The sequence below is a fragment of the Campylobacter sp. genome, from assembly GCF_052169515.1.
Classification (GTDB): Bacteria; Campylobacterota; Campylobacteria; order Campylobacterales; family Campylobacteraceae; genus Campylobacter_A.
The window spans coordinates 1-98,224 of record NZ_JBQNCH010000005.1; the positions used below are offsets into that span (position 1 = coordinate 1).

Annotated in this window: 105 protein-coding genes and 1 pseudogene; 35 read left to right on the plus strand and 71 right to left on the minus strand. The window is 37.9% G+C overall.

The window, feature by feature from the left end; all coding sequences use genetic code 11:
- From ACTTKV_RS02305 to ACTTKV_RS02325, 5 genes are all read left to right on the plus strand, one after another.
- A partial coding sequence (locus ACTTKV_RS02305) for a DHHA1 domain-containing protein (protein WP_442549051.1) occupies positions 1 to 251 on the plus strand: 251 nt, incomplete at its 5' end.
- Entirely contained in the window at positions 248 to 748 is a 501-nt protein-coding gene (locus ACTTKV_RS02310) for a 3-isopropylmalate dehydratase (RefSeq protein WP_442549052.1), read from the plus strand. The genes ACTTKV_RS02305 and ACTTKV_RS02310, both read left to right, overlap by 4 nt.
- Positions 745 to 1,287 carry a septum formation inhibitor Maf gene (maf, locus tag ACTTKV_RS02315; RefSeq protein WP_442549053.1) on the plus strand — a complete coding sequence of 181 codons (543 nt, stop codon included), beginning with the start codon at positions 745 to 747 and terminating at the stop codon, positions 1,285 to 1,287. The genes ACTTKV_RS02310 and maf overlap by 4 nt, the downstream gene beginning before the upstream one ends.
- On the plus strand, positions 1,284 to 3,212 hold the full coding sequence (locus ACTTKV_RS02320; protein WP_442549054.1) for a transglycosylase domain-containing protein: 1,929 nt from the start codon (positions 1,284 to 1,286) through the stop codon (positions 3,210 to 3,212). Before maf ends, ACTTKV_RS02320 begins: the two co-directional genes overlap by 4 nt.
- A gap of 8 nt (positions 3,213 to 3,220) precedes the next feature.
- Positions 3,221 to 3,514 carry a ComEA family DNA-binding protein gene (locus ACTTKV_RS02325; RefSeq protein ID WP_442549055.1) on the plus strand — a complete coding sequence of 98 codons (294 nt, stop codon included), beginning with the start codon at positions 3,221 to 3,223 and terminating at the stop codon, positions 3,512 to 3,514.
- 142 nt (positions 3,515 to 3,656) lie between these two features.
- Here the strand turns inward: ACTTKV_RS02325 and glyS are convergent, their stop codons facing one another.
- The 13 genes from glyS to ACTTKV_RS02390 all read right to left on the minus strand — a co-directional run bounded on the left by glyS (position 3,657) and on the right by ACTTKV_RS02390 (position 13,704).
- Positions 3,657 to 5,675, minus strand: coding sequence for a glycine--tRNA ligase subunit beta (glyS, locus tag ACTTKV_RS02330; RefSeq protein ID WP_442549056.1), 2,019 nt, complete (start codon positions 5,673 to 5,675; stop codon positions 3,657 to 3,659).
- Positions 5,672 to 5,824, minus strand: coding sequence for a hypothetical protein (locus ACTTKV_RS02335; protein ID WP_442549057.1), 153 nt, complete (start codon positions 5,822 to 5,824; stop codon positions 5,672 to 5,674). Before ACTTKV_RS02335 ends, glyS begins: the two co-directional genes overlap by 4 nt.
- Positions 5,825 to 5,827: 3 nt before the next feature.
- Positions 5,828 to 7,231 carry an endonuclease/exonuclease/phosphatase family protein gene (locus ACTTKV_RS02340; protein WP_442549058.1) on the minus strand — a complete coding sequence of 468 codons (1,404 nt, stop codon included), beginning with the start codon at positions 7,229 to 7,231 and terminating at the stop codon, positions 5,828 to 5,830.
- Entirely contained in the window at positions 7,228 to 7,707 is a 480-nt protein-coding gene (locus ACTTKV_RS02345; protein WP_442549059.1) for a tRNA (cytidine(34)-2'-O)-methyltransferase, read from the minus strand. Before ACTTKV_RS02345 ends, ACTTKV_RS02340 begins: the two co-directional genes overlap by 4 nt.
- A gap of 91 nt (positions 7,708 to 7,798) precedes the next feature.
- Positions 7,799 to 8,980 carry a CCA tRNA nucleotidyltransferase gene (locus ACTTKV_RS02350; protein WP_442549060.1) on the minus strand — a complete coding sequence of 394 codons (1,182 nt, stop codon included), beginning with the start codon at positions 8,978 to 8,980 and terminating at the stop codon, positions 7,799 to 7,801.
- Positions 8,940 to 9,371: a CiaD-like domain-containing protein gene (locus ACTTKV_RS02355; RefSeq protein ID WP_442549061.1), complete on the minus strand. Its 432-nt coding sequence runs from the start codon at positions 9,369 to 9,371 to the stop codon at positions 8,940 to 8,942. The genes ACTTKV_RS02350 and ACTTKV_RS02355 overlap by 41 nt, the downstream gene beginning before the upstream one ends.
- The gene (locus tag ACTTKV_RS02360; RefSeq protein ID WP_107698342.1) at positions 9,353 to 9,598 is read right to left on the minus strand and encodes a hypothetical protein; all 246 of its coding nucleotides are present in this window, start codon (positions 9,596 to 9,598) and stop codon (positions 9,353 to 9,355) included. Before ACTTKV_RS02360 ends, ACTTKV_RS02355 begins: the two co-directional genes overlap by 19 nt.
- Positions 9,595 to 10,662, minus strand: coding sequence for a 3-isopropylmalate dehydrogenase (gene leuB, locus ACTTKV_RS02365; RefSeq protein WP_442549062.1), 1,068 nt, complete (start codon positions 10,660 to 10,662; stop codon positions 9,595 to 9,597). The genes ACTTKV_RS02360 and leuB overlap by 4 nt, the downstream gene beginning before the upstream one ends.
- A 2-nt stretch (positions 10,663 to 10,664) precedes the next feature.
- Positions 10,665 to 11,150 (minus strand): 3-isopropylmalate dehydratase small subunit, encoded by a 486-nt coding sequence (locus ACTTKV_RS02370; protein WP_442549063.1) that lies wholly within the window; start codon positions 11,148 to 11,150, stop codon positions 10,665 to 10,667.
- A 128-nt stretch (positions 11,151 to 11,278) separates the two neighbouring features.
- Positions 11,279 to 11,461 (minus strand): YgaP family membrane protein, encoded by a 183-nt coding sequence (locus ACTTKV_RS02375; RefSeq protein ID WP_081004444.1) that lies wholly within the window; start codon positions 11,459 to 11,461, stop codon positions 11,279 to 11,281.
- A 4-nt stretch (positions 11,462 to 11,465) separates the two neighbouring features.
- Positions 11,466 to 11,627 carry a YgaP family membrane protein gene (locus ACTTKV_RS02380; protein WP_021091464.1) on the minus strand — a complete coding sequence of 54 codons (162 nt, stop codon included), beginning with the start codon at positions 11,625 to 11,627 and terminating at the stop codon, positions 11,466 to 11,468.
- A gap of 10 nt (positions 11,628 to 11,637) precedes the next feature.
- Positions 11,638 to 12,975: an NAD(P)/FAD-dependent oxidoreductase gene (locus ACTTKV_RS02385; protein ID WP_442549064.1), complete on the minus strand. Its 1,338-nt coding sequence runs from the start codon at positions 12,973 to 12,975 to the stop codon at positions 11,638 to 11,640.
- Between the two features lie 84 nt (positions 12,976 to 13,059).
- Complete coding sequence (locus ACTTKV_RS02390) at positions 13,060 to 13,704, minus strand: Crp/Fnr family transcriptional regulator (protein WP_103560655.1); 645 nt, start codon at positions 13,702 to 13,704, stop codon at positions 13,060 to 13,062.
- Between the two features lie 83 nt (positions 13,705 to 13,787).
- Here ACTTKV_RS02390 and ACTTKV_RS02395 point away from each other — a divergent pair, with 83 nt between their 5' ends.
- The gene (locus tag ACTTKV_RS02395; protein ID WP_442549065.1) at positions 13,788 to 14,747 is read left to right on the plus strand and encodes an SLAC1 anion channel family protein; all 960 of its coding nucleotides are present in this window, start codon (positions 13,788 to 13,790) and stop codon (positions 14,745 to 14,747) included.
- Between the two features lie 144 nt (positions 14,748 to 14,891).
- On the opposite strand, the gene ACTTKV_RS02400 is transcribed toward ACTTKV_RS02395, so the two are convergent.
- Positions 14,892 to 15,788 (minus strand): DUF4299 family protein, encoded by an 897-nt coding sequence (locus tag ACTTKV_RS02400; protein ID WP_442549066.1) that lies wholly within the window; start codon positions 15,786 to 15,788, stop codon positions 14,892 to 14,894.
- Positions 15,789 to 15,798: 10 nt separating this feature from the next.
- Entirely contained in the window at positions 15,799 to 16,398 is a 600-nt protein-coding gene (locus ACTTKV_RS02405) for a LysE family translocator (RefSeq protein ID WP_442549067.1), read from the minus strand.
- Between the two features lie 207 nt (positions 16,399 to 16,605).
- Here ACTTKV_RS02405 and ACTTKV_RS02410 point away from each other — a divergent pair, with 207 nt between their 5' ends.
- Positions 16,606 to 18,006, plus strand: a complete 1,401-nt coding sequence (locus tag ACTTKV_RS02410) for a hypothetical protein (RefSeq protein ID WP_442549068.1) — start codon at positions 16,606 to 16,608, stop codon at positions 18,004 to 18,006.
- A gap of 110 nt (positions 18,007 to 18,116) precedes the next feature.
- Here the strand turns inward: ACTTKV_RS02410 and ACTTKV_RS02415 are convergent.
- The 4 genes and pseudogenes from ACTTKV_RS02415 to ACTTKV_RS02430 form a co-directional block, all read right to left on the minus strand.
- Positions 18,117 to 18,605, minus strand: a pseudogene (locus ACTTKV_RS02415) (YfbM family protein).
- Between the two features lie 339 nt (positions 18,606 to 18,944).
- Positions 18,945 to 19,961 carry a type II asparaginase gene (locus ACTTKV_RS02420; RefSeq protein WP_442549142.1) on the minus strand — a complete coding sequence of 339 codons (1,017 nt, stop codon included), beginning with the start codon at positions 19,959 to 19,961 and terminating at the stop codon, positions 18,945 to 18,947.
- A gap of 115 nt (positions 19,962 to 20,076) precedes the next feature.
- Positions 20,077 to 20,412 (minus strand): branched-chain amino acid transporter permease, encoded by a 336-nt coding sequence (locus tag ACTTKV_RS02425; protein WP_442549069.1) that lies wholly within the window; start codon positions 20,410 to 20,412, stop codon positions 20,077 to 20,079.
- Positions 20,409 to 21,071 carry an AzlC family ABC transporter permease gene (locus ACTTKV_RS02430; RefSeq protein WP_442549070.1) on the minus strand — a complete coding sequence of 221 codons (663 nt, stop codon included), beginning with the start codon at positions 21,069 to 21,071 and terminating at the stop codon, positions 20,409 to 20,411. The genes ACTTKV_RS02425 and ACTTKV_RS02430 overlap by 4 nt, the downstream gene beginning before the upstream one ends.
- 102 nt (positions 21,072 to 21,173) lie before the next feature.
- Here ACTTKV_RS02430 and ACTTKV_RS02435 point away from each other — a divergent pair, with 102 nt between their 5' ends.
- Both ACTTKV_RS02435 and ACTTKV_RS02440 read left to right on the plus strand, forming a co-directional pair.
- A complete protein-coding gene (locus ACTTKV_RS02435; protein WP_442549071.1) occupies positions 21,174 to 21,617 on the plus strand; it encodes a tetratricopeptide repeat protein in 444 nt (147 codons plus the stop codon).
- An 11-nt stretch (positions 21,618 to 21,628) separates the two neighbouring features.
- Positions 21,629 to 21,781: a hypothetical protein gene (locus tag ACTTKV_RS02440; RefSeq protein WP_442549072.1), complete on the plus strand. Its 153-nt coding sequence runs from the start codon at positions 21,629 to 21,631 to the stop codon at positions 21,779 to 21,781.
- A gap of 125 nt (positions 21,782 to 21,906) precedes the next feature.
- Here ACTTKV_RS02440 and flgG read toward each other — a convergent pair whose 3' ends face one another.
- Together flgG and ACTTKV_RS02450 are read right to left on the minus strand one after the other, a co-directional pair.
- Positions 21,907 to 22,695 carry a flagellar basal-body rod protein FlgG gene (gene flgG / locus ACTTKV_RS02445; RefSeq protein ID WP_442549073.1) on the minus strand — a complete coding sequence of 263 codons (789 nt, stop codon included), beginning with the start codon at positions 22,693 to 22,695 and terminating at the stop codon, positions 21,907 to 21,909.
- A 15-nt stretch (positions 22,696 to 22,710) separates the two neighbouring features.
- A complete protein-coding gene (locus ACTTKV_RS02450) occupies positions 22,711 to 23,520 on the minus strand; it encodes a flagellar hook-basal body protein (protein WP_103648248.1) in 810 nt (269 codons plus the stop codon).
- 190 nt (positions 23,521 to 23,710) lie between these two features.
- On the opposite strand from ACTTKV_RS02450, the gene ACTTKV_RS02455 reads away from it, so the two are divergent.
- Both ACTTKV_RS02455 and rpoD read left to right on the plus strand, forming a co-directional pair.
- A complete protein-coding gene (locus tag ACTTKV_RS02455) occupies positions 23,711 to 26,656 on the plus strand; it encodes a TonB-dependent receptor domain-containing protein (RefSeq protein WP_442549074.1) in 2,946 nt (981 codons plus the stop codon).
- Positions 26,657 to 26,807: 151 nt separating this feature from the next.
- Positions 26,808 to 28,661, plus strand: a complete 1,854-nt coding sequence (gene rpoD / locus ACTTKV_RS02460; RefSeq protein WP_442549075.1) for an RNA polymerase sigma factor RpoD — start codon at positions 26,808 to 26,810, stop codon at positions 28,659 to 28,661.
- A 192-nt stretch (positions 28,662 to 28,853) separates the two neighbouring features.
- On the opposite strand, the gene ACTTKV_RS02465 is transcribed toward rpoD, so the two are convergent.
- From ACTTKV_RS02465 to ACTTKV_RS02485, 5 genes are read right to left on the minus strand one after another with little or no spacing between them, the layout of a single operon-like run.
- On the minus strand, positions 28,854 to 29,372 hold the full coding sequence (locus ACTTKV_RS02465; RefSeq protein ID WP_442549076.1) for a flavodoxin family protein: 519 nt from the start codon (positions 29,370 to 29,372) through the stop codon (positions 28,854 to 28,856).
- On the minus strand, positions 29,369 to 30,592 hold the full coding sequence (locus ACTTKV_RS02470; protein ID WP_442549077.1) for a radical SAM protein: 1,224 nt from the start codon (positions 30,590 to 30,592) through the stop codon (positions 29,369 to 29,371). The genes ACTTKV_RS02465 and ACTTKV_RS02470 overlap by 4 nt, the downstream gene beginning before the upstream one ends.
- Before the next feature lie 2 nt (positions 30,593 to 30,594).
- Complete coding sequence (locus tag ACTTKV_RS02475) at positions 30,595 to 31,404, minus strand: ABC transporter substrate-binding protein (RefSeq protein ID WP_442549078.1); 810 nt, start codon at positions 31,402 to 31,404, stop codon at positions 30,595 to 30,597.
- Between the two features lie 19 nt (positions 31,405 to 31,423).
- Positions 31,424 to 32,191, minus strand: coding sequence for an ABC transporter ATP-binding protein (locus ACTTKV_RS02480; RefSeq protein WP_442549079.1), 768 nt, complete (start codon positions 32,189 to 32,191; stop codon positions 31,424 to 31,426).
- A complete protein-coding gene (locus ACTTKV_RS02485) occupies positions 32,188 to 33,171 on the minus strand; it encodes a FecCD family ABC transporter permease (RefSeq protein ID WP_442549080.1) in 984 nt (327 codons plus the stop codon). The genes ACTTKV_RS02480 and ACTTKV_RS02485 overlap by 4 nt, the downstream gene beginning before the upstream one ends.
- 235 nt (positions 33,172 to 33,406) lie before the next feature.
- Between ACTTKV_RS02485 and ACTTKV_RS02490 the strand changes: the two genes are divergently transcribed.
- On the plus strand, positions 33,407 to 34,141 hold the full coding sequence (locus ACTTKV_RS02490; RefSeq protein ID WP_442549081.1) for a HugZ family heme oxygenase: 735 nt from the start codon (positions 33,407 to 33,409) through the stop codon (positions 34,139 to 34,141).
- A gap of 247 nt (positions 34,142 to 34,388) precedes the next feature.
- On the opposite strand, the gene ACTTKV_RS02495 is transcribed toward ACTTKV_RS02490, so the two are convergent.
- From ACTTKV_RS02495 to ACTTKV_RS02525, 7 genes are all read right to left on the minus strand, one after another.
- The gene (locus tag ACTTKV_RS02495; RefSeq protein ID WP_442549082.1) at positions 34,389 to 35,144 is read right to left on the minus strand and encodes a flagellin; all 756 of its coding nucleotides are present in this window, start codon (positions 35,142 to 35,144) and stop codon (positions 34,389 to 34,391) included.
- Between the two features lie 84 nt (positions 35,145 to 35,228).
- On the minus strand, positions 35,229 to 36,521 hold the full coding sequence (gene hisD, locus ACTTKV_RS02500; protein WP_442549083.1) for a histidinol dehydrogenase: 1,293 nt from the start codon (positions 36,519 to 36,521) through the stop codon (positions 35,229 to 35,231).
- Entirely contained in the window at positions 36,518 to 37,369 is an 852-nt protein-coding gene (locus tag ACTTKV_RS02505) for a pyridoxal-phosphate dependent enzyme (protein ID WP_442549084.1), read from the minus strand. The genes hisD and ACTTKV_RS02505 overlap by 4 nt, the downstream gene beginning before the upstream one ends.
- The gene (locus tag ACTTKV_RS02510) at positions 37,362 to 38,453 is read right to left on the minus strand and encodes an OmpA family protein (protein WP_442549085.1); all 1,092 of its coding nucleotides are present in this window, start codon (positions 38,451 to 38,453) and stop codon (positions 37,362 to 37,364) included. Before ACTTKV_RS02510 ends, ACTTKV_RS02505 begins: the two co-directional genes overlap by 8 nt.
- Positions 38,450 to 39,763, minus strand: coding sequence for a MotA/TolQ/ExbB proton channel family protein (locus ACTTKV_RS02515; RefSeq protein ID WP_442549086.1), 1,314 nt, complete (start codon positions 39,761 to 39,763; stop codon positions 38,450 to 38,452). The genes ACTTKV_RS02510 and ACTTKV_RS02515 overlap by 4 nt, the downstream gene beginning before the upstream one ends.
- 4 nt (positions 39,764 to 39,767) lie before the next feature.
- On the minus strand, positions 39,768 to 40,832 hold the full coding sequence (gene fbaA, locus ACTTKV_RS02520; RefSeq protein ID WP_442549087.1) for a class II fructose-bisphosphate aldolase: 1,065 nt from the start codon (positions 40,830 to 40,832) through the stop codon (positions 39,768 to 39,770).
- Positions 40,833 to 40,847: 15 nt separating this feature from the next.
- Positions 40,848 to 41,666, minus strand: coding sequence for a foldase protein PrsA (locus ACTTKV_RS02525; protein WP_442549088.1), 819 nt, complete (start codon positions 41,664 to 41,666; stop codon positions 40,848 to 40,850).
- A 93-nt stretch (positions 41,667 to 41,759) separates the two neighbouring features.
- Here ACTTKV_RS02525 and nth point away from each other — a divergent pair, with 93 nt between their 5' ends.
- Positions 41,760 to 42,392, plus strand: coding sequence for an endonuclease III (nth, locus tag ACTTKV_RS02530; protein ID WP_442549089.1), 633 nt, complete (start codon positions 41,760 to 41,762; stop codon positions 42,390 to 42,392).
- Here the strand turns inward: nth and dsbD are convergent.
- The gene (dsbD, locus tag ACTTKV_RS02535; protein WP_442549090.1) at positions 42,385 to 44,115 is read right to left on the minus strand and encodes a protein-disulfide reductase DsbD; all 1,731 of its coding nucleotides are present in this window, start codon (positions 44,113 to 44,115) and stop codon (positions 42,385 to 42,387) included. The genes nth and dsbD overlap by 8 nt on opposite strands.
- A 111-nt stretch (positions 44,116 to 44,226) precedes the next feature.
- Here dsbD and ppk2 point away from each other — a divergent pair, with 111 nt between their 5' ends.
- The gene (gene ppk2, locus ACTTKV_RS02540) at positions 44,227 to 45,036 is read left to right on the plus strand and encodes a polyphosphate kinase 2 (RefSeq protein WP_442549091.1); all 810 of its coding nucleotides are present in this window, start codon (positions 44,227 to 44,229) and stop codon (positions 45,034 to 45,036) included.
- A gap of 56 nt (positions 45,037 to 45,092) precedes the next feature.
- Here the strand turns inward: ppk2 and ACTTKV_RS02545 are convergent, their stop codons facing one another.
- The 4 genes from ACTTKV_RS02545 to ACTTKV_RS02560 form a co-directional block, all read right to left on the minus strand.
- Positions 45,093 to 45,524, minus strand: a complete 432-nt coding sequence (locus ACTTKV_RS02545; protein ID WP_442549092.1) for a trehalose-6-phosphate synthase — start codon at positions 45,522 to 45,524, stop codon at positions 45,093 to 45,095.
- Between the two features lie 163 nt (positions 45,525 to 45,687).
- The gene (gene dnaK, locus ACTTKV_RS02550) at positions 45,688 to 47,562 is read right to left on the minus strand and encodes a molecular chaperone DnaK (protein WP_442549093.1); all 1,875 of its coding nucleotides are present in this window, start codon (positions 47,560 to 47,562) and stop codon (positions 45,688 to 45,690) included.
- A 35-nt stretch (positions 47,563 to 47,597) separates the two neighbouring features.
- The gene (gene grpE / locus ACTTKV_RS02555; RefSeq protein ID WP_442549094.1) at positions 47,598 to 48,140 is read right to left on the minus strand and encodes a nucleotide exchange factor GrpE; all 543 of its coding nucleotides are present in this window, start codon (positions 48,138 to 48,140) and stop codon (positions 47,598 to 47,600) included.
- A complete protein-coding gene (locus ACTTKV_RS02560; RefSeq protein ID WP_442549095.1) occupies positions 48,137 to 48,931 on the minus strand; it encodes an HrcA family transcriptional regulator in 795 nt (264 codons plus the stop codon). Before ACTTKV_RS02560 ends, grpE begins: the two co-directional genes overlap by 4 nt.
- Before the next feature lie 348 nt (positions 48,932 to 49,279).
- On the opposite strand from ACTTKV_RS02560, the gene ACTTKV_RS02565 reads away from it, so the two are divergent.
- A complete protein-coding gene (locus tag ACTTKV_RS02565; RefSeq protein WP_107788937.1) occupies positions 49,280 to 49,525 on the plus strand; it encodes a DNA-binding protein in 246 nt (81 codons plus the stop codon).
- Positions 49,526 to 49,699 carry a hypothetical protein gene (locus tag ACTTKV_RS02570; protein ID WP_442549096.1) on the plus strand — a complete coding sequence of 58 codons (174 nt, stop codon included), beginning with the start codon at positions 49,526 to 49,528 and terminating at the stop codon, positions 49,697 to 49,699. It begins immediately after the preceding gene.
- 119 nt (positions 49,700 to 49,818) lie between these two features.
- Here ACTTKV_RS02570 and kdsB read toward each other — a convergent pair whose 3' ends face one another.
- The 6 genes from kdsB to ACTTKV_RS02600 are packed head-to-tail and all read right to left on the minus strand — an operon-like array spanning position 49,819 to position 55,142.
- A complete protein-coding gene (gene kdsB, locus ACTTKV_RS02575) occupies positions 49,819 to 50,529 on the minus strand; it encodes a 3-deoxy-manno-octulosonate cytidylyltransferase (protein WP_442549097.1) in 711 nt (236 codons plus the stop codon).
- A complete protein-coding gene (gene thrC, locus ACTTKV_RS02580; protein ID WP_442549098.1) occupies positions 50,526 to 51,989 on the minus strand; it encodes a threonine synthase in 1,464 nt (487 codons plus the stop codon). Before thrC ends, kdsB begins: the two co-directional genes overlap by 4 nt.
- Positions 51,986 to 52,300: a divalent-cation tolerance protein CutA gene (gene cutA / locus ACTTKV_RS02585; RefSeq protein ID WP_442549099.1), complete on the minus strand. Its 315-nt coding sequence runs from the start codon at positions 52,298 to 52,300 to the stop codon at positions 51,986 to 51,988. The genes thrC and cutA overlap by 4 nt, the downstream gene beginning before the upstream one ends.
- Before the next feature lie 50 nt (positions 52,301 to 52,350).
- Positions 52,351 to 53,271, minus strand: coding sequence for a tetraacyldisaccharide 4'-kinase (locus ACTTKV_RS02590; protein ID WP_442549100.1), 921 nt, complete (start codon positions 53,269 to 53,271; stop codon positions 52,351 to 52,353).
- A complete protein-coding gene (locus tag ACTTKV_RS02595) occupies positions 53,264 to 54,394 on the minus strand; it encodes a DegT/DnrJ/EryC1/StrS family aminotransferase (protein WP_442549101.1) in 1,131 nt (376 codons plus the stop codon). The genes ACTTKV_RS02590 and ACTTKV_RS02595 overlap by 8 nt, the downstream gene beginning before the upstream one ends.
- Before the next feature lie 10 nt (positions 54,395 to 54,404).
- Entirely contained in the window at positions 54,405 to 55,142 is a 738-nt protein-coding gene (locus ACTTKV_RS02600; RefSeq protein WP_442549102.1) for an NAD+ synthase, read from the minus strand.
- Positions 55,143 to 55,263: 121 nt separating this feature from the next.
- Between ACTTKV_RS02600 and ACTTKV_RS02605 the strand changes: the two genes are divergently transcribed.
- Entirely contained in the window at positions 55,264 to 55,866 is a 603-nt protein-coding gene (locus ACTTKV_RS02605) for an MBL fold metallo-hydrolase (RefSeq protein ID WP_442549103.1), read from the plus strand.
- Between the two features lie 145 nt (positions 55,867 to 56,011).
- Here the strand turns inward: ACTTKV_RS02605 and ACTTKV_RS02610 are convergent, their stop codons facing one another.
- The 4 genes from ACTTKV_RS02610 to ACTTKV_RS02625 form a co-directional block, all read right to left on the minus strand.
- A complete protein-coding gene (locus ACTTKV_RS02610; RefSeq protein WP_442549104.1) occupies positions 56,012 to 57,256 on the minus strand; it encodes a major outer membrane protein in 1,245 nt (414 codons plus the stop codon).
- 260 nt (positions 57,257 to 57,516) lie between these two features.
- A complete protein-coding gene (locus ACTTKV_RS02615; RefSeq protein ID WP_442549105.1) occupies positions 57,517 to 58,050 on the minus strand; it encodes a PaaI family thioesterase in 534 nt (177 codons plus the stop codon).
- Between the two features lie 8 nt (positions 58,051 to 58,058).
- The gene (gene cmoB, locus ACTTKV_RS02620; RefSeq protein WP_442549143.1) at positions 58,059 to 58,928 is read right to left on the minus strand and encodes a tRNA 5-methoxyuridine(34)/uridine 5-oxyacetic acid(34) synthase CmoB; all 870 of its coding nucleotides are present in this window, start codon (positions 58,926 to 58,928) and stop codon (positions 58,059 to 58,061) included.
- A gap of 1 nt (position 58,929) precedes the next feature.
- Positions 58,930 to 59,097 (minus strand): hypothetical protein, encoded by a 168-nt coding sequence (locus ACTTKV_RS02625; RefSeq protein WP_002942642.1) that lies wholly within the window; start codon positions 59,095 to 59,097, stop codon positions 58,930 to 58,932.
- Positions 59,098 to 59,188: 91 nt separating this feature from the next.
- Here ACTTKV_RS02625 and ACTTKV_RS02630 point away from each other — a divergent pair, with 91 nt between their 5' ends.
- From ACTTKV_RS02630 to ACTTKV_RS02645, 4 genes are read left to right on the plus strand one after another with little or no spacing between them, the layout of a single operon-like run.
- Positions 59,189 to 60,268, plus strand: a complete 1,080-nt coding sequence (locus ACTTKV_RS02630; RefSeq protein ID WP_442549106.1) for a transglutaminase domain-containing protein — start codon at positions 59,189 to 59,191, stop codon at positions 60,266 to 60,268.
- Positions 60,265 to 60,588: an aryl sulfotransferase gene (locus tag ACTTKV_RS02635; protein ID WP_442549107.1), complete on the plus strand. Its 324-nt coding sequence runs from the start codon at positions 60,265 to 60,267 to the stop codon at positions 60,586 to 60,588. The genes ACTTKV_RS02630 and ACTTKV_RS02635 overlap by 4 nt, the downstream gene beginning before the upstream one ends.
- Positions 60,581 to 60,838, plus strand: coding sequence for a heavy-metal-associated domain-containing protein (locus tag ACTTKV_RS02640; protein ID WP_442549108.1), 258 nt, complete (start codon positions 60,581 to 60,583; stop codon positions 60,836 to 60,838). The genes ACTTKV_RS02635 and ACTTKV_RS02640 overlap by 8 nt, the downstream gene beginning before the upstream one ends.
- 16 nt (positions 60,839 to 60,854) lie before the next feature.
- Positions 60,855 to 62,144, plus strand: a complete 1,290-nt coding sequence (locus ACTTKV_RS02645; protein WP_442549109.1) for a M28 family peptidase — start codon at positions 60,855 to 60,857, stop codon at positions 62,142 to 62,144.
- 87 nt (positions 62,145 to 62,231) lie between these two features.
- Here the strand turns inward: ACTTKV_RS02645 and ACTTKV_RS02650 are convergent, their stop codons facing one another.
- The 7 genes from ACTTKV_RS02650 to ACTTKV_RS02680 are packed head-to-tail and all read right to left on the minus strand — an operon-like array spanning position 62,232 to position 68,740.
- Entirely contained in the window at positions 62,232 to 63,509 is a 1,278-nt protein-coding gene (locus tag ACTTKV_RS02650) for a dihydroorotase (RefSeq protein WP_442549110.1), read from the minus strand.
- A 2-nt stretch (positions 63,510 to 63,511) separates the two neighbouring features.
- The gene (locus ACTTKV_RS02655; RefSeq protein ID WP_442549111.1) at positions 63,512 to 64,441 is read right to left on the minus strand and encodes an aspartate carbamoyltransferase catalytic subunit; all 930 of its coding nucleotides are present in this window, start codon (positions 64,439 to 64,441) and stop codon (positions 63,512 to 63,514) included.
- 17 nt (positions 64,442 to 64,458) lie between these two features.
- Positions 64,459 to 64,869 (minus strand): tetratricopeptide repeat protein, encoded by a 411-nt coding sequence (locus tag ACTTKV_RS02660; protein ID WP_442549112.1) that lies wholly within the window; start codon positions 64,867 to 64,869, stop codon positions 64,459 to 64,461.
- Positions 64,870 to 64,878: 9 nt separating this feature from the next.
- Positions 64,879 to 65,106, minus strand: a complete 228-nt coding sequence (locus ACTTKV_RS02665; protein ID WP_442549113.1) for a hypothetical protein — start codon at positions 65,104 to 65,106, stop codon at positions 64,879 to 64,881.
- Positions 65,103 to 66,128, minus strand: coding sequence for a DHH family phosphoesterase (locus tag ACTTKV_RS02670; RefSeq protein ID WP_442549114.1), 1,026 nt, complete (start codon positions 66,126 to 66,128; stop codon positions 65,103 to 65,105). Before ACTTKV_RS02670 ends, ACTTKV_RS02665 begins: the two co-directional genes overlap by 4 nt.
- Positions 66,129 to 66,137: 9 nt before the next feature.
- Positions 66,138 to 68,333: a flagellar biosynthesis protein FlhA gene (gene flhA, locus ACTTKV_RS02675; RefSeq protein ID WP_442549115.1), complete on the minus strand. Its 2,196-nt coding sequence runs from the start codon at positions 68,331 to 68,333 to the stop codon at positions 66,138 to 66,140.
- Positions 68,334 to 68,335: 2 nt separating this feature from the next.
- Positions 68,336 to 68,740, minus strand: coding sequence for an Rrf2 family transcriptional regulator (locus ACTTKV_RS02680; RefSeq protein WP_442549116.1), 405 nt, complete (start codon positions 68,738 to 68,740; stop codon positions 68,336 to 68,338).
- A 147-nt stretch (positions 68,741 to 68,887) separates the two neighbouring features.
- Between ACTTKV_RS02680 and rpsO the strand changes: the two genes are divergently transcribed.
- Entirely contained in the window at positions 68,888 to 69,160 is a 273-nt protein-coding gene (gene rpsO / locus ACTTKV_RS02685) for a 30S ribosomal protein S15 (RefSeq protein ID WP_004317763.1), read from the plus strand.
- Positions 69,161 to 69,568: 408 nt separating this feature from the next.
- A complete protein-coding gene (locus ACTTKV_RS02690; protein ID WP_442549117.1) occupies positions 69,569 to 71,848 on the plus strand; it encodes a molybdopterin oxidoreductase family protein in 2,280 nt (759 codons plus the stop codon).
- Positions 71,849 to 71,911: 63 nt separating this feature from the next.
- On the opposite strand, the gene cmoA is transcribed toward ACTTKV_RS02690, so the two are convergent.
- The 12 genes from cmoA to ACTTKV_RS02750 form a co-directional block, all read right to left on the minus strand.
- Positions 71,912 to 72,616 carry a carboxy-S-adenosyl-L-methionine synthase CmoA gene (gene cmoA, locus ACTTKV_RS02695; RefSeq protein WP_442549144.1) on the minus strand — a complete coding sequence of 235 codons (705 nt, stop codon included), beginning with the start codon at positions 72,614 to 72,616 and terminating at the stop codon, positions 71,912 to 71,914.
- Positions 72,617 to 72,627: 11 nt separating this feature from the next.
- Complete coding sequence (locus ACTTKV_RS02700) at positions 72,628 to 73,521, minus strand: bifunctional riboflavin kinase/FAD synthetase (RefSeq protein ID WP_442549118.1); 894 nt, start codon at positions 73,519 to 73,521, stop codon at positions 72,628 to 72,630.
- Positions 73,487 to 74,200 carry a 23S rRNA (cytidine-2'-O)-methyltransferase TlyA gene (gene tlyA / locus ACTTKV_RS02705; protein ID WP_442549119.1) on the minus strand — a complete coding sequence of 238 codons (714 nt, stop codon included), beginning with the start codon at positions 74,198 to 74,200 and terminating at the stop codon, positions 73,487 to 73,489. The genes ACTTKV_RS02700 and tlyA overlap by 35 nt, the downstream gene beginning before the upstream one ends.
- On the minus strand, positions 74,190 to 76,133 hold the full coding sequence (gene ligA, locus ACTTKV_RS02710) for an NAD-dependent DNA ligase LigA (protein ID WP_442549120.1): 1,944 nt from the start codon (positions 76,131 to 76,133) through the stop codon (positions 74,190 to 74,192). Before ligA ends, tlyA begins: the two co-directional genes overlap by 11 nt.
- Positions 76,134 to 76,174: 41 nt before the next feature.
- A complete protein-coding gene (locus ACTTKV_RS02715; RefSeq protein ID WP_442549121.1) occupies positions 76,175 to 76,555 on the minus strand; it encodes an NADAR family protein in 381 nt (126 codons plus the stop codon).
- A gap of 40 nt (positions 76,556 to 76,595) precedes the next feature.
- On the minus strand, positions 76,596 to 77,735 hold the full coding sequence (folP, locus tag ACTTKV_RS02720; RefSeq protein WP_442549122.1) for a dihydropteroate synthase: 1,140 nt from the start codon (positions 77,733 to 77,735) through the stop codon (positions 76,596 to 76,598).
- Positions 77,732 to 78,352 carry a DNA polymerase III subunit delta' gene (locus ACTTKV_RS02725; protein ID WP_442549123.1) on the minus strand — a complete coding sequence of 207 codons (621 nt, stop codon included), beginning with the start codon at positions 78,350 to 78,352 and terminating at the stop codon, positions 77,732 to 77,734. Before ACTTKV_RS02725 ends, folP begins: the two co-directional genes overlap by 4 nt.
- A complete protein-coding gene (locus tag ACTTKV_RS02730; RefSeq protein WP_103603962.1) occupies positions 78,353 to 78,895 on the minus strand; it encodes a HobA family DNA replication regulator in 543 nt (180 codons plus the stop codon).
- A complete protein-coding gene (locus ACTTKV_RS02735; protein ID WP_442549124.1) occupies positions 78,895 to 80,097 on the minus strand; it encodes an aspartate kinase in 1,203 nt (400 codons plus the stop codon). Before ACTTKV_RS02735 ends, ACTTKV_RS02730 begins: the two co-directional genes overlap by 1 nt.
- A complete protein-coding gene (locus ACTTKV_RS02740; RefSeq protein ID WP_442549125.1) occupies positions 80,097 to 80,561 on the minus strand; it encodes an RNA pyrophosphohydrolase in 465 nt (154 codons plus the stop codon). Before ACTTKV_RS02740 ends, ACTTKV_RS02735 begins: the two co-directional genes overlap by 1 nt.
- Before the next feature lie 64 nt (positions 80,562 to 80,625).
- Entirely contained in the window at positions 80,626 to 81,723 is a 1,098-nt protein-coding gene (locus ACTTKV_RS02745) for a PepSY-associated TM helix domain-containing protein (protein ID WP_442549126.1), read from the minus strand.
- A gap of 1 nt (position 81,724) precedes the next feature.
- Positions 81,725 to 83,683, minus strand: a complete 1,959-nt coding sequence (locus tag ACTTKV_RS02750; protein WP_442549127.1) for a TonB-dependent receptor domain-containing protein — start codon at positions 83,681 to 83,683, stop codon at positions 81,725 to 81,727.
- A gap of 106 nt (positions 83,684 to 83,789) precedes the next feature.
- Here ACTTKV_RS02750 and ACTTKV_RS02755 point away from each other — a divergent pair, with 106 nt between their 5' ends.
- From ACTTKV_RS02755 to ACTTKV_RS02780, 6 genes are all read left to right on the plus strand, one after another.
- Positions 83,790 to 84,674 (plus strand): helix-turn-helix domain-containing protein, encoded by an 885-nt coding sequence (locus ACTTKV_RS02755; RefSeq protein WP_442549128.1) that lies wholly within the window; start codon positions 83,790 to 83,792, stop codon positions 84,672 to 84,674.
- A gap of 53 nt (positions 84,675 to 84,727) precedes the next feature.
- Complete coding sequence (hemW, locus tag ACTTKV_RS02760) at positions 84,728 to 85,774, plus strand: radical SAM family heme chaperone HemW (RefSeq protein ID WP_442549129.1); 1,047 nt, start codon at positions 84,728 to 84,730, stop codon at positions 85,772 to 85,774.
- A gap of 67 nt (positions 85,775 to 85,841) precedes the next feature.
- Complete coding sequence (tatB, locus tag ACTTKV_RS02765; protein ID WP_442549130.1) at positions 85,842 to 86,240, plus strand: Sec-independent protein translocase protein TatB; 399 nt, start codon at positions 85,842 to 85,844, stop codon at positions 86,238 to 86,240.
- Positions 86,240 to 87,010, plus strand: a complete 771-nt coding sequence (gene tatC / locus ACTTKV_RS02770; protein WP_442549131.1) for a twin-arginine translocase subunit TatC — start codon at positions 86,240 to 86,242, stop codon at positions 87,008 to 87,010. The genes tatB and tatC overlap by 1 nt, the downstream gene beginning before the upstream one ends.
- Entirely contained in the window at positions 87,003 to 88,025 is a 1,023-nt protein-coding gene (gene queA, locus ACTTKV_RS02775) for a tRNA preQ1(34) S-adenosylmethionine ribosyltransferase-isomerase QueA (protein WP_442549145.1), read from the plus strand. The genes tatC and queA overlap by 8 nt, the downstream gene beginning before the upstream one ends.
- Positions 88,022 to 88,822, plus strand: a complete 801-nt coding sequence (locus ACTTKV_RS02780; protein ID WP_442549132.1) for a hypothetical protein — start codon at positions 88,022 to 88,024, stop codon at positions 88,820 to 88,822. The genes queA and ACTTKV_RS02780 overlap by 4 nt, the downstream gene beginning before the upstream one ends.
- Before the next feature lie 28 nt (positions 88,823 to 88,850).
- On the opposite strand, the gene ruvX is transcribed toward ACTTKV_RS02780, so the two are convergent.
- From ruvX to ilvC, 4 genes are read right to left on the minus strand one after another with little or no spacing between them, the layout of a single operon-like run.
- Positions 88,851 to 89,234 carry a Holliday junction resolvase RuvX gene (gene ruvX / locus ACTTKV_RS02785; protein WP_442549133.1) on the minus strand — a complete coding sequence of 128 codons (384 nt, stop codon included), beginning with the start codon at positions 89,232 to 89,234 and terminating at the stop codon, positions 88,851 to 88,853.
- Positions 89,231 to 89,998: a DNA-processing protein DprA gene (locus ACTTKV_RS02790; protein ID WP_442549134.1), complete on the minus strand. Its 768-nt coding sequence runs from the start codon at positions 89,996 to 89,998 to the stop codon at positions 89,231 to 89,233. The genes ruvX and ACTTKV_RS02790 overlap by 4 nt, the downstream gene beginning before the upstream one ends.
- Positions 89,995 to 91,377, minus strand: coding sequence for a divergent polysaccharide deacetylase family protein (locus ACTTKV_RS02795; RefSeq protein WP_442549135.1), 1,383 nt, complete (start codon positions 91,375 to 91,377; stop codon positions 89,995 to 89,997). Before ACTTKV_RS02795 ends, ACTTKV_RS02790 begins: the two co-directional genes overlap by 4 nt.
- Before the next feature lie 3 nt (positions 91,378 to 91,380).
- A complete protein-coding gene (gene ilvC / locus ACTTKV_RS02800; RefSeq protein ID WP_442549136.1) occupies positions 91,381 to 92,403 on the minus strand; it encodes a ketol-acid reductoisomerase in 1,023 nt (340 codons plus the stop codon).
- 143 nt (positions 92,404 to 92,546) lie between these two features.
- Between ilvC and ACTTKV_RS02805 the strand changes: the two genes are divergently transcribed.
- The 6 genes from ACTTKV_RS02805 (at position 92,547) to rpsR (ending at position 97,614) form a co-directional block, all read left to right on the plus strand.
- Entirely contained in the window at positions 92,547 to 93,365 is an 819-nt protein-coding gene (locus tag ACTTKV_RS02805) for an HDOD domain-containing protein (protein WP_442549137.1), read from the plus strand.
- Positions 93,362 to 95,281, plus strand: coding sequence for an RNB domain-containing ribonuclease (locus ACTTKV_RS02810; protein ID WP_442549138.1), 1,920 nt, complete (start codon positions 93,362 to 93,364; stop codon positions 95,279 to 95,281). The genes ACTTKV_RS02805 and ACTTKV_RS02810 overlap by 4 nt, the downstream gene beginning before the upstream one ends.
- Positions 95,274 to 96,272: a DNA polymerase III subunit delta gene (gene holA / locus ACTTKV_RS02815; RefSeq protein WP_442549139.1), complete on the plus strand. Its 999-nt coding sequence runs from the start codon at positions 95,274 to 95,276 to the stop codon at positions 96,270 to 96,272. Before ACTTKV_RS02810 ends, holA begins: the two co-directional genes overlap by 8 nt.
- Positions 96,273 to 96,349: 77 nt before the next feature.
- Complete coding sequence (gene rpsF / locus ACTTKV_RS02820; RefSeq protein ID WP_442549140.1) at positions 96,350 to 96,769, plus strand: 30S ribosomal protein S6; 420 nt, start codon at positions 96,350 to 96,352, stop codon at positions 96,767 to 96,769.
- Between the two features lie 13 nt (positions 96,770 to 96,782).
- A complete protein-coding gene (locus ACTTKV_RS02825; protein ID WP_442549141.1) occupies positions 96,783 to 97,337 on the plus strand; it encodes a single-stranded DNA-binding protein in 555 nt (184 codons plus the stop codon).
- 16 nt (positions 97,338 to 97,353) lie between these two features.
- Complete coding sequence (rpsR, locus tag ACTTKV_RS02830; protein WP_107770115.1) at positions 97,354 to 97,614, plus strand: 30S ribosomal protein S18; 261 nt, start codon at positions 97,354 to 97,356, stop codon at positions 97,612 to 97,614.
- Positions 97,615 to 98,224: the final 610 nt, after the last annotated feature.

Sequence of the window (98,224 nt, forward strand, 5' to 3'; positions counted from 1 at the left end):
TTAAAAACGAGAACGAAAAGGCGGCGATCCTGCTCGTGCAAGTAAACGAAGAGGGTAAAATCGCTCTGGCTGCAGGCGTGAAAAATGCGGCTTTGAAAGCCGGCGAGTGGGTCAAATTTACGGCGCAAATTTTAGGCGGAAACGGCGGAGGCAAGGATGATTTCGCCACCGCAGGCGGTAAAAACGTGCTTGCGATCGAGGATGCCATAAAAAACTCACTTGAGTATGCGAGACAAGTCCTAGAAAAATGAGCCATTACGATATAGCTTTTATAAAATTTGATCAGATAATAGCATTTTTACATGTCTGTTTTGTAGCCCTTTTTGTAGGGCTACAAGCTGGTCTTGTGCTTGTTGGAAGTTATTTTATAGAAAATAAATTTGAAGACAAGGAACGTTATCACATTCTGCTTCACATCATAAGACGTTTTGGTGTAACCATTTTTGTGATTATTATTGGCATTATTGCAACAAACGTTATTATAATTTTTTGCTTTGATGGCATAAATTTAACAAACCCTATGGCAAGCGCAATAATAGCAACAAAATGGGCTATATGGCTCTTTTTGCTATTAAATTTAAGCTATATATTTTATAGATATAAAAAGGCTTTAAAGGCCTTGAGATCGCATGAAACGATCGAGCTAAATGAAAGCCTTATTGTCATTATCTACTATTTTACGCCGTTAAATTTACTAGCTTCACTTGCTGGCATTTATCTTGGGATAAGTTACAAAGGCTTTGCGTGATAACACTTGCATCAAGCTCGCCAACAAGGGCAAACTTATTAAAAATAGCTGGTATAAAATTTGAACAAATTTCTTACAATTTTGATGAAAGTAAAATATCAAAAAATATAAAGCCAGAAATTTATGTCCAAAATGTCGTAAAAGCAAAAAAGGAGCAATTCTTAAAAGCAAATACCGCCTTTAAAAATTTACTCTTTGCAGATAGCTGCGTGGCATGTGGGGATCAAATTTTAGGCAAAGCAAAAGACGAGAATGAGGCGCTTGCTATGCTAAATTTACAAAGTGGCAACGAGTGCAGCGTGTATACAGCGATGATATTTGTGGGAGAATTTGAGCTTATAAATGTGAGCAAAACTACATATAAATTTGCTAATTTTGGCGAGCGCGACCTTACTGAATACCTAAAAAGCAATGAGTGGCAAGGCAAGGCTGGAGCCATGACGATAGAAAATTTTAATAAAAAATATATCACCTCCCAACACGGCGAGACCAGCACAGCCATGGGGCTAAATTTAAAAATATTAAAGGCATTTTTATGAAATATATCTTGGCATTTATCTTTATAGTTGCCATTTCACTTGGTGGAGCATTTTTATACTTTTACTCGCAAGTAAGGTTTGATGCTTACGCTATCATTGACTACAAACCAAAACTTACAACGCAAATTTTTGATAGAAACAACGAACTTATTGCAAATATTTTTGAAGAAAATAGAATTTATGTAAAGTATAACGACATCCCACCACGTGTCATCGAAGCACTAGTGGCTATCGAGGATACGAGCTACTTTGAGCATGGCGGCATAAACGTAGAAGCCATGGCAAGAGCAGCTATAAAAGATATCAAGGCTAGAAAACTAGTCGAGGGTGCATCTACGCTAACACAACAACTCATCAAAAATCTAGCCCTAAGCCGCGAGAAGAAATTTACAAGAAAAATAAAAGAAGTAGTACTCGCCATAAAACTTGAAAGTGAGCTTAGTAAAGAAGATATTATAGAAAGATACCTAAACCACGTATATTTTGGACACGGTTACTACGGCATAAAAACAGCTGCCGAAGGGTATTTTAGAAAAGAGTTAAATGAGCTAAGCATAAAAGAGGTTGCTATGCTAGTTGGCTTGCCAAAAGCTCCAAGCACCTATGATCCTACAAAGCACCTTGATCTCTCGCTTGGCCGTGCAAATAGAGTACTTGAGAGGATGTATAGTATAGGCTGGATCAATGAAGATGAGTATCGCAAGGGCATACTTGAAGAGCCAGCAGTCTTTGACGATACACTCACACGAAATAAAGCACCATACGTGGTTGATGAGATCATCAAGGAAGCTTCAAAGAAATTTGACGATATAAAAACTGGTGGCTATAAGATACAAAGTACGGTCGATCTAAACGTGCAAAAGATCGCGCAAAACGCTCTAGTCTATGGCTACAATGAAATTTTAAAGCGTGACAAAAAGGCAAATCCTGAGATTCTAAACGGAGCTATCGTAGTCACTCATCCACAAAGTGGCCAAATTTTAGCACTAATTGGTGGTATCGACTATGCAAAAAGTAGCTACAACCGTGCCACACAGAGCAAACGCCAACCAGGCTCAAGCTTTAAGCCGTTTATATACCAAATCGCTCTTGATAGCGGCTACTCAGTAGTCTCGCAAGTAGCTGATATCGCTAGGACATTTGACATGGGAAATGGCAAAGAATGGACGCCTAAAAATTATAGTGGTGGCTTTCAAGGTTACATCACAATAAAATCAGCAATCACACAATCACGCAACCTTGCAACCATAAATTTGCTAAATGACCTTGGTCTTAGCTCAGTTAGAAAGCAGCTTACAGATATGGGCTTTAGTGATATTCCTGAAAATTTATCTATTGCACTTGGAAGCTTTGGGATTTCGCCACTTGACTTTGCAAAATTTTACTCGATATTTCCAAACGATGGCGAGATGGTCGAGCCAACTCTTATAAAGCGTATAGAAAATAGTTTTGGGGTGTCGGTAAACTATGAACTACAAAGAAAGCAAGTTTTAAAACCAGAACAAGCATTTTTAATGACAACGCTTCTTCAAAATGTCGTAAATAGTGGCACTGGACGTAATGCCAAAATAAATGGTATCCAAATCGCTGGTAAAACTGGCACGACAAACAATAACATCGATGCTTGGTTTTGTGGCTACACACCTGACATAGAAGCAATAATCTGGTACGGAAACGACGATAACAGCCCTATGAAAAAGGTCGAGGGTGGCGGTAGGACGGCAGCTCCTGTGTTTAAGAAATTTATGGAAGACTACATCAAGCTTTACCCTACTCTAAGACGTGCGTTTGAACAGCCAGATGGCGTTTATAAGGGCTATTATGGCGGTAGCGACGAATACTACACAAACGACTCGCCACTACCTCAAAATACGCCAGCAAATGACATAATACAAGATCAAGAGAATGATGGATTATTGTTTTAGGAGATAAGATGAGAAATTTAAAATTTTTACTTTGCCTTGCAGTCGCAACTCTTGCCTACGGCACCGATCTAAACACAGCTAGCAAGAACGATCTAATAAATCTTGGACTAAGCAAAAGCCAAGCACTTAATGTCATAAAATATAGGAAAGCACACAAATTTAAAAGCATCGATGAGTTAGAAAAAGTGCAAGGCATCGGCTTTAACGATATGCAAAAAGTAAAAGAAAAACTTAGTGTAAAAGAAAAATCAAAACCCAATAAACCCAAACAAAAGAAACAAATCAAAGATAAGAAAAAATAATCCTATTTCCTTGTAAATTTCTAGTCATTTTATAAAAAGTGACTAGAAACAATAGATCCTCTAAAAATTTTTAATTTATTTTATTGGTGAATGTAAGAAATTTAAAAAGCCAGCCAAGAATGATATCAAGGCTGGCAAAAGTTTATAGACTGATCTCTTTTATATCGGCTACTTTTAATATTTCGCTATAAATTTGACCGATGATCGCAATGCGGTTATTTCTAATCTTTTCATCTTCAACATTTATCATAACTTTATCAAAAAACTCATCGATCTGTGGTTTTAGAGCAAATAGTGCCTTTAATCTTGGCTCGTAGGCAAGGCTCTTATCAACTGCACTAAATGCATCATTTAGGGCTTTTTCAGCGTCTATCTCAAAGAGACTCTCGTTCACCTTGCTAAATTTATCATCTTTTATGATGTTTGCAAGGCGCTTAAATGTCGAGAAATTCTCCCTAAAACTTGGCTCACTTGAAATTTTAGCAAGTGCGGCAATCATCTTCGTAAGCTCCAATATATCCTTTTCGCCACTTTTTATGCACGCTTTTACGATAGAAGTGTTTACATCAAAGAAAGTGTAAAGTCTATCAAGGATGAAATTTATAAGCACTTCAACATCAAATTTCTTATAATCTTTTGCAATATCTTCTAAAATTTCTTTTACGTTAAATTTTAAATTATGAGCTAAAACGATCTTTATCACGCCATTTGCCGCACGTCTTAGAGCGTATGGATCTTTTGTGCCGCTTGGGATCTTGCCGATACTAAAGAGCCCCATTAAAGTATCAAGCTTATTTGAAAGCGCCACAACAGAGCTAAAAACTTTGCTTGGACACTGCGCCTCCTCGCCATCTGGCAGATACTGCTCTTTTATAGCCAAAACGACGTTTTCGTCCTCATTTTTAGCCCTTGCGTAGTAAGCCCCCATAACGCCTTGAAGCTCTGTAAATTCATAGACCATCTGTGTTGTGAGATCAGCCTTGCTTAACATCACAGCCCGCTCAAGCTTCGCCTCATACTCGCCAGCCTCTTTTTTGAGTAGTTCATCGTAGTTGCTGGCTAGCTTTTTGGCTACTTGTAGCTCTCTAAGCTCTTTTTCGTAGATACTTCCAAGCTCTTTTAGGTAAGTTATATTTTTTAGTTTTTCTGGGCTAAATTCAGCTTTTAAGTCACTTTGCCAAAAGAACATCGCGTCGCTTAGTCTTGCTCTTAGCACCTTTTCGTTACCCTTAATAATAAGCGAATACTCATCAGTGATAGCGTTACTAACGACAACAAAGCCATTTGCAAGCTTACCATCTTTAAATACTGGGAAATAACGCTGATTTTCTTTCATCGAAGTGATAATAACCTCGCTTGGCACCTCTAAAAATTCCTCTTCAAAGGATCCAAGAAGTGCTGTTGGATACTCGGTAATCGCTACGACTTCATCCAGCAGATCTCTATCGATCTCGATCTTTAGTCCGCTTTTTTGGCTGATCTTTTCAAACTCATCACGTATGATCTTTTCTCTCTCGTCCGCTTCAAGTACAACACCACGAGCCCTTGAGCCTTCAAAATATTCTTTTATATTTGAAATTTTGATCTTGTCGTAGCTAATACTTCTGTGTGGATATGTAGAGTCACCACTTGCCACGCCAAATTTATTAAATTTAATGACCTCATCACCAAGTAAACACAAAAACGATCTTATCGGACGAATAAACTCGAACTCACCATTACCCCAACGCATAGACTTGCCAAAATTTAGGCTCTTTAAAAACTCCTCAACCATGTCGCCAATTATCTTAGCGACTGGCTCGCCTTTTACCTCTTTTTCGTAGTAGAGCACCTCTTTGCCGTCTATCTCTTTAAATTTAAGCTCGTTCTCATCTATGCCGCATTTGCTAGCAAAGCTAAGTGCTGCTTTTGTGAAAGCTCCGTCTTTTAGTGCTACTTGCTTTGGCGCACCGATAAAACTTGCCACGCTATCGGGCTGTGATTGTGGAAATTTCTCATGGAAAAAGACCAAACGGCGTGGCGTGAAATAAAATTTGAACTCGCTTGCAATGTTGTATTTTTCAAGCACAGCCTGCCATTTAGTATTGATATTTGGTAGCCCCCTTAAAAAGGGTATCGCTGGAAGTTCTTCAACTCCGATCTCTAGTAACAACTCTTTCATATTTCACTCTTTTTATTAAAATTTTCTCTTTTTTCTCTTATCATTTTTCTTACCCTCTCCTTTTCTTGTGCCTGCAAAATAACGCCCCTTATCATAAAAATGGCAAATAAAACAAACGCCGCTATCATAAAAATATCTAAAATTTGCACTTTCTACTCCACGACGATTTGATTTTCTCTTTTGTAAATTTGCACTCTTACATTTTCAAAAATTTGTTCGCCTTGTTTTAACTTTTTCTTACTATAAACCCTAATCTTTCCATATGGCGTATGCAAATAGCGACCTACTAGATTGCCAGAAATTTTAGCTATCACGTCGCCACTTCTTGCATCTTTTAGATGTGAGGCATCGAGTAAATTTTCGCTCACGTCTTTAGTGCCGTATTCATTTACTATCTCATAAGAGCTCACCTCAAGAGCATCTTTGTAAACTTTCATGCGCCTTACCAAAATGTCTAGCTCTTTGCCCACAGTTACGTTATTTTTAGGATCATAGACATAAATTCCACGGTGATCTTTTGAGATGATAAAGCCTTTTTTATCTTTTAGTATAACAACCGCTCTATCAACAAGCACCGGCAAGTCCTCTGGATTTGCAAAAAGTGCATCTACATCAGCATTTTTGTACTTTTGCTCGCTTGTTTTTTTACTAGCTTTATCTTTATCGGATTTAAAAATTTTACTTACTATTCCACTTTTAGCTGGGCTTGGATCAGTTGAGATTTTAAACTTTAACGCAAAGTGATCTGAGTAAAGATCGCTCCTAGCAAAACCATTTTCATCGACTGCAAAGCTTGGTTTAAAGACCTCAAAACTGCCTGAGATGTAGCTAAGATCGCCATTTTCTATAAAACTAGGCGAGAGTAAAACATGATCGATAGCCCTCTTTTTACCGTGCACTGTATGAGAGTATCTATTATTTGGCGCTAATTCCTTGTAAAGGTCGTAAAATTTACGTGTTACAATAATATCGTTTAAGATAGACTTTTGCCCAAAAGGCGAGTTAAAATCACCCAAAATGATAACATTTTGCTCCTTGCCTAGAGCAGTTCTTAGAGTTCTTTCAGCTTTTTTTTGCGCAGTTATGCCATTTTTGTAGGCCGGAAAGTGATTTACAAAAATGCTAAATTTCTTACTTTCCGTCTCAAAAACAACCTTTAAAATATTTCTTGTATTTACATTTGGCACTTTGTAGATTTCGCTGCTACTTGGCTGTATCTTTGAAACCAGTCCTAGGCCAACTGGTGAGTTTTTCTCCTTTGTAAAAACTACAAATTTATACTCGCTGCCACTAACAAGAGCCTTTAAAACCTCCTCATTTTCAATCTCTTGAAGTGCAATGATATCGGTGTCAAGAGCTTTTATGATCTGTCTTGTTCTTTGCATTTTTGTATCAGCTGCCTCGCAATCCCACTTTGAGATGCCGACTTTAAAGTCAATATACTCGCTGCCATCGTTTTTGCAATCAAATAAATTTTGCACATTATAAGTTGCGATACTAATTTCACTCGCAAATGCCATTAAAATGGTAAAAACTAAAGCAAAGACTACTCTCAAATCTCACTCCTAAAGTCAAATTTATCGATATTTTGTCTGATCGCCTCATACGCGATGATACCAGCACTCATAGCTAGATTTAGGCTTCTGCCCTCTTTTCCCATAGGTATGGTTATGGCGTTTTTAAAATTTATATCCATAAATTCTCTTGGCAGCCCAGTACTCTCTCCACCAAAAAATATAAAATCTCCTGGTTTAAACTCAGCCTCACAGTAAAGCCTATTTGTCTTTGTGGTAGCGAAGAAAAATCTATCCTTGTGGTTTAAGTTTGCTTCTAAAAATTCTTCCAAACTATCCCAAATTTTTGGATTTAAAATTTTCCAGTAGTCAAGTCCTGCTCGTCTAACAGCCTTTTCACTCAGGTCAAACACGGTAGGCTTAACGATATGCAGCTTTAAATTGGCATTAACACACATTCTACCGATAGCTCCCGTATTTTGCGGTATCTGAGGATGGACTAGGACTATGTTAAACATAAGCTTTCTTTGCCTTAAAAAGTGTTATAAACTAGCCTATTTTAGCCAAAATGGGCTTTTAAGAGTTTTAAAATTTAAGGATTTAAAATTTTTACTCATTAAGATATTTTGAGATCGCAAGCTCTTCTTTGCGTTTTATCTCTTTTGCGATCTCTTCGTTTTTAAAGCCAGCTGATAAAATTTCAGCTACATCAACCTTCGCGTCAAATTTAACTTCATAAATTCCAAGCTTCTTGGCACGCTCTATTCGCTCTTTATTATAAGCTCCTAGCCATGATTTTATAGGCATGCTAAGTGCTATTTGCATTAGCTCTTTATCGCTTGGCATATCCTTGAAATAAGGCTCTTTTAGTATAGAAAAATAGCTTTTTGGCAGATGCATTTTCTCTAAAATTTCTTTTGCATTAGACTCAAATTTTCCAAAAAATAGATATAAAAATAATCTCTCATCATCCACAAATTCTCTAGCACTTTTAAGCTCGTTCAAAAACTCATCGTCCTTAGAAATTTCCACACCAAAAATTTTTCTTATAAGTCCAAGCTCAAAAAGATAGTAAGCTCCTTTTTCTAGATGCTTTGCTCGAAAAAATTTAATAAGCTCAGTATTTATTCTGTCTCTACTTAAATGCTCCAAACTAAGGCTTTTCATAAGAGCTATCGTCTCGTTTGCTATACTAAAATCAAGCCTTGAGCTAAACTGCACCCCACGAAGCACCCTTAGCGGATCTTCTTTAAATTTTTCACTATCAATGTGCCTTAATGTCTTATTTGCTAAGTCGCGCATTCCACCATGAAAGTCTAAAATTTCTCCATTAAAGATATTCATCATAATGGCATTTATCGTAAAATCTCGCCTAAGGCTCGCAATTTTTGGATCGTTAATATAGCTTACCGCAAAGTCTTTGTGCGAATTTCCGGTTTTGCTCTCGCTTCTTGGAAGCCCGATGTCGTAGTTTTTATATTTATAGATGAAGTAGCTTTTGCCAACACCACTCGCTCCTATGCTAGCCATCAGCTCATCAAACCTAGTAGGCTCGATGTCATAGACCTCAATATCGTAGTCATAAATTTCTCGTCCAAGAAGTGCATCTCTCACGCATCCACCAACTAGATAAACGCGCGATGAAAAAGGAGCAAATAGCGATCTAAAAAAGTCTAGCTCACTATTTTTATAAATTTCATTTTTGATTTTTAAATTTTGCAATCTCTCATCCGTCAGGCAGGCTATAAACTCACTTTGAGAGATTTTGAAGTCTATTTTCGATGTTTGCAAGAGTAAATTCTAAAAATTTAATAGTTAACTCAAGCCTTGAAGCGAGATCTTGCTCTGGAGTTTGCTTAAGCCCTTCAAAAAGTACCTCGATGCGTTCAGCAAGATTTGCTAAAAAAATTTCCTCTTCACTTATCTCTCTGCTTTTTGGAGAAATTTCTATCTCAACTTTTGGCTCAAACTCTTTTGAAGCTTCTAAATTTAGTTCAAAATTTGGCTCATTTTCCACTCTCTCTTTTTCGACTTCTATTGCCAAAAGCTCTTTTTTTAAATTTTCTTGCTCTAACTCTTCTTGCTTCTTATTTTGTAGAGCCTCTATCTTTTTAAGCTCGGCGCTAACCTCACTAATTGCCATTCTAGCGATATCATCAAGCTTCATAATCTTATCAACCACCTTTTAAATTCATTTATCTCTTCATCACTTTTCATCGCTATAAAAAACTCTTTCATCTGCTCATTTTTTATCACTCGCTCTTTTCTTAGTCCGCTTAAACGATTTATCGCACTAAGCGCATCTTTGTTTGATGGATCTTGCTTTAAGATGTTCTTGTAAATTTCAAGTGCATCATCTTTTAGTCCTTGAGCTTCGTAGATAAGTGCTTCAGTGATTGTGTTTTTCATTTTTTGATAAATCCTGCTATCACGTCGCCTATCTCGCTAGTTGAGCAGATCTCAACTGCGTTAAATGCAGCGATATCTTTTGTTCTGTACCCATTGGCTAGTGTAGTTTTTACAGCGTTTTCTATGGCGTCTGCCGCCTCACTCTCACCAAATGCGTATCTTAGCATCATCGCTGCACTTAAAATGGTAGCTATTGGATTTGCTATACCCTGCCCTGCGATATCTGGTGCTGAACCGTGTATCGGCTCGTAAATTCCAACTTTACCACCCATACTTGCACTTGGAAGTAGCCCTATCGAGCCACAAACCATGCTCGCCTCGTCGCTTAAAATATCGCCAAATAAATTTTCAGTAAGGATGACGTCAAAATTTGCTGGGGCTCTTACTAGCTGCATCGCCGCGTTATCCACATACATAAAGCTAAGCTCTACTTCAGGATAGTTTTTCGCGACCTCACTGGTTACCTCACGCCAAAGCTGACTTGTCTCAAGCACATTTGCCTTATCGACCATGCAGACCTTTTTATTGCGAAGCATTGCTGTTTCAAAAGCGATCTTTGCGATGCGCTCGATCTCCATTTTAGAATAAACCATAGTATTAAACGCTCTATCTTCACCTTTTTCACGTGGCTGGCCAAAATAAAGCCCACCAGTTAGCTCACGAACAACGACAAAATCAACGCCTTTTAGAACCTCTGGCTTTAGAGTGCTAGCACCAACCAGCTCATCAAAAACGATAGCTGGACGTAAATTTGCATAAGCTTCTAGCTCTTTTCTGATCTTTAAAAGTCCGCTCTCTGGCCTTAGATGTCTTGGCAAACTGTCCCATTTCTCGCCACCGATCGCACCAAATAGCACAGCATCAGAGCTTAGAGCAGCGCTTAACGTCTCGTCTGGTAAAGGTACACCAAATACATCATATGCAGAGCCACCCATAAGCTTATAGTCGTACTCGAATTTCATACCAAACTCAGCACTTATGACGTCTAGAATTTTTATCGCTTCGTCGATTATTTCAGGACCAATACCATCGCCTTTTATAACACAAATTTTATACTTTTTCATTTTTATTCCATCTTTGCTTTTGCATACTCTATAAGTCCGCCAGCATTTAAAAGCTCTTGCATAAACGGCGGTATAGGGCTAAATTTATACTCTTTGCCACTGGTTAAATTTACGATTACGCCGTTATCAACATCTATTTTTAGCTTATCGCCGGCATTTATCTCATCTGTTTCTTTTATCTCAAGTATCAAAAGTCCTGTGTTAAAGCTATTTCTATAAAATATTCTCGCGTAGCTTTTAGCTATCACCGCGCCAATGCCAGCAGCTTTAAGTGCGATAGGAGCGTGCTCACGAGAGCTACCACAGCCAAAATTTTCGCCTGCCACGATGATATCGCCCTTATCTATCTTAGTACTAAAATTAGGATCAGCATCTTCCATAATATGCTTTGCCAAAATGTTTTCGTCGGAGGTGTTTAAGTATCTAGCAGCGATGATGATATCAGTATCGATATTATCGCCAAATTTCCAAACCTTGCCTTCTTTCATCTTTAACCTTTTGTTATGTAAATTTGAGCTGATTTTAGCCAAAAGTAACTAAATAATTCATCAAATCGCAAATAAAGTCTGCGATTTAAACGGCTAAAGGGCAAGGCAAGGGGCGTTTAATGCCCCTTTTATCTTTTTAAATTTAAAGAACACCTACCTAAGAATTTACACGCCGGGCAAAAACCCGTAACGCCGACAATAATTGGAATTAGGCCGATTAACGCCCAGTAGCTCTCGTAAAAATACCAAACTGCCGCCATAAAAACTAGCCCTAGTACGACCCTAATAATTCTACTTTTCACGCTTACCATATTTTTACCTTTTCTTAAAAATTTTATAAAGTGGGCAGTAGCCGTAATATCCCGTTAAAAGCGGAATTAGCCCGACCGTCCACAACCAACAGTCGCAAATAAATCCGAAAATAAAAAACCAAATCGCCGCTATAATCAAACGTATAGTTTTATCTAAAACGCTCATTTTATCTCCTTTAAGCCAAAGCTTTTAGCATTCCGTTCATAACCATAGGTTTAAATCCGTAAATTTTAACCAGCCAACTCATATAGCTCTCCCTGGTAGCGCCGAAGCACTCTAGCGTCGGAGCCGTTCCCTCCCAGTCGAACTCTACCATTATGGCCTTGCCGTATTTGGTGATAAAAGGGCAAGCCGTATATCCTGTAAATTTCTCGCTAGGTTCTCGTCCTTTTATCGTATTGGCTAAATTTTTAGCTAAGATCGGATACATTTTCCTAACACTAGCCCCCGTTTTGCCGGCCGCAAATCCGCAAATATCGCCGATACCGAATATATTTTTAAATTTTGTACTTTGCAAACTGTATTTATCGACGGCTAGGAAATTTAGCTTGTCGCCCTCTTTGGTTAGGCCGGCGCGAGCTAAAATTTCGCTTCCTTTTTGCTTGGGCGGCAAGTGGAGCCAGTCGTATTTTACGTCGATTAGCTCGGATGCGATTTTATCTTCGCCGTTTTGCCTATACGCCGTCCAAAACTCGAAAGTAGCGGTATTTGAGCTTTTATCGACGGCTACGATTTGATGGCGGAGATTAAAATTTATCTTTCTTTTTATCATTATTTGAGTCATCGCCGCGGCATAAGTCGGATCGCCGAAAAGCTTGCCGCCGCCGACGTAAAGATTAACACTGCCTTTATCGCGGTTGCCGGCCAACCTCAACCTATCTTCGCTCATGCAAGTTACTTTTTTATTAGCGCCGCTGCATTTCATCGGGGTTTTTTGATCGCAAAATACCGCCGCACCGCCATTTTGAGAGAATTTTTTCATTAGCTCGTTGCTTTTTACGGCGCCTTTTAGAGTATAGACGGAGGATATGTTGCCGCTCGTATCGTTAATATCCTCTAAGCTCAGCCCCTTAACGGCTTCAAAGTCGTATTCCACGCCGCTTGCTACGATTAGATAATCATACCCTAGTTCGCTCCCATCGTCTAAGACGAGCAGATTGGCTTCTGGCTTTATCTCAGATACGTTTTTGCGTATCCACTCGGCTCCTTGCGGGATATAATCCGCTTTTTCGTAAACAACGTCGCTAGCTTCGTAAATTCCGACGGCGATTAGCGTAAAGCCCGGCTGGTAGTAAAATTTCTCGTCTTTATCCACGAGAATTACCTTGGCGTTAGGCATATCTCTTCTAAGTTTAGCCGCCAACGCGATACCGCTAAGTCCCGCGCCCATTATGACGATTTTAGAATTTATATCGTCGTTTTCGCCGCCCGTTGCCGAGCAACCGCTCACACTCGCGGCTAGTCCCGCGGCCCCCATTAGCTTTAAAGCGTCTCTTCTTTGCAGTCCTTTCATAAATTCTCCTTTAAAACGAGTTTATGAAATGCTACCTAAAAACGGCCGTCCTCTCCGTAACAAAGTTACCTTAAAACGAGAATTTTAAGAAACAAGCCTTATTTCGCCGCGGCTTTGCGTTATTTGCCCGCTTCTCTCAAGCTCTTTAAGCACCCTAGATACCGCCTCTCTAGCGCTTCCTAGATGATTCGCCAGCTCTTCGTGAGTTATTTTTATAAAATTTTCATTTAGATTTTCGATGCTTTGGGATAAAAAATTCATAATCCGCGCCGAAAGCGGCGAAAATAAAGCCTGTTCCATAACGTTTATGGTTCTGGCAAACCGATCGGCTACGATTTTTAGAGTAAAATTTAAAATGCTCGGATATTTTTCTTTAAGAGGTTTGTAAATTCGCGCCGGAATAACGATGATCTCGCTATCTTGCTCGATTTCGACGCTTACTTTATTTTCTAGCGAATTTATAGAACACGTATCGCACAGCACGCAGCTCTCGTCTTTAGTTAGCCTAAATATCGTTATTTCCTTTGCGCTAGATGACACAAACGCCCTTAAAACGCCTTTTAGTATAAGTATAAATCCGAAGCAATCGTTTCCGGAGTAAAATATATCGCCCTTTTTTACGGTTTTTAGATACGCGTTAGCAAAGATCGCATTTAGATCCTCGCTTGCTAGATCGAAATTATTCGTAAATCTCTCGCGCAAAATTTCTTTTAACTCTTCGCTTAGCATTTTGCCCTTTCGTGACTTCGTTACAAAAATTTAACCTTATTATAGGTAATATTGCATAAAAATTTAATACGAAAAGAAAAACAATGCACGACGTTAAGAAAAACGACTCGCAAAGCAAAATAAAATCGCTGCCGATTATGCTTTTTGCCGGTACTATGGGGCTTGGAGGACTTTGCGCGGCTTATAAGAAATTAAGCGAGATATTTGATTTACCGAGCGAGATATTCTCGGCGCTTAGAGCGTTAGACTGCACGGTATTTTGCCTACTTTCGGCGTTTTACCTCTTTAAGCTTCTAAAATTTAAAGAAGAGGTAAAGGCCGAATTTTCGCATCCTATAAAGATAAATTTTTTCGGCGGATTTATCATCTCGCTTTTTCTTTTGGCTCTAGCCTACAAAGATGCGCCGCGACTATACTACTCGCTTTTTTACGCGGCTTTAAGCTTGCAAACGATTTTTACGCTTTACGTAATTTCTTTTTGGATCGACGAAAAATTCGATATTGCAACGCTAAATCCGGCATGGTTTATCCCCGTAGTGGGCAACTTGCTAATCCCGATCATAGCCGAAAAATCTCAAGCGATCTGGTATTATTTTAGTTTGGGGCTATTTTTCTGGATTATTTTATTTGCCGTTATATTTTACAGATTAGTCTTTTACGATAAGTTGGCCGATAAATTCGTCCCGACGCTAGTTATTACGCTAGCGCCGCCGGCTATGGCGTTTTTAGGATACGTAAAGCTAACCGAGCGATTCGACGCTTTTGCGGCAATACTGCTTAATATAAACGTATTTTTCGCCGCGCTTATACTTTTTTCGTATAAAAGATTTATTAAACTCAAATTCGCCCTATCGTGGTGGGCTTTTACCTTCCCGACGGCCGCTAGCTCTATAGCGTTTTTAAAAGCTTACGAAATTATGCAAAGCGATTTTTATTTAGTTTTAGGCGTCGGCGCTTTTGCGGCTTTAGTCGCTTTGATTTTGATAGTTGGATTTTTAACAGTTAAATCTATAATAAACGGCGAAATTTTTTCGGAAAAATAGCTTTTTTAGAAATGTCCTAGCAAATTTTTGCCGTCTTTACTTAAGTCCGTTCCTTATGCGCTCGCTCGTTTTAGTAGCATATTTTTGCTATCCCATCGTTAGCATAAATTTTTAGGCATTGTAAGCGGTTTATCAAATTTAAACCTAAGCTTTATTTGCCTTTTTAAAAATTTCTCTCATCTCTTCTTCGCTAAGCGGCTCAACCAGTATATTTGCGGCGTCTATGAAGCGATATTTTTCTTTTGGCAGATTTGCCATAAAAGCGCCATATTCGCATTCGCCGAGCACGTGCGCGTCCCTATCGTCTACGCCGACGACTAGCGTAAGTATCCAGCGCGAGACCTTGCGCCCTCCTAGAACTTCTTGCGCTTGCCACGAAGGGGATGGAGCGTAAGGCAAGATAGTCGGCAAATTTTCGCTAAGCGTATACGCGCCAAAAATTTCATTCCCGTTTTTATCTTCGTATAAATTCTCTCTTGCGCTATAAGCGTCAAGATACTGCACCCGCCTCATCATCTCATCAAATTTAGCCGCAGGGCTAGTACTTGCAAAAATTTCATCTATCATAACCGCGTCAAACGCCACGTCGCGCTCCACGCCATAGATATAAAGCGTTTGATTTTTCTCTTTTGCGTCCTTTAGAGCTTCGAGTCCCCACATTATGTCGGCTTCATAATCAAATTTTAAAATTTGCTCTTCATCGTAAATTTCCTCGTTATCGCGCTCTATTTTCGAGCCAGTTTGGGCTGAGAGCTTTGAGAGTAGCTCAAGCACGATCTGCCAGTCGCCAACGCCGCTTGGAGTACAGACTCGAACGATATATTTGCCGTCTTCATAGTTTAGCTCAAAACCACGAGCACTTTTCTTCCAAACGCCAGCGATCATCACGTCAGCGCCCAGCTCATTTGCGCCTGGCTCCTCTTGCTCGCTATTAAAAAAGAAAAGTCCCCCGACAAGCCCTGAAATTTCACGCTCGCTTAGCGCCTTTTCATATCCGCCGAAAAGTTTCTTTTTATTTTTTACCTTAAATGTTACGCTCATAAATTCTCCTTTATCTAAATAGCAAAAGTATGCCGATGCCACAGACTATAACGGCGGTACAAATTTCAAGTAGTCTTAGGTGTATTTGTAAAAATTTCTTTAGCATAGCTCCGCCAAGTGCGTAGATATTTAGCGATAAAAACTCGATGAAAACAAGCGTTACGGTGATAACGCACATGCGAACTAGGCTAAATGGGGCGTCTTTATCCAAAAATGTAGGCAGCAAGGCTGAGAAAAATATCCACGCCTTTGGGTTTGAGACGCTAACGATGAAGCCATTTATAAACATCTGCTTTTTGCTTGGCGAATTTGAGACCTTTGTGATGCTAAGCTCACCCTTGCCAAAAAATAGCATAACGCCAAGATAGAGCATATATAGCCCTGCGATGATATTTAGCGCCTTAAATGCGTACTCAAAGTGATGTAGCACTGCGCCCACGCCAAGCATACAACAAAACGAAACAAATGCAAGTGCAAGCAGCTGACCTGCCATTACAAAAAACGAGTGCTTGTAGCCAAGGCTCATACCAACGCTCATCGCATAGGTCATGTTTATACCTGGAATCAGGCTGATGGGAAAAAACGTAATGGCAAAAAGTAGGTAGTTCATAAAGCGCCTTAAATTTTAAAGAAACAGTAAATCAAATTTAATAAATTTAAGATAAAAAAACGGCGCGAAAACGGGAGGTCGGATAAATTTAAGTTTTCACTTATACTATATTAAAAATTTTATAGTGCAATTATAATAAGAGTCTGGTGTTTTTCAGAATAAGATTTAAGAAATAATATTGCAATATAAACAACAAAGGAAGTAGCCATGAATAATATTTTTACAAAAGAATTCAGTTTAATTGAAATACTAGAATCAGAATGTGAGCTCTTATGCGATAAACTAAGCAATGTAAATATTAAATTTTTAAATGATAAAATTACATTTAGGCAATCAACAAATTTTACAGAATACAATTTTATGTCGGATAGCTTTAAAGATGTAAATGAATACATCTTTAAAATAAAAAATAACAACACAACAATAAAGATACTAAACTCTATGCGAATAGAATATAATTCTTTGGATGCAGATTTTAAAATATACAAAATAAGCAGCGACAATTTCGATACAAATAAACCTCAAAAAGCTAGGTATAAAATTTTATTACCATGCAGTCAAAAAATAGATTATATACAACACTATGGTTTATTTGAATGTTTTAATTTTGAAAATATAAACACTAAAAAAGTGAAATCAATTATTTTACCAGTAGACATCTACGAATTTAAATTATATAGTATAGATGGGTATTCGATTATTATAGACTCCATAAAAGAACTAGATTTTAAATTATTTGATGAATATTATAGAATAGTTTTAACTGCATATTGTTTTATTACTGGTTTTGCACCAGTGCAAAAAGGTTATATTTTTGGCTATTATGATAATAGTCACGAATACAAAAGCTTCGTGTATGATGCTAACGCTTTCTCCGAATATACTTCAAAAGTAAAAACAATAGACACCAATGTATACAACTATAGCGAAGACAAGTCTATACAAGATGAACTTATCAGCAAGTTAAAACCAGTATCAAAAGACTCTATACGAAACCTGGCTAACTATATGTTAAATAATTCAAAATTTTATGACATTATGGACATAATGTTTAATATAAACAAAATTGGTAGTTTTGGACGTGGCACTGCTTCATTATACGCTGTTTGCTTAGAAATAATAACGAGCATAATTTGTCAAGATAATAAATACAAATCCACTATAAACAATAAGATCAAAAAGAAAGAATTGCAGAAAAAATTAGATCAGGTGGCACAAAACTACTACAAAGATAAAATACCTGATGAAGAATACAACAAGAGTGTTATAAAAAAGAGAATCAATGCTTTATTGCAACCAACAAACAGGGATAAACTTAGATTGCCATTTGATATACTTAATTTAAAATTATCAGACAACGACTTAAATCAACTAGAAAGACGCAATGATTTGTTACATGGAAACAATCTTTTTGCAAGTAAAAATTTACCACTAGAAGATGAAGCAAAAGAAATTTTATATTTAAACTTCCAGTTAAATTATCTTGTTAATGCGTTAATCTTAAAATATATAGGCTATAGAGGTGTAGTTAAGAATTTATCAAAAGTTATTAAGATTACTAGTAGCCTAGAAACTGTAAAAAATGAAAAACCATATAAAGTTATATGATATACAAAATTGAAATAGAATTACAAATACTTATTCTTTCATCTTACCTATACCCCTATAATCACCAAAAGCATCCCATAATCACTATAAAAAATATAGGTAGTGAAAATTTACGCTGTCACGATCAGTACGCCAAGTCCTTTGTCCGCGGCATTTTGATAAAAGCTCAAAAGTCCGCTAAAACGCTCTTTTAGCTCGGCTTTGATATCCTCAAATTCGCTCTCATGCTCCCATATCTCTGGGTAGGTGCCCGTCTAGCCGAAGCTAGCGAAATTTACGTTTGCCAAAAGCGCGCCGATGTCGGTGCTTTGCATCGCTTTGGCTACGGCTTTTACGTCGTCTGCGTCCGCGTAAGATACCGCCTCGCTCCCCTCGCCCGCCGTGCCGCGTCCAAATATCGCCCAGCTAAGCGGGTTTGGCGTCGCAAAAATCTCGCTCGCGCTCATCGCCTCAAACATATTTTTGCCCATTAGCGTTTTATGCATCGCGTCCCACATTTTATCTAGGTCGTATTCGTCCAGCGCCTCGCCGTCGCCGCCGTTTTTTATCGCCTCAATAACCTCTTGCGTATATGCGTAATAGCGCGCGCTCATTCCCATTTTCGCTCCTTAAGTTAAAATAATAGGTTATACACAACGAAAGCTGAAATTTATGCTTGCAAATCGCCACTTTTAGCCAGGTTTCTACCACCTAGTACATAAATTTTAAACGCAAATTCTAGATAAATTCATTGTAGCAAAAGCTGCCGAAAAAGGAAATTTATAAAAGAGACGGCGGACCGTAAATTTAACAAATCCGCCGTAGTATTAAATAAGTGCAAGTATCGCGAGATGATTTTGAGGGTTACGACTTAAAATTTTGGCGCATACAGAAAATCATAATTCATCGAGCCAAAATTTTACTAACTCTCTCAAAAGCGCTCGCGAAATGCCGTGCGCTTAGTGAGTCAAGAAATACTCTTGAATTTTTGCTTTATTGCTTGTTTTTGTAAGAGCAAGCATTAAAAGCACTCTAGCTTTTTGAGCGTTTAGGTTGTCGCTTGTTAAAAAGCCGTATTTTGCATCGTCAACTTCGCCGTTCATAGTTGTTTCGCCACTTCCCACACGTGAGTCACGAACTACCACTACGCCAGCCTTTGAAGCCTCGCCAAGTGCATCAAGTACGCTAAAGTAAGGGTTACCGTTGCCTAGACCAGCGCTAACGATACCTTTTGCTCCGTTTTTAACAGCTATGTTTACAAAGTCAGGGTTGTCATTTGCATGAGAGTATATGATGTCGACTCTTGGAAGTTCTTTAACGCCTTCTAGGTCAAATGCTGATCTTGCTGTGTGTTTTCTGATCGGATTCATATAGTATTTTACGTTGCCATAAAAGACTGTGCCGATTTTGCCGCTATTTGGTGATTTAAATGTATCAACGCCTGTTGTGTTGGTCTTTGTCACCTCTCTACCAGCGTGAATTTCATCATTCATAGTGACTACAACGCCTTTTCCTACGCTATCTTTGCTTATAGCAACGTTTACAGCGTTAAATAAATTTAGTGGGCCGTCTGCGCTTAGTGAGCCGCTATTTCTCATCGCGCCTACAAGCACAACTGGCTTGTCGCTTTTAACGACTAAATTTAAAAAGTAAGCTGTCTCTTCCATAGTGTCTGTGCCGTGAGTAACAACGATACCATCAGCTTTGCCACTATTTAGAAGCTCGTTGATTCTATTTGCAAGCTTTAGCCAAACTTCATTGTTCATATCTTGTGAACCGATATTTGAAATTTGCTCGCCTTTTATAGTCGCGATCTTGTTGATGTCTGGTACAGCTGCTATTAGTTTATCGACCGTAACAGTTCCAGAAGTATAGCTAGAGTCAAGCGATCCTGAGCCGCTTCCTGCTATCGTTCCACCAGTGGCTAGAATGTAGATGGTTGGCTTAGCAACCGCTAAAGTAGCACCTAAAATCATGAGTAACACCGCCTTAAAGATTAAACGCATTTTAACTCCTTTGCATTAAAATTTGCAAAGCAATTATAACGTCCTTTATTTAAAAAATTTATTAATTTTTTAAATTTAGATTTATTTAAAAAATTCTTATCAAAAGCATATAAATTCCGGTTGAAACAACTATGCTAAGAAGGGCATTTTTATATCGCAAATGTACTAAAACAGCCGTTAAAACTGCCGCTAGCTCGCTTAAGCCGTATGGAAACTCGCTAAATTTAGTATCTTTTAAGCCGTAGCAGACCAAAACGACCATTATCATCATACCCATATGCTTCTCGATAGCATCTAAATAAGAGTTTGGCTTATAGTTTCTTAACGCATAAAACGGCGTCGCCCTCGTAATAAAAGTAGCTAGGGCGCTTAAAAGCACCGCTATAAACAGTATCATCTCACTTGAGCTTACACTTATCAAATTTTATCCTTAAACAAAAGCAAAAATACAAAACAAAGCGCCATCGAGCCAACAAGCACAAATTTAGCTGGAAATAGGCTCACTCCAAGCACGCCAAAAAAGGCCGCCGCGAAGAGTACGCGATAGTTTTTATCATTTTTAAACATCTCGATGACAACTACTATAAAAAGCGAGGTCAAACTAAACTCAAGTCCCTTTGTATCGGCCTTTATAAGATCACCAAGTATCGCTCCAAATAGCGTTCCAGCCGCCCAGTAAGACCATACAAGTAAATTTAGCCAAGTAAAGACAAAACTTCGCTCACTTGCATCCTTTAGCCCTAAATTTTTAAATACAGCAAAGGTCTCATCTGTTAGCAACGAAATATTCAAAAGCCTAAATTTGATCCCACTATACTCTTTTAAAAGTGAAATTCCATAAAAAGTGTGGCGCAAATTTACAAGGTAGCTCACGATAAAGACCTCAACATAGCTCGTGCCAACGCTAAAGAGCGAAAGCATCATAAACTGCGCTGCTCCGCCGTATGCTAGTGTACTAAGTGCCACAGCGATAAATGCGCTAACACCCATACTTTTAGCCAAAATGCCAAATGCAACGCCAAGCGGAAAATAGCCCATAAAAAGAGGAATGGATAGCTTAAAAACATGGTTAAATGTCAAATTTTTACCTTCATAAAAGCCAAAATATTAGCAAAAATTTGAAAATAAGAGTAAAAATAGAGTTAAATTTTATAAAATGATAGAAATTTTTGGAGTTAAAAGATGAAAAAGGTAATTCTAATTTTATTTTGTATTCTATTTTCTTGGGGTAAAAATTTAGATACCACCAAGCTTGAAAGTGAATGTGCTTTAAACAACATAGAAAGCTGCACCGATCTTATATATATCTACCTTGACAAAAATGAACGCGATAAAATGGCAGCTATGGCAAACAAGGCCTGCGAGCTAGGCAATCCACATAGTTGTCTCTTTTTAGGAAATATATATCTACAAAAAGACACTCTAGTACAAGAGAAAGAAGAGGGGCTTAGACTTTATAATAAGGCTTGCGAACTAAAAAATGCATTTGCTTGCTATACTCTTGCGCTCATTTATGAAACTGGAGATGCTGGTATGTTGCAAGATAAAAATAGAGCAAAAAACTACTACAAAAAAGCTTGCGAGCTTGATTTGGAAGAAGCATGCAGTATGCTTAAAAATTTTTAATTAAGCAAAAGATGCTTTTATTCTTGCTCTTAAGAGCAGAAATTTTAGATGAAATATATCAAAGTGGTAGCAGGATAAGAGAAAATTTTACAGGCAGTTACAAAGATGCCTTAAAAATTTATAATTCATCAAGCAACAATAGTACTGCCAAATTTATAATTTAGACCAAATTAATGCGTCTGCTTTATTGAGTCCTTCTCTTTTGAAGTATTGTTTGAAAAGTAAAACACCTCAAGCGTAAAAGCAACCAATATAAGCCCAACGATAGTTAGAGTCACATCCATGCTACCTACCTTTTAAGCCCATTTACTATTTCAAGCATCGAGTCACTCGTTGTTATCGCCTTTGAGTTTGCCTCGTATGCGCGCTGTCCGGTGATAAGATCAGTCATCTCTTCAACTAGCTGAACGTTACTCATCTCAACAAACCCTTGTCTGATCGTGCCAAGTCCGTCAAGTCCTGCAACACCTACCACCACGTTACCGCTAGCGCTTGTTTCTAGATAGTTGTTGTCACCCATTGAGTGAAGGCCAGCTGGGTTTATAAAATTTGCAAGCTCGATCTGGCCTATCTGAGCCATATCAGTCTCACCTGCTTGTAGAACTGAAACTGTGCCGTCTGTGCCTATTGAAATTTGAGTCGCATTTGCAGGTACGGTGATCTGAGGGATCAGCTGATAGCCATCGCTATTTACAATAGTGCCGTTTGCATCAAGCTTAAAGGCGCCATTTCTAGTATAGGCAGTCGTACCATCAGGTAGCTGAATCTGAAAAAATCCGTTGCCAGCTATTACCATATCTAGGTTATTGCTAGTCTCTTTAAAATAGCCCTGAGAGAAAATTTTATTTATCGCCGTTGGGCGCACACCAAGACCCACCTCGATACCAGTTGGACTTGTAGTGGTCTGGCTTGTAGCCGTACCTGCATACTCCATGACTTGATACATAAGATCAGCAAATTCAGCCCTATTTTTCTTGTATCCATAAGTATTTACGTTTGCAATGTTGTGTGAGGTTACGTCTATCTGCGTCTGCTGGGCTATCATGCCAGTGGCCGCAGTGTAAAGTGATCTCATCATAGTTTTATCCTTTTATTAAGCTTTTAGGGCTAGTTTTTGAACAGCATCTTGGTTAAGGTCGCTCATGTGGCTTGTCATAACCTTTTGATACATATCAACTAAGCGCTGGGTTTCTATTAAACCAACCATTTCTAAAACTGGGTTTACATTTGACATCTGAGCATATCCTTGCATTACACTATCAGCTTCATCAAGCTCATTTATGTCATCAAAATTTCTAGTTTCAAAGAGGTTGTCGCCGACCTTTTTAAGATCTCTTATCTCTCTTGGCTGAGCGATGAAAAATTTAGAAAACTGATTATTATTTGAGTATAAATTTCCATTTTTATCAGCAGTTAGTACCTCGCCTTGTGGTACTTGAATGCCTCTTTGTCCAGGATTTTGTGCCTCATAGCCGCTTGGTAAAACCTTATAGCCCTCCTTTGTGACGATATAACCATCACCATCCAAGCTAAAAGAACCGTTTTTGCTAAGCTTTACACCATTTGGGGTATCAACTAAAAAAAACGCGTCATCTCTTTTTATCGCAAAATCGAGCGTGTTTGAGCTGTATTTAAAGCCACCAGCACTAAAGTCGGTATACTCTTCGCTAACTTGTGGCACGCGGTTAAGAGTTCTATTTAAAAATTTAGCCCCATCTTTTGTGTGATTTTTAAGTGGAAGCTCATCTTGTGTCTCTTTAAAAATTCTTGCAAAATCTCCGATAACTACGTCATTTCTCTTGTAGCCGATCGTATTTACATTTGCAAGATTATTTGAGATAACATTTAATCTGTTAAACTGCGTTACCATGCCGGCTGTGGCTTGATAATAACCATTTTGCATACAATTTCCTAAAAAACATTATTGTCACGATTTTTAAAGCAATAGCTGTTCCAAAATTTTTATTTTTTAATTATTAAATACTTTATAAAGTTTAATAAATAATTTATTTATTTAATGTTAAGATTCGCAGCTTTAATATAGATAATGACTATTAAAAACAATAAAAATACAAAAAAGGACACATGTTATTATGAAAAAGGCTTCACTAGTTGTTTTGCTTTGTGCTGGCTTAAATTTGTTAGCCCAAGAAAGTGAGAATATAAAAGAAGTTGAGCTTGGCGGAGTAGAAGTAACAGCAGAAGAAGACAACGTCAAAGACAAAAAGATCAGTGAAGTAAAAAAGACGGCAAGTGAGCTTACCAAACAACAAGTAAGCGATACTAGAGATATGGTACGCTATGACACTGGTGTCAGCGTAGTTGAGACTGGTCGCTTTGGCTCTAGCGGATATGCTATAAGAGGCGTTGATGAAAACCGTGTGGCTATCAGTATCGATGGACTTAATCAAGCTGAAACACTTTCATCACAGGGCTTTAAGGACCTCTTTGAAGGATATGGAAATTTTAATAACACAAGAAATGGTGTCGAGATAGAAAATATCCAACAAGTAAATATTACAAAAGGTGCAGATAGTATAAAAACTGGCTCAGGTGCACTTGGTGGCTCCGTAATGTTTGAAACAAAAGACGCTAGAGACTATCTTACAGAAAAAGATTGGTTTTACGGCTTTAAAGCACAAAAATCCTCAGCAAATGACGAAAGCCTTTTCTCTCACACTATGGCTGCACGTGCCAAGTGGTTCGACATACTCTTTATCACTACAAAAAGAGATGGTCATGAGATGAAAAACTGGGGATACAAAACATACGATGATAGCGTACTAGGAAAAGAGAGAGAAAAGCCAGATCCTTACACCATTAGAACAGACAGTAGACTATTTAAATTTGGCGTAAATTTTAATGAGACAAACCGCTTTAGCGTAGGTATCGACAGAAGCACAAAAGAGACAATGGGTACTGACTGGTCGTATAAATTTGTCCTTTATACTGGTGGTTCGTTAAATAACGTAAAGTACAGCACTGATACAAGGCACGTCAATGATCAAAACAAACGTGAAAACATCTTTTATACATATGAAAACTACGATGAAAATCCACTTTGGGATAGCATGAAGCTAACCTACTCGAAACAAAAGATCCAACTAAAAGCAAAGACTGATGAGTACTGCGATAAAAACGACTGTCAAGGACTACTAAATCCATCAGGATTAAAGTTAAATAACGAAGGTAAACTGGTGGATAAATATGGTGGCGACCTACAAATGAGACAAGTAGAAAAAGAGCCTTGGCCTGGTGCTGGCTTTACTTTTCCTCAAGATATCGTGTTTGATAGTCATGGAAACGAAGTAGATGAAACATTCTATGGAAGAACAAATCGTGGAGTAGATAAACTTCTTGTTGATTGTAACCAGTATGACTGCTCTAAGCCTTTAACGCTTTTTAACAAAACAACCAAACGATATGAAACTTACAATCTAACTCCACAAAATATGCCAGATGGCAATGGAAAATATTCAGAGCTTACTCCAAAAAATAGATTTGAGGATCTACTTTTGCCAAGAGCTCCAGGATACCTTGAAAATAACTGGAAAGATAGGGATCTAAATACCGATACAAAACAACTAAATTTAGATGCCACTAAAGAATTTAGCATACCTAAAATTAAAATGGATCACGCCTTAAAATACGGTGGACTTTATAGCCAAACAGATAAAAGTATGGTAAATAGGCAAGGATACGAAGCACACAACAAAGCATGGTGGGCAAAATATTTCTTCGGCATGGCGAACAAAGGCACAGGCTTGCAAACAAATTTTCAACCAGACAAGTGTATGCCTCACGGCGGAAATGACTACAGTACGCTTTGTAGACATGAGGATAATCAATTTAGCTTTTTAATACCTGTCAGGACAGAGACATTCGCAGCTTATGCAGGCAATAGTGTATCTTTCACTAGATTTTTGAGCTTTGAAGAAAACCATAGGATTGATATAATAAAACACAATCCAAGCTATATACCAGGTAAGACACCAAAGCTACCGACCGATCTTTTTGCTGGTGTTTTTATACCTTTTACCATACCGCCTGGCACTAGTGCAGAAGATGCAAAAAGGATAAAAACCAAAAACGCTGAAGAAAATGCACTGTATCTAGCAAGTCAAAAAAGAAATTTTATGCATCATTCGTATTCATTTGCAATAAATTTTGATCCATTTGAGCACATAAGACTCCAGGCAAAATATGCAAATGGCTTTAGGGCTCCAACATCTGATGAGATTTATTTTACATTTCAGCATCCTGATTTTACGATATTTCCAAATTTAGCCCTTCAGCCTGAGATCGCAATGACAAAAGAATTTGCTGTAACTCTCCACAACTCGCCTAGTTTTTTTACGATAAATCTCTTCCAAACCGACTATGAAAATTTTATCGATCTAAAGTATATCGGTCGTGGCACACTAACATACGGCAATGCCGGTAGTAGAATGCCAGTAGAAATGTACCAAAACGTAAATAGGGCAAAGGCTCGCGTAAGAGGTGTTGAGCTAAGTGCAAATCTAGACCTAGAGCAAGTTTATAGTGGACTAAGTGGCTTTAATATGGGCTATAAATACATATATCAAAAAGGTAGAATGTCAGTAGATGAGAGCGGCAAGCTAGACGCTCCAATGAATGCCATCCAGCCAGCAAAATTTGTCTATAACATCGGATATCACACCAAAAATAATAAATTTGGAGCAAATCTATATATGACGCATGTAAAAGCAAAACGTCCAGAAGATACTTACAATATCTATGCACAAGACGATCCGGACGCAAAAAATACATATGTTAGATATGTCAGCAATACATACAGTTTATTTGATTTTGTAACGTTTTATAGACCGATGAAAAATTTCACATTTACAGCAGGTGTGTATAACATCACAGATAGAAAATACACAAGCTGGGATAGCGCAAGAAGTATAAGGACTTTTGGTACAAACAATATGGTTGACAAAGAAACAGGCAGAGGTCTTGCTAGATTTTACTCACCTGGCAGAAATTTCAAGCTAACATTTGAGATGACATTTTAATAAATTTATAGCTACCGCAATTTTAGACTTTTGCGGTAGCTTTGTATAGACAAAATTTCATTGCTTTTATATACTTTTTACAAAATTTGGGTATAATCCACTTTCTTTTAAACAATACTTAATCACAATCACACGATTTGAAAGGAAATTTATGAGCGCCGCAAAAGACTCTTTTTCTCAAATAGAAGAGCTTTTTGTTGAAAATGCAAAAGGCTTTTTGACATACGAAAAATTAGTAAAATTATTAGACAAAGCTCCAACGGCTACGATAGTAAAAAAGATAGAACAACTCGCAAAAACAAACAAAGTCCAGCTCATCACATCTGCTGAAGCTGCAAAACTTAGAAATTTAGCTGATGCCAAAAAACGCCAAGAGAATGCTCAAAAAAACGACCAAGACATTGACGAAGATCTCGATCTTTCTGGTGAAAATGACCTTTTAGAATGGTCTAGATCAGACAGTCCTGTAAGAATGTATCTAAGAGAGATGGGACAGATCGCACTTCTTACAAAAGATGAAGAGGTAGAGATAAGTAAAAGAATCGAGCTTGGCGAAGATATCATCATTGACGCATTTTGTTCGGTGCCATTTTTGATAGACTTCATACTTGACTACAAAGAGCCGCTTATCAACAGGGAACGCCGTGTAAAAGAGCTTTTTAAAAGCTTTGAAGACGAGAGCGAAAACGAAAATGAAGAGAGCGAAGAGGATATAGACGAGGAAGATGAAGAGAACGAAGAAAATGAAGCTCCTAAAAAATCAGCCAAAAACGATAAGCGTGCCGAAAAGGTTATAGAGAGCTTTAAAGCCCTTGAAAAAGCCAAAAAAGAATGGCTAAAGACCGCAAACAAGCAAGATAAGGTTGAAAGCGACGATACGGCTTCAAAAATGGCTCTTGCATTTAAAAAGAAAATTTTAAAAGAGAAGCTAATGGACCTTGGTCCAACAAGCAAACTCATCAGCGAGATCGTAAAGTCAATGGAAACAGCTCTAAAGAGTGACGATGAATTTGACAGAGAGCTAAAACGCCTTGAGTACCGCTTGCCAATGTTTAGCGATGAACTTAAGAAAAATCATAAAAGTATACTAAAAGATATCATCAAACTTAGCAAAGAAGAGATAGCAGCTCGCGTGCCAGAAGCTACAATGGTCTCAACCTACGTCGAGATCAAAAAGCTATTTACGACAAAAGAGGCGAGCAAGCAAGGCTTTGATCTTGAGCCAACAAGACTGAAAGAAATTTTAGAGCAGATCAAACGCGGAAAGAAAATTTCTGACGAGGCAAAAGCTAGAATGGCCAAGTCAAACCTACGTCTAGTCGTAAGTATAGCGAAGCGTTATACAAACAGAGGCTTGCCATTTCTTGACCTTATCCAAGAGGGCAACATCGGCCTTATGAAAGCAGTTGATAAATTTGAATATAGAAAAGGCTATAAATTTTCAACCTACGCCACGTGGTGGATCCGTCAAGCTATCTCTCGTGCGATCGCAGATCAGGCAAGGACTATCAGGATACCTATCCATATGATAGAGACGATAAATCGTATCAACAAAATAAACCGCAAATACCTCCAAGAAGAAGGCAAAGAGCCTGACGTAAGCGTCATCGCACAAGAGGTCGGACTAAGCGTTGATAAAGTAAAACAAGTCATCAAGATCACAAAAGAGCCGATCAGCCTTGAAGCTCCGATCGCAAACGAAGAAGACGGTAAATTTGGAGATTTCGTAGAGGATAAAAGCTCGCTTTCTCCGATTGATCAAATTTTAAAAAGCGACCTTAGAGAGCAGATCGATGATGTACTTTCGCAGCTAAACGAGCGCGAGAAGGCAGTTATTTCAATGAGATTTGGTCTTCTTGAGGATGAGAGCGATCGCACGCTTGAAGAGATCGGAAAGGCTCTAAACGTCACTCGTGAACGTGTCCGCCAGATAGAAAGCTCAGCTATCAAAAAGCTAAAACACCCAAAAGTTGGTAGAAAACTCAAAAACTACATCGAAGGCTAAGCCCTTTTTACCTGGCTCAGATTTTGTGCAAATTTGAGCCAGCACCCTAAAGTCAAAAATTTATACTCACATTAAAGCAAATATCTCTCACATAGATTTTAGCTACAAGAGTAACAAAGCTAAAAGCTACAAAGTTAGTTGACTTTTAAAACATATTGTTGCAGTAAATTTTAGCTTCCTATTTACTTGAGTTTAAATTTCAACACCTCTAAACGCCTCTTTTGCAGCTTTTATATCAGCCTCATCTGGATGCGTTTTAGCTCGCTCCCATCGCTCTAGTCGCTCAGGCGTTAGAGCAAATCTCGGATCATCAGGCATAGCTTTACCAAGTTTTTTTAGCTGTTCTATCACCTCAGGAGCGATCGCACCTTGGCAAATAAATGTGCGCAAAATTTCATTGCCATTTTGCAAAAACAGCTCTTTACCCTGCTCTATCGCCTGCGTGGCATGTGCACTTGGCACATCAGCACCAAGTGTTATAAAAAAACCCATTTTTTTATTTTTTACATTTTGAGTGATAAATTTCTTAAATTCCTTCTCCGGAGAGCCCTGATCTATGTAGTAACCAAGTGCAATAAAGTCAAACTCACTCAAATTTAGCTCACCAGCATCGGCAAAATTTAGCGCCTTACAGCTAAGCTCACTAGCAACAGCCTCTGCTATTTTTTTTGTATTTCCACTTTTTGATGTATATATCACGATACTTTTCATAAAAACTCCTTCTTAGAAATTTCCATCACTGCATTTGCGATAGAATTTCCCCAAAATACGCCATCTTTTGTAAAATTTAGAAAGCCGTTTTCTATTTTCAAATATCCATTTTCTTCGCATTTTTTAAAAAGATCCATAAGCTCATTGGCACACGTCTGGCTTACAAATTTAAAAACACGCTCAAGGCTTATTTGAGGATACTGAAAAAGATTTACAAATCTATCAAACTCCATCTGCCTAGCAGTCATGCGACCCATAACTTTCATCTTTTGGCTCATGTTATATATACCAAACTCCCCTAGCCTACCGCCAGCACCTTTGCCAAGAGGCAAAACATCAGCACCTACATGAGAGAGCCTTATATATTTATATTGGTCCCTGCCCTTTTTTGCCACCTTTGTATATTCTAAAATTTCATAGTCATCTTGACTTAAAATTTCATCCAAAAAAGCGTGGTGCAAACGCTTATCAACCTCTACGTCGTAATAATCCTCACTTATAGTCTTGCTTAACACCGAGCCATCTAAAAACTGAAGCGAATAAAAACTTGCACTATCAATGCCTAGCTCACGCACTAGCTTAGCATCTCTTACTACCTCATCGATGCTTTCATTAGGATAGTTATATATGATATCAACACAAAGCATTCCGTTAAATTTCTCACGCAAATCATGTAGATGTTTTATCGCTGCCTCCGAGCTATGCGTGCGATTTAGCAGCTTTCTGCCAGCCTCACTAAATGTCTGCACGCCGATGCTATAACGATTTACGCCAAGCTCGTTTAAAAGGCGTAGTTTGCTTATATTTAGATTATGAAGCGTACTTTCTAAGCTAAATTCACACTCAGGCAGGATATTAAAGCTGCCCTTAAGTGCGTTTATCACCTGCTCTAAGTGTCTCTCTTTTAGTATCGTCGGAGTACCGCCACCAAAATATACGCTACCTATTTTTTTACCTTTTAGATAATTAGTGGCAGAGTATTTTTCTATCTCACTTAGTAAAAATTTTGTATATTCATCAAGCTCGTCTTCAAGCTTTGTCCTATTCATCGAGCAAAACGAGCATATATTGTCACAAAATGGCACATGGATATAGATGACTCCCTCATTATCGTCTGGCGCACTCTCTAAAAATTCCCATAGCTCATCTTCACTCACCATATCAGGTCTTTTTGAAGGAGCTACGCTATGGCCTTTTATACGCTTACTAAACATTTTCATACTCACTTATCAAGTATCTTAAATAGCTCACTTGCAGCCTCATTTATACGAGGTGTGCCGCGTAATATAAGACTTGATGGAACGTTTAAAATTTTAGAGTTCTTGGCTGCATTAGTTGCTTTTAGTACTGGATTTTGTGATAAAAAATCGCTACAATCTTTCATACCTGCAACTATTATAAAATCTGGATTTTGTGCTAGGATAAACTCATTTTGAACGATCGGCATCGCTCCGGTTAAGCCTCCTGCTACGTTTTTCATACCAAATTTAGCAAACATATCTCCAGGCAAACTAGCATCATTAAAGGCAACTAGCGGAGTAGCTGCATAAACGCCTAAAATTTTCTTACCACTTAGCTTTGAGTTTTGAAATTTTAAAAAGTCCTGCTTTATCTTAGCCACAAGCTCGCTGGCACGCTCTACCTTACCTGTGATCTCGCCCATTTTTTCTATATTTTTGCAGATATCATCTATGCTATTTGCCTGCATTGTGAGCGTTTTTATGCCAAATTTGGCAAGGTCAGCATTTACACCATCAGAGTGAAAGCTAGTAACGACGAGATCTGGCTTAAGCTCAACCACTCGCTCCAAATTTGGCTTTGTATAAGTGCCAACACTCTTTAGCTTTTCTGTCTTATCCTCAGGCCAAATCTTGCCAAACTCAAGTGTAGAAATAGCCGCGATCTGATCCTCAGCCTCTAACATATACATCATCTCAACCACCGCAGGATCAAGCACAACAATATTTTTAGCGTTTAAGCTAACACCACTAAAACCAAGCAAAAATGCAAAAACTAAAAACAATTTTTTCATAAAATCTCCTTTAAATTTATCATTTCGGTAAAACAAATGGCATATCATTTTTATATATGATATTTGCTTTAAGACCATAAATTTCGTCTAAAATTTCTGGTTTATAAAGTTCTTTTGTGCCTCCTTTATAAGCGATCACGCCATCTTTTAGCATTAAAATTTCATCGCATATTAGTGAGGCTAAATTTAGATCATGAAGCACCGCAATAGTTACCAAATTTAACTCACGTGTTAGATGAGAGCAAAGCTTTAGCACCTCTATGGCATGGCTTAGATCTAGAGCTGATGTAGGCTCATCGAGCAGCAAAACTTTAGGCTCGCTAATTATTGCGCGAGCGAGCAAAGCTCTGGCAAATTCGCCACCACTTAGCGAGTTTGCGACACGGTCCTTAAATTTTGCTAGTCCAAATGTCTGCAAAACATCATCAACCAAGGCAATATCATGTGAGCTGTAACCACTAAAAGAGCTTTTTAGATGAGTATATCTACCCATCAAAACGAGTTCAAAAACACTTAGTGGCATCGTAAGTGCACTTTTTTGAGGCACAAAACTAGTAGTTCTAGCAAGCTCCTTTACGTTATAGCTTCGCACATCTTTTTCAAAAATTTTGACAGATCCAGCACTTGGGTGAAGCAAATTTAAGACACACTTTAAAAGCGTTGATTTACCACATCCATTAGAGCCCAAAAGCCCTATAAATTGCCCACTTTTAGCGGTAAAGCTTATATTTTTTAGCACACTTTCTTGCGCATATGAAAAGCTTAAGTTTGATACTTCTACGCTCAATGCACACTCCTTTTTAGATAAAGTGCTAAAAATAGAAAAAATGGCGCTCCAAAAAATGCACTAATGACACCAACAGGCACTTCAACTGGGCTTAAAACACTCTTGCCCACAACGTCACAAGCTAGCAAAAAAGCTCCTCCTCCAAGAGTAGAAAGCGGTAGCAAAATAGCGTTGTTTGAGGTGTTTAAAAGCATTCTAAAAGAGTGTGGAATGATGAGCCCAACAAAGCCTATCATACCGGTAAATGCGACTGAAAAAGCAACCGTGAGCGAGGCTATAACAAGCAGTCGCTTTTTAAGTGCATCGACATCTACACCAAGGCTTTTTGCCTCATCCTCTCCGCTTAAAAGTATCGTTAATTCAAAGCGTTTTAGATAAAAATATATCATGCAAAAGATAAGTGGAATAGCGATTATGCCGACCTTCTGCCACGTGGCAGAACCTAAATAACCCATCATCCATGCCACTATCTTAAAGCTATCTTCACCGATAAGATATGTCGCAAAACTCGTAAATGCGCCTAGAAATGATGAAAAAGCGATACCAATTATTAAAAGTGTAGCAATAGAGCGACTACGATTATAAACTCCAAAAATGGCAAGTGTAAGCAGGCTCGAAGACAAAAAGGCAAAGATACCATAGTAAATTTCTGATAATCCAAGAAGATATGCCACTACCGCTCCAAATGTCGCAGATGCGGCTATACCGATGATATATGGGTCTGCAAGCGGATTTAAAAAAACGCTTTGTGTTACAACACCAGAGCTAGCCAAAAGCATGCCTATAAGCAGAGCCATCACAAGTCTTGGTAGTCTAATGTCAAACAAGATAGTCTCTTTCATCTCATCTATTTTGTTATTAAATATAAAATTTAAAATCTCACTCATACTTATGTCAGAACCGCCTATACTAAGCGAGATAAAAGAGAGCAAAATAATGAGCACAATAAGCAAAATGACAAGCTTGGTACTACCTTGCATAAATTTCCTTTTAATACAAATGGCTAAAAACAACAAAAAGATACAAAAATAAGCAGAAAATATAATCTTTAAATAAAAGCCATAAATTTTCTAAAATGTTATTAATAACTCGTAATTTTAAAAAAATAAGCTTAATTCTCGCTTTAAAAATATTAATGATAATTTTAATCAATTTTAAGATTTTCTTTAGTATAATTTTGCGATTTTCAATTTTATTTTTATAAGGAGAATGGTTTTGAAACAAAGAGCATTAGACCACATGAATAAGGATCATCTGGATATAGTGATCGAGTTTTGTAAGAAATTTAGTGGTGTAGCTGAGCCTACAAATGTCAAAATGACTGATATAAACGAAGATGGTATGGAAATAACATGCGATCAGGCAAAAACATTTGTACCATTTTTAAGCAAAGCAGGCGGAGATGGTTTTAGAGAGTCGATCATCGAACTTTATATGAGCATCAAGGGCGACACAAATAGCTCTAGTGTGCAAAGCGGAATGATGAAATTTATAAATAGCTTTAAGACTGTCGTGATCTCAAGTATTCTTGACGGACGTGCAGTTTCGTCATATTCACCTTTTATAAAAGAAAACGATGAGTTTTATATCTGCATATCATCAGTTGCAAATCACTACCACTCAATAAAACAAAACCCAGATAAAATTTCACTTCTTTTTATTCAGGATGAAAAAGACGCAAAAAGTTTATTTGCTCGCATCAGAGTGAGTTTTGAAGCTAAAGCTGAGTTTATGAATGAGAGCGTAAGAGATGAGTTTATGGCTAAATTTGAAAGTGCCTTCGCAAATGAATCAGCACTTGCATTTATTAAAGATACAAAAGATTTCTATATAGTAAAACTCACCCCAACAAAAGGTAGATATGTAAAAGGCTTTGGCGCAGCATACGACACAGTAGGACTTCAAGTTGTCGATAGTGGCAGAGTAAACAACCCTCACACCAAAAAATAATCAATTTTGTAAGACCGTTTGGTCTTACAAATTTATACCTCTTAAAAATTTATTTTTTGCCTTACTATAAAAATAGCTTAGGTTTGCCTGAAATTACAACTAAGACTTGAGCAAATATAGCATCATGAAATTCCTCAGTATGCCCATATCTACAATCTAAACTATAAATAGACGCTATCCAAGCAAGACAAGATTTTATAAAATTTATTAGGAACTAAAAATTTTACCGGCACAAGACCGGTAAAATTTATTCAGCTAGAAGTTTATCTAGTTTTGCGGCCAAACTCGTAGTATCGTGAGCTTTAGCCAAAGATGCAGCATGTAGCTTTAAATTTGCTTGTAAATTTTCTTCCAAGCTCTTTGCTATGTCGCTACTATCAAGATTCTCTATACTATTAGCATTTGCCACACTTCTTGCTGCTAGAGCATTTATGCCCCTAAATACAGCATTTTGTGTTGAACCGATCTCTGAACGAAGCGAATTTATATTTTTTAAAATTTCACCCGCATTTGAGCCGTCATCTTTTACATTTAGAAGCGCGTTTGTACCTAAATTTATATTTTTTGTACTCTCACCTGTAAAAAATCCAAGATCAGCATCAAATACGTTTTTTCCATTAAATTTAGCCTCTTTCACACTATCACTCATAGCATTTCTTAGTGCATTGATTTCGCTCTTTATGCCTTTTTGTTCATTCGCCGAAAGAGCAGGATTTGTGAGTTTGCTTGAAAGTTCACCTATTTTATCTGTACTTTTACTTAAATTTAAAAGTGTTGAGTCAGCGATCTGAAGCATTCCAATCATATCGTTTGCATTTGCTAAACCTTCGTTCAAGACATTTGTTTGTGAAAGCAAACTCTCTGCGATTTGCAAATTTGCACCTGATGCTTTGATCTCGCTGTTTGCAGAGATGGCATTTAGCGCCTTCTTCTCGCTATTTTTTGCTTGATCTAAATAATAGTTTCCTGAAGCCTGGTTTGCAGTATAAGTTCCTAACTTCATAACAACTCCTTTTTTATAATTCGCTATTGATTCTACTATAAATTCTATAAAAAGTTGCAAAATCTTTATAAAATCTATTTTTCTTTACTCTTCTAGTCTCACCGCAACTGATTTTTTATGAGCAGTTAGCCCTTCAGCTTCGGCTAGCTGCATACATGATTTGCCAAGATGCATGATACCTTTTCTACTCACTGAAATGATAGAGCTTCGCTTCATGAAATTTTCAACTCCAAGCGGTGAGTAAAATCTCGCACTACCGCCAGTTGGCAATGTGTGATTTGGTCCAGCGATATAATCTCCCATCGCTTCAGGCGTAAAGTGTCCAAAAAATATAGCTCCCGCATGAGTCACCTCATCCATATAGCTCAAAGCATCATTTGTAGCGATCTCTAGGTGCTCCACTGCGAGCTCATTCATGAGAGCAAAACACTCTTTTAAATCTTTTGCTACTATTATTGCGGCTTTATTTCTTATACTTGCACCTGCGATCGCTTCGCGTTTTAGTGTCTTTAGCTCATCTTCGATGTGTCTTTGTACCGCTCTTGCAAAAGTCTCTACTGGTGTTATCAAAAAAGCACTTGCTATCTCGTCGTGTTCGGCTTGTGAGAGTAGATCGATCGCTATGTGGCGAGGATCAGCGCTATCATCAGCGATCACGCCTATCTCGCTTGGACCAGCGATCATATCGATATTTACGTCGCCATAAACTAGCTTTTTAGCAGTCGCCACGTAGATATTACCAGGCCCCGTGATAACATCAACCTTTGGCACGGTTGCAGTTCCGTACGCCATCGCTGCAATAGCACTTGCTCCGCCTATCTTAAAGGCTGTTTTGATACCACAAAGATGCATAGCCGCAAGAAGTAGAGGGTTTACCTTGCCATTTGGTGCTGGAGTACAAACCACAATCTCTTTTACGCCAGCCACGATAGCAGGCACAGCGTTCATAAGAAGTGAGCTAGGATATGCCGCCTTACCACCTGGAATGTAAAGGCCTGCACGATCAACCGGAGTGTATTTTGCCCCAAGTAATATGTCGTGCTCATCTTTGTAGGTCCAGTCGCTTGGCTTTGTGCGCTCATGATAGCTTTTTATCCTATCGTGGGCTAAATTTAGAGCCACTCTTAGGGCGTTATCTAGAGAGTTGTAGGCCGCTTCCATCTCTTTTACGTCGATTATTATGTCGTTTTTGCCTGTGACGCTAAATTTATCAAATTTTGTTATCTGGGCAAAAAGTGCACTATCGCCATCTTTTCTTATCTCGTCTATTATGCTAGCAACCACTGGCATTACAGCGCTCATATCATTATCACTTCGTTTAACAAGCTGTAAAAATTTACTCTCAAAATCAGCGTCGCTGCTATGGAAAAATTTCATCCATGCTCCTTTAATTTTAATTTTCTCTCATATCTTTGCTTTTGTGTAATGTTACCTAAAATTCCACCCTGGTGGATGTATAAAATTTGATCCCCAAGCTTATCTAAATTTGCAAAAAGCGTGATAAAGCCAACAGGGTCGTATACCAGGTCAAATTCCACGCCACTTTTGCAAACCTCTAGCCAAATCTCATAAAGCTCTGGGTATAAATTCCCAAAATGATACTTCTTTGGCGGATTTAAAATTTGCACCTTGCTATTTTTATCTAGCTCATAAATTTGCTTTTTTAGATAGTCACCATCCCCTACACATGGTGCTGTAAAGACCCTAAGATCAGTGTGTTTTGCTAGGTAACAGGCACTAGTTCCGGTGCCAGAAGGCAAAAAAATATCAGGCTTTATACCACTTTTTTTGCTCCACTCATTTATCTCGCGTACCTGCGTGATAAAGCCAAGCTCAGCCTCACTCTGCGCCACGCCCTCGTTTATGAAGAGTGCGTTTTTGCTCTTTGCAAGCTCTTTGGCAAATTTCTCACGCTCATCTTTTACAAAAATTTCCATGCCATTTTCAAGTGCAAATTTGAAGTTTCCAACTGGATTTTGCTCTAAATTTGAGCTTAAATGAGATACAACGTAGTAAAATTTAAGCCCCTTTAGCTTGGCAAAAAGACTTAGGCTATACATCGCATTTGACTGGCTTGAGCCGTGAGATACGATGGCTTTTATGCCGCTAAGATCAGCGTTTAAAAAATACTCTAGCTTTCTTGCTTTGTTGCCGTTAAACTCGCCTAGCAGATCATCTCTCAAAAGCCAAAATTCTCGCCCTCTTAAGCAAATTTTATCAATCACCCTTAAACTCCAAAAATTTCTCTATCTCGTTGATAGCCTCTTTGTTTGAGAGTGAAAATTTGATCTCGATGCGCCTTGAAGCGTCCTTGTCCTCGGCTCCGTCTTTAAAAACTAACTCATTGTAGCTTCGTCCGCTTGCCACGAGCAACTTTCTCAGGCGAACGTCATCGCTAAATGAGTTTATAAACTCCATCACCGCGTAAGCTCTTTTTTGTGAAAGCTCTAAGTTATAAATATAGCTTCCGTCGCTATCTGTAAAGCCCTCAATTATGATTTGATCAATATTTGATGCAATATCTTTATCATTTAAAAGCACGTCGAAATATTTACTAAGAGTGGCCTTTAACTCCTCTTTGACCTCCTCTTTCAAAACCGCACTGCCTTTGTCAAAAAGCACTGAGGAGCTAAGCTTTAGCGCGCCTGAGTTTGGATCGATCTCGATGCTCGATCCTAGCCTATCTTTTAGAGCTGAGATCACTTTTACCCTTATGCCAGTTAGGTTTTTGACCCTATCACGAGTGACGTTTAAGTCCCTTAAAAGCTCGTCATATCTAGCCTCTTTTTGGCTTACTTGCTCGAGTAAAAAGGCGATCTTGGCTAAATTTTTCTCGCTACTTTCATTTGCATCTCCAAGCGCTCTATCTTTTGATGAAATTTCATCATTTAGCACGATCATCTTTTGATTTAGATCAAAAATGCTGGCATTTAGCTCTTTTATGCTCGCATTCGCGTCTTTGTTTTGCTCTATAAGCTTAGCTAGTTTTTCTTTTAGGGCGTCTATTTGGATGACAAAAATTTCATTTGATTTTTTTAAATTTATGTTTTCGTCGCTTATCTTTGAAAGCTCGCTTTTTAGGGCGTCATTTAGCTCTTCAAGGGTGAAATTTCTGCCCTGGGCGTCTTTTAAATTTGCTAAAGCTGCGATGATAGCTTGCTCTTTATTTTCAAGGGTGTTTTGAGTTAGGACGTATTTTACGACGACAGCGCCGATAAGTAGCATAAAAACAAAGAGCAGACCTGCCATCAAGTCTGCGTACGAAACCCAAAAGCTCGATTGATCCTCGTTATTTTTGTTTATTTTCATTGCACTAGATTTTCGATTTTTTCTATTACTGAATTTGCTTCTTTGTCGATCTCGTCTATGTTTTTCTTAAGCTCAGCGATCAAGCTCTCACGCTCTTTTTCACGCTCCAAGCTCCTGCCCTCTTGCTCATAAGCTGCCTTAAATATCGTAGCACTCTCCACGAGTGAGGCTCTAAATTCTTTTAACGACTCATTTTGCTCTTTCATGAGCGAGTATGAAAATTCTCTTAAAACCTTGTCAAAGCTCTTGATAGTCTGCTCAAATTTAAGCTGGCTATCTTTTGTAGCATTTAAATTTCTATTAAAAATTTCACCAAGCTTTGCATGCTCGGTTAAAATTTTAACCTCCATATCTTTAAAGGCATTAGAAAACGCGCTTACTGCCTTTAGCATATCAGAATGGATTTTTACGAATTCGTCTTGTTTTAGGCTAGCTTCATTTAGCATTTTAAGGTTTGTGCTAAGCTCAGCTTTGCTTTGATTTATGACATTTTTCTCTATTTCGCAAAGCTCTTTTAGTCTGTCAAATTTTTCATTTACCTGATCGTTTAAATTTCTTAAAAATTTATCGTCAAGCACCATTTTAAAAGCGTCATGACTATCTTTGAAGTAGCCGACAGATGCTTTCATAAAATTTGCATTTAGTTCATTTTCCTGCCAGAAAAACTCACGGCTAAGCTCTTTTTGCTCGCTGTAAAATTTCTCAAATTTACTAACGCCTATCTTTTCAAAAAACATCCACCAAAGCGCTAAAAAAATACCATAGATCGATACATAAAACGCCGTAGCTACGCCGTTTAGCAGTATAGCGATCTCTTTTTCAAGGCCATCTGTTGTATTTGAACTGAATTCTGGCATGGAGATAGCAATACTGATAAATGTACCCAAAATTCCAAGCATAGGAAAGACTGCTTGGCCGATGTTTGCTAGGTTGTCATTTCTAAAATTTCTTGTATAGCTCTCAAAAAAGTCTTCAAATTTGGCGTTTACCTTTTTGACACTTGAAATTTCAAAGAGATGCGAGATGATAAATTCTTTTAGCCTTATCTTGTAGTCTTTGGCGTTTGCTAGAAAATTTGAGTAAGCGACCAATGCGCTGTGGCGTGAAAATATAAAAGCGACAAAGAGTATAACGCCCATCATCACGATGGTGTGAAGCTTCATCTGAAAATTTATAACGCCAAGATACGCTAGTATTGCCAAGACATAGATGGCTAAAGGGATAAAGATAACTTTAAAAAAGACAAAGAAAGAGTGAGCTTGGCGCTCTTTTGGCACGCTTAGCTCACTAAAATCATTTTGATTTTGCATAGGATTAGTTCCTATTTATGCAATTTAAGTCGCTAAAAGCAGTCTGAAGACGCTTAACCATGCTCTCCTCGCCACTTCTTAGCCATTTCCTTGGGTCGTAGTATTTTTTATTTGGCTTATCTTCACCCTCTGGGTTGCCGATCTGCCCTTGCAAGTACGCTCTATTTTTGGCCTCATACTCGCGTACTCCGTCCCAAAACGCCCACTGCGTATCAGTGTCGATATTCATCTTGATAACACCGTAGCTCACAGCATCTTTAATATCTTTTAGCTCACTGCCACTGCCACCATGAAATACAAAATTTACAGGTTTACTATCTTTTGTATTAAATTTCTTAGCGACATAGACTTGAGAGTTTTTAAGAATTTCTGGTCTTAGCAAGACATTACCTGGTTTATAAACGCCGTGGACATTGCCAAAACTAGCCGCAATGCTAAATTTATCACTTATCTTACTTAATCTTTCATAAGCAAGCGCGACGTCCTCTGGTTGAGTGTAAAGAAGCGCATTATCAACACCTGTGTTATCCACTCCGTCCTCTTCGCCGCCAGTGACACCTAGCTCGATCTCAAGGCTGATACCAAGCTCGCTAAGCTCTTTTAGATATTTCTCGCATGTGCTTAAATTCTCCTCCAAGCTCTCCTCGCTAAGATCTAGCATATGAGAACTAAAAAGTGGTACGCCGTGGGCTTTTTTGTGCTCGCGGCTAGCAAGTATTAGCTCATCTATCCAAGGCAAAAGCTTTCTTGCGGCATGGTCTGTGTGTAAAATGACTGGCACACCATAAGCCTTGGCAAGCAAATGAACGTGCTTTGCTCCAGCGATCGCTCCAAGAACTGCGGCGTTGTCGCAGGCTTTACCAGCGTAAAAACCTGCACCACCATTACTAAACTGAACGATAACAGGCGAGTTAGCAACCTTTGCTGCTTCTAAAACGGCATTAACAGAGTCACTTCCCACGACATTTACAGCAGGTATCGCAAAACCTTGCTCTTTGGCGTAAGCATAAAGTTTTGTTACATCATCTCCGCTTAAAACTCCAGCATTTACAATATCTAAAACGCCCATTTTTTCCTCCAAATTTTATTTATATTCTATCTTTGCTTTTTGGCGTAAAGTTTCGCTTTTTTGTCTAACAGCAGCCTGGAATTTCTCCATTTTTACAGCTTGCTCGATCTCTGCTTTTGCTTGTTCAAAGCTTATAGTACCGGCAGCTTTGCCATCTTCTTTTAAGATTACATGATAACCAAACTGAGTTTTAACTGGTTTAGTTGAAACTGCGCCATTAGCCATTGAAAATGCAGCATCTGCAAAAGGTTTTACCATTTGGCTTTGACCAAACCAACCAAGCTCGCCACCATGTGCTGCTGAGCCTTTATCGATTGATTTTGCGCTTGCAAGCTCTGCAAATTTCTTTGTTAATGCCTCGCCTTTTAAATTTTTAAGCTGAGCAATGATGTCGTTTGCTGTTTTTTCATCTTCAACTAGGATATGTCTAGCTTTTGCTTGAGCTGGCTCATTCATGCTAGATTTGTTTTTATTATAAAAGTCTTTTAGTTCATTTTCACTTACTTTTAAGCTATCAAATAGTTTTCTCATATAAAGCTCAACTGCGATGCCTTCTTGTGCAGCCTTAACAGCTTTGATATACTCAACATCTTTTTCGATACCGCTTGATTTAGCATCTTTTAAAAGAAGTTTTCTATTTATTAGATCGTCGATAATGCGTTTTTTCTCATTTGGTTGAAGCTTGCTAGCGTCAAAACCTGGCATAGCTGCTGACAAAAGTCCTGAAATATCGCTATCGTTTATAGCGTCACCATCTACTGTTGCAACTACTGCTGCGTTCAAACTAATAGCTGCTGCTAAACTTAAAACTGCTGGAAATAGAAATTTTTTCATACAAATCCTTTAAAAAATTGATTTTCGGGGACGATTATAGCAAATAATGCTATAACTTTTCGTTTAATATATAATTTTAGGTAAAATAACCAAATGAGAACAAAAAAAGATATTTTAGAGATAAAAAGAAGACTTTTGGACGAGTTTAAGGACGCCAAAAGCGAGCTTCAGTTTAGAAATTTATACGAGTTACTCGTTTGCGTCATGCTCTCAGCTCAGTGCACTGACAAAAGGGTAAATTTGATCACACCTGCCCTATTTGAAGCTTACAAAGACGTTTTTGAGCTAGCAAGTGCAAATTTAGCCAGCTTAAAACTTATGATAAACTCATGCAGCTTTTTTAACAACAAAGCAGTAAATTTGATCAAGATGGCAAACAGCGTGGTTGAGCTTTATAATGGAGAAATTCCACTTGATGAAGAGAAGCTAAAAACTCTTGCTGGAGTTGGCCAAAAGACCGCTCATGTCGTGCTTTTGGAAGCCACAAATGCAAATGTCATGGCAGTAGATACACATGTTTTTAGAGTATCTCATAGACTGGGCCTTAGCCAAGCGAAGACCCCAGAAGCAACCGAAGATGATCTTAATCGTGCCTTTAAAACCGACCTTGGCAAACTTCATCAAGGCATGGTGCTCTTTGGCCGCTACACCTGTAAAGCCAAAAAGCCGCTTTGTTTTGAGTGCATATTAAACGATATTTGCAAAAGCAAAGACAAGGTTATTTAATTTTCTCAAGCTTTGCTAGGAAATTTTTAGGATTTATAAAACCAATAGTCCTAAGAGCTTTTAGCTCCTCGCTACCATTAAATAGCAAAAGTGCGGGCGGATCAATAAGTCCAAAATTTCTTAACATCTCGTCATTTTCTTTACCGCCGCTTGTCACATCAATGCGAATAAGCATAAAATTTGCAAGAGCACTCTTTACGCCAGCATCTTTAAAAGTGATATGATCTATCTCCTTGCAGCTTGCACACCAATCCGCATAGAAGTCGACTAGCACGGGCTCATTTGAGTTTTTTATCATCTCGTTTAGTTCGTTTAAATTTCTAGCTTGTTTGAAATTTAGCTCGCTCTCGCTTTTTGAAAAATTTAGACCAGAAAGCGGCGAAAGCACATCTTTTGAGCCAAGAAAAGAACTAACAATCAGCATAAGTGAATAGACCAAAACCAGAATGCAAAGTGCTTTTTTAAATTTAGTCCAGCCGTTATTTGCTGCCTCAAACGCACCAAGATAGACTGCCGCAAAAACGCCTATGATGCCGTATCCAAGTAGCTCAAAAAACGATCCAAGCACGCGTGCAAGGATCCAAACGGCCATGACAAGCATTAAAAAACCAAAAAGCTTTTTGATCTCGTCCATCCAGCCACCAGGCCTTGGTAAAAGCTTGCCAGAGCTTAGTCCTATTATAAGAAGTGGCACGCCCATGCCTAGCCCCATGACAAAAAGCATGATGCCTCCATAAAGGGCATCTCCGCTTTGCGCTATATAAAGAAGCGCTCCAGCTAATGGTGCTGCCACGCAAGGCGAGACGATGAGTGCTGAGGCAAAGCCCATGATGAAAACGCCGATGAGGCCTGAGCTATTTTGTGACTTTTTGCTAATCATATTTTCAAATTTTGATGGTAGCTTGATGTCGTAAAAGCCAAACATGCTAAAGCTTAAAATGACAAAAATGGCTGCAAATGCGCCAAGCACGTAGATATTTTGCAGTGCTCCTGCGATACCAAACCCAAGTAAGCTCGCCGCTACGCCAGCTAGCGCGTAGGCAAGGCTCATCGCAAAGACGTAGACTAGTGAGAGCAAAAAGCCTTTTTTGGCGTTTAAGTTACTACCCTTTGAGACGATGATGCTTGAGAGTATCGGTATCATCGGGAAAACGCAAGGCGTGAGTGAGAGCAAAAGGCCATAGCCAAAAAATGTCACAAGAGAGATAAAAAAGTTTTTGCTGCTTAGCTCGTTTGCGATACTTTGCTCATCAGAAAACTCTTCTAGACTGATATTTGCTTCATCTTTTTGCTCGTTTTCAAAGGCTATAATGCTAAACTTACCTGACTTTTCAAAAATTTCATAAATTTTGCTTTGTGGTCGGTAGCAAATGCCGTTTTTAGCACAACCTTGATAATTGATGTTTAGTCTAGTCTTACCATCTTGCAGATGATCTTTTACTAAATTTAATGGGATAAATAGAGAGAAGTCTTTTGGATAAATTTCGTATTCGCCAGTGTTTTCACTCTTTGGCATATTTAGCAAGTCATTTATCTTTTTATCAGCCAATTTAATCTCAAAGCTCTCTTTATAAAGGTAGATATTTTCGCCAAATTTAAACTTTACTTCGATATTTTGGTCATCTACACTTGGACTTAGCACAAAAGCCTTACTAACATCTAAAACTTCAGAAAAAAGCGAACTTGCAAATAAAATGAGTGAAAAAATAATTTTAAAAAACATACATATCCTTGCTAAATTTAAAAAGAGATGATTTTAGTCTAAATTCTTAAATTTTTTCTATGTTTATAGTAAAATCGTGAAGAAATGTGAAATTTTTTAAAAAGAGCAAAGATGTCAAAAGATAAAAAACACCAAAAATCCAATAAACTCGACTACGAAGATGAGCTTAGACTGCTTCAGATAGAGCTTTTGAAATTTCAAAACCATGTCAAAGACAAGGGTCTTAGAGTACTCATGCTAATGGAGGGGCGTGACGCAGCTGGCAAGGGCGGTACGATAAAACGCCTAACTGAGCATCTAAACCCACGTGGATGCAGGATAGTAGCACTTACCAAGCCAAGTGATGTCGAAAAAACCCAGTGGTACTTTCAAAGATATGTGACACATCTGCCAAGTGCTGGGGAGATCGTGATCTTTGATAGGAGCTGGTATAACAGGGCTGGAGTGGAGCCCGTGATGGGTTTTTGCAGTCAAGAGGAGCATAAAGAATTTTTAAGAGAGGTGCCAAAATTTGAAGAGATGATCATAAACTCTGGCATAATTTTCTTTAAAATTTATCTTTCAATCACAAAAGATGAGCAGAAAAAGCGTTTCAAAGAACGACAAAGTGATCCCCTAAAGCAGTTTAAAATATCCCCTGTCGATCAAAAAGCACAAGAGCTTTGGGATCAGTACTCCATTGCAAAATATTCAATGCTACTTGCCTCTCATAACAGCATATCTCCATGGGTAATCGTTGCAAGCGATAATAAAAAAGAAGCTAGATTAAATGTCTTTAAATTTATACTAACTCACGTAGAGTACCCAAAAAAGATATGTGACTACTTGAAATTTGATAAAAATGTCGTAAGAGACGGAAGTGAAGAGATAAAACGCATCGAAGAAGGTCTTAATAACGACAAACTAAAGAGCATTGATTAGAAAAAATTTTGGCTTGGCTTAAATTTGTATCTAAAACTTTAGCCAAGCCCTTAGTACTAAACCCACCACATAAATTTTGCTAAAACGACCATTATTAGGCAAAGCACGAGAGCGATTAAGTGCGAAAATTTTCCAAACGGATCAGGTTTTTTTAAGATGGTAACATTAAGAACAGAGACAAAAGTCACAAAGCACATTATGAGTAAAACAAAAATTTTCAACAGCAATATCTTTTGAAAATTACTCTGCCACCAGCCAAGTTCGCCTCCAAAATAGTCCTTTGCCATGTAGGTTCCACTTATCAAAAGCAATAAAAATGCTGTGCCAAAAACTACCGCACTGCCTTTTGTATAGGCTTTTTTGACCGCTTCAAGAGTCTGGGGATTTACCGTTTTTTTAGCAAACGGATATATGCAAACGTCAAAAAAGACATATCCTATAAATATAATGGCACAAACTAAATGAACAATGAGAGAAAATAGATACATTTTTTACCTTTTATGCTTGAAATCTTACTTGGCATTATATAAATTTATTAATATAAAAAACTTGCCATAGATCAAAATTTAGGTGATTTATTAAAATAATTGTATTTGAAGTTTAAATTTCTAGGATTTAAAAGAGCAAGGCAAGTGCCCTGCTCTATTTGTCTTATTCGACTTCAGCGTCGATTACGTCGTCATCTTTTTTGTTGTTGCCGCCGTTTGCGCCAGCGTTTTCATCTTTTTTGTATATAGCTTCTGCAAGTTTGTGGCTAGCTTTGCTTAGAGCTTCTACTTTTGCATCGATCTGCTCTTTTGAAGAATTTTCATCTTTCAAGACCTCTTTTAGATCATTTAGTGCAGCTTCGATGTTGGCTCTATCTTCAGCTGAGACCTTCTCACCAAGTTCGCTCATACTCTTTTCAGTTTGGTGAACTAGTGCATCTGCTTGGTTTCTAGCTTCAACTGCATCTTTGCGTTTTTTGTCCTCTTCTTTGTGAAGCTCAGCGTCTTTTACCATGTTGTTTATCTCTTCTTCGCTTAGACCGCTTGATCCAGAGATAGTGATATTTTGCGCTTTGCCAGTTGCTTTATCTTTTGCTGAAACAGTTAAAATTCCGTTCGCGTCGATATCAAATTCAACTTCTATTTGAGGTACGCCTCTTGGAGCTGCCGGGATGCCTTCGAGATTGAAATTTCCAAGTGATTTATTATCTCTTGCAAACTCACGCTCACCTTGTAAAACCATAATAGTAACTGCACTTTGATTATCTTCAGCAGTTGAAAATACCTGGCTCTTTTTAGTAGGTATGGTTGTACCTTTTTCGATGATCTTTGTCATCACGCCGCCAAGTGTTTCGATACCAAGACTAAGAGGAGTTACGTCAAGAAGTAGCACGTCTTTTACATCACCTTTTATGACCGCACCTTGGATCGCAGCACCGATAGCTACGACTTCATCTGGGTTCACGCTCTTATTTAGCTCTTTACCAAACGCTTTTTTGACCTCTTCTTGAACTAGTGGCACACGAGTTGAGCCACCTACCATTACAACCTCTTTGATCTCACTCTTATTTAGACCGGCATCTTTTGTCACTTCATTTATCTTAGCGATAGTCTCGCCAACAAGTGAGTCGATCATGCCTTCAAATTTAGCACGAGTTAACTTTTTGACAAGGTGTTTTGGACCAGTCGCGTCAGCTGTGATAAATGGTAAATTTATCTCGCTCTCTTGAGCTGAGCTAAGCTCTTTTTTAGCATTTTCTGCTGCTTCTTTTAAGCGCTGAAGTGCCATGATATCGCCTTTTAGATCGATACCATTTTCGTTTTTAAACTCGCTTACAAGCCAGTCAATGATTTTATTATCAAAGTCGTCACCGCCCAAGAATGCGTTACCGCCAGTTGCCAAAACCTCAACGATATTATCACCAGTTTCTAGTACTGTAACGTCGAATGTACCACCACCTAGGTCGTAAACTAAAATTTTCTCAGCCTCTTTTTTATCAAGACCATACGCAAGTGCGGCAGCTGTCGGCTCGTTGATGATGCGAAGTACGTTAAGACCAGCGATCGTTCCAGCCTCTTTTGTAGCTTTTCTTTGACTATCGTTAAAGTACGCAGGCACTGTAATAACCGCATCTGTTACCTTCTCGCCAAGATATGCTTCAGCATCTTCTTTTAGTTTGATAAGAATTTTTGCTGAAATTTCTTGCGGAGTATAGACCTTACCAGCGATCTCAACTGCGCAAGCGCCGTTTCTATCTACGACGTGATATGGCAAGCGAGCTTTTGCCTCTTCAGCGTTTTTCTCACTACTCATTAGGCCCATGATACGTTTGATCGAGTAGATCGTTTTCTCAGGGTTCGTAACCGCTTGACGTTTTGCTACGTCACCTACTAAAATTTCGCCCTTGTCTGTAAAAGCAACGACTGATGGAGTCGTGTTTTTACCCTCTTTGTTTGGGATCACCTTACTCTCGCCACGTTCAAAAACGCTCACACAAGAGTTTGTTGTACCTAAGTCTATACCTATAACTTTTGACATCTCTTTCCTTTTTATTAGATTTTATTTTTATAAATTTAGTTTGCTACACTGACCATAGCTGGGCGCAAAACCCTACCATTTATCAAATAGCCTTTTTGCAAAGCCTGCACGATCTGACCACTCTCTTTCTCCTCACTATCAACCCTTAATACCGCATTATGAACGTTTGGATCAAACTCGGTGTCAGTTGAGATCTCGACCACACCATGCTTTTCAAAACATTTTTTAAATTGGTTTATAGTTATCAAAACACCTTCTTTGATCTTTTTGGCAAATTCATCATCCTCTGGGTCAAAATTTGCTGCCATTTCAAGCGCATCAATAACCGGAAGCAAGTCCCTAGCAAATTTCTCATTTGCAAAATTTGCAATGTCTGACTTCTCTTTTTCATAACGCTTTTTCATGTTTTCAAACTCAGCATTTGCTCTATAATATTTATCAGTAATTTCGCCAAGTTCTTTTTCGAGCTTTTCCACCTTTGAAATATCACCAAGTGCATCCAAATTTACGCTATCACTAGCTAGCTCTTGCACAGGTTCGGTTTCCGGTGTATTTTGTTCTTTTACTTCCTCACTCACGCGGCCTCCTTTATTAGATTTATAAATTTCACATAGTCAGTATAAATACTGCCAGCACAGATCATCTGTGCTTCGCTACCAAGGTAGTTTGCATTAAATTTAAGACCCATAAAATTTTCATCAAACAGTGGAGAAAATGCCAACTTATCATCCATTTGCAAACTAAAACTAGGATCAAAAATCATCTTAAAACGACCGTCTTTAAACATATTAAAGGCCAAAATTTCATTTTCTTGAAAATAAACTTTGGTCCTTTTAAGCTCTCTTATCTTATTTTTTAACTCGCCTATACCGACTTGTGAGCAGATGAGTTCAAGCTTATCTAAACTAACTCCGATTAGATTGCTTAAAAATTTATACATCCTGGCATCAAATTTGATGACAATCTCATCTTCTCCAAAATTTAAAACCAAATATCTATCATTTAAATTTAAAATTTCTAGCAACTCTTTATCTATTGTGCCAAAAATCATACAATAAAGCTCAAATTTATCACACAACATCTTTAAACTATCAGGATCATTTATCTCTAAATTTATATCACTTAAAGCAAAAATTTCGCTCCAGTATCTTCTCATTGTAGAGATTGTTGGGATCCTGCCGCCACTAATATGTAGCTTAGTGATCTCACCTTCATCTGAGAGTTTTTTAAAATAAACACGTATCGTTGAAGCTGGTATAGACACACTCATGCGAGAGCCTAGCTCATTTGAGCCAATTGGCATATTATCTTGCAAATAAGCTTCGATAATAGAGTTTAGTATCAAATCGCGTTTATTTGTTTTACTCACTTTTAGCACTCTTTCTTTTTAATTGCTAAGCGGATTATACAACTTTAGTTTATTAATGTCAAGTATATAAGTTAAAAAAAATTATTTATATATCTTTAGTCTAATAAACTAAAGATATATAAAGTACGTAGCATAAGACCTAAAAACAGATTTATCCTTTTTTTAAAAAATTAGTATGTTTTTTAGGGAAATAAATTTTAGAAAATTAACATATTTTTATACGTTTTTTCGTATTATAAATATTTTTTATAGTATTTTTTATAAATTATAATGGTATTTATATACTATTTTACTTTATTTATATAGTATTTTATGTATATTTAATAAAATAATTCGTATAATACTTCAATGATTGAAACAAGTGATATATTTAATTTACTTCACAATGCAGTTGAAGCAAAAAATATCGGTAAAAAGATTTCACAGGCAAAAATGGCAGAAGAACTTGGCGTGCCTATGAGGACATATCAAGACTGGAGGCTTGGTAACTCAAAGCCGCAAGCTGCTGCTGCGGTTTGCAAACTACTATGTGAGCTTGACGATGATGAAATATTATTTGTTATCAATAAGATGAGAAAATTATTAGGAAGCTAGATGGAAAATTTAACACAAAAAGAGAGAATTGACCTTGAGAGTGTTTTTGCAGCTATTTGCACTAAAAAAGAGTCAAAACTTTTAGGTTTTTATAAAGACTTTTACTCAAGTGCTGTTTTAAAATTTTATGTAGTTAAAGATAAAATCAAAAAAATAAAGATCAAGAAAGATTAATTTTACGATCGCAAGTTTTAAACAATAGTTTTCTACTTTTGAATATTTTTATAAAGTTAATAATTTTAAACAAATTCTCTTTATTTTACAGCATTGCTTAAAGAGAATTTGTAGCCTTCCTACTTGCCAAATTTAGCAAGTGCTCTTTTATAGTCTTCTTCGCTATCGATGCCGATACTTTGGCTCTCAACCTCCAGCATCGCTATCTTTTTGCCATTTTCTAGGGCGCGTAGCTGCTCGAGTTTCTCGGTATTTTCAAGGTTTGAAGGCATGAGCGCGCAAAACTCTTTTAGGCTTTTTACACTGTATCCGTAAATGCCAAGGTGAGCCTTGTAGCTTTTGTATTCACTTCTGTTAAATGGTATCCTTGATCTTGAAAAGTAAAGTGCATATCCCTCAAAATCAGTCACTACTTTGACTAAATTTTTATCATCCGCAAACTCATCATCCATCTTTTTATAGCAAGAAAACATAAAGGCTTTTTCCCTATTTTGCTCGCAAAAAGCCCTAAATTTAGCAATATTTTCAGGCTCGATAAATGGTTCATCGGCCTGAACATTTATGATGATCTCACTCTCGCTTAGTCCTAAAATTTGCGCCGCTTCATTTATCCTATCAGTGCCACTTTGATGATCTTTGCTAGTTAGTACAGCTTTTATGTTGTGAGCCTTGGCGATCTCTAGCACGCTTGGCTCATCCACCGCAACCGCCACATCGTCCACGCCACTTACTCTAAGAGCCGTCGCCACAAACATCGGCACGCCGTTTATTTCTTTTAAAATTTTGTTACTAAACCTTGTTGAGGCAAGGCGAGCTGGGATGATTATCATCGCTCGATCCATTCTAGGACGCACTTTTCGATCTCGTCCTCTTTTATGATGTTTTTGTGTAAAATTTTTGCGCTAAATAGCGAATTTATTGAGCTTGGCACGCTGTCATTTAAAATTTTAGCAGTCTTTGCCAGCGCATCTTTTTCATCTTTCGTATCTTTGATCTGGCACGCTTTGATCATACTTGGCGTAAATTTCACCCAGTGTGCAGTCGAAGTAATAACATTTATGCGATCAATATTGACCATCTTAAAACAAGTCGCCGTGTGCGGATCTACTGCATAGCCATTTTTTGCGAGCTTTGCGATGTATGCCTCGCACTCCTTATCGTCACACCAGCTAGCTTCAAAATCATCTTTTAGTGCGTCAAGCTCTTGCTTGCTAAGCTTATAAAATTTGTTTTTTGCAAGGCTTTGCATGAGTTCATTTGTTCTAACGCTGCCAAATTTATCAAAAAGCAAGCGCTCGACGTTTGAGCTGATCAAAATGTCCATGGCAGGACTTATCGTTTTAACCAGCTTTTTATCTCTGAGGTCATAAACACCGGTGGTAAAAAACTGCGTCAAAATGTTGTTTGCGTTTGAAGCGATCCTGATCTTGCCGATCTTTGCGCCCATTTTTTTAGCGTAATACGCCCCAAGAGCGTTGCCAAAATTTCCACTTGGCACGATGATGTCAAAGCTCTCTTTTGCCTTAAGCGCCTTTTGCTTTAGTAAATTTGCATGGGCGTAGGCGTGGTAGATGATCTGAAAGAGTATCCTGCCAAAATTTACTGAGTTTGCCGCACTTAGTTTAAGGCGCTTTTTCTTCAGTTCAGTTTTAAATTTATCATTTGCAAGTAGCGTTTTTAGCGCCCTTTGGGCATCGTCAAAGTCGCCTTTTATGCCAAAAACCTTTAAATTTTCACCCTGCATGGTCTGCATTTGCAGTTTTTGAACCTCGCTTGTGCCGCCATCTGGATAAAGACAGACGACCTTGATATTTTCGTCATTTGCAAAGGTTTGAAGTGTCGCAGGGCCCGTGTCACCGCTCGTTGCGCACATGATGAGATATTTTTCGCCTCTTTCCTTTGCAAGCTGGCTAAGAAGCGAGCCAAAAGGCTGAAGCGCCATATCCTTAAATGCCCTAGTTGGGCCGTGATATAGCTCATTTACGTATAAATTTTTATCTATTTTTTTAAAAATGACTGGGTGCTTTGGATCATCAAAGCTTGCATATCTTTTGACCGCTTTTTTGAAAAATGCCTCTGGCACGTCAAATTTAAATAGCGAGATGATGTGAAGTGCTAGTTTTTCGTAGCTTAGGCTTGAGAGCTCTTGCCACTTTGCCTTTGTGATCTTTGGTAGTTTCTTTGGCGCGTAAAGTCCGCCGTGAGCGGAGCTTGGGCTAAGCATGGCTGTGCTTAAATTTACATTTTTTACCTTTTCATCTTTCACACTTCTTGTTGGTGTTAGTCTCATTTTTTGCCTTTTTTGGTTGATTTTTTTATCCAATTTTCATATTTTTTAAATATCTCTTTTGGCTTAAGTGCCAAAATTTCTGGGGTTTCGTAGCTGTGGTGCTTTCTTATAAATTTAGCTACTCTTTTAAATTTAACGTCCGTTTTTATGAGTAAAATTTGCTCTTTTTCATCACAAAGCTTCTCTTGCCAGAGATATACGCTTTTTGCGTTAAAGCTACTTACGCAAGCTGCAAGTCCCTTTTTCACGAGCTTTTTGCTTAGTTTTTTTGCCTCTTTTTTCTTTGCGACTGATGTGATTAAAATTCTCATTTTGATCTAAATTTTCCTTTTAAAAAGTGGCTCATTATAACAAAATGGGCTTAAATTTGCTGCGCCAAAACCTTTTTAAACTCCTCGCTTAGCGTAACTTCAAGCGTGATAAGCGATATTGGCAAGCCAAAATCCTTTGCCTTTACATAGTCCTTTTGCGTCATCAAAAGCGAGGTCGCACTGTAACTTTGCAAAATTTCACTTAGCTCATCTTTTGAAAAGTCGTAGTGATCAGGGAAAAAGACCTGCTCTACGCACTCGCTAAAAAACGCTTCAAGACGGGCTGGGTTTGCTATGGCTGTAACTAGCACCATGCTTTTGGTTTTATTTAAAATTTCACTCTTTCTAAAGTGAGTTTGTCCTTCACATGCGATAAAATCGCCAAATTTATAAAAGCTAAACGGATATCTATAAGCCCCGCTTGGCAGGCAAAGCTTAAGCTTTGGTTCAGGATTTGGGCGCACCAAAATATCAAATTTGGCTATGTCAAATTTAGAAAATCCATCATCTAGCAAAATATACTTTGCGCCATGCTTTTTAGCGTAGTCTATAGCTACTTTTCTATCTTCGCTTACTATCACATTTGCGTTTTTAATACTTGTAGCGTATATCATAGCCTCATCGCCGCTCGCTGCCACGTCAAGTAAAATTTCGCCATCTCGAGTGACAACCTGCATGCCCTTGCTCTTTCTTTTATAGCCTCTAAGGATGATAAAGGCGCCCTCATAATTTTTAGCGATAGCTACGCAAAGTGGTGTCTTTCCACTTCCTCCAAGGGTTAAGTTTCCAACGCTTATTATCTTTATGCCTAGATCTTTTTTTCGCGCGATAAATTTCTTACAAACAATGACTAGGGCGTAGATAAGACTTAGTGGCAGAAGTAAAAATGCTAGTAAAATTTGAAAAGCATTTGGGCGAAAGAAATAGTCGTTCGCCCAGACATGAAAAAGGATATTAAATTTCTTAAACACGAGATTTAGAAATTTCTTTTACCGTATTGCAGATATACTGAACCTCTTCATCAGTTAAACTATGATAAATAGGTATCGATAGGACTTGTTGATACGCCTTTAGAGCATTTGGAAAATCATTTACTTTAAGCGAATATTTATTTTTATAATAGCTTAGTAAATGTATAGGTATGTAATGTAGCGATGTGTGAATTCCACGTTCCAAAAGCTCTCTCGCAAAGCTATCACGGTTTTTATTTATCTTTATGATGTACTGAGTGTAGATATGTTCGCGTTTTTTGACTGGAATTGTGATGTTTTGGCACTCTGCAAACTCTTGATCATAAATTTGTGCGATCTCTTGTCTGCGTTTGATGAGCTTATCCGTTCTTTCTATCTGAGCGATAGAAAATGCTGCATTTATCGAATTTATATCGTATTTTAAGCCTATATCAACAACATCATAGATGTAGCTTAAGCTTCCAAATTTATCTATGCCATTCACAAGAGCATAGTTGCGAAGTAGTCTTGCTTTTTTATAGATTTCTTCGTCATTTGTCGTAAAAAACCCAACTGTTGAGATAGGATTTTCCACGCGTGAGTTTGTCTGAAAACATGATAAAAATGAGTCTGAGCCAACTTTTTTACCCTCATATGTTAAACCTATTCCGCGGTTTGCATCATCTAGAAGCAAGATGCCATATTTATCACAAATAGCCTTTATCTCGTTAAGCCTAGCACTTTGTCCAGCGATATGTGTTATAAAAGCACATTTTAGCTTTTTATGATTTTGCTCTTTTAGTACCTTTTCGAGTGCTTCTGGGCTGATATTAAAATCATCTTCGTCAATGTCAACAAAGATGGGCTCAGCATCAAAATGCCTGACTGCCTGAGCAATGCTTGGAAAGGCATTTACAGAGCAGATGACTTTATCACCACGCTTTGTATCCATCGCACTTAGAGCTAGATGGTGTGCAGCTGCGATGTTGTTTGTGGTGACTACAAATTTTGTATCAAAATACTCTCTTAGCTTATCTTCAAATTTAGCGACTGTATCAGTTGCATTTTCAGAATGCAAAGCCTCCTCAATAAGCTCACTCTCACGCTCAGTGATAGTTGGTTTGTAAAACGGAATTTCTCTCATCTTTTATCCTTTAAATTTTCACTATCAACGGCATTTGTCGTTTAAACCTGTTTGAAACAACTCTATTTTCTATATCCAAGACCGCTTTTAATCCAAAACTTTTGATGACTTGCTCCTTGTTATTTTCTAAATTTTGTAAAATTTCATCGATAACAGCGTAACTGTAACCTATGTCACCCTCGTCGCTTTGTCCGTCCCACAAATCTGCTGAAGGTGCCTTATTTATAAAATTTTTATCAAGCCCAAGATATTTTGCAAATTCAAATATTTCACTTTTATAAAGCTCGCCGATAGGATTTATCGCACATGCCAAATCCCCAAATATCGTGCCATATCCGAGCATAAGCTCACTTTTGTTGCTTGTGCCTATAACTAGAGCATTTATGCTAGATGAATAATCATAAAGCAGACTCATTCTAACTCTAGCTGCCAAATTCCCTTTTCTTAAATTGCTTAAATTTGCATCTATCGTCTTATAAAAAGCATTTAAAATATCGTCAATGGCTAAAACCTTATATTTTATGTTTAATTCTTCACATAAATTTAAGGCATCATCCATATTTTCTTTACTTGATGATACTGTTGGCATAATGAGCGCGTAAGTCTCATCTGGTTTTGCTCTAGCACACAAAGTCGCTACCACAGCAGAATCAATACCACCACTTACACCGAGTAATAACTTCTTACCTTTAGTTTTATCTTTTAAGCTAAAAGCTAAAGTTTCTTCGATCTTTTGATACTCCTTCATTGTCCCTTTGCCTAAATTTGCTTCCTTTTTGTAAAAATTATACTAAGTCAATTTAAAATTTTTCTTTAAGTTTAAGTAAAAAGATGTAAAAATTTTGAAAATGATAAATTTAAGGCAACAAATGAGAGTATTGCATAAAAGTTTTGGGGATTTTGGTACTAATTGTTATATTGTTACAAAAAATGGTTCAAGTTTAGTGATAGATCCAGGAGATGGGGCAAAAGAGTGGGTTTTACAGCATGCCACAAATTTAAAAGCCATCCTTTGTACTCATGGGCATTTTGATCACATTTTTGATGCGGGCGAGCTAAAGAATGAGCTAAAAATTCCGGTTTACATTAATAAATTTGACGCTTTTATGTGTGAGAATGATATTTTTGGCTATATGAAAAGTGTATTTAAGCCAGATGTTTTAGTTAATAACGATGAAAATTTCCAGATTGATGATTTTTGCATTAAATTTCACCACTTTCCAGGACATACGCCAGGTTGCTCGATGATAGAGATAGATGACGTGATGTTTAGCGGAGATTTCTTATTTAAAGGCAGCATAGGGCGCTGGGATTTTCCATTTTCAGATAAAAATGAAATGCTCAAAAGCCTAGAAAAATGCAAACTGATTGAGGGCGACTTTACGCTTTACCCAGGACACGGCGAAAGTAGTATGCTAAAGAGCGAGCAAGACAATATTAATTATTGGATAGGTATTGTTAAAAACAGCTAGAGTCATATGCCACAAGATAAACTTTATTTATTAGAAAAATTTGAGTTTACCAAATCTTTACTACTTATTTGTATTTGGGATTATTAAATATTAAAGGATTAAATTTAAAGAGAGTCCGAGCGAAAACTCGCTCGGGTGAAAGTTTTTAGAAGCTATATTTTGCTTCAAATCTTATACGATCTTGTTGGAATTTAACATCGTCTTTTTTATCTTTAGCAAATGCATACCAAGATAGGAATGTAAGTTTTTTGCTGTATTTGTAACTAGCATCAACATGCCATTCATCTCTTTTTGCTCTATCTTCGTTAAGTGCAAAGCTGTGACCTTTACCTTTAGTATATCCCGCACCAAAGCCAAATTTATCTATATCATATCCAGCTTTAACAAACCAGTAGTCGTTATTGCCTTTGATGTTATTGTAGAATTGTTTGCTACTGCTCATTGCACCGTTTAGGATCTTAGCTGGATTGATTAGCTCACCATTTGCATCAAGAGTTACAAATGAGATTTTGCTACTATTTTCAGCATCGCTAGCTTTATTTTTAGCATCAAAGTCTAAATAACCTGCATTGAATTTAAGACCAAAAGCTTTAATACCAGCTTGAAGTGCCCAGAAATCTGCATTAGCTACTTTTTTATGATCTGAATCATTGTGAACATATTGAGCTTTACCATTAATGCTTAGATCGTCATTTATATTAAAATCTGCACCAATGCCTGCACCATAAAGTGTAGCTACTTCTTGAACATTTGCTATAGCTACTTTAAACGCTACTGGATCATAGCTACCAGCTGCGCCTAAATAGTAGATATTGCCAGGAGCATCATTAAATGAACCTGTAAGTGTAGTTAGGAATGGGCCATCAATTTCATTGCCATCATTTTGTACTGCATCAAATGCACCAGCTGTCAAAGTAAGACCTTGAATGTCAGTATTTACTACTTTAAGACCTGTTCCAACGATATCTTTATCATCATAGAATGTACCCAGTTTTTGTTTACCAGCTGTAACAGTAGTATTATCAGCCTTATATCCTAGATACATCTCATATACGCCAAATGTTCCAGTTGTATTTGTTTTGTCTGTGCCATCTTTAATATTATCACCTGAAATATCTTTAGCTTGATATCTTAAGTGTAAAACACCAAAGAAGTTATCGTCAATAGCAGCTTTAAATGCTGTTTGCATTCTAAATACATGACCAGCATCACTGCTTTTTACTTTGCTAGCTGCACTTGAGGTTTTAAGATGATCGTTTGTATAGCGATATCTTGCAAATCCTGAAAGATCTACATTTTTTATAGCTTCCTCAAGTGGTGTAGCATTTGCAACGCTTGAAAATGCACCTAAAGCAACCAAAGCAGCTAAGCTAACTTTTGTAAGTTTCATCTAAATCTCCTTTTGATAAAAGTTTAGAAAGGATATTAACACACAAAATTAATTTTTTAGCTTAAATTTTACTAAATTTTTAAAAATTTGTTACTAATCGTTTACTAAATTAGGATAATAAGATAAATTATATCTTGTTGCAAAAGGTAACTGTTAAAACAAAAATAGCATGATTTTCGAATAAATAACAAGAAAACCTTAAACTATAAAACAATAGAAAAAGAACCTAGTTTATTATCATTACTTTAGATATGACATTTCTAGCCATTTGCTTTGGCTTCTTCTTGCTCTCTTTTTCGTCTAATAGCGGCTTCTTTTTGGATATTTTTTTGCTGTGCTAAAAAGATATGCTCTTCTAGCGTCACTAGCTGAAACACGCCTTCAAAAATTTTTATCTCTTTAACGTAGCCAATCACTTTGACTTCTTTTTTTCTACTCTCTTCAAATCTCGCTTGTGCATCAAATTCGATCATATCACCAAGTTTAAGTGGTCCAAAAAAGCTTATCCTAGCGCCAATACTAACGCAAAATTCTTCATTTATGGCTAAAAGTGCAGCGTGATTTGCCCCCATAAAAACAAACCCACTATGAATAAGCCCCTCGGCATCGCACACCATATCAGCTGTAGTAAAAAATCTAGTCTTTGCATGGTTTTTCTCAAGCAAAAATGCCGTTCCGCTAAAATTTAGCTTTGCAAGTGGAGCAGTTTTTATCTCATTTCTTAATGGGTTTTCATCTTCTGGTAAGATTATTTGCGACTCATCTTTTACATCATAGATATTTTCTTCTGCCATTTTTATCCTTAAATTTTAACTCTAACATATGCTCTTTTTGGTGCTGGGTAGCCCTCGATTGTTTTTGTGCTGTCATTTGGGTCTAAGAAATTTCCAAGACTCTCACCATCTATCCACTGCGTTTTTCGCTGCTCATTTAGATCAGTAGCCTTCGTATCAAGCAAGGTAAAATCCCTAAATTTAGCCCTCTCGCACCAGTTTTGTAAGGCTGAGAGAGTCGGTACAAAGTAGATATTTGGAATTTTTGAATACCTATCTTTTGGGCTCAGCACAAAATCACCCTCCATGTCAATATACATAGTATCCAAAAATAGCTCACCGCCAGGATTCAAAGCCATTTTTAGCTCTTTTAGCATTTTAATAGGATCACTTCTGTGATATATCACTCCAAGACAAAAAATCGTATCAAATTTAGCTCCATACTCAGGCAAGCTCTCAACACCAAGAAGCTCATAAGCGATATTTGAGCGGATAAATTTGTTTAAAAATTTAAACTGCAAAAATGTATGCACGCTAGGATCAAAGCCGGTTATGCTTTTTGGACCGTATTCAAGCATTTTAAACATATAATATCCATTGTTGCAACCAACATCAGCCACGCTTTTACCAGCTAAATTTAGATGAGGGGCTAAGATATTAAATTTGATAAAACTTTGCCACTCGCTATCTATATATATATCATCAATTTCAAATGGTCCTTTTCGCCAAGGCTGTAGGCTAAGAGCAAGATCATAAATTTCATCTTTTCTAGCTTGATGTAAATTCTTAAATTTCACATTTACACTATCTTTTAACTCGAGCTCGCAATCAAAATTTGATAAATTTTCTATCCTATTAAAAATTTGCTTTTGCTGCTCATTAAATTTACTAAGATTCACGCTATTTCCAGTCGACGATGTTGTGCGGACACTCTTTTTGGTAGGTGCCAGTCGCGTCATAATACTCTTTACAGTCATTATAATATTGAGTCGAAACTCCGCGCTCATTCATGTAAAGACAACCGTTGCAAAATAACGCTATAAAGCCTAAAAATATAATCTTTTTCATGTGGCGGATTTTATCATAAATAAAATTTTTATGCTAGAATAGCAGGCAGTTTTAGAGCCAAGTTTGGCTAATATTAAACAAAAGGCATCTCATGCAAAGAAGAGATTTTTTTAAATTTGGCGGTCTTTTAGGTGCAGCTAGTCTGCTTCCAAATGTTAGTTTAGCTAGCGATGAGCCAGCAAGCCCAGTAGTTAGAAATTTTGATGTAAATTTTAAACACCAGCTACTTGAGAAGGGCAAAAACTCAAAAATTTGGTTACCGCTTCCGATAAACACAACCTACCAACACCTAACACAAGACTATGTCATAAACACAACTGCTAAAAATGTTTATATCTCAGATACGCTTATACCAACGATGTATGCTGATTTTGAAGAAAATGAGCCAAGACCTGTTTTAAATGTGCAGTTTAAAATCCAAACAACAGAGCGAAATACTAACTTTAGCAAAGTGAATTTCGATCCAAACGAGAAGGTAGATCCTGCGATTTTAGAGTATCTAAAGCCAACCTCACACATTCCAACCGATGGCGTCGTAAGAGCAAAAGCGCTAGAGATCGTTGGAAATTTAAAGGGCGATTTGGAGCGTGCAAAGGCCATTTATACATGGGTTGCAAACACTATGCAGCGTGACAATAGCATCCTAGGATGTGGCACAGGCGACGTTAGAGCGATACTAGAAAGCGGAAAACTAGTGGGCAAATGCACCGACATAAACTCTGTTTTTGTGGGACTTTGCAGATCAGTTGGTATCCCTGCTAGAGAAATTTTTGGCATTAGGGTTGGTCAGTCTAGATTTTCAGATCAGATGGGTAGCGCAAAAGAAGGCGTCGCTAAAATTTCAGGCGGACAACACTGCAGGGCTGAATTTTACCTAAAAGGCTATGGTTGGATACCTGTTGATCCAGCTGATGTTACAAAAGTAAGACTAGGAGAGAAATTAACAAACGACGACGCTAAGATCGTAGCTGTTAGGGACTATTGCTTTGGCAACTGGGAGATGTGCTGGATAGGCTTTAACTACGGACGCGACTTTATCTTAAAGCCAGAGCCTGAGCAAACTCCGCTAAATAACTTCGGTTACCCATACGCTGAAGTTGATGGCAACACACAAAACTACTATTCACCAAAAGAATTTAGCTACGACTACGTCTCAACAGAGCTAAAATGAAAGCCTTTTGGCTGATACTCACATCCATAGGTAGCGCTATCGGTGCTACCTTGTGCTGCTTGCCAGCACTTCTTTTTTTGCTTTTTGGCACATCTTTTTCATTTCTATCTTGGACACAAAATTTATACGAGTACCGCACTATTTTAAGCGTTGTGGCTGTCATTTGTTTTGTGATTTCAGGAATTAGTCTATTTTACAAGCCAAAAAGCTGCAACCTAAGCTATAAAAAGAAAAAATGGATACTTATATATATACTTTTTGGAGTGATTTTGCTTTTACTCCTTACATATCCAGAGCTTTTAGGAGAAATTTATGCGTAAAATTTTAGTTTTAGCCATTTTAATAGTAGCAAGCTATGCTGATAAAAAGATAGAAATTTCCGTACCTAGCATGCACTGTCCGCTTTGCACTGCGATAGTAAGAAAGGCCGCACTTAGCGTTGAGGGCGTGAAAAAGGCGGATGTATCGTTAAAGGAGCGAAAAGCTGCCATCATAGCAGATGATAATGTCGATGAAAAAGAGCTTTTAAAGGCGGTCGATGCGACTGGTTATAAGGGCGAGATAAAATAAATTTATGGAGGCAAATATGTCAAAGAGTGAAATTTTAACAAAATTTGAAACGCTTGCAGCGATACCGCACTGTAGTTATAATACTGACAAGATGCGTGATTTTCTAGCTAGTTATGCAAAAGATAAGGGCTGTGAGGTCGTTGTCGATAGTTTTGGAAACATCCACGCATTTAAAGGCAAACCAAAAATTTGCTTGCAAAGCCACTATGATATGGTCTGCATGGGTGATGCTCCAAAGATCGAGATAGTTTACGGCGATGATGGCTACATGAGGGCCAAAAACTCATCTCTTGGTGCAGATAACGGCATCGGCGTAGCTATAATGATGCAGATGATAAGCGAATTTGACGACATTGAGTGCCTATTTACAAATAACGAAGAAGTTGGCATGGTTGGGGCTGCTGGCTTTAGCGGTGATCTAAAAGCCGATAAGCTTTTAAATTTAGACAGCGAAGAGGACGACCGCGTCACTATCGGCTGTGCTGGCGGTATAAATTTATTTGCCACTATCGCGCTAGATAGTAAAAAAACAAAAGAGAGTACGCTTTATGAAGTAAAAGTAAGCGGCCTGCCAGGTGGACACTCTGGCAATGAGATACATAAAAATATCCCAAATGCGATCAAGGTTTTGGCCACATTTGTGACTAAAAATGGTTGCAAACTAGTGAAATTTGAAGGTGGAGAGCGAAGCAACTCTATCCCAAGTAGCGCAACTGCGCTAGTTTTAAGCGACAAAGAGCTAAAGAGCGAGTGTGAGAATTTAAGCGTGAAAAAGCTTGGCACGGGAGATGAAATTTTAGAAAATGGCGAGAAAATTTTAGCTCTTATTAACTCATTTTCTCAAGGCGTAAGAGCCTACAACTGCGAGCTAGGCATACCACAAGATAGTGTCAATCTCTCACTTGCAAAGATCAAAGATGACGGCACGCTTGAAGTGGAATTTTTTGCAAGATCAATGAGTAAAGATGGACTAAATAGAATGGAATTTGAAATTTCTGAGCTTGCAAAAGCAGTTGGTTTTAGCGTTATCAGCAAAGACAGAAACCCAGCTTGGAAGCCTATAAACGATAAATTTGCAAACGATATCTTAGAAGAGCTTAAAATTTATAAGCCAGAAGCTAGGATTACAGCCGTTCACGCAGGTCTTGAGTGTGGAGTGCTTTTGGAGAAAAAAGCAGGTCTTAGTGCTTGTTCTATTGGACCAAACATCTACTCACCGCACTCAACAAGAGAACACTGCGAAGTCGCCTCTGCGCTTTTTATCGAAAAAGTTGTTCGCGGTATCGTTAAAAAATATAACTCATAATCCAAACCAAAATTTGCTAGAAATTTCTAGCAAATTTTGACTTTTTCAGATTTAAAATTTGCCCGTCAAAACGAGCAAATTTATATATTATTTTCCAAACTCATAAACGATCTTGCCACTTTTTATCGTCGTAGTCGCTGCGCCTTTTAGTTTTTTACCAAAGAGTGGAGAGTTTATTGATTTTGAGCGGTTTATCTTTTCATCATAAACGTACTCGATCTCAGGGTCTATCACCGCAATATCAGCCAGCATGCCCTCTGCGAGCTTACCTTTGTCTTTTAAATTTAGCATTTTAGCCGCATTTGTAGAGGTTAGCTCAACCATTCGCTCCAAGCTTATGACGCCTTCATTTACGAGCTTTAAAGTAAGCGGTACAAGAGTTTGAAGTCCGATGATACCAAATGGCGCCTTGTCAAATTCCACTATCTTTTCGTCTGTATGGTGCGGCGCATGATCGGTTGCGATAACGTCTATAAGACCCCTTTTTAGCGCCTCTCTTACCGCTTTTACATCGCTTATCTCACGAAGCGGTGGTGACATTTTAAAATTTGTATCATAGGCATTTTTCAAAATTTCATCGTCACTAAAGCTAAAGTGGTGAGGTGTGGCCTCACAAGTGATGTTTATGCCCTCTTTTTTGCCCATTTCGATGATCTTTAGCGAGTACTCCGAGCTTACGTGAGCGATGTGAATGTGCGCTTTAGTAAGCTTTGCTAGTAGCATGTCACGACTCACTGCGATTTCCTCTTTCTCTCTCGCCATTCCACGAAGTCCAAGTATGGCTGAGACTTTACCCTCGTGCATGACGCCCTGTCTGCAAAGCGAGCAGTCCTCTGAGTGGCTTATACAAAAGCTACCAAACATACTTGAGTACTCAAGTGCCGCTCTCATCACGCTTGAGCTAGTTACTGGTAGACCATCGTCACTAAATGCAACTGCTCCAGCCTCTATAAGATCGCCCATTTCAACGATCTCGTTGCCGCCAAGTCCTTTACTGATGGCTGCAATTGGTAAAAGATCGATGAGTCCGCAGTTTTTAGCCTTTTCTATCATTGCTCTTGTGATAGAGGCGTTATCATTTACTGGATTTGTGTTTGCCATGCAAAGGCAGGTAGTCACTCCTCCAGCTACGGCTGCCCGTGATCCTGAGATGATGTCGTCTTTGTACTCATAGCCTGGATCTCGAAAGTGCACGTGCATGTCGATAAGTCCTGGCATGACGAGCTTATTTATCGCGTCTATGACTTTATCGGCGTCAAATTTCTCACTTCCTATTTTGGCTATTTTGCCGTTTTCTATTAGGATATTTGCCTTAAATTTCTCGTCGCTATTTACGATAGTGCCGTTAATTATTGCTATTTTCATCTTTAGCCCCTATTTTTTGCAAGCGTATTTAGTATCGCCATTCTTATAGCAACGCCGTTTTCTACTTGATTTAGTATGACCGAGTGCGTGCCGTCAGCCACATCTGAGTTTAGCTCTACGCCCCTATTTATCGGTCCTGGGTGTAGCACGATCGCATCAGGTTTAGCTAGCTTTATCCTATTTTTATTTAGTCCAAAAAATTTCGAGTACTCTCTCGAGCTTGGAAAAGCCACGTCCGCGCCACCACGCTCTAGCTGGATACGAAGCATGATGATGACGTCGCTACCCTCGCAAGCCTCCTCCATATTTTTGCAAATTTGAGACTCAAATACCTCAGCATCCTTTGGCATCATCATCTTTGGTGCAAAGAGCTTTAAATTTATACCAAATTTCTTCATCGCCCAGATGTCTGACCTTGCCACACGACTCCTAGCAATGTCGCCAATAATTGCCACGCTTAAATTTTTATCTAAAATTTTACCATGCTCTCTTAACGTAAAAAGATCAAGCAGGGCTTGGCTTGGATGCTCATTTGTGCCATCCCCTGCATTTACGACGCTAGCATCAGTTCTATCAGCTGCAAATTTTGCCGCTCCTGAGCTTGGGTGACGAAGCACGATGATGTCGCTTTTCATCGCAGCCATGTTATTCATCGTATCATTTAGGCTTTCGCCCTTTGTCACGCTCGAGCTTGATGAGCTGAAATTTATCGTATCAGCTCCAAGTCTCTTTGCAGCAATCTCAAAGGATGTCCTCGTTCTAGTCGAGTTCTCATAAAATGCGTTTATCGTGGTCTTGCCGCGAAGATAGTCATTTTTTTTCACTTGGCTTAAATTTAGCTCCTTAAACTCTTTCGCCGCCTCTAAAAAATATAAAATTTCTTCCTTGCTAAGCTCTCTAGTTCCCACCAAATCTTTATGTTTGTAGCTCATTTTAAGCCCTTTTAAATTTATTTTGCCACAAAGTCACAAGCTGGATTGTAGCCGTTATCACAAGCCTTTTTAAACAAAGCTTTTGCTTTTTCTTCGTTCTTTGCTTCATTTCCATCTTTATCTTTTATTAGGCCATAAGCGATCATTTCGCCTAGTTTTTCGCAAGCCATACCCTCGTTTTCGTCACACATTTTTGTAAAAATTTTCTCAGCCTGAACTCTATCTTTTGCTACGCCGTCACCGTTAAACAGCATGATCGCATTCATAGTGCATGCTTTTTTGATACCCTCGCCGCATGCTTTGTTAAAGTAAAGGTAGGCTTCATTGAAATTTTTCTTTGCATAAAGTTCATTTGCCTTATCCAAATTTTCACTCGCAAACCCATTTAGTGCAAAAACTGCCGCCGCTAAAACTAAAATTTTCTTCATATTTTCTCCTTATTTAAATAATTTTGAATGATGTTTTTTCATATACTCAACTATCTCTATGACCTCATCGCTTCCACTAGCATCAGAATTTTCCAACGCATCATCGATGCAATCGACATAAAGATTTGCTGCCTCTTCAAGTTTGTCTTTTTTTACTCCAGCATAGTAGAACATCGCTTCAAGCACCATACTAAGCTCGTAGCTAAGTTCTTCTACACTTACCTCTTCTTCTTTCATATATCCTCCTGTGTTTTTTTGGTTATTAGATCGATTATCTGGGCTTTAATCGGCTCATAACTAAAGCCATCTTTAAAATTTGTAAATAGCCCACCACTTGCATTAACATGCCCACCGCCGCCAACTAGGTGCTTTGCCATGGCACTAACGTCTAGCTTACCATTAGCACGAAAACTTAGCGTTTTTTTATTTGTCACATCGATAAAAAAGTCAAATTCAGGATTTGCTATCAAAAAGTCGTTGCCGATAACCGAAACATTTCCGATATTGTAGGTTAAAATACCTTTATGATCTTTATAGTTTATGCTAAATTTCTCTTTATTTTCACTAAGTTTTTTTACTACGTAGCTTGAGATAAGATTACTTAGCGTATCGTCTTTATCCTCTTTGAAAAATGTTTTTTTGATCGCGTGTATCTGCATATCAAGCCCGATATAGTCGTTTTTTTCGTTAAAAAATTTACTCGCTTCTTTTAGGACATGATCCATATATAGGTTATTTTCTTGCTCAAACATCACCTTGTTTATCTCTTTAGCGTTTGCAACAAGTCCCAAACAGACCTTGCCCATCTCAAAATTTTTATCATCTTTTAGCCAGATATCCACGGCATTTACGACGTCACTAAAAATTTCAAGCTCTTTATTTTTGCCAAAAATTCCTGCAAAAAAGTCGTAGGTGATCTTTGTAGCGCACCTTGAACTATCCAAAAAATACCATGGATAGGCACTCGCACACTCTGCACCACTTTGGTGATGATCAAGCAAAAATAGCTTTATATTTTTACCCTCTATCATCTCAGTAAAGCTCTCGCACTGAGCTAGAGTTAAATTTAGATCAGTAATCAAAATGATGTTTTTTTCATCGTTTGAAGCATCTATCTCAGCTAAAATTTGAGCAAATTTATCATCTATCTCTCTGCCATAATTTGAGTTTAAAAATTTCACATCTTTGAAGTAAAAATTTGTTATGTATTGCGCGCCGTATCCGTCAAGATCGGTGTGTGAAAGGTGATAAATTTTCATCTTTTTCCTTTATATATTTTCTATTTCTATGACGCCAACTGTTTCAAAAGGCGTATTTGCAGAGATCTCAGCAAAACTTAGCACCACTATGTCGATGGCAAAATTTGCACAGATATTTGCTATAAATTTGCGCAAGCTTGGCTCCACGCAAAGCACCATTTCACCGTGCTGGCTCATCGGACGCTTCTCTTTTTCACGCCTTAGAGCCTGCACGATAGACGATGTCTGAGCTACATTTATCATCAGGTGGTATGCGCCGTCTTTGTATTGCACTGCGTCCATGAGCTTTTGCTGGACCGCACTGTCTAAAATGTAAAAATTTAACTGTCCCTTTTCATCGACATAAAGCGAAGTGATAACACGTGAGAGTGCTGCACGAACATGTTCGATGATCATGTCTAAATTTTTACTAACCTCGGCGATATCACTAATGGCCTCAAGTATGCTAAGCAGGTCTTTGATTGGGATATTATCTTTAAGCAGCGTTTTTAAGACCTTTTGGATCAAATTTATAGGTGCGATTCTTAGCGTATCCTCTACCACAACTGGGTAATCGATCTTTAGCTTGTCGAGCAAATTTTGCGTCTCTTGGCGAGTTAGAAGCTCGGATGCGTTTTGCTTTATAAGCTCGCTCATATGCGTTGAGATGACGCTTGCAGGGTCAACTATCGTATAGCCACTAAGTATGGCGTCCTCTTTCACACTGGCATCGATCCAAAGTGCATCTAGTCCAAAAGCTGGCTCTTTTGTCGGAATCCCCTCGATATCCTCACTCACAAGACCGCTATCCATCGCTAGAAATTTATCCGCATAAATTTCGCCCTGTCCGATGATGATGCCCTTTAGCTTAAAGCGGTACTCGTTTGGCGGGAGTTGAAGGTTGTCGCGGATCCTTATCTTTGGCATCAAAAAGCCAAGACTTGAAGCGATATTTCGCCTCATAGCGCGAATTCTTTCAATGAGATCCACATCGGCTAGTTTTAGCAGTCCATATCCTAGGTCAAGCTCTAAAATTTCAAGCTTCAAGATATCATTTATCTTTGTCTCTTCTTCTCTTGCTATCTCTTCATCACTTTTCTTTGGAATCTTAGCGGCCGCACCACTTGTTGCACCAGCTCCTGCAGCACCAGGCACACCTGCTCCAGCCTTTTTAGAAGCAGCTTTGTCTTTTGTCGCAAGGTTTAAATTTAATCCACCATCTTTGGTCTGCTTGATGATGTAGCCAAGCCCCAAAAACAGTAATGCAATAAACCCAAGAGATAATGTCGGAAGTCCAGGAACAAGGGCAAACATGAATAGTATGAAGCCCACTATTAGTAAGGTTTTATAGTCCCCCAAGAGCTGATTTAGAGTGCCTTCAGCAAAGTCCTCATCATCCTTGCTAGCCCTTGTAATGATGATAGCAGTCGCTGTTGATGTGATAAGTCCTGGGATCTGGCTCACAAGGCCATCACCGATAGTTAGGATCGTATAGTACTGAGCCGATGTAGCCATATCAAGGTCATGTTGAAACGAGCCGATAGCAAAACCGCCGATGATGTTGATGATAGTTATGATGATGCCGGCTACGGCGTCACCTTTTATAAATTTAGACGAACCGTCCATGGCGCCGTAAAAATTTGCCTCGCCGATGATAGCCTGGCGTCTTTCGCGCGCTGTTTTTTCATCGATCAAACCTGCATTTAGGTCCGCGTCTATTGCCATTTGCTTACCTGGCATCGCATCAAGTGTAAAACGTGCTTGCACTTCACTTACACGAGTTGAACCTTTGGTTACGACCATAAAATTTATGAGCACCAGGATACAAAAGACGATGGTGCCGATGACAAAGTTGCCACCAACGACAAAATTTCCAAAGCTTGAGATGATCTCACTAACCGCTTCTGGGCCGTTATGCCCCTCGCTTAGGATCATACGTGTGGTTGCAATATTTAGTGACAAGCGAAATAATGTAACTATGAGAATAAGTGTCGGAAACGTACTAAGATCAGTTGGCTTTGGCACATAAATAGAGATCAAAATAATAAGCACTGAAATCGAGATCGAAAGCGCCAAAAAAAAGTCAAGAACAGCACTTGGAAGTGGGACAATGATAATAGCAAGGATGGCGACTATAATACCAACAATGCTAAGACTTTTGAACCTTAAAACCGGTGCAAGAAACGGTGCAACAAGCGTTAAAATGCTATTTTTTTGCTTTGCCAAGTCTACTTCTTAACGATGTCACTTAGTTTTATCGCATCAAGCATCTCGTCAATCTTGCCTTGAAGATCACTAAACATCGACCAAATTTGACAGCTTGATGCTTTGTTTGATGGGCAACAATCAGCCGAAGATGAGCATTCAAAGACATTAAGCTCACGTTTTTCAGCACATTCAATGATCTTTTTTATACTTAAATTTTCAGCATTGCCATTTAGAGAAAAACCGCCATTTGCTCCTTTAAATGACTTTAAAATTCCATCCTTTGCGAGATTTTGTAAAATTTTAGCCAAAAAACTTTTTGAAATTTTAAGCTCATTTGAAATCGTATCAACATCAACTGGTGATGATTTTTGAGATATTAAAATAAGTGAAAGTAGAGCGTATTCGCTTGCCTTTGTAAAAAGCATTTATCTTCCTTAAATTCTTTAAATAGCCATTATTCTATAAAATTTTTACTGCATTTTTCATTAATTTTTAAAAAGCGCCGTTTTATCTAATTTTATGTTTTAAATGCTATAATCGCTCTTCCAAAATTCACCAATCAGGAGGTCATTATGGCTTTGGATTCGGCTAAAAAAGCTCAAATAGTTGCGAAATTCGCTAGAAAAGAGGGAGATACAGGTTCTCCAGAAGTTCAAATAGCTCTTTTAACAGCTAGAATAACTGAACTTACAGAACACCTTAAAATTTTCAAAAAAGACTTTTCATCACGTTTAGGTCTTTTGAAACTAGTTGGTCAAAGAAAAAGACTTTTAAAGTATCTTAAAAATAAAGACTACACTACATATTCAAAACTAATCTCTGAGCTTGGCTTAAGAGATAAATAATCCTACGGAGAGTCCGGTGACTCTCCATTTAAATTCGTTTCCTTATGTTTTATTAATCTTGTTTTTTATTTTTTTATTTTCTTGCTAAATTTTTATTTTAAGTATTAATTTATATCTCTTTAATACTACTAATCTTTTTTAATAAGATTAAATTAAAATTAATTTTCTTGTTTTAGTTTAAATATCAATTTTAAGTATTTTATTATTTATTTACTAAAAATATTAAATTAATACAAATTTTATATTTGCCATAAAACCCTAAAATAAGCGATTTTTATAAATTTATTTAATATTAACTTAAAATATAAATTTATTTTTAATAATAAAGAATTTTTATTAAAGATTAAGAATTCGGCTAGTAATATTACTCATATAGAAATATGCAAATATTGCATAGTAAAGGAGAAAATGATGAAAGAAGGCAAAGTCATCTGTCCTTATTGTGGGACGGGCTGTCAGGTTACCTTGCATGTGGAAAATAACGTCGTTCGTGCCGCAACTGGCGTTGAAGACAATCCAATTAATCAAGGAAATTTATGCTTAAAAGGCTTTTACGGCTGGGACTATGTAGCAAGCCCGGATAGACTTACAAAACCACTCATCAGAAAGAAAAACGGTGTGTTTTCAAAAGATGGTGATTTTGAGGAAGCCAGCTGGGACGAAGCACTTGACCTTGTTGTAGAAAAAATGAAAGAAGCCAAACAGAAATACGGCCCTGACTCATTAGCAGGAAATTTCTCAGCACGCTGTACGCTTGAGGACAACTACGTCGCACAAAAGCTAATGCGCGCAGTTATAGGCACAAACAACGTAGACCACTGTGCTAGAATTTGACACGCTCCGACAGTAGCAGGACTTGCTAAAACAATCGGAAACGGAGCTGCCACAAATAGCTTTACAGAGATCGGAGTTTATAGTAACTGTATATTAATGATAGGCTCAAACCCAGAAAATGGCCACCCAATAGCAGCTATGCACATCCAAAGAGCACTAAACCGCGGCGCAAAACTGATCGTTATTGACCCTATCAAGACTGAGTTTGCAAGTAGAGCCGACATCCACTTGCAGCTAGAGCCCGAGCACAACATCCCTGTTATTAACGCACTTCTTTACACTATTATCAAAGAAGGCCTTGTAAATGAGGAATTTGTAAGAGATCACACAATAGGTATCGAGTACGTCAAAGAAGCCGTAAAAGACTATGCCCCAGAGGTTGTAGCCAAATACACAAGGCTAAATCCAGAGGAGATAAGAGCAGCTGCAAGAATGTACGCCACTACAAAACCAGCCGTCATCACTCACGGCATGGGTGTAACTCACTTCAACCACGGCGTTGGCGGAGTTTGCGACGTATCAAATTTATTCTTGATCACTGGTAACATCTGCGAGCTTGGCACAGGCGACTTGCCACTTAGAGGCCAAGAGAACGTTCAAGGCTGCTGCGACATGGGCGTACTACCAAACATCTTCCCAAATCTTGGCTCAGTAACCGACCCAGAGCAAAGAGCTTGGTTTGAGAAAATGTGGCACCTTGAGCCTGGATTTTTAAACTCAAAGATAGGCATCCACAAAACCGAAGTGCCTGATGCGATACTTGATGGCAGAGTGCATTTCTTTTGGACTATAGGCGAAAACCCAGTTATCTCTGAGCCAAATACAAATCACTTCTTAAAAGGCATTGCAAATGTTGATTTCTACGTGGTTCAAGACCTATTTTTGACTGAGACTGCACTAAAAGCTGACGTCGTACTTCCAGGTGTTGCAAGCAGCGAAAAAGAGGGCCTTTATACCAACGCAGAGCGCCGCGTACAGCACAACGAAGCGGTCATCACACCTCCAGGCGATGCTAGACAAGACTGGTGGATCGTTTGTGAGATCGCACGCCGTTTAGGCGCAACTGAGGGCTTTAACTACAACTCACCAGAAGAAATTTGGGAAGAAGTTCGAAAATGCGACCCAAGACGCTATGGTGGTATGAGCTACTACCGCATCAAAAAATATCACGGACTTCACTGGCCATGCCCAACAGAAGATAGCATGGGCGGTCAAAGCTTGTATCTTGATAAGAAATTTTTCACACCTGATGGCAAAGGTCGCTTTGTGCCATGCCTATTTGTGGGCAGTGCCGACGAGATCGAGATGGCAAAACTTGAATTTGCTAAGAAAATGAATATGTCGCCTGAGTATCCTATCATGGCTGGCTCAGTTGATGAGAAAACCGACGCTGAGTATCCGATACAGCTCCTAACCACTAGAAAGGTCTATCAATACACCGTTGGCACCATGACAAGGCGATCACGTGCGATCGAAGAAGGCGGCGACAGCATCGGACCTATCGCTGAGATGAGCCCGTCGCTTGCCGCAAGATACGGTATAAAGCAAGGCGATTTCATCAAAGCGTGGAGCAGACGCGGCTACATCGTAGTAAAAGCCGAGGTTACAGATATAGTGCCTGATGGTATCATACAGATGACTTTTCACTACTGGGAGAGCTCATGCAACGAGCTAACAAGCAGCGGCTGGGACTTCATCAGTAAGACTCCGACATTTAAGGCAGCAATTCAGATCAAGAAGATCGACGAAGAGGAATTTTTAAGAGTTCGCGAGCTAAAACGCGAGAAATTCCAAACTTCAAAGATCATCTACGATGACTTCCACCACCACGGAAACGCAGCGATAAATGAGTAAATTTAGTGGGGCCTCGTGCCTCACTTTTTACAAAAATAGTAGATATAAGTTTAAAAGAGTGTTTTACTTAAACGCTAAAAAGCTCATGAAATTTCCCCATTTAAATGTGCTCTCGACTCGTTTAAAGCCAGCATTTAGGGCCAAGTTTCTATTTTCTTCCTCGGTATATGGCACCAGCACATTTTCAAGTGCCTCTCTTTTTTGAGCGATCTCGTAGCGTGAGTAGCCTTGTGTTTGCTTGTAGTCTTCGTAAATTTCTATGACGCTTTTGGTGAGCTTTTTATCATCAAAAATGATCTTTTCACTAAACAAAAAAACTCCATTTTCATTTAGCCCATCATAAATTTTCTGCACCAAATTTGCTCTTTTTGGCGGCCTGATAAACTGCAAAGTATAGTTTGCCAAAACCGTGTCAAAGCCTGCCAGCTCGCACTCTGTGATGTCAGCTAGGATGAAATTTATACTAGCACCGTAAGCCTTTGCCTTGTTTTTAGCGTTTGCCAGCATCGCCTCAGAGTTATCCACGCCACTTAGCACTAGGTCGTTTCGTAGATTATTTAGCAAAAGCAAGCTATTTGCCGTCGAGCAGCCAAGGTCGCATACACTAGCATCTTTTGGCAAAATTTTAGCAAGTAGCTTTGCATTTAAATTTGAGCTCACGTCATAAAATGGCACCGAACGCGAAATCATATCGTCAAAAACACTCGCCACAAAGTCGTCAAACTCAAACTGCTTGCTTATGGGCTCTTTAAAAATTTCATCTCTCATCTTCTCATCTCTCATATTCCGGCTCCACTTCCATCAAAATACTTTATCGTCTCGTCACAGTATAAATCACACACACCGACACTCTTTCTAGCCTCGGCTATATCGCACTTTATTTGCTCTTTTAGCTCGCTTAAATTTGCAAATTTCTCATTATCTCTTATACGTTTTACAAAGCAAACTGCGACGTGTTTTGTCACTTTTGGTGCGACCTCATCTAAAATGTGTGTCTCAACGCTAAAATTTCCGTCCGTGCTAACTCTAATGCCGATAAAAGTGACCGAGCCGTAGGTATATGAACCCATTCTAGTTCTTGTAGCATAGACGCCCTCACGAGGCAAAAGATAGCTTTTGATGTCCAGATTTAGTGTGGCGACAAGCTCTTTTGCGCCAATGCCCTGTCCTTTTATCACATTGCCCTCGATCGAGTACTCTCTGCCTAGCAGTTTGTTTGCCTCTTTGATCTTGCCTTGCTTGATAAATTCCCTTATCGCCGAGCTGTGCACACCCATGCCATCGTAGCAAACCTCGTCTACAACGACCACTTCTCCATCAAAAATTCTCTCCAGATCGTACTTGTCCCAGGCTCTATTTCTGCCAAATCTAAAATCAAATCCAACAACGATCTTTTTTAAATTTTTAAAATCATGCTTTAAAAGCGCGATAAATTCCTCGCCACTAAGCCCTTTTATAGCGTCAAAATCATACAAAAAACATGGGTAGCTCGAGTACTCGGCTCGCTTTAGCTTTGGCGTGATGTTGGCTTTGTTTTTGTCAATGACGACAAGTCCGCCAAACTCACCTAGCTGCTTCAAAAGCTGTTTGTGTCCTCTGTGCACGCCGTCAAAATGCCCGATCGCAACGGCAGTAATATTATCTTTTGTTAAAAGCGTAGAAAAATTCGGCATTTCCCTCTTTCCCTTTTACCTCGCACTCTTTGCAAGTTATCATCTCAAATTTTAAATTTGCAGCCATCACTTCAAACTTCTTCATTGCTAAATTTATAGCTTTCATATCAGTGACGACACCTTTTTTATTTCGTTTTACACCAAGTCCGACCTCAAATTGTGGCTTAAAGAGTGTAATAATGAGCGAATTTGCACTTGCTAGCTCGCCTATGGCTGGTAAAATTTCGGCTAAAGAGATAAAGCTAACATCGCAGGTTATTAGATCAAATTTACCTTGCTCTTGCTTAGCAAACTCTCTGATATCGGTCTTTTCGTAAATTCTTACTCGCTCATCGCACCTTAGACTATCGTCAAGCTGATCAGTACCCACATCGACACCAGTCACACTCTTTACGCCTTGCTCAAGTAAAATTTGCATAAAACCGCCAGTTGAGCTACCTATATCAAGTGCGTTTTTGCCAGTTAGGTCAAATTTCATTGCTCTCAAAAAGCTTTTTAGCTTAAGCGCTCCTCGCCCAACGTAAATTTCATCAAGCAGTAAAATTTCAGCCTCGCCAACTTCGCTTGATACTTTAGTACAAATTTCTCCATCAAGCAGCACTTTGCCAGCCTTTATAAGCTCACTGGCCTTGTTTCTACTGATGTTTAAAACGCTTGCGACGTAGTTATCAAACCTCAAGTTTTAGCCTTTCATATTCGCTCTCGTTGATCACTTGCACGCCTAGCTCATTTGCTTTATCAAGCTTGCTGCCAGCCTCATCGCCTGCTAAGACGAAGTCAGTTTTTTTAGAAACTGAGCCTGAAACCTTTGCGCCAAAACTCTCAAGCTCCGCCTTTATCTCATCTCTTGGGCGACTTAGAGTGCCAGTTATTACCACCGTTTTACCACTTAGCGCATTTGAAATGCTTTGCGTCTGCGTCACGCTTGGCTGCACGATCTGGCTTAGGGCTAAAATTTCGTCCCTATTTACCTCGGCAAAGTCTATCAAGCTGTTTGCCATCTCCACGCCAAAGCCTTCAAGAGAGGTTAACTCCTCAAAGCTAGCATCAAGCCAGCCTAAGCCAAAGCTACTTGCTAGCTTTTTAGCCGCTACCTCGCCGATGTGCTCGCAACCAAGGCCAGTGATAAAGCGCGATAGCTCCTCACCCTTGCTAGCTTCGATAGCGTTTAAAAGGTTGTTTACCTTTTTCTCTTTAAAGCCCTCAAGCGCGATTAGATCATCAAATTTAAGGCCGTAAATGTCTTTTATGCAGGAAATTAGCCCCTTATCAAATAGCAAATTTACGATCGCCTCGCCAAGGCCGTCTATGTTTAGGCATTTTTTCGATGCGTAGTGGATGATAGAGCCAACTACTCTTGCCCTGCAGCTTAAATTTTGGCACTTTAAAAACACCCCTTCATCAAGCAGGTGCGAACCGCAAACTGGGCAAAATTTTGGCCTCTCTATCGCTTGCTCGCTGCCATCTCGCCTATCTTTATAAACCTTTGTGATCTTTGGTATCACGTCTCCTGAGCGGATGATGCCGATATAGTCGTTTTTCATCACTCCAAGGCGCTCTATTTCATCAAAGTTATGAAGGGTGGCTGATTTTACATTTGCGCCGTCTATATTTACCTCATCAAGCACGCCAACAGGTGTCACAACGCCGCTTCTGCCAACCTGAAGTGCCACGTCTCTTAGCCTTGTGACTTTTTCAATCGCTGGAAATTTAAACGCCACCATAAATTTTGGAAATTTAACCGTATAGCCTAGCTGCTCACAGCGTGCAAGGTCATTTACGCGTATCACCATACCATCCATCATCACGCTCTTTGAGTCACGATTTGCCAAGAGCTCGTTATATGCAGCCTCAAGCTCATCTTTTTTTAAAATTTTAAAAAACTCGTCTCTTTCAAAGCCAAGATCGCGCACAAATTTCATCACTTCACTGTGATTTTTTAGCCCAAGGCTCTGCTCGCCCACACCCCAAGGCACAAAAAGTAGCTTTCTTTTGGCAGTAACTGCACTATCAAGCTGCCTAAGACTTCCTGCAGCTGCGTTTCTAGGGTTTGAAAGCGGTGCCTCGCCAGATTTTGCGCGCTCTGCGTTTAACAGCTCAAAGTCCTCTTTTCTTATGACGACTTCGCCTCGAATTTCGATAAGTCCTTTGTAGCTAATGCTCTTTGGCACCGAGCTAATGGTCCTTGCATTTAGCGTCACATCCTCTCCTGTAACGCCGTCGCCTCTTGTTATCGCTCTTATCAAAAGACCATTTTCATAGAGTAAATTTAGGCTCGCTCCGTCAAATTTAGGCTCGGCTACAAAAGTTAAATTTTCTTTCTCGCCGCGTTTTAGCCACGCATCAAGCTCGCTAAGATCAAAGATATCTTCCATACTCCACATGCGTTTGATGTGATTAGCCTTACTAAAGCCCTCTTTTACGGCACTACCCACGCGTTTTGTAGGTGAAAATATAGAAATTTCGCTTGGATTTGCCTGCTCGAAGGCCAACACTGCGTGATAGAGCGCGTCATACTCCTCGTCGCTTGCAAGCGGCTCATCGTCGTCGTAGTAGGCCTTTGCCCATGTATTTAGCGTATCTACCGCTCGTTCGTACTCTTGTTTTGTCATTTTTGCTCCAAATTTACACCGCATTTTATCTTAAACATACTTTATAAATGATCCAAATTTAGCTCATTTTTATCGCACAAATGGACGTTTTTATATACATTGGCTATCTCGTCCCTAGCCCTCATTAGCGCAAATCCAAGTAAATTTTGCCCGCGCCACTTCATAGGATTGTGCGCATTTTGATCCTCAATGCTCATACCTATGCCCCAAATTTTATCAACAGGGCTCGCCTCAACCAAAATTTTATCCTTTGTCGAGAGTAAAAACTCTCGCAGCTTGGCATTTTGGCTAAATTTTAGATAGCTCGCATTTAGCACGACGCCAAATTTTATCTCGTCCCATATCTTGACATCAAAGCCTCTCACATGCCTGCCAAGCGCCTTCATCTGTGCCGGATCTTTAGCAACCAAAATTTGCTCCAAATTTCTATATCACCACGCGCTCGGCTTTTAGCTATAAACTCTACCAAAGCGTGACTTGCTTCATCGCCTCGTGCATATCAAAAAGCTGCTTGTGCTCGGCCACATCGTGCGTCCTAATGATCTGCGCGCCGTTTTCGAAGGCCTTTAAGTGTAGGTAAAGCGAGCCTGGTAAGCGGTCTTTAACCTCGCTTGGACTGTAATGATTTATAACTGATTTGCGGCTGGCACCAACTAATAGCGGGTAGTCAAATTTTAAAAAATGCTCCAAATGTTTAATAAGCAGCAAATTTTGCTCAGCTGTCTTGCCAAAGCCAATACCCACATCAAGCACAAGCTTTTTAGCGCCAAGCTCCCTTGCAATGGCTATCTTTTGCTCAAAAAAGTCCGCTATTTCACCGATTAGATCATTATATTTTGGTGCGATCTGCATAGTAGCTGGATCGCCTTGCATGTGCATCATACAAAACTCAGCGTCATATCGCGCCGCAAGCGTGGCAAGTGAGGCGTTTGCCGTGATGTCATTTATCATTTTAAAGCCGTGATTTAGAGCAAATTCAAGACAATAAGGATCAAAGCTATCAAGGCTAAATTTCGCCTTTTCATGTAAATTTAGCTTGTAAATTTCCTCCACGATATCTTTTATGCGCCTAAATTCCTCTTCGCGACCGCAGTACTCGCTCCCTGGCCTTGAGCTAACGCCACCAAGATCGATATAGTCTGCACCTGTTTCTATCATGTATTCTATTTTTGAGATACCATTTTGAGTATTTATGCGGCTTTGTTCGTTAAAGCTATCTGTGTTTATATTTGCAACGCCCATTATAAGAGGCTTTGTTGGCTTTATAAATTTTGTCTCTAAAAAGACTGCTAAATTTTTAAGTCCAAAGTCCTGCAACTTCTCTTTTTTAGCTAGCTGCCTAAGCTGTGCATCTGTAGCCATTAGCAAGGCTTTGTTTAGACTTTCGCGCCCTAAAATCGTATCTTTGTGTGTCACAAGCTCTGCCCCAACACTTAATGCATCTTGCTTTAATATATTTGCCGCTGGAGTTTTTATCTCGTCTATAAATATAAAATTTATCTCACTCTTTTCTTGCATGAACTTCGCGCCAGCCGGACTTGGCGAGACGGACTTGCAAATTTCATCAAAATCGCTTTTGTTATTTATCTTGTAAAATTTCAACGTCGTCCTTTTTGAAATATAGTAAGCAGTAACGGCGTTAGCACGGCGTGAGACTTGGCGTTTAGATCGGCAAGCTTGATGAGTGAGAAAAAATAATCCATCTCCTCACCGCTAAATTTATAGCCACTATCAACCGCCTTTGTCACGATAGTGCCGACAAGCTCTTTTAGCTCGTTTTTGCCAAATTTCTGAGCTTGCTCCTCTACTATCTTTTGATCGACAAAACTTGTTAGCTCTTTTAGGCTAAGCGATTTTAAATTTAAATCAAGAGTTATCTTTGGCTTTTTGGTTAGATTATTTTCTATAAGCATTCTTGATCTAATCGTTGGTAAGAGTAAATTTTTGCTCTGCGTTACTATTATAAATTTTATATTTCTCGGAGGCTCTTCGATGATCTTTAAAAGTGCATTTTGAGCCTCTGTCCTAAAAGAATTAGCATGTATTACTAAAATTTTTTCATCTTTTTCAGCAATGTATGCTTCTGCGATGACCTCCTTTGCATTTTCTAGCAAAAAATCATCACTTATATAAAATCTTAAATTATTAATACCAAACTCATCTTCAAGTTTGGCTTTTAAATTTTCAAAATCGCTTGTAACTACGATTTTATTAAGCATTTAGAGTATCACCTTTGCAAAGAGTGCCGCATCAATGCTTTTATCAAAAATTTTGCAAAGACTTATTAATTTAACATCTAAATTTTCATCGCTTGAGCTAAGCGTAAAGCTATTTTGTGCTTGCTCGTCAAATAGCCACATATAGCTATCCTCGTCGCTTTTGGCTAAATTTGCATATTTATCAAGACTCTTTCCAATATAAAAAAACAAATATCCGTTTGGAAAGGCAAGACTTAGCATATCTTTTAGTAGCTGCTTTTGCTCATTGGTCTCTATCTCATCAAGCGATGGATAAAGCGATCTTAGGCTAAAAAATGGCAAAAATGGCCTGATGCTTTTTGAATGGTTCATCTTTTTTAAAAGATAAGTTTCAAACCATCTTCTCTCTTCATCGCTTATAGTTATAAAAGCCCTTCCCTCAAGCAAAAATTTAAGCCTAGATGCGAGCAAAGGCGTCCATTCAACACGCCTTTCCTCCATCCAGCTCATCAAAGGACCTTCGTCTCTAATAGCCTTTAACGTCCACTGTATAAAGTCTTGCATTACTGATCTAACTTATACGCATCGTGAAGTACGCGAACTGCTAGCTCGCCATATTTTTGATCAACGATCATTGAAATTTTTATCTCGCTTGTTGAGATCATTTGGATATTTATACCCTCTTTTGCAAGCGTTTCAAATGCTAGACACGCTACGCCGCTATGGCTCTTCATGCCTACGCCTATAACTGAAACTTTCACGATCGCGTCATCAAATTCTATATGTTTTGCAGCTGAGAGCTTTTGCATAGTCTCTTTTGCCACCTCAAGCTCATTTTGTGGTACCGTAAAGCCTAAATTTGTAGTGCCGTCATGTCCTACATTTTGGATTATCATATCTACGTTTATATTTTCATGCGCAAGAGCTGTAAAAATTTCTGCTGCAATGCCAGGCTTATCAACTACGCCTCTTAGTGTTACTCTTGCTTGGTTTTTATCTAGTGCTATTCCGCTTACTAAAACTGCTTCCATATTGTCATCTTCCTTTGCTATTAATGTACCTTCGTTGTGATTAAAACTACTTCTTGTGACTAATTTTACTTCTAGTTTTTTTGCCAGCTCGACTGAGCGATTTTGTAGTACTTTTGCTCCGGCAGAGGCGAGTTCAAGCATCTCATCGTAGCTTATTTGCTCTAGTTTTTTTGCCTTTTTTTCTATCCTTGGATCAGTTGTATAAACTCCATCAACATCGGTAAAAATTTCGCACAGGTCAGCTTTTAGTGCTCCTGCTAAAGCAACCGCACTAAGGTCGCTTCCGCCTCTACCAAGTGTCGTAATATCGCCTTTTTCATCTATGCCCTGAAAGCCGGCTACTACCACGATCTTGCCAGCTTTTAGCTCAGCTTTTAGCCTTTGTGTATCTATCTTTTCTATTCTGGCTTTTGTATGTACATCATCGGTAATAATGCCCGCCATCGCACCTGTCATACCCACACAAGCACAGCCTTTTGCATTAATCGCAATCGTCAAAAGCGCGGTGGTTACTTGCTCTCCAGAGCTTAAAAGCATATCAGTGGCGATGCCGTCTGGGTGTTTTGAAAAATATTCACTATATTCAACCAATTGATTTGTAACTCCGCTCATCGCAGAAACTACCACAACTACATCCGCACCGTTATTTTTAGTCTCGATGACTCTATTTGCCACAGCTTCGATGCGTTCAAGTGTTCCTACGCTAGTTCCGCCAAATTTTTGAACGATTAACATCAAAAATATCCTTTCTCTTTAAAATAACTCAAAACCTTTTCATAAATAGGTTTTTTAAAGTGATTTATATTCTCTAAACTTCTACCAAAATCTACAAATTTATACTCGCTAAACTCGGGATGCTCTGTCTTTAAATTTACACTGGCACCATTTTTAAGTCTAACTAAAAAATACTTTTGCGTCTGCCCATCAAATGGGTAAAATTTCTTTGCCGCATTTGCTGGAAAGTCGTAGCTTAGCCACTCTGGATACTCTTCTAAAATATCAATTTTATCAGTTCCAATCTCTTCTTTAAGCTCCCTTTTTAATGCCTGCTTTGGGCTCTCGCCTTCGTCTATTCCGCCTTGAGGAAACTGCCAGATATCGTCCATATCCACTCTTTTTGCGACTAAAATTTCACATTTAAATGGATACAAGCTAGACAAAACAACAGCTGCCACGTTTGGTCTATATTTTTTTTGCATGTTTTTTCCAAGAAATTTATTTGAGATAATAACTAAAAAGAGTTAAGAGATAGATAAATAAAAACTACTTTTTACGCCGTTTGTAGTAAATCACACAACCGCTAAAAAGTAGCATGCCCACTCCGCAAGAAGCTATAAAAAAGATAAATTTTCCAGCCTCTTTGAATATATATCCAGCGTGCAGATCAAGCATAAATTTATAAATTTCAAAAGATTTTGGCATGGTATTTTTTAAAATTTCTCCACTTGCCGTATCGACTATAAGCCTAACGCCATCACTCTCACTAGCACCTTTTGGCAAGTAAAAGATCATAAATTTTACGCCATCTTTATTGAGAATAAAATTTAAAGCATCAAACTCATTTCCAAATTTTAAAGTAAAAATTTCATAAGCTTTTTGAAGATTTTCTACCTTTTGCTCATCATTTAGGCTAAAACCATTTTTGCTAGTAAAATTTGGCTTTTTAAATACCTTTTGCTCGCCATAAATTTGATTTATGGCCTTAGCAAAGCTCTCATAAGAAAAGTATAGACCGCTAACACAGATAATAAACAAAATGGCTCCTAAATAAAGCCCTAAAAATCCATGTAGCGAATATAAAAATGCAAATTTCTTCGCCTTTAGATTTAGCTTAAAGGCGCTAATAAATTTACTTCTAAATCTCCAAAAATGTATCAGCACCCCGGTTATTAAAATCACAAGAAGCGCAAGCGTCGAAATCGCAACTAGCTCACTTGCAAATTTAGATAAATTTTCATTTTTAAATAGAGCTAGTCCTAGATTTTTATGTAAATTTAAAGCTAGCCCTATAAATTTTTCTACACTATTTTCAGAGACTATCTCGCCCGTATAAGGATCTACAAAGAATGACTTAAACTCGCCACTCTCGCTTGTGCCACTTACTACATAAGCTCTATTTGCCTCGCCTTTTATCTTTATATAACTAAGGTTAAAATTTGGCATGGTCTTGCTAAAGACCTTTAAAATTTCATCTATTTTTAAAGCACTTTTATTAGTCGTTATGTCTATTTCATCTTTGCTAAAAGCCTCAATTATCTCATCGTGATACGAAATAATCGCTCCACTAATTGAGATTATCAAAAGCGGCAAAGCAAAGATAAGAGCTAAAATTAAGTGAAATTTACGCCAAATTTTAAACATTTTAAAACTTTAGATTAAAGCCAAGTTCGATCTTTTGTCCATCGGCTATCAAAATATCATATCTGCCCGATCTTGTCGTAAAATACTCGTTAAAGAGATTATAAACGCTTAAGTTTAGGCTGAAATTTTTAGTTACATTGTAGTTTATGCCAAGATCTGCGATCACATAAGCTCTCATGTCATCATCATAACTAAGCGATTCTTTGGTTCTACCATAATAATTTATCTGTGACCAGAAATTTAGCCATCTATTTAGCTCGTAGTTCGCTCCAAATTTAAATGTATGAAGCGGATAGTTGTTTAAGCTTTTGCCAACTTCTGATCCATCTTTTTGTTTTGATTTTGTATAGACGTAGCTTTGATTTAGTCTAAGAGCATTTGTTACCTGCCATTCATTTGTTAACTCAACTCCATAAATTTCAGCTTTGCCGATATTTACACTTTCCCAAATTCCGCGACGGTAAATTTTACCTTTGTGCTTGCAAGGATTGCCAGGTCTTGGGGTGCAGATACGCTGTGTACCCAACATGTCCTTAAAGCTTGTGTAAAAGCCAGTTAAAGACGTTTCAAAACCTTCATTATTATTATAAACGCCACCAAATTCATAACTTACGCTTGTCTCTGGCTTAAGGCTACTTCTACCAAGCTGTGCTCCAAGTCCCCCAGCAAATGGCAATGCAAGATCTTGTGTTCGCTGCTTGATATCAGGTGTCGCATAACCTGTGCTAACTCCGCCTTTAAGGGCAAAAAAGTCGTTTAAGCTATAGATGCCATAAATTCTTGGTGAAACGTGCGATCCATAGTTCTCATCGTAGTTATAGCGAATACCAGTACTTAAGATAAAGTCTTTTGTAAGGTGATAATCATCTTCGCCGTAAAGTGAAACATCATACCTTTTTACATTTGCCGCATCTGCTGTGGTAGCCTTTTCGTCAAGCTTTTCTTTTTTAGCGTTTAGTCCTAATGTAAAGGCATTATTATCAGTAAAATATGAGCCTTTTGTATCAAAATTTAGAGTCTTTAACGTCAAATTTTGTTGAGCTGTCTCTTTTATCTTGCCATAAGATAAATAGCTTTGAAGCAAGATATTATCAAGCCTTGCTTCGTGGCTTAAATTTATCATATCACCCTTTATTCGCTCAAGATCTACTGAGCTATTATTTGTGCCAGAGGCTAAAGTTTTGCCTTTAGTTCTTTTAAATTTCAGATCGCTTCTTGCAAGCTCAAGTGTAAGATCATTATTCTCATTTGGCTTAAAAAATAGTTTTGTACCAAAATTTCTATCCTTTTGCTCTCTGTTTGCATAAGAAATTTTATCTTCTGATTTATTTAAATTTTTACCGTAAACAGAAACACTTAAAACATCGTCAATTAGCCCAGAGTGCAAATAAAGGCTATTGTAAAGCTCGCCACTTATATTTTTATTTCTTGCAAATTTATAGCTTGAGCCAAGATTTGCACCAAATTCATTACTAAACTCATCTGTAATGATATTTATAACTCCACCTAACGCGTCACTTCCATAAAGCGAGCTCATAGGTCCACGTATCACTTCGATACGGTTTATCGCACTTGCTGGCGGAATGAAACTATATGAGCCTCCAACGCTTCTAAGCCCTTTATAGGCGTTATCGCCTGGTACTGGCATGCCATTTACTAAAATTTTTGTATGTCTTTGAGAAAGACCTCGAATAGAAATTCCTCGTCTATTTGCTGCCCCAAGAGTTGCTCCAAAAAGACTTGGAATATCCTTGGTCATGCTCTCGATATCTTTGTGATTTTTCTTTTCTAATGCCTCTTTGGTTATAACGCTAAGCGTTGCTGGTGCGTCTTTGATATTTTGCTCAAATCCTGTTGCACTCACTACTTTAACTTCTGGTAGAACTTTATCTTCATTTGCAAAAAGCGGTAAATTTATAAAAATTGCCGCACAAATAGAAATTTTTAATGCACTTTTCACAAAAACTCCTTATAAAAATTTAATGCGCATTTTACTAAAATTAAATAATCGTTATCAATATCATACGTAACGCTAAAGGGATTAAATTTAACGCTTGAGGGATAAAATGATAAATTTAGACAAAAAATATGGAACGAGAAAGATATCTCAAAAGGAAAAACAAATAAGCGTAGAGTTTTTCAAGCAAAGCAGCGGTATTAGCTATCTAAAAAGTGAAATTTTATGTAATGGCAGGATAAAAAGAGATCGTCAAAAGTCTAAAAAATACCTATTTGTAATGTTTAATGAGGCTAAAAACGATCTTTGCTTTAAACTTGATAGAAAAGAGTATATTTTAAACAAAGATGAATTTTGCATTGGGCTTGTTAATGACGATTTTAAAGGTATCTTTGAGTATCAAAATAAATTTTATAAGACAAAAACACTACTTTTTGACGAAAGTTACGCAAATAAGCTTGAGATATTTGCCGGGCTTAAATTCGATGATAAATTTGAGCTTTTGAAATACAAAAAAGATTTAGCTCAAATTTGCGTTTTAAATGAACTCGAGACGACAAATTTATATGAAGGCGCGCTGAGGGAAATTTTTACCGAGTCAAAAATTTTAGAGCTTATTTATAAAAGTAAAATACAAAAAGAGAGCGAATTTTCACTTAGCAGAGATGAAGAAAAGACTCTTTTAAAAGCTAAAATGATCTTGTTAAGTCGTATGCAAAATCCTCCAAGCATCAAAGAGCTAGCCCATCTTTGTGGCACAAATGACTTTTGGCTAAAGAAAAATTTTAAGCTATTTTTCAAAGATACGATCTACCAGCTCTTAGCAAAAGAGCGTCTAAAGCTCGCTTTTACTCTTTTAGAGCAAAATGATATCAGTATAAAAGAAGCCGCAAATATCGTAGGCTACACAAATGCAGCACATTTTGCAAAAATTTTTAAGATAAATTTTGGCTTTTTACCAAACAAACTCTTAAAGACCAAAAGCTACTTTTAAACTACTATAAATGCCAAATTTCTTATAATCCTCAAAATTTAAAAGAGAGAAATTTGCAAGTTTATATCCATGTGCCATTTTGCGAAAGCAAGTGTCCTTATTGTGCTTTTGGCTCAAGCGATGATGAATTTAATAAAGTTAGTGCTTATTTTAAAGCGCTAGTTCTTGATCTAAATTTTCAGCTAAAAAGCCAAAATGTAAGAGAAATTTCAAGCGTATTTTTTGGTGGAGGTACACCAAGTGCTGTAAATGCTAAATTTTATGATGAAATTTTTAGCATTTTAGTGCCTCTTTGCACACCAACAACCGAGATCACTCTCGAGGCAAATCCAAACTCAGCAATCTTTGCTTGGCTAAAGCATGTAAAAAATTTAGGTGCAAATCGCATAAGCTTTGGTGCCCAAAGTTTTTTTGAAGATAAGCTTAAATTTCTTGGGCGCATTCACAGTAGGGAGCAAATTTTTAAAGCTGTAGAAAATGCTGGAAAAGCCGGCTTTAACAACATAAATTTAGACCTTATCTACGACACCAAATTTGATACTAAAAAACGCCTTTTAGCTGAAGTGGCAAATTTAAAAGATCTTAATATCACCCACCTTAGCGCATACTCGCTCACACTTGAGGAAAACACCCCATTTGCTGGCAAAAAAAGCTATAAAAAGGATAGTGATAGCCTGGCTAAATTTATGATAGAACAAATTGGGCTTGCTGGCTTTAACCAGTATGAAATTTCAAATTTTGGTCAAATTTGCAAGCACAATCTTGGCTACTGGCAAGGCAAAAACTACCTTGGTGTAGGGGCTTTTAGCGTGGGTTTTGTGGATGGCACTAGATACTACGCCAAAAATAACATAGACACCTACATCGCCAAACCAACATATAGAGAAAAGGAAATTTTAAACGAGAGTGAGCTAGCAAGAGAGCATATATTTTTGGGGCTTAGAAGCATAGTCGGAGTAGATGCTACTCGCTTAAATAAATCACAGCTAAGCAGAGCAAATTTGCTTGTGGAAAACAAAAAACTTGATCTTAAAAACGGTAAATTTTATAATCCAAATTTCTTATTAAGTGACGAAATTGCACTCTTTATCGAAGGGTGAATTTATAAAATTTTGAGCAAAGTCAAGATAAAATACAAAGCTTAAATAAAATTTAATAGAGGCAAAAATGTTTGGAATGAGTTTTTCTGAAGTCTTAGTCATCGCCGTCATTGCTGTACTAATTTTAGGACCGGACAAGCTACCAAGTGCAATGGTCCAGATCGCGAAATTTCTAAAGACGTTTAAAAAAGGTATAAATGATGCAAAATCAACCTTTGATCAAGAGATGAAGATAGCTGAGCTTAAAGAAGATGCTCAAAAATACAAAGAAAGCATAACCAAAAGCACACAAAACGTGCGTAAAAAACTTACATTTGAAGAGCTTGACGAGATCAAAAAAAGCGCTACCGACATTACAAATGACATACAAAATGTCGTAAACGACACCAAAAAAACGGTAGAAAATATAAAAAATCCAACAAATTTAGTTAAAGATACAATCTTAAACGATAAAAAAGAGGCGTAATGTTTGAAGAGTTAAGACCCCATTTAATCGAGCTTAGAAAAAGACTTTTTGTAAGTATAGTGAGTGTTTTTATCTGCTTTGGCATCTGCTTTACTTTTTGGAACCCAATACTTGCATGGATGAGCGAACCACTAAAACAAGTACTTCCTGCTGGCTCAAACATTATCTTTACTCAAATCCAAGAGCCATTTTTCACTGCGATGAAGGTTGCATTTTTTGCTGGTCTTATCGTCGCTTTACCTATAATATTTTGGCAATTTTGGCTATTTGTCGCACCTGGACTTTATGATAATGAAAAAAAATATGTGATTCCATTTGTTGTTTCAGCTTCATTTATGTTTGCGTGTGGAGCGGCATTTTGCTACTATGTGGTCATCCCGCTTGGCTTTACATTTTTGGTAAATTTTGGTGGCCAGCTATTTACGGCACTACCAAGCATTGGCGAGTACGTGGGCTTTTTTACAAAGTTGCTGATCGGCTTTGGAATTTCATTTGAGCTTCCAGTCATTACATTTTTCCTAGCAAAGATCGGTCTAGTCGACGACAAGATGTTAAAAGAGTACTTTAGATATGCAGTGGTCGTCATCTTTATCTTTGCAGCCATAGTAACACCTCCTGATGTGATAAGTCAAATTTTAATGGCAGTACCACTCATCGGACTCTATGGAATTTCAATAGTTGTTGCCAAAAGAGCCGGCAAAAGCGATGATGATGAAGAAGAAAAAGAAAATAACAAAGAGCAAAATGACACCAGTGACGATGATGAGTGACATAAACGATATTTCAAGTTACGACTATTTTTTGCCTGAAGAGCTCATCGCAAAAGAGCCTGTTTTACCAAAAGAAGAGGCAAGGTTGCTTGTTTATTTCAAAAAAACAAAAGAGATAAAACATTATAAATTTAAAGATCTAGCTAATCTCATTCCAGATGATGCAGCTGTTATTTTTAATAATACAAAAGTTATCAAAGCCCGCATTTTAGGACAAAAGGAGAGTGGCGGGGCCTGCGAAGTGATGCTAAATCAGCCAGTTGCTGAGAATAAATTTAGCGTCTATATAAGAGGCAGAGTCAGTGTCGGTAGCGTTTTAAATTTTGCCGACAATATAAAAGTCAATGTCCTTGAGCTAAATGATGATGGCTCAAGGGTAGTAAATTTCACCAAAAATGGCGTTATTTTAAATACGGCGCGTCTTTTTAGCGAGTTAGAAAAGATCGGTCACGTTCCACTTCCTCCGTATATAAAAAGAGCCGATACAAAGGATGATGAGAGCTGGTACCAGAGCATATTTGCCAAAAACATCGGCGCGGTAGCTGCCCCTACTGCAAGCTTACACTTTAGCGAACAGATGCTAGAGCAAATAAGTGCAAAACACAAGGTTGCCTATATCACGCTTCACGTAGGCGCTGGGACCTTTAAAGGTGTTGAGTGTCAAAATATAAATGATCATAAAATGCACTCCGAGTTTTACGAGCTAAGCGAGCAAGCACGCGATATCATAAACTCAGATAGACCTATCCTTGGCGTTGGTACGACGGTTACTCGCTGCGTTGAAGAATTTGCAAGAAGCAAGCAAGCAAATGGCTTTTGCAAATTATTTTTAAATTTAAACAATAAGCCTATCAGGCAAAACTATCTTCTTACAAATTTTCACCTGCCAAAATCAACTCTCATTATGCTAGTCACAAGCTTCATAGGGCTTGAAGAGACGATGAGAATTTATAAAACGGCGGTTGAGCAAAGATATAGATTTTACTCATACGGCGATGGGATGCTTGTGATATGAAAGATAAACCTATCGATATCATAAATAGAATAGAAATTTTCCTTAGTGCTTTGTATCAAGATGCACAGGATACTAAAAACTATATAAACTTTAGCTACGATCCAAGCTACCCAAGATTTTTGCAATTTGATGCTGCAAATCTCATAAAAGCGCTTGAATATATTTGCAAATTTTTCCTTTATTCTACTAAACACTCAGATATTTCTATTATTTTTCTTCTTAAAAACTATAGCCCAAAATCTGTGCATTTTGAAATCAAAATAAAATCAAACCATTGTGTAATCAAGCCAAGCCAGTACTATGTGAGCAAAATAAATGAATATCTTAAAAAAGCAAACGCACACATGCTTAAACATAACGACGGGGAATTTATCATATCTTTTAGTGCTGCACTAACTAGCGACAGAGCCAAGCAAACACAGATCAATATCAAAAATCAAACAAATACAAATGTTTTAATAGCCTGCAATGATGATGCAGTGTTTGATGCGATTAGTGCTCAATTAAATTTCTTGGGTCTAAAAGTTGTCGGCAAAAATGATCTTAACAATCTAATGAGACATATCAAAGACTCTATTTTTACTCCATTTGCCATTTTTATCGATAGCGGAATTTTAAAAAATCAAACAAAGCTACAAGAGATACTTGAGTTTAAAAAACTTAAAAATTTTCGCATTATGGCTATTTGTCAAAATGATGAATTAGCCAATAATTTACCGGCAAATGTGGCAATATTAAAGCAGCCTTTTGGCACTGATAATTTTCAACTTGCCTTGAAAAAATCACTTGAGCAATAAAATCTCTTCGGTTTTAAATATAAAATTTTTAATTTATTCCAAGATATCTTTTTAAAATAATAGTAGCCGAAATGCTATCAAGTCTGCCATCTCGCCTTGTTTCGGTATAAATTTCACTAGCTTCACTGCTGCTAAAAGCCTCATCCTGATAGACAATCATAGCCTCTATCTCAAGGAGTGAAACAAAATGTTCGATGCGTCTTCTCATCTCATCTTCGCTACTGCCGCCAATCGGAACGCCAACCACTAGCGTATTTGGAGCATATTCATTTACTTTTTTACTTACATCTCTTGCGGCTTGATTTCTATTTTTCCTAAGAACCGGCTCAAGCGGAGTGACGACACCACCAAAACCAAAAGCAAGCCCTATTCGCTTTAGCCCAACATCGATAGCCATAAATTTCTCTCTCATAGTACGCTTTTTACTCTTAAATTTGAAATCTCAATAAGCCCATCAAGCTCATATTCATAGATAATGTCACCAAATTTTGCCAATGCATCATCAAGGCTTACACCATCTTTGCAAAATTTCACGATATCATCATCTATCTTTTGCTCTTTTACTTCGCCAAAAAGTGAGGCGAATTTATAATAATCATCTATCAGTTCAGCTTTTTTGTTTGCAAGTAAAAAATTTGTTCCGCTGCTCTCGCCCATGCGCTGAGGTAGCACATAGACAGGTATTTTAAGCTCATTTGCAAGCCTCGCACTTTGCATCGAACCACTCTTAAGATCAGCCTGAGCAACAACCAAGGCTTCACAAAGTCCAACAACTATACGGTTTCGCTCCAAAAATCTATAAGCAAGTGGAGGCTCGCCTTCGTCATATTCGCTAAGAGCTAATCCTTTGGCATAAATTTCACCTATGCTCGTTCTATTTTGACTTGGATAGATTATGTCAAGCCCGCTAGCAAAAACACCGATGGTTTTGGGCATAGCAGCTTTATGAGCTGCGATATCAACGCCGATAGCTCCACCGCTAACCACGCAAATATTTGCACTTTTTAATACATTGCAAAGTACCTCAATGCACTCTTTTGTATAAGTACTAGCCTTTCTTAAGCCAACAACTGCGACTTTTGGTAGCTCTAAAAGCGAAGTATCGCCGATAAAATTTAGCTCTTTTGGAGGATTTTTGAGCCTCTTTAGTGGTTCTGGAATAGATTCAAGTCTCATAAAATATCTTTTAAATAGACCACATCAACATCTTTTAAGATGTTGTTTTTGCTCTCTTTTATAACTGAGATCGTATTTTTCTTTGGATGTCCGATGGCGATCGCATAGCCTCTTTTTTTAGCTAAATTTACAGCAGCTACAAGCTCACGCCTGACTGCTGCTGCCGATGGATTATCGTCTAAAAATATATCTCTTGCGATATAAGGTTGATTGTGTTTTTTTGCAGCCCTTGCCACGGCAGTTTGAGATATGGTTTTACTATCAACAAAAATAAAATCTTGATCAATCAATGCCCTATAAGCCTTATCCATCGCATCAAAATCGCTGGTAAAACGAGATCCTGTATGGTTGTTTGTATATTTTGCGCGAGGAAAATCTTTGCGTATCTTTTTTATCTTAGTAAGTATGCTTTCATAGCTTTCATTTGTAGTCAAAGTACCTATCTCTGGGCTATCAAAGTGTTTTGCTTGCATTGGAAGATGTATCATGTAAAACTCAAACGTTCTAGCGATCGAAGGTGTATCCGGATGAGTTTTGGTGGCTGGAAAGATAGATGGCGTTATCTTTAGGCCAAGAGATTTTATCATGCCTGCATGCTCAAATGTCGCCACATCGTCTATTATGATGACAAGCTTCGCACGCTCTTTTGTACTACTGTTTGGCGTAAACGGCACCGCTACAAAGTCATCTTTTTTTGCACTATCCTTTTGTTGCTTTTCATTTATTTTTGATTTTTCTACTTTTTTAACTGGCTCGCTTTGGAATTTTTTAGCTGGTTCAGTTTTTAATTTCTCACTATTGTTTAAATTTTCTTTTATAGTTAAATTTCCTTCAGCGCTTTTATTTTGCTCTATTTTTAATCCCGTTTTTGTCTTGTAAAATGGTTCTATCTTTTGCTCATTTTCTATCACAGTAGGTTCTGTATTTTTTTGTAAATTTGCAAGTAAATTTTTAGTATCGTTTTGCTCTTTTTTTATCTCTTCGTTTTTAATTTCAGTTTTTACTTCAGCCGTCTTTTTTTGCTCTTTTGACTCTATTTTCGGCTTTAGGACAAGTTCACCTTTATGTTTAGGATCGGTAAAAATTTTACTTAAATTTTCATCTTCATCAAATTTTAAAGGGTATTTTCTCTTTTCGTATTCTTGTTTTTTCTCTTTGCTGACAACCTTTGGCTCAGTTTTTTTAGAAATTTGCTTTTCAGTCTTTGGCTCATTTGTTTTGCTTACTAGCTCTGTGCTATTATTTTTAATGCTAAGAGCTGCAACAAGCGCGATTATCAAAATAGCCGCTATGACACCTATACCGATGAAAGTTTTATTATGAGAGCGACCTGCTTTTTTCTTTACAGGTCGCTTCTTTGTAGTTTTTTTTTCGCTCAAAGTTTAGTTTTTGTTTTGATCTATGAGTTTGCCACTTGTGATCCAAGGCATCATTGAACGAAGTTTTTTGCCAGTTTGATTTAGCAAGCTTCTCTCGGCTATACCACGCTCAGCGTTCATTCTAACGTAACCCGCTTTTCTCTCAAGGATAAAGTCTTTTGCAAATTTACCATTTTGAATCTCTTTTAAAACTTCTTTCATGGCTTTTCTGCTCTCTTCACCAACTACTCTTACACCACTTACGTAATCACCGTATTCAGCTGTGTTTGAGATAGAGTAACGCATATCAGCCATACCGCCTTGATACATCAAATCAACGATTAATTTTAGTTCATGCAAGCACTCAAAATACGCCATCTCAGGCTCATATCCAGCTTCTACAAGCGTATCAAAGCCTGCATTTACTAGCGCGCACAAACCGCCGCAAAGTACAGCTTGTTCACCAAACAAATCTGTTTCAGTTTCATCTTTAAATGTAGTCTCGATGATGCCGGTTCTACCGCCACCTATGCCGCAAGCGTAGCTTAGTGCGATCTCTTTTGCTTTTCCACTTGCATTTTGCTCAACGGCGATAAGATCAGGTATACCACCGCCTCTTACAAATTCGCTTCTAACTGTGTGTCCTGGGGCTTTTGGAGCTATCATGATGACATCAATGTTTGCTGGAGCTTTTATTTGACCAAAATGCACATTAAATCCATGTCCAAATGCGATAGCAGCGTGATCTTTTAAATTTGGTTCAATCTCATTTTTATAAATTTCCGCTTGAAGTTCGTCTGGAGTTAATATCATGATCACATCGGCACCCTTTGTGGCTTCGCTAACAGTTTTTACCTCAAAGCCTTTTGCTTCAGCTTTTGCCCAGCTTTTTCCGCCTTTTGCAAGACCTATAACAACACTTACCCCATTATCTCTTAAATTTTCAGCATGTGCGTGACCCTGTGAGCCAAAGCCAATAATTGCTACTTTTTTACTTTGAATAAGACTCAAATCGCAGTCTTTATCGTAATAAACATTTATAGCCATTGTTACTCCTATTATTAAAATTTGGCAAAATTATAACTTTAGCCAGCAAAAATTCGGCTGAAACATGTAGAAACTAATTTTAAGTTTTATGATAATTTATTTTGCTAAAATACGCTGAAAATTCAATAAAAAGAGATAACTCAATGAATGAATCAGTTTTTAAAAAAATCAAAGCACTCCCACCACTAGATGATACAGTTATACAAATCCAACGCTTGCACGCGGATGAAAACAGCTCGATAAGCGATCTTACAAAAGTAGTTGAAAAGGATCCGATGCTAACAGCAAATATCCTACGTTCCGCAAACTCTCCACTTTATGGATTTTCTCAAGAGATCACAACCATCGCAAGAGCTATTTCTCTTTTTGGCATGGCTACTATTCGTGGTTTTGCGCTTTCAAGCACTATTAAAAAGAGTTTTTCTATAAATTTAGAGCCTTATGGCATTACAACGCAAGATTTTTTAAATATCTCGATCATTCAGAATGCATTGATGTACAACTGGCACTCTAAGATCAATCCTAAGAGTCTAGAAATTCTCTCTCCAGCTTCATTTATGCTTGAAATTGGAAAGATAGTCCTTGCTCATGAGCTAGTCGAAAGCAAACAAGATGCTGATTTTAGAGAAAAGATCAAAAATATTTCTAGTCCAACTGATCTCTCATTATTTGAAACAGAAATTTTAGATATGTCAAACGAAGAAGTTACAGCTAAAATTTTTGAACAATGGAATCTTGAAACAGAGCTTAGTAGCTCAATATTATATTCAACCAATCCAGAAGAAGCGCCAGATCATATAAAAGATTATGCAAAAGCCCTAAAAGTCATAAAAACAGCTGTAAATATCTTTAATCAACTTGATGATATAAGCATACAAAATACACTACCTCTTCTTGACGAATATGGCTTTAGACATGATACGTTCTTAATGGCTGTCGCTAAAGTCAAAGATAATTTGTGAAAGAATTTTTAACTTCACTACTTGTCGGCATCAAAGAAAAGGAGATATCAAACGAAGATAAAGAAGTCTTACGTAATCTCCTAAATATTGGTGCCGTAAGCTCACATAAAGATAAATTTTACCTAAACAATGGCTATGTCTGCGGCAAGCTAGACATCAGCCAAAACGCAACTGGCTTTATCATGCCATTTGACAAGCGCTTCAAGCAAGACATCATCGTTGAAAATAAAAATTTAAACAACTCTCACCTTGGCGACATTGTACTAGCAAAGCTTTTATCGCTTAAGAAAAAACGCCAAAGTGCTAAAATAGTGATGAGTCTAAAGCTTGCAAACGAGACAAGCGTGGTCTATACAAAACGCTTTGGAGCAGCTATTTTAGGTGTAAATTTAAAAACTGGGCTAAACACAACCCTAAAGGCGACACAAAAAAGCCTAAAGCTACTTCCTCTTGGGACGCTACTAAAGATAAATAACCTAAACAACGAGATAGTCGAGGTTTTGGGAAATTTAGAAGATCCTCTGAGTGATGAGAAAATTTCTCTTGCCATTTATAATAAAAATGATAAATTTAGCGAGGCTTGCGAGCTTGAGGCAAAGGCTTTTGGCGACGAAGTCGATGCTAGCATGTACCCAAACAGGGTTGATCTACGAAATTTAGAGTTTTGCACGATAGATCCAGTCGATGCCAAAGACTTTGATGATGCAATATATTTTGATGAGAAAAAGCGAGAAATTTACGTAGCAATCGCTGATGTAAGCGAGTATGTGACTGCTTATAGCGCCATTGATAGTGAAGCTAAAAAAAGAGGCTTTTCTATCTACTTTCCGCACATTTCAGTGCCGATGTTGCCGCGCGCGCTCAGTGAAAATATCTGCTCGCTAAAGCCAAATGTGCCTCGCCTTGCATTTTGTTTTAAAATTTCACTTGATGCAAACAACGAGGTAAAAAAAGAGGAGCTTTTTGAGGCCATTATCCTTTCAAAAAGGCGCTTTAACTACGATGAGATCGATGAAATTTTAGAAGGTAAAAAAGAGTGTGAAATTTCATGGGTCAAGCCACTTTTTAAGCTCACTACAAAGCTCCGCAAAAAAAGGCTTTTGCACGCGTTTGACTTTAGAACAAAAGAGCTTAGAATGAGCCTTGATGAAGAGGGTCAAATTTCTCAAACCAGGTTTGAAAGTGACTCAGACTCGCACAGATTAGTCGAGGACTGCATGCTTTTAGCAAACAAAGCCGCTGCAAAACTCATCACAAAAGGTGTTTTTAGAAACCATGCTTCGCCTGATTTTAAAAAGATAGATACCTTGCTTGAAGACCTGCAACTTCTGGGACTTGACTTTACTTATGAAAACGACCTTGCAAATTTGATAAGAAAAATTCAACTAAAAGCCGATGAACTTGGCAACCGCGAAGAGATAGATAAGCTCATTATCAAGTCACAAAAAAAAGCTGAATACTCGAGTGAAAATTTAGGCCACTTTGGGCTTGGATTTGACAGATATACACACTTTACAAGCCCTATTAGACGCTATTCTGACCTTACTTTACACAGACTTTTAAAGGCTAAAATTTTAAAAGATGAGAAGCTTTACAACTTCTTGCTTTTAAATATCCAAAGCACCTGCGCAAATTTAAGCGAGCTTGAAAGAGAAGCCGACAAGGTAGCCTACGACTTTATGGATAGGAAATTTGCACGCTGGGCAGCAGCAAACATTGGCAAAGAGGTGCGTTGCTACGTGAGCGAAAACCAAAATGTCTTGGTTGTCAAGCTTGATGATCATTTTGTTGGAGCTAGGATTTTTATAACAGGATACAGCGCAAATTTACTTCAAAAACTCATCGTAAAGATCACAGAGGCCGATATCGCAAGCGCTAAAATTTTTGCAAAAGTGGTAAGAAAGATCGATGTATAGAAAAGATTTGGAACTAAATTTAGCAAATGCAAATTTAAGCAACTACTTCTTGCTTTTTGGAGCGGACGAGTTTCAGATCGAGCTCTTTGGTAAGGAAATTTTGAGCTTTTATGCAAGCGAAGATGTAAATTTATTAAGCCTTTATTTTGACGAGTACAACTATGCGCAGGCAAGCTCCCATCTAAGCGAGCAGTCACTTTTTGGTGGTAAAAATATCCTTTATATAAAAAGCGACAAAAAGATCCCAGCAAAAGAGCTAAAAGAACTCATCTTGCTTTGCTCAAAAAGCCAAGATAATTACTTTTTATTTGAGCTTTATGAGGCCGATATGAAGCTAGTTTTTGATACACAAAAGGCTTTTGGGACAAATTTTGCGAGATTTTTTAAGCCCTCAACTCCAGATGAAGCGATAAATTTACTAGCCAAAAGCTCAACCAAAATAGGCCTAAACATAACTAAAAATGCACTTTATGAGCTTTATTTTACCCACAATGAAAATTTATACCTTGCAGCAAGCGAGCTAACAAAACTAAATAGCCTAAACACACACATCGAACAAGATGATGTAAAAAGGCTTGTTTTTGGACTTGGCGGGATAAATTTTGATGATTTTTTTAACAAATTTATGGCTCTAAAAGATATAAAAAACGACTTTTTTACTTATCTAGAAGATCCAAATTTTAATGAAATTTTACTTCTAAACTCACTATATAAAGCATTTTTTAGGCTATTTAAAATTTACTCTTATATAAAGATAAATGGTCGCTTAAATTTAGATGAGGCGATTGGTTATCAACCGCCTGTAAATGTTGCAAATTTATTAAAAACCAATAGTTTGAAACTAAATTTAAACGCCTATTTGGAAATATTTAAAACGCTAAATTTAGCCGAGCTAGAGCTAAAAACAAACACAAAAATGGATAAAGAAATTTTTGTATTATCAACTATTTTAAATTTGCAATATCTCATATCAACAGCAAATATTAAGTAACTTTAAGCTAAAATCCACCCTTGCTTAATGCAAAATCCTTGCTCACAAAGTGAGCTAAATATCCATAAGGAGAAAAAATGAAACATTACGAGCTTTTATTTATTCTTAAGCCGACACTAACGGAAGAGGAAGTTAAAGCTAAAGTTGACTTCGTAAAAGAAGTTATAACAAAAAACGGCGGCGAGATCGCTACTGTCGTTGAGATGGGTACTAGAAAACTAGCTTATGCCATCAAAAAATATGAGCGTGGAACATACTTTGTTATCTACTACAAAGCTCCACCAGCACTTCTTGCAGAGCTTACAAGAAACGTAAGAATCACTGAAGATATCATAAGATTTTTAAGCGTTAAATATGAAAATAAACGCGAAATCGCAGCTTGGGAAAGACTTTGCAAAGGTATCAAGCAAACCATCAAAAAAGAGACTCGCGAGCCAAGAGCACCACGTGAGCCAAGAGTTGAAAAAGTAGACGAGCAAACTTTTATAGAAGAATAATCAAGGATAAAAAATGTTCAATAAAGTAGTCTTGGTTGGAAATTTAACTAGAGATATAGAGCTTAGATATACTACTAGTGGGTCTGCTATAGGAAATTCTGGTATTGCTGTTACTAGAAAATTTAATACTAACGGTGAGAAACGTGAAGAAACGTGCTTTATTGACATATCATTCTTTGGAAAATCGGCTGAAATAGCAAATCAATATTTAAGCAAAGGCTCTAAACTTCTAGTTGAAGGAAGATTGAAATTTGATCAATGGACCGACAATAACGGACAAAACCGTTCAAAGCACTCAATTGTAGTTGAAAATATGGAGATGCTTGGCGGAAATAGCGGAGCTGGTGGACAAAACCAAGGTGGATTTAATCAAAATAGTTCGTACTCACAACAACGAAACTATGGCTCAAACAACAACTATGGCGATGGTGGATATCAAAACTCAGCATCACAAAGACAGCAAATGCAGCCACAAAACAAAAAATCACAAGAGTACTATGAAGAAAAAATCCCTGATATAAACGTCGACGCCGACAATTTTGATGGCGATAACGAAATACCGTTTTAATTTTAAAGGATAAAAAATGGCAGAAAAAAGAAAATATTCACGCAAATATTGTAAATTTACAGAAGCTAAAATTGATTTTATAGATTATAAGGATACTTCTCTTTTGAAGTATTGCTTATCAGAGAGATTTAAAATTATGCCAAGACGCTTAACTGGCACATCAAAAAGACATCAAGAGATGGTAGAAAAAGCAATTAAAAGAGCTCGTCATGCAGCAATCATACCTTACATAGTAGATCGCGATGATGTAGTTTCAAATCCTTTTGATGGACTATAATTATTTTACTTATTAAACCCCTAATAATGGGGGTTTAATTCCAATCTTAAATATCATAAATTATCTTTATTCTATCCTTTCCATACATAATTTTTATTGACTGTAGATTAAAATATTTTCCAAATACTATTGATAATTTTAAGCAAGAGCCAACTTCTGCTATTTAACTTATACAAAGCAACTAAAAACATCAACAAAGTATATATGCTATCTAAAGTGACGGTACGGTATTATCTATAGTATGCTAATATATGTAGTACTCAACGCATTATTTATCCGTTTTGTTTATGATTTATACTATTAACTACATCAATGATTATATTGTAACAACTAACCACATAAGCGGTAATATAGCTAAAAGTTAAAGTATTTGAATAAAAAATTTTATTCAAATTTTAGCATATTAAATATATACAAAATACATCTTTATATATCCGGCATTCATTCTTTTAGCGTACATATATGCTACAAAAACAGCTTTATTGCTGTTTTATCTTGAAAATTTACTGATACTCAACCAGCCAAACCATGTAGCCAATATTTGGTCAAAAAACAAATTTTAAACACCCTTTCCTTGACATGTAATAATGTTTTTTGTATAATCTCAATT

Bases quoted from the DNA above. Each gene is read 5' to 3' on its own strand.
- ACTTKV_RS02625 (WP_002942642.1), bottom strand. From the start codon at position 59,097: ATGAAAAAGATTATATTTTTAGGCTTTATAGCGTTATTTTGCAACGGT.
- ACTTKV_RS02600 (WP_442549102.1), bottom strand. From the start codon at position 55,142: ATGAAGGAGTATCAAAAGATCGAAGAAACTTTAGCTTTTAGCTTAAAA.
- cmoA (WP_442549144.1), bottom strand. From the start codon at position 72,616: ATGAGAGATGAAATTTTTAAAGAGCCCATAAGCAAGCAGTTTGAGTTT.
- ACTTKV_RS02755 (WP_442549128.1), top strand. From the start codon at position 83,790: ATGATAAATTTAGACAAAAAATATGGAACGAGAAAGATATCTCAAAAG.
- ACTTKV_RS02465 (WP_442549076.1), bottom strand. From the start codon at position 29,372: ATGAAAAGTATCGTGATATATACATCAAAAAGTGGAAATACAAAAAAA.
- ppk2 (WP_442549091.1), top strand. From the start codon at position 44,227: ATGTCAAAAGATAAAAAACACCAAAAATCCAATAAACTCGACTACGAA.
- ACTTKV_RS02640 (WP_442549108.1), top strand. From the start codon at position 60,581: ATGCGTAAAATTTTAGTTTTAGCCATTTTAATAGTAGCAAGCTATGCT.
- ACTTKV_RS02450 (WP_103648248.1), bottom strand. From the start codon at position 23,520: ATGCAAAATGGTTATTATCAAGCCACAGCCGGCATGGTAACGCAGTTT.
- ACTTKV_RS02525 (WP_442549088.1), bottom strand. From the start codon at position 41,666: ATGAAAAAATTTCTATTTCCAGCAGTTTTAAGTTTAGCAGCAGCTATT.
- ACTTKV_RS02635 (WP_442549107.1), top strand. From the start codon at position 60,265: ATGAAAGCCTTTTGGCTGATACTCACATCCATAGGTAGCGCTATCGGT.
- ACTTKV_RS02405 (WP_442549067.1), bottom strand. From the start codon at position 16,398: ATGAACTACCTACTTTTTGCCATTACGTTTTTTCCCATCAGCCTGATT.
- ACTTKV_RS02345 (WP_442549059.1), bottom strand. From the start codon at position 7,707: ATGTTTAACATAGTCCTAGTCCATCCTCAGATACCGCAAAATACGGGA.
- ruvX (WP_442549133.1), bottom strand. From the start codon at position 89,234: ATGAGAGAGAAATTTATGGCTATCGATGTTGGGCTAAAGCGAATAGGG.
- ACTTKV_RS02670 (WP_442549114.1), bottom strand. From the start codon at position 66,128: ATGAAAATTTATCACCTTTCACACACCGATCTTGACGGATACGGCGCG.
- rpsR (WP_107770115.1), top strand. From the start codon at position 97,354: ATGGCAGAAAAAAGAAAATATTCACGCAAATATTGTAAATTTACAGAA.
- ilvC (WP_442549136.1), bottom strand. From the start codon at position 92,403: ATGGCTATAAATGTTTATTACGATAAAGACTGCGATTTGAGTCTTATT.
- ACTTKV_RS02390 (WP_103560655.1), bottom strand. From the start codon at position 13,704: ATGCTAAGCGAAGAGTTAAAAGAAATTTTGCGCGAGAGATTTACGAAT.
- nth (WP_442549089.1), top strand. From the start codon at position 41,760: ATGAGAACAAAAAAAGATATTTTAGAGATAAAAAGAAGACTTTTGGAC.
- rpsF (WP_442549140.1), top strand. From the start codon at position 96,350: ATGAAACATTACGAGCTTTTATTTATTCTTAAGCCGACACTAACGGAA.
- ACTTKV_RS02440 (WP_442549072.1), top strand. From the start codon at position 21,629: ATGCTTTTATTCTTGCTCTTAAGAGCAGAAATTTTAGATGAAATATAT.
- ACTTKV_RS02570 (WP_442549096.1), top strand. From the start codon at position 49,526: ATGGAAAATTTAACACAAAAAGAGAGAATTGACCTTGAGAGTGTTTTT.
- thrC (WP_442549098.1), bottom strand. From the start codon at position 51,989: ATGAGACTAACACCAACAAGAAGTGTGAAAGATGAAAAGGTAAAAAAT.
- ACTTKV_RS02645 (WP_442549109.1), top strand. From the start codon at position 60,855: ATGTCAAAGAGTGAAATTTTAACAAAATTTGAAACGCTTGCAGCGATA.
- ACTTKV_RS02630 (WP_442549106.1), top strand. From the start codon at position 59,189: ATGCAAAGAAGAGATTTTTTTAAATTTGGCGGTCTTTTAGGTGCAGCT.
- ACTTKV_RS02665 (WP_442549113.1), bottom strand. From the start codon at position 65,106: ATGAAAGAAGAAGAGGTAAGTGTAGAAGAACTTAGCTACGAGCTTAGT.
- ACTTKV_RS02510 (WP_442549085.1), bottom strand. From the start codon at position 38,453: ATGAAAATAAACAAAAATAACGAGGATCAATCGAGCTTTTGGGTTTCG.
- ACTTKV_RS02805 (WP_442549137.1), top strand. From the start codon at position 92,547: ATGAATGAATCAGTTTTTAAAAAAATCAAAGCACTCCCACCACTAGAT.
- ACTTKV_RS02375 (WP_081004444.1), bottom strand. From the start codon at position 11,461: ATGGTAAGCGTGAAAAGTAGAATTATTAGGGTCGTACTAGGGCTAGTT.
- ACTTKV_RS02740 (WP_442549125.1), bottom strand. From the start codon at position 80,561: ATGCAAAAAAAATATAGACCAAACGTGGCAGCTGTTGTTTTGTCTAGC.
- ACTTKV_RS02780 (WP_442549132.1), top strand. From the start codon at position 88,022: ATGAAAGATAAACCTATCGATATCATAAATAGAATAGAAATTTTCCTT.
- ACTTKV_RS02730 (WP_103603962.1), bottom strand. From the start codon at position 78,895: ATGCAAGACTTTATACAGTGGACGTTAAAGGCTATTAGAGACGAAGGT.
- ACTTKV_RS02360 (WP_107698342.1), bottom strand. From the start codon at position 9,598: ATGAAAAACACAATCACTGAAGCACTTATCTACGAAGCTCAAGGACTA.
- ACTTKV_RS02735 (WP_442549124.1), bottom strand. From the start codon at position 80,097: ATGTTAATCGTTCAAAAATTTGGCGGAACTAGCGTAGGAACACTTGAA.
- ACTTKV_RS02660 (WP_442549112.1), bottom strand. From the start codon at position 64,869: ATGAAGAAAATTTTAGTTTTAGCGGCGGCAGTTTTTGCACTAAATGGG.
- ACTTKV_RS02495 (WP_442549082.1), bottom strand. From the start codon at position 35,144: ATGAAGTTAGGAACTTATACTGCAAACCAGGCTTCAGGAAACTATTAT.
- ACTTKV_RS02615 (WP_442549105.1), bottom strand. From the start codon at position 58,050: ATGGCAGAAGAAAATATCTATGATGTAAAAGATGAGTCGCAAATAATC.
- ACTTKV_RS02610 (WP_442549104.1), bottom strand. From the start codon at position 57,256: ATGAAACTTACAAAAGTTAGCTTAGCTGCTTTGGTTGCTTTAGGTGCA.
- holA (WP_442549139.1), top strand. From the start codon at position 95,274: ATGTATAGAAAAGATTTGGAACTAAATTTAGCAAATGCAAATTTAAGC.
- ACTTKV_RS02310 (WP_442549052.1), top strand. From the start codon at position 248: ATGAGCCATTACGATATAGCTTTTATAAAATTTGATCAGATAATAGCA.
- ACTTKV_RS02410 (WP_442549068.1), top strand. From the start codon at position 16,606: ATGAATAATATTTTTACAAAAGAATTCAGTTTAATTGAAATACTAGAA.
- ACTTKV_RS02515 (WP_442549086.1), bottom strand. From the start codon at position 39,763: ATGCAAAATCAAAATGATTTTAGTGAGCTAAGCGTGCCAAAAGAGCGC.
- queA (WP_442549145.1), top strand. From the start codon at position 87,003: ATGAGTGACATAAACGATATTTCAAGTTACGACTATTTTTTGCCTGAA.
- cutA (WP_442549099.1), bottom strand. From the start codon at position 52,300: ATGAGAATTTTAATCACATCAGTCGCAAAGAAAAAAGAGGCAAAAAAA.
- ACTTKV_RS02325 (WP_442549055.1), top strand. From the start codon at position 3,221: ATGAGAAATTTAAAATTTTTACTTTGCCTTGCAGTCGCAACTCTTGCC.
- ACTTKV_RS02565 (WP_107788937.1), top strand. From the start codon at position 49,280: ATGATTGAAACAAGTGATATATTTAATTTACTTCACAATGCAGTTGAA.
- hisD (WP_442549083.1), bottom strand. From the start codon at position 36,521: ATGAAATTTTTCCATAGCAGCGACGCTGATTTTGAGAGTAAATTTTTA.
- glyS (WP_442549056.1), bottom strand. From the start codon at position 5,675: ATGAAAGAGTTGTTACTAGAGATCGGAGTTGAAGAACTTCCAGCGATA.
- ACTTKV_RS02605 (WP_442549103.1), top strand. From the start codon at position 55,264: ATGAGAGTATTGCATAAAAGTTTTGGGGATTTTGGTACTAATTGTTAT.
- ACTTKV_RS02485 (WP_442549080.1), bottom strand. From the start codon at position 33,171: ATGCAAGGTAGTACCAAGCTTGTCATTTTGCTTATTGTGCTCATTATT.
- ACTTKV_RS02545 (WP_442549092.1), bottom strand. From the start codon at position 45,524: ATGTATCTATTTTCTCTCATTGTTCATTTAGTTTGTGCCATTATATTT.
- ACTTKV_RS02745 (WP_442549126.1), bottom strand. From the start codon at position 81,723: ATGTTTAAAATTTGGCGTAAATTTCACTTAATTTTAGCTCTTATCTTT.
- fbaA (WP_442549087.1), bottom strand. From the start codon at position 40,832: ATGGGCGTTTTAGATATTGTAAATGCTGGAGTTTTAAGCGGAGATGAT.
- ACTTKV_RS02400 (WP_442549066.1), bottom strand. From the start codon at position 15,788: ATGAGCGTAACATTTAAGGTAAAAAATAAAAAGAAACTTTTCGGCGGA.
- ACTTKV_RS02655 (WP_442549111.1), bottom strand. From the start codon at position 64,441: ATGAGCTACAAACATAAAGATTTGGTGGGAACTAGAGAGCTTAGCAAG.
- ACTTKV_RS02790 (WP_442549134.1), bottom strand. From the start codon at position 89,998: ATGAGACTTGAATCTATTCCAGAACCACTAAAGAGGCTCAAAAATCCT.
- ACTTKV_RS02385 (WP_442549064.1), bottom strand. From the start codon at position 12,975: ATGAAAGGACTGCAAAGAAGAGACGCTTTAAAGCTAATGGGGGCCGCG.
- ACTTKV_RS02370 (WP_442549063.1), bottom strand. From the start codon at position 11,150: ATGAAAGAAGGCAAGGTTTGGAAATTTGGCGATAATATCGATACTGAT.
- ACTTKV_RS02825 (WP_442549141.1), top strand. From the start codon at position 96,783: ATGTTCAATAAAGTAGTCTTGGTTGGAAATTTAACTAGAGATATAGAG.
- ACTTKV_RS02475 (WP_442549078.1), bottom strand. From the start codon at position 31,404: ATGAAAAAATTGTTTTTAGTTTTTGCATTTTTGCTTGGTTTTAGTGGT.
- tatC (WP_442549131.1), top strand. From the start codon at position 86,240: ATGTTTGAAGAGTTAAGACCCCATTTAATCGAGCTTAGAAAAAGACTT.
- ACTTKV_RS02595 (WP_442549101.1), bottom strand. From the start codon at position 54,394: ATGAGAGAAATTCCGTTTTACAAACCAACTATCACTGAGCGTGAGAGT.
- ACTTKV_RS02320 (WP_442549054.1), top strand. From the start codon at position 1,284: ATGAAATATATCTTGGCATTTATCTTTATAGTTGCCATTTCACTTGGT.
- rpoD (WP_442549075.1), top strand. From the start codon at position 26,808: ATGAGCGCCGCAAAAGACTCTTTTTCTCAAATAGAAGAGCTTTTTGTT.
- ACTTKV_RS02420 (WP_442549142.1), bottom strand. From the start codon at position 19,961: ATGATTTTAGGTGCTACTTTAGCGGTTGCTAAGCCAACCATCTACATT.
- ACTTKV_RS02700 (WP_442549118.1), bottom strand. From the start codon at position 73,521: ATGCCGAATTTTTCTACGCTTTTAACAAAAGATAATATTACTGCCGTT.
- ACTTKV_RS02725 (WP_442549123.1), bottom strand. From the start codon at position 78,352: ATGCTTAATAAAATCGTAGTTACAAGCGATTTTGAAAATTTAAAAGCC.
- leuB (WP_442549062.1), bottom strand. From the start codon at position 10,662: ATGAAAAAGTATAAAATTTGTGTTATAAAAGGCGATGGTATTGGTCCT.
- ACTTKV_RS02435 (WP_442549071.1), top strand. From the start codon at position 21,174: ATGAAAAAGGTAATTCTAATTTTATTTTGTATTCTATTTTCTTGGGGT.
- tatB (WP_442549130.1), top strand. From the start codon at position 85,842: ATGTTTGGAATGAGTTTTTCTGAAGTCTTAGTCATCGCCGTCATTGCT.
- ligA (WP_442549120.1), bottom strand. From the start codon at position 76,133: ATGACAAAACAAGAGTACGAACGAGCGGTAGATACGCTAAATACATGG.
- flgG (WP_442549073.1), bottom strand. From the start codon at position 22,695: ATGATGAGATCACTTTACACTGCGGCCACTGGCATGATAGCCCAGCAG.
- ACTTKV_RS02395 (WP_442549065.1), top strand. From the start codon at position 13,788: ATGCACGACGTTAAGAAAAACGACTCGCAAAGCAAAATAAAATCGCTG.
- ACTTKV_RS02470 (WP_442549077.1), bottom strand. From the start codon at position 30,592: ATGAAAATGTTTAGTAAGCGTATAAAAGGCCATAGCGTAGCTCCTTCA.
- ACTTKV_RS02455 (WP_442549074.1), top strand. From the start codon at position 23,711: ATGAAAAAGGCTTCACTAGTTGTTTTGCTTTGTGCTGGCTTAAATTTG.
- ACTTKV_RS02650 (WP_442549110.1), bottom strand. From the start codon at position 63,509: ATGAAAATAGCAATAATTAACGGCACTATCGTAAATAGCGACGAGAAA.
- rpsO (WP_004317763.1), top strand. From the start codon at position 68,888: ATGGCTTTGGATTCGGCTAAAAAAGCTCAAATAGTTGCGAAATTCGCT.
- ACTTKV_RS02680 (WP_442549116.1), bottom strand. From the start codon at position 68,740: ATGCTTTTTACAAAGGCAAGCGAATACGCTCTACTTTCACTTATTTTA.
- ACTTKV_RS02380 (WP_021091464.1), bottom strand. From the start codon at position 11,627: ATGAGCGTTTTAGATAAAACTATACGTTTGATTATAGCGGCGATTTGG.
- dnaK (WP_442549093.1), bottom strand. From the start codon at position 47,562: ATGTCAAAAGTTATAGGTATAGACTTAGGTACAACAAACTCTTGTGTG.
- dsbD (WP_442549090.1), bottom strand. From the start codon at position 44,115: ATGTTTTTTAAAATTATTTTTTCACTCATTTTATTTGCAAGTTCGCTT.
- kdsB (WP_442549097.1), bottom strand. From the start codon at position 50,529: ATGATAATCATCCCAGCTCGCCTTGCCTCAACAAGGTTTAGTAACAAA.